This window comes from Paenibacillus phytorum, from assembly GCF_013141715.1.
Lineage (GTDB): Bacteria > Bacillota > Bacilli > Paenibacillales > NBRC-103111 > Paenibacillus_E > Paenibacillus_E phytorum.
In genome coordinates, this window is record NZ_WHOA01000007.1 from 1 (window position 1) to 115343 (window position 115343).

Annotated in this window: 119 protein-coding genes, 1 tRNA gene, 1 other RNA gene and 2 riboswitches (1 of these 123 running past the window's edge); of the genes, 67 read left to right on the forward strand and 54 right to left on the reverse strand. The window is 43.9% G+C overall.

What is annotated here, in order from left to right:
• Positions 1-599: 599 nt before the first annotated feature.
• Positions 600-672, reverse strand: a tRNA-Ala gene (locus GC098_RS01100).
• A gap of 210 nt (positions 673-882) precedes the next feature.
• On the opposite strand from GC098_RS01100, the gene GC098_RS01105 reads away from it, so the two are divergent.
• Together GC098_RS01105 and GC098_RS01110 are read left to right on the forward strand one after the other, a co-directional pair.
• Positions 883-1170, forward strand: coding sequence for a hypothetical protein (locus GC098_RS01105; RefSeq protein ID WP_171640178.1), 288 nt, complete (start codon positions 883-885; stop codon positions 1168-1170).
• A 16-nt stretch (positions 1171-1186) separates the two neighbouring features.
• Positions 1187-1702: a VanZ family protein gene (locus GC098_RS01110; RefSeq protein WP_171640180.1), complete on the forward strand. Its 516-nt coding sequence runs from the start codon at positions 1187-1189 to the stop codon at positions 1700-1702.
• Here the strand turns inward: GC098_RS01110 and GC098_RS01115 are convergent.
• Positions 1680-1829 carry a hypothetical protein gene (locus tag GC098_RS01115; protein ID WP_156396556.1) on the reverse strand — a complete coding sequence of 50 codons (150 nt, stop codon included), beginning with the start codon at positions 1827-1829 and terminating at the stop codon, positions 1680-1682. The genes GC098_RS01110 and GC098_RS01115 overlap by 23 nt on opposite strands.
• Before the next feature lie 114 nt (positions 1830-1943).
• Here GC098_RS01115 and GC098_RS01120 point away from each other — a divergent pair, with 114 nt between their 5' ends.
• A complete protein-coding gene (locus GC098_RS01120) occupies positions 1944-3776 on the forward strand; it encodes an SgrR family transcriptional regulator (protein WP_171640182.1) in 1833 nt (610 codons plus the stop codon).
• A 60-nt stretch (positions 3777-3836) separates the two neighbouring features.
• A complete protein-coding gene (locus GC098_RS01125) occupies positions 3837-4238 on the forward strand; it encodes a hypothetical protein (protein WP_171640184.1) in 402 nt (133 codons plus the stop codon).
• A 17-nt stretch (positions 4239-4255) separates the two neighbouring features.
• Here the strand turns inward: GC098_RS01125 and GC098_RS01130 are convergent, their stop codons facing one another.
• Positions 4256-4516 (reverse strand): hypothetical protein, encoded by a 261-nt coding sequence (locus tag GC098_RS01130; protein WP_171640185.1) that lies wholly within the window; start codon positions 4514-4516, stop codon positions 4256-4258.
• Positions 4517-4704: 188 nt separating this feature from the next.
• On the opposite strand from GC098_RS01130, the gene GC098_RS01135 reads away from it, so the two are divergent.
• Positions 4705-5370 (forward strand): tetratricopeptide repeat protein, encoded by a 666-nt coding sequence (locus GC098_RS01135; RefSeq protein ID WP_171640187.1) that lies wholly within the window; start codon positions 4705-4707, stop codon positions 5368-5370.
• 13 nt (positions 5371-5383) lie between these two features.
• On the opposite strand, the gene GC098_RS01140 is transcribed toward GC098_RS01135, so the two are convergent.
• Positions 5384-6436: an acyltransferase gene (locus GC098_RS01140; protein WP_171640189.1), complete on the reverse strand. Its 1053-nt coding sequence runs from the start codon at positions 6434-6436 to the stop codon at positions 5384-5386.
• A gap of 271 nt (positions 6437-6707) precedes the next feature.
• Here GC098_RS01140 and GC098_RS01145 point away from each other — a divergent pair, with 271 nt between their 5' ends.
• The gene (locus GC098_RS01145; protein WP_171640191.1) at positions 6708-7139 is read left to right on the forward strand and encodes a DUF86 domain-containing protein; all 432 of its coding nucleotides are present in this window, start codon (positions 6708-6710) and stop codon (positions 7137-7139) included.
• Positions 7140-7223: 84 nt separating this feature from the next.
• Entirely contained in the window at positions 7224-7856 is a 633-nt protein-coding gene (locus GC098_RS01150) for a helix-turn-helix transcriptional regulator (protein ID WP_171640193.1), read from the forward strand.
• Positions 7857-7899: 43 nt separating this feature from the next.
• Here GC098_RS01150 and GC098_RS01155 read toward each other — a convergent pair whose 3' ends face one another.
• On the reverse strand, positions 7900-8532 hold the full coding sequence (locus tag GC098_RS01155) for a bifunctional 4-hydroxy-2-oxoglutarate aldolase/2-dehydro-3-deoxy-phosphogluconate aldolase (protein ID WP_171640195.1): 633 nt from the start codon (positions 8530-8532) through the stop codon (positions 7900-7902).
• Positions 8533-8708: 176 nt separating this feature from the next.
• Between GC098_RS01155 and GC098_RS01160 the strand changes: the two genes are divergently transcribed.
• The gene (locus GC098_RS01160; RefSeq protein WP_171640197.1) at positions 8709-9155 is read left to right on the forward strand and encodes a DUF948 domain-containing protein; all 447 of its coding nucleotides are present in this window, start codon (positions 8709-8711) and stop codon (positions 9153-9155) included.
• Between the two features lie 14 nt (positions 9156-9169).
• Positions 9170-9541, forward strand: coding sequence for a YtxH domain-containing protein (locus GC098_RS01165; RefSeq protein WP_171640199.1), 372 nt, complete (start codon positions 9170-9172; stop codon positions 9539-9541).
• Between the two features lie 48 nt (positions 9542-9589).
• Here the strand turns inward: GC098_RS01165 and GC098_RS01170 are convergent, their stop codons facing one another.
• Positions 9590-10705 carry a phosphodiester glycosidase family protein gene (locus tag GC098_RS01170; protein WP_171640200.1) on the reverse strand — a complete coding sequence of 372 codons (1116 nt, stop codon included), beginning with the start codon at positions 10703-10705 and terminating at the stop codon, positions 9590-9592.
• A gap of 121 nt (positions 10706-10826) precedes the next feature.
• The gene (locus tag GC098_RS01175) at positions 10827-11486 is read right to left on the reverse strand and encodes a helix-turn-helix domain-containing protein (protein ID WP_171640202.1); all 660 of its coding nucleotides are present in this window, start codon (positions 11484-11486) and stop codon (positions 10827-10829) included.
• A 173-nt stretch (positions 11487-11659) separates the two neighbouring features.
• Here GC098_RS01175 and GC098_RS01180 point away from each other — a divergent pair, with 173 nt between their 5' ends.
• Complete coding sequence (locus GC098_RS01180; RefSeq protein ID WP_171640204.1) at positions 11660-13696, forward strand: glycoside hydrolase family 15 protein; 2037 nt, start codon at positions 11660-11662, stop codon at positions 13694-13696.
• 18 nt (positions 13697-13714) lie between these two features.
• The gene (locus GC098_RS01185; RefSeq protein ID WP_171640206.1) at positions 13715-14878 is read left to right on the forward strand and encodes a glucose 1-dehydrogenase; all 1164 of its coding nucleotides are present in this window, start codon (positions 13715-13717) and stop codon (positions 14876-14878) included.
• Positions 14879-14927: 49 nt separating this feature from the next.
• Here GC098_RS01185 and GC098_RS01190 read toward each other — a convergent pair whose 3' ends face one another.
• The gene (locus GC098_RS01190) at positions 14928-15092 is read right to left on the reverse strand and encodes a hypothetical protein (protein ID WP_171640208.1); all 165 of its coding nucleotides are present in this window, start codon (positions 15090-15092) and stop codon (positions 14928-14930) included.
• Between the two features lie 156 nt (positions 15093-15248).
• Here GC098_RS01190 and GC098_RS01195 point away from each other — a divergent pair, with 156 nt between their 5' ends.
• From GC098_RS01195 to GC098_RS01215, 5 genes are all read left to right on the forward strand, one after another.
• A complete protein-coding gene (locus GC098_RS01195; RefSeq protein WP_171640210.1) occupies positions 15249-15668 on the forward strand; it encodes a disulfide oxidoreductase in 420 nt (139 codons plus the stop codon).
• 85 nt (positions 15669-15753) lie between these two features.
• On the forward strand, positions 15754-16740 hold the full coding sequence (locus GC098_RS01200) for a polysaccharide deacetylase family protein (protein ID WP_171640212.1): 987 nt from the start codon (positions 15754-15756) through the stop codon (positions 16738-16740).
• 117 nt (positions 16741-16857) lie between these two features.
• A complete protein-coding gene (racE, locus tag GC098_RS01205; RefSeq protein WP_171640214.1) occupies positions 16858-17667 on the forward strand; it encodes a glutamate racemase in 810 nt (269 codons plus the stop codon).
• Positions 17668-17837: 170 nt separating this feature from the next.
• Positions 17838-18713 carry a M14 family metallopeptidase gene (locus tag GC098_RS01210; protein WP_171640216.1) on the forward strand — a complete coding sequence of 292 codons (876 nt, stop codon included), beginning with the start codon at positions 17838-17840 and terminating at the stop codon, positions 18711-18713.
• A 102-nt stretch (positions 18714-18815) separates the two neighbouring features.
• Positions 18816-19025 (forward strand): hypothetical protein, encoded by a 210-nt coding sequence (locus GC098_RS01215; protein ID WP_029199363.1) that lies wholly within the window; start codon positions 18816-18818, stop codon positions 19023-19025.
• Between the two features lie 41 nt (positions 19026-19066).
• Here GC098_RS01215 and GC098_RS01220 read toward each other — a convergent pair whose 3' ends face one another.
• From GC098_RS01220 to GC098_RS01235, 4 genes are all read right to left on the reverse strand, one after another.
• Positions 19067-19267: a DUF2524 domain-containing protein gene (locus GC098_RS01220; protein ID WP_171640218.1), complete on the reverse strand. Its 201-nt coding sequence runs from the start codon at positions 19265-19267 to the stop codon at positions 19067-19069.
• A 501-nt stretch (positions 19268-19768) separates the two neighbouring features.
• Positions 19769-19948, reverse strand: coding sequence for a hypothetical protein (locus GC098_RS01225; RefSeq protein WP_171640220.1), 180 nt, complete (start codon positions 19946-19948; stop codon positions 19769-19771).
• 126 nt (positions 19949-20074) lie between these two features.
• On the reverse strand, positions 20075-20926 hold the full coding sequence (locus tag GC098_RS01230; RefSeq protein WP_171640222.1) for a bifunctional 5,10-methylenetetrahydrofolate dehydrogenase/5,10-methenyltetrahydrofolate cyclohydrolase: 852 nt from the start codon (positions 20924-20926) through the stop codon (positions 20075-20077).
• Between the two features lie 62 nt (positions 20927-20988).
• Positions 20989-21068: riboswitch (ZMP/ZTP riboswitch) on the reverse strand.
• Positions 21069-21148: 80 nt separating this feature from the next.
• Positions 21149-23398: an FAD-dependent oxidoreductase gene (locus tag GC098_RS01235; RefSeq protein WP_171640224.1), complete on the reverse strand. Its 2250-nt coding sequence runs from the start codon at positions 23396-23398 to the stop codon at positions 21149-21151.
• A gap of 123 nt (positions 23399-23521) precedes the next feature.
• Here GC098_RS01235 and GC098_RS41085 point away from each other — a divergent pair, with 123 nt between their 5' ends.
• Entirely contained in the window at positions 23522-24304 is a 783-nt protein-coding gene (locus tag GC098_RS41085; protein ID WP_171640226.1) for a helix-turn-helix domain-containing protein, read from the forward strand.
• A gap of 59 nt (positions 24305-24363) precedes the next feature.
• Here GC098_RS41085 and ytvI read toward each other — a convergent pair whose 3' ends face one another.
• From ytvI to GC098_RS01255, 3 genes are read right to left on the reverse strand one after another with little or no spacing between them, the layout of a single operon-like run.
• Positions 24364-25476: a sporulation integral membrane protein YtvI gene (gene ytvI, locus GC098_RS01245; protein ID WP_171640228.1), complete on the reverse strand. Its 1113-nt coding sequence runs from the start codon at positions 25474-25476 to the stop codon at positions 24364-24366.
• A gap of 19 nt (positions 25477-25495) precedes the next feature.
• Entirely contained in the window at positions 25496-26242 is a 747-nt protein-coding gene (gene map, locus GC098_RS01250) for a type I methionyl aminopeptidase (protein WP_171640230.1), read from the reverse strand.
• A gap of 38 nt (positions 26243-26280) precedes the next feature.
• The gene (locus tag GC098_RS01255) at positions 26281-26640 is read right to left on the reverse strand and encodes a winged helix-turn-helix transcriptional regulator (protein ID WP_029199371.1); all 360 of its coding nucleotides are present in this window, start codon (positions 26638-26640) and stop codon (positions 26281-26283) included.
• Between the two features lie 216 nt (positions 26641-26856).
• On the opposite strand from GC098_RS01255, the gene GC098_RS01260 reads away from it, so the two are divergent.
• Entirely contained in the window at positions 26857-27159 is a 303-nt protein-coding gene (locus GC098_RS01260; RefSeq protein WP_029199372.1) for a heme biosynthesis protein HemY, read from the forward strand.
• Positions 27159-27380 (forward strand): YuzB family protein, encoded by a 222-nt coding sequence (locus tag GC098_RS01265; protein WP_047686255.1) that lies wholly within the window; start codon positions 27159-27161, stop codon positions 27378-27380. The genes GC098_RS01260 and GC098_RS01265 overlap by 1 nt, the downstream gene beginning before the upstream one ends.
• Before the next feature lie 53 nt (positions 27381-27433).
• On the opposite strand, the gene GC098_RS01270 is transcribed toward GC098_RS01265, so the two are convergent.
• Positions 27434-27928: a glutathione peroxidase gene (locus GC098_RS01270; RefSeq protein WP_171640232.1), complete on the reverse strand. Its 495-nt coding sequence runs from the start codon at positions 27926-27928 to the stop codon at positions 27434-27436.
• Between the two features lie 169 nt (positions 27929-28097).
• Between GC098_RS01270 and GC098_RS01275 the strand changes: the two genes are divergently transcribed.
• A complete protein-coding gene (locus GC098_RS01275) occupies positions 28098-29588 on the forward strand; it encodes an esterase-like activity of phytase family protein (protein WP_171640234.1) in 1491 nt (496 codons plus the stop codon).
• A gap of 54 nt (positions 29589-29642) precedes the next feature.
• Here the strand turns inward: GC098_RS01275 and GC098_RS01280 are convergent, their stop codons facing one another.
• Positions 29643-30527, reverse strand: coding sequence for a TIGR01777 family oxidoreductase (locus GC098_RS01280; RefSeq protein ID WP_171640236.1), 885 nt, complete (start codon positions 30525-30527; stop codon positions 29643-29645).
• A gap of 111 nt (positions 30528-30638) precedes the next feature.
• Between GC098_RS01280 and GC098_RS01285 the strand changes: the two genes are divergently transcribed.
• The 5 genes from GC098_RS01285 (at position 30639) to gloA2 (ending at position 35226) form a co-directional block, all read left to right on the forward strand.
• On the forward strand, positions 30639-31634 hold the full coding sequence (locus GC098_RS01285) for a UCP032817 domain-containing protein (protein WP_171640238.1): 996 nt from the start codon (positions 30639-30641) through the stop codon (positions 31632-31634).
• Between the two features lie 232 nt (positions 31635-31866).
• On the forward strand, positions 31867-33090 hold the full coding sequence (locus tag GC098_RS01290; protein WP_171640240.1) for an MDR family MFS transporter: 1224 nt from the start codon (positions 31867-31869) through the stop codon (positions 33088-33090).
• Between the two features lie 111 nt (positions 33091-33201).
• Positions 33202-33296, forward strand: a riboswitch (cyclic di-GMP riboswitch).
• Positions 33297-33398: 102 nt separating this feature from the next.
• Positions 33399-33704, forward strand: coding sequence for a hypothetical protein (locus GC098_RS01295; protein WP_171640242.1), 306 nt, complete (start codon positions 33399-33401; stop codon positions 33702-33704).
• Positions 33705-33839: 135 nt separating this feature from the next.
• Positions 33840-34754, forward strand: coding sequence for an exopolyphosphatase (locus GC098_RS01300; RefSeq protein WP_171640244.1), 915 nt, complete (start codon positions 33840-33842; stop codon positions 34752-34754).
• A 76-nt stretch (positions 34755-34830) separates the two neighbouring features.
• Positions 34831-35226, forward strand: a complete 396-nt coding sequence (gene gloA2 / locus GC098_RS01305) for an SMU1112c/YaeR family gloxylase I-like metalloprotein (RefSeq protein ID WP_171640246.1) — start codon at positions 34831-34833, stop codon at positions 35224-35226.
• 192 nt (positions 35227-35418) lie between these two features.
• On the opposite strand, the gene GC098_RS01310 is transcribed toward gloA2, so the two are convergent.
• Positions 35419-36570 (reverse strand): THUMP domain-containing class I SAM-dependent RNA methyltransferase, encoded by a 1152-nt coding sequence (locus GC098_RS01310; RefSeq protein ID WP_171640248.1) that lies wholly within the window; start codon positions 36568-36570, stop codon positions 35419-35421.
• Between the two features lie 135 nt (positions 36571-36705).
• Here GC098_RS01310 and GC098_RS01315 point away from each other — a divergent pair, with 135 nt between their 5' ends.
• Positions 36706-37341 carry an O-methyltransferase gene (locus GC098_RS01315; protein ID WP_171640250.1) on the forward strand — a complete coding sequence of 212 codons (636 nt, stop codon included), beginning with the start codon at positions 36706-36708 and terminating at the stop codon, positions 37339-37341.
• 265 nt (positions 37342-37606) lie between these two features.
• Here GC098_RS01315 and GC098_RS01320 read toward each other — a convergent pair whose 3' ends face one another.
• Positions 37607-37825 (reverse strand): hypothetical protein, encoded by a 219-nt coding sequence (locus tag GC098_RS01320; RefSeq protein ID WP_171640252.1) that lies wholly within the window; start codon positions 37823-37825, stop codon positions 37607-37609.
• A 77-nt stretch (positions 37826-37902) separates the two neighbouring features.
• Entirely contained in the window at positions 37903-38676 is a 774-nt protein-coding gene (locus GC098_RS01325; RefSeq protein WP_171640254.1) for a metallophosphoesterase family protein, read from the reverse strand.
• A gap of 154 nt (positions 38677-38830) precedes the next feature.
• Here GC098_RS01325 and GC098_RS01330 point away from each other — a divergent pair, with 154 nt between their 5' ends.
• Both GC098_RS01330 and GC098_RS01335 read left to right on the forward strand, forming a co-directional pair.
• On the forward strand, positions 38831-40108 hold the full coding sequence (locus GC098_RS01330) for a CapA family protein (protein WP_246358357.1): 1278 nt from the start codon (positions 38831-38833) through the stop codon (positions 40106-40108).
• 17 nt (positions 40109-40125) lie between these two features.
• On the forward strand, positions 40126-40752 hold the full coding sequence (locus tag GC098_RS01335; RefSeq protein WP_171640256.1) for a fumarylacetoacetate hydrolase family protein: 627 nt from the start codon (positions 40126-40128) through the stop codon (positions 40750-40752).
• Positions 40753-40818: 66 nt separating this feature from the next.
• Here the strand turns inward: GC098_RS01335 and GC098_RS01340 are convergent, their stop codons facing one another.
• Positions 40819-42006 carry an HD domain-containing phosphohydrolase gene (locus GC098_RS01340; RefSeq protein ID WP_171640258.1) on the reverse strand — a complete coding sequence of 396 codons (1188 nt, stop codon included), beginning with the start codon at positions 42004-42006 and terminating at the stop codon, positions 40819-40821.
• A gap of 208 nt (positions 42007-42214) precedes the next feature.
• Between GC098_RS01340 and GC098_RS01345 the strand changes: the two genes are divergently transcribed.
• Positions 42215-43027, forward strand: a complete 813-nt coding sequence (locus tag GC098_RS01345) for a DUF92 domain-containing protein (RefSeq protein ID WP_171640260.1) — start codon at positions 42215-42217, stop codon at positions 43025-43027.
• A 56-nt stretch (positions 43028-43083) separates the two neighbouring features.
• Here GC098_RS01345 and GC098_RS01350 read toward each other — a convergent pair whose 3' ends face one another.
• The 5 genes from GC098_RS01350 to GC098_RS01370 form a co-directional block, all read right to left on the reverse strand.
• Positions 43084-43401 carry a LapA family protein gene (locus GC098_RS01350; protein ID WP_084595485.1) on the reverse strand — a complete coding sequence of 106 codons (318 nt, stop codon included), beginning with the start codon at positions 43399-43401 and terminating at the stop codon, positions 43084-43086.
• A 158-nt stretch (positions 43402-43559) separates the two neighbouring features.
• Positions 43560-45350, reverse strand: coding sequence for an oligoendopeptidase F (gene pepF, locus GC098_RS01355; protein WP_171640395.1), 1791 nt, complete (start codon positions 45348-45350; stop codon positions 43560-43562).
• Between the two features lie 248 nt (positions 45351-45598).
• Positions 45599-45781, reverse strand: a complete 183-nt coding sequence (locus tag GC098_RS01360) for a hypothetical protein (protein WP_171640262.1) — start codon at positions 45779-45781, stop codon at positions 45599-45601.
• 88 nt (positions 45782-45869) lie between these two features.
• The gene (locus tag GC098_RS01365; protein ID WP_171640264.1) at positions 45870-46706 is read right to left on the reverse strand and encodes a TerC family protein; all 837 of its coding nucleotides are present in this window, start codon (positions 46704-46706) and stop codon (positions 45870-45872) included.
• A 273-nt stretch (positions 46707-46979) separates the two neighbouring features.
• Positions 46980-47171: a hypothetical protein gene (locus tag GC098_RS01370; RefSeq protein WP_246358362.1), complete on the reverse strand. Its 192-nt coding sequence runs from the start codon at positions 47169-47171 to the stop codon at positions 46980-46982.
• 254 nt (positions 47172-47425) lie between these two features.
• Here GC098_RS01370 and GC098_RS01375 point away from each other — a divergent pair, with 254 nt between their 5' ends.
• On the forward strand, positions 47426-48142 hold the full coding sequence (locus GC098_RS01375) for a class I SAM-dependent methyltransferase (protein WP_246358358.1): 717 nt from the start codon (positions 47426-47428) through the stop codon (positions 48140-48142).
• 127 nt (positions 48143-48269) lie between these two features.
• Positions 48270-48467 (forward strand): cold shock domain-containing protein, encoded by a 198-nt coding sequence (locus GC098_RS01380; RefSeq protein ID WP_028556542.1) that lies wholly within the window; start codon positions 48270-48272, stop codon positions 48465-48467.
• A 181-nt stretch (positions 48468-48648) separates the two neighbouring features.
• Here the strand turns inward: GC098_RS01380 and GC098_RS01385 are convergent, their stop codons facing one another.
• The 12 genes from GC098_RS01385 to GC098_RS01440 form a co-directional block, all read right to left on the reverse strand.
• Complete coding sequence (locus GC098_RS01385) at positions 48649-49974, reverse strand: GntP family permease (protein WP_171640270.1); 1326 nt, start codon at positions 49972-49974, stop codon at positions 48649-48651.
• Positions 49975-50053: 79 nt separating this feature from the next.
• Positions 50054-50767 (reverse strand): GntR family transcriptional regulator, encoded by a 714-nt coding sequence (locus GC098_RS01390; protein WP_376773771.1) that lies wholly within the window; start codon positions 50765-50767, stop codon positions 50054-50056.
• Between the two features lie 11 nt (positions 50768-50778).
• A complete protein-coding gene (locus GC098_RS01395) occupies positions 50779-51795 on the reverse strand; it encodes a sugar kinase (protein ID WP_171640272.1) in 1017 nt (338 codons plus the stop codon).
• Positions 51788-52543: a 2-dehydro-3-deoxy-phosphogluconate aldolase gene (gene dagF, locus GC098_RS01400; RefSeq protein WP_171640274.1), complete on the reverse strand. Its 756-nt coding sequence runs from the start codon at positions 52541-52543 to the stop codon at positions 51788-51790. The genes GC098_RS01395 and dagF overlap by 8 nt, the downstream gene beginning before the upstream one ends.
• Position 52544: 1 nt before the next feature.
• Positions 52545-53648 carry a DgaE family pyridoxal phosphate-dependent ammonia lyase gene (locus tag GC098_RS01405; RefSeq protein WP_171640276.1) on the reverse strand — a complete coding sequence of 368 codons (1104 nt, stop codon included), beginning with the start codon at positions 53646-53648 and terminating at the stop codon, positions 52545-52547.
• Complete coding sequence (locus GC098_RS01410) at positions 53626-54726, reverse strand: amidohydrolase/deacetylase family metallohydrolase (protein ID WP_171640278.1); 1101 nt, start codon at positions 54724-54726, stop codon at positions 53626-53628. The genes GC098_RS01405 and GC098_RS01410 overlap by 23 nt, the downstream gene beginning before the upstream one ends.
• 492 nt (positions 54727-55218) lie before the next feature.
• Complete coding sequence (locus tag GC098_RS01415; protein ID WP_171640280.1) at positions 55219-55866, reverse strand: nitroreductase family protein; 648 nt, start codon at positions 55864-55866, stop codon at positions 55219-55221.
• A gap of 86 nt (positions 55867-55952) precedes the next feature.
• A complete protein-coding gene (locus GC098_RS01420) occupies positions 55953-57056 on the reverse strand; it encodes an efflux RND transporter periplasmic adaptor subunit (protein ID WP_171640282.1) in 1104 nt (367 codons plus the stop codon).
• Between the two features lie 13 nt (positions 57057-57069).
• Complete coding sequence (locus GC098_RS01425; protein ID WP_171640284.1) at positions 57070-58419, reverse strand: ABC transporter permease; 1350 nt, start codon at positions 58417-58419, stop codon at positions 57070-57072.
• A complete protein-coding gene (locus tag GC098_RS01430) occupies positions 58416-59105 on the reverse strand; it encodes an ABC transporter ATP-binding protein (RefSeq protein ID WP_171640286.1) in 690 nt (229 codons plus the stop codon). The genes GC098_RS01425 and GC098_RS01430 overlap by 4 nt, the downstream gene beginning before the upstream one ends.
• A 25-nt stretch (positions 59106-59130) precedes the next feature.
• A complete protein-coding gene (locus GC098_RS01435; RefSeq protein ID WP_171640288.1) occupies positions 59131-60315 on the reverse strand; it encodes an MFS transporter in 1185 nt (394 codons plus the stop codon).
• Positions 60316-60337: 22 nt separating this feature from the next.
• Positions 60338-61672, reverse strand: a complete 1335-nt coding sequence (locus GC098_RS01440) for a multi antimicrobial extrusion protein MatE (protein WP_171640290.1) — start codon at positions 61670-61672, stop codon at positions 60338-60340.
• A 226-nt stretch (positions 61673-61898) separates the two neighbouring features.
• Between GC098_RS01440 and GC098_RS01445 the strand changes: the two genes are divergently transcribed.
• The 5 genes from GC098_RS01445 to serS all read left to right on the forward strand — a co-directional run bounded on the left by GC098_RS01445 (position 61899) and on the right by serS (position 66524).
• Positions 61899-62213 carry a hypothetical protein gene (locus GC098_RS01445; RefSeq protein WP_171640292.1) on the forward strand — a complete coding sequence of 105 codons (315 nt, stop codon included), beginning with the start codon at positions 61899-61901 and terminating at the stop codon, positions 62211-62213.
• Between the two features lie 28 nt (positions 62214-62241).
• Positions 62242-62874 (forward strand): hypothetical protein, encoded by a 633-nt coding sequence (locus tag GC098_RS01450; RefSeq protein ID WP_171640294.1) that lies wholly within the window; start codon positions 62242-62244, stop codon positions 62872-62874.
• A 31-nt stretch (positions 62875-62905) separates the two neighbouring features.
• Complete coding sequence (locus GC098_RS01455) at positions 62906-63931, forward strand: tetraprenyl-beta-curcumene synthase family protein (protein WP_171640398.1); 1026 nt, start codon at positions 62906-62908, stop codon at positions 63929-63931.
• A 34-nt stretch (positions 63932-63965) separates the two neighbouring features.
• Positions 63966-64934, forward strand: a complete 969-nt coding sequence (gene pfkA / locus GC098_RS01460) for a 6-phosphofructokinase (protein WP_171640296.1) — start codon at positions 63966-63968, stop codon at positions 64932-64934.
• A 306-nt stretch (positions 64935-65240) separates the two neighbouring features.
• Entirely contained in the window at positions 65241-66524 is a 1284-nt protein-coding gene (serS, locus tag GC098_RS01465) for a serine--tRNA ligase (RefSeq protein WP_171640400.1), read from the forward strand.
• A 57-nt stretch (positions 66525-66581) separates the two neighbouring features.
• Here the strand turns inward: serS and GC098_RS01470 are convergent, their stop codons facing one another.
• Both GC098_RS01470 and GC098_RS01475 read right to left on the reverse strand, forming a co-directional pair.
• The gene (locus tag GC098_RS01470) at positions 66582-67535 is read right to left on the reverse strand and encodes a D-2-hydroxyacid dehydrogenase (protein ID WP_171640299.1); all 954 of its coding nucleotides are present in this window, start codon (positions 67533-67535) and stop codon (positions 66582-66584) included.
• Positions 67536-67712: 177 nt separating this feature from the next.
• On the reverse strand, positions 67713-68894 hold the full coding sequence (locus tag GC098_RS01475; RefSeq protein ID WP_171640301.1) for a putative glycoside hydrolase: 1182 nt from the start codon (positions 68892-68894) through the stop codon (positions 67713-67715).
• A 107-nt stretch (positions 68895-69001) separates the two neighbouring features.
• Between GC098_RS01475 and GC098_RS01480 the strand changes: the two genes are divergently transcribed.
• On the forward strand, positions 69002-70156 hold the full coding sequence (locus tag GC098_RS01480; RefSeq protein ID WP_171640303.1) for an MFS transporter: 1155 nt from the start codon (positions 69002-69004) through the stop codon (positions 70154-70156).
• 46 nt (positions 70157-70202) lie between these two features.
• Here GC098_RS01480 and GC098_RS01485 read toward each other — a convergent pair whose 3' ends face one another.
• From GC098_RS01485 to GC098_RS01505, 5 genes are all read right to left on the reverse strand, one after another.
• Positions 70203-70439: a Sec-independent protein translocase subunit TatA/TatB gene (locus GC098_RS01485; RefSeq protein WP_171640305.1), complete on the reverse strand. Its 237-nt coding sequence runs from the start codon at positions 70437-70439 to the stop codon at positions 70203-70205.
• A gap of 130 nt (positions 70440-70569) precedes the next feature.
• A complete protein-coding gene (locus GC098_RS01490) occupies positions 70570-70728 on the reverse strand; it encodes a hypothetical protein (protein WP_376773748.1) in 159 nt (52 codons plus the stop codon).
• A 165-nt stretch (positions 70729-70893) separates the two neighbouring features.
• Positions 70894-71715, reverse strand: coding sequence for a YitT family protein (locus tag GC098_RS01495; protein WP_246320907.1), 822 nt, complete (start codon positions 71713-71715; stop codon positions 70894-70896).
• Positions 71716-71893: 178 nt separating this feature from the next.
• A complete protein-coding gene (locus GC098_RS01500) occupies positions 71894-72583 on the reverse strand; it encodes a DUF4247 domain-containing protein (protein ID WP_171640307.1) in 690 nt (229 codons plus the stop codon).
• Positions 72584-72633: 50 nt separating this feature from the next.
• On the reverse strand, positions 72634-73170 hold the full coding sequence (locus GC098_RS01505) for a DUF4178 domain-containing protein (RefSeq protein WP_171640309.1): 537 nt from the start codon (positions 73168-73170) through the stop codon (positions 72634-72636).
• Positions 73171-73450: 280 nt separating this feature from the next.
• Between GC098_RS01505 and cshA the strand changes: the two genes are divergently transcribed.
• The 3 genes from cshA (at position 73451) to ssrS (ending at position 76507) form a co-directional block, all read left to right on the forward strand.
• Positions 73451-75064 (forward strand): degradosome RNA helicase CshA, encoded by a 1614-nt coding sequence (cshA, locus tag GC098_RS01510; protein WP_281366890.1) that lies wholly within the window; start codon positions 73451-73453, stop codon positions 75062-75064.
• A gap of 365 nt (positions 75065-75429) precedes the next feature.
• Positions 75430-76275: a YesL family protein gene (locus tag GC098_RS01515; protein ID WP_171640311.1), complete on the forward strand. Its 846-nt coding sequence runs from the start codon at positions 75430-75432 to the stop codon at positions 76273-76275.
• Between the two features lie 50 nt (positions 76276-76325).
• Positions 76326-76507, forward strand: a non-coding RNA gene (gene ssrS / locus GC098_RS01520) — 6S RNA.
• A 59-nt stretch (positions 76508-76566) separates the two neighbouring features.
• On the opposite strand, the gene xylB is transcribed toward ssrS, so the two are convergent.
• The gene (xylB, locus tag GC098_RS01525) at positions 76567-78084 is read right to left on the reverse strand and encodes a xylulokinase (protein WP_171640313.1); all 1518 of its coding nucleotides are present in this window, start codon (positions 78082-78084) and stop codon (positions 76567-76569) included.
• A gap of 148 nt (positions 78085-78232) precedes the next feature.
• Positions 78233-78727 carry a GNAT family N-acetyltransferase gene (locus tag GC098_RS01530; RefSeq protein WP_171640314.1) on the reverse strand — a complete coding sequence of 165 codons (495 nt, stop codon included), beginning with the start codon at positions 78725-78727 and terminating at the stop codon, positions 78233-78235.
• A 159-nt stretch (positions 78728-78886) separates the two neighbouring features.
• On the opposite strand from GC098_RS01530, the gene GC098_RS01535 reads away from it, so the two are divergent.
• The gene (locus tag GC098_RS01535) at positions 78887-80233 is read left to right on the forward strand and encodes an Nramp family divalent metal transporter (protein ID WP_171640316.1); all 1347 of its coding nucleotides are present in this window, start codon (positions 78887-78889) and stop codon (positions 80231-80233) included.
• Between the two features lie 150 nt (positions 80234-80383).
• Positions 80384-80773, forward strand: a complete 390-nt coding sequence (locus GC098_RS01540; protein ID WP_171640318.1) for a DUF1499 domain-containing protein — start codon at positions 80384-80386, stop codon at positions 80771-80773.
• A 49-nt stretch (positions 80774-80822) separates the two neighbouring features.
• Here the strand turns inward: GC098_RS01540 and tpx are convergent, their stop codons facing one another.
• A complete protein-coding gene (tpx, locus tag GC098_RS01545; RefSeq protein WP_057306969.1) occupies positions 80823-81341 on the reverse strand; it encodes a thiol peroxidase in 519 nt (172 codons plus the stop codon).
• 161 nt (positions 81342-81502) lie between these two features.
• On the opposite strand from tpx, the gene gltC reads away from it, so the two are divergent.
• Entirely contained in the window at positions 81503-82387 is an 885-nt protein-coding gene (gene gltC / locus GC098_RS01550; protein WP_171640320.1) for a glutamate biosynthesis transcriptional regulator GltC, read from the forward strand.
• Between the two features lie 54 nt (positions 82388-82441).
• Here gltC and GC098_RS01555 read toward each other — a convergent pair whose 3' ends face one another.
• The gene (locus GC098_RS01555; RefSeq protein ID WP_171640322.1) at positions 82442-83131 is read right to left on the reverse strand and encodes a zinc metallopeptidase; all 690 of its coding nucleotides are present in this window, start codon (positions 83129-83131) and stop codon (positions 82442-82444) included.
• A gap of 21 nt (positions 83132-83152) precedes the next feature.
• Positions 83153-83593, reverse strand: a complete 441-nt coding sequence (locus tag GC098_RS01560) for a MerR family transcriptional regulator (RefSeq protein ID WP_171640324.1) — start codon at positions 83591-83593, stop codon at positions 83153-83155.
• A gap of 306 nt (positions 83594-83899) precedes the next feature.
• On the opposite strand from GC098_RS01560, the gene GC098_RS01565 reads away from it, so the two are divergent.
• From GC098_RS01565 to GC098_RS01575, 3 genes are read left to right on the forward strand one after another with little or no spacing between them, the layout of a single operon-like run.
• A complete protein-coding gene (locus GC098_RS01565; RefSeq protein ID WP_171640326.1) occupies positions 83900-85285 on the forward strand; it encodes an ammonium transporter in 1386 nt (461 codons plus the stop codon).
• 39 nt (positions 85286-85324) lie between these two features.
• Positions 85325-86407, forward strand: a complete 1083-nt coding sequence (locus GC098_RS01570) for a DUF294 nucleotidyltransferase-like domain-containing protein (protein WP_171640328.1) — start codon at positions 85325-85327, stop codon at positions 86405-86407.
• 46 nt (positions 86408-86453) lie between these two features.
• Positions 86454-87188 (forward strand): exonuclease domain-containing protein, encoded by a 735-nt coding sequence (locus tag GC098_RS01575; protein ID WP_171640330.1) that lies wholly within the window; start codon positions 86454-86456, stop codon positions 87186-87188.
• Here GC098_RS01575 and GC098_RS01580 read toward each other — a convergent pair.
• Both GC098_RS01580 and GC098_RS01585 read right to left on the reverse strand, forming a co-directional pair.
• On the reverse strand, positions 87182-87613 hold the full coding sequence (locus tag GC098_RS01580) for a M67 family metallopeptidase (RefSeq protein WP_171640332.1): 432 nt from the start codon (positions 87611-87613) through the stop codon (positions 87182-87184). The genes GC098_RS01575 and GC098_RS01580 overlap by 7 nt on opposite strands.
• 48 nt (positions 87614-87661) lie before the next feature.
• The gene (locus GC098_RS01585) at positions 87662-88951 is read right to left on the reverse strand and encodes an MFS transporter (RefSeq protein ID WP_171640334.1); all 1290 of its coding nucleotides are present in this window, start codon (positions 88949-88951) and stop codon (positions 87662-87664) included.
• Between the two features lie 229 nt (positions 88952-89180).
• Between GC098_RS01585 and GC098_RS01590 the strand changes: the two genes are divergently transcribed.
• Positions 89181-89714 (forward strand): TlpA family protein disulfide reductase, encoded by a 534-nt coding sequence (locus GC098_RS01590; RefSeq protein WP_246320906.1) that lies wholly within the window; start codon positions 89181-89183, stop codon positions 89712-89714.
• A 91-nt stretch (positions 89715-89805) separates the two neighbouring features.
• Here the strand turns inward: GC098_RS01590 and cimA are convergent, their stop codons facing one another.
• A complete protein-coding gene (gene cimA / locus GC098_RS01595) occupies positions 89806-91425 on the reverse strand; it encodes a citramalate synthase (protein WP_171640338.1) in 1620 nt (539 codons plus the stop codon).
• A 214-nt stretch (positions 91426-91639) separates the two neighbouring features.
• On the opposite strand from cimA, the gene GC098_RS01600 reads away from it, so the two are divergent.
• The 7 genes from GC098_RS01600 (at position 91640) to GC098_RS01630 (ending at position 100939) form a co-directional block, all read left to right on the forward strand.
• Positions 91640-92941 carry a DNA polymerase IV gene (locus tag GC098_RS01600; RefSeq protein WP_171640340.1) on the forward strand — a complete coding sequence of 434 codons (1302 nt, stop codon included), beginning with the start codon at positions 91640-91642 and terminating at the stop codon, positions 92939-92941.
• A 6-nt stretch (positions 92942-92947) separates the two neighbouring features.
• Entirely contained in the window at positions 92948-93448 is a 501-nt protein-coding gene (gene mobB, locus GC098_RS01605) for a molybdopterin-guanine dinucleotide biosynthesis protein B (RefSeq protein ID WP_171640342.1), read from the forward strand.
• Positions 93449-93522: 74 nt separating this feature from the next.
• Complete coding sequence (locus GC098_RS01610) at positions 93523-93756, forward strand: ferredoxin (RefSeq protein WP_079413773.1); 234 nt, start codon at positions 93523-93525, stop codon at positions 93754-93756.
• A gap of 170 nt (positions 93757-93926) precedes the next feature.
• Positions 93927-95774, forward strand: coding sequence for a CHASE2 domain-containing protein (locus GC098_RS01615; protein ID WP_171640344.1), 1848 nt, complete (start codon positions 93927-93929; stop codon positions 95772-95774).
• Between the two features lie 27 nt (positions 95775-95801).
• Entirely contained in the window at positions 95802-97610 is a 1809-nt protein-coding gene (locus GC098_RS01620; RefSeq protein ID WP_171640346.1) for a FecR family protein, read from the forward strand.
• 22 nt (positions 97611-97632) lie between these two features.
• A complete protein-coding gene (locus GC098_RS01625) occupies positions 97633-99255 on the forward strand; it encodes an NHL domain-containing protein (RefSeq protein WP_171640348.1) in 1623 nt (540 codons plus the stop codon).
• 130 nt (positions 99256-99385) lie between these two features.
• Entirely contained in the window at positions 99386-100939 is a 1554-nt protein-coding gene (locus GC098_RS01630; RefSeq protein WP_171640350.1) for a L,D-transpeptidase family protein, read from the forward strand.
• A 145-nt stretch (positions 100940-101084) separates the two neighbouring features.
• Here the strand turns inward: GC098_RS01630 and GC098_RS40705 are convergent, their stop codons facing one another.
• Positions 101085-101219: a hypothetical protein gene (locus GC098_RS40705; RefSeq protein ID WP_281366891.1), complete on the reverse strand. Its 135-nt coding sequence runs from the start codon at positions 101217-101219 to the stop codon at positions 101085-101087.
• A 370-nt stretch (positions 101220-101589) separates the two neighbouring features.
• Here GC098_RS40705 and GC098_RS01635 point away from each other — a divergent pair, with 370 nt between their 5' ends.
• The 13 genes from GC098_RS01635 to GC098_RS01695 all read left to right on the forward strand — a co-directional run.
• Positions 101590-102945, forward strand: coding sequence for an ABC transporter substrate-binding protein (locus GC098_RS01635; protein WP_171640352.1), 1356 nt, complete (start codon positions 101590-101592; stop codon positions 102943-102945).
• Positions 102946-103049: 104 nt separating this feature from the next.
• Entirely contained in the window at positions 103050-103937 is an 888-nt protein-coding gene (locus GC098_RS01640) for a carbohydrate ABC transporter permease (RefSeq protein ID WP_246358359.1), read from the forward strand.
• Positions 103938-103979: 42 nt separating this feature from the next.
• Positions 103980-104819, forward strand: a complete 840-nt coding sequence (locus tag GC098_RS01645; RefSeq protein WP_171640356.1) for a carbohydrate ABC transporter permease — start codon at positions 103980-103982, stop codon at positions 104817-104819.
• 142 nt (positions 104820-104961) lie between these two features.
• Entirely contained in the window at positions 104962-106410 is a 1449-nt protein-coding gene (locus tag GC098_RS01650; RefSeq protein WP_246320905.1) for a PTS transporter subunit EIIC, read from the forward strand.
• A gap of 17 nt (positions 106411-106427) precedes the next feature.
• Complete coding sequence (locus GC098_RS01655) at positions 106428-107261, forward strand: PRD domain-containing protein (RefSeq protein WP_171640358.1); 834 nt, start codon at positions 106428-106430, stop codon at positions 107259-107261.
• Between the two features lie 155 nt (positions 107262-107416).
• Complete coding sequence (locus tag GC098_RS01660) at positions 107417-108514, forward strand: quinone-dependent dihydroorotate dehydrogenase (protein ID WP_171640360.1); 1098 nt, start codon at positions 107417-107419, stop codon at positions 108512-108514.
• A 26-nt stretch (positions 108515-108540) separates the two neighbouring features.
• Entirely contained in the window at positions 108541-109338 is a 798-nt protein-coding gene (yjbM, locus tag GC098_RS01665; RefSeq protein WP_171640362.1) for a GTP diphosphokinase, read from the forward strand.
• A gap of 3 nt (positions 109339-109341) precedes the next feature.
• Positions 109342-109770: a DUF309 domain-containing protein gene (locus GC098_RS01670; protein WP_171640364.1), complete on the forward strand. Its 429-nt coding sequence runs from the start codon at positions 109342-109344 to the stop codon at positions 109768-109770.
• The gene (locus tag GC098_RS01675; protein ID WP_171640366.1) at positions 109763-110758 is read left to right on the forward strand and encodes an ABC transporter ATP-binding protein; all 996 of its coding nucleotides are present in this window, start codon (positions 109763-109765) and stop codon (positions 110756-110758) included. The genes GC098_RS01670 and GC098_RS01675 overlap by 8 nt, the downstream gene beginning before the upstream one ends.
• 5 nt (positions 110759-110763) lie before the next feature.
• Complete coding sequence (locus tag GC098_RS01680; protein WP_171640368.1) at positions 110764-111579, forward strand: ABC transporter permease; 816 nt, start codon at positions 110764-110766, stop codon at positions 111577-111579.
• Positions 111580-111595: 16 nt separating this feature from the next.
• Complete coding sequence (locus tag GC098_RS01685; RefSeq protein ID WP_171640406.1) at positions 111596-112384, forward strand: ABC transporter permease; 789 nt, start codon at positions 111596-111598, stop codon at positions 112382-112384.
• 163 nt (positions 112385-112547) lie between these two features.
• Positions 112548-114155 (forward strand): spore germination protein, encoded by a 1608-nt coding sequence (locus GC098_RS01690; protein WP_376773762.1) that lies wholly within the window; start codon positions 112548-112550, stop codon positions 114153-114155.
• A 21-nt stretch (positions 114156-114176) separates the two neighbouring features.
• On the forward strand, positions 114177-115343 hold the 5' portion of the coding sequence (locus GC098_RS01695) for a Ger(x)C family spore germination protein (protein WP_171640371.1). Its footprint extends 33 nt past the window's final position; only the first 1167 of its 1200 coding nucleotides appear in the window; its start codon is at positions 114177-114179; its stop codon lies off the right edge, out of view.

Consider the following 115343-nt stretch of genomic DNA (forward strand, 5'->3'; position numbering starts at 1 on the left):
AAATCCAATGGAATTATGAATTTCGTTCTGAATATCCATCCGAATGTCCCAGAATGTCAAAGGTCTTAAAGAGTTGGCTCGCGTGCGAACCTTCAGGGGTTCTCCCCACAAGATTCCGCACAAAAAAACACGATCCCGAAGGACCGCGTTTTTTCTAGTATGGAATCAAGGGGGATGTATGAATCTAGATTTAAATGGCTGACGTAGAAAACTCGACGCAGACAAGCCTAGCGGTAGATTCAGACGCCGTGCTCCTGCACTTGAAGCTATTTCTTTGAAGTTGATTCATTCGCTCCGTCCGCGCGGGCGAACCCTCGGGGTTCTCTCCCCCGATTCCATACAAAAAAACGCGATCCCGAAGGACCGCGTTTTTTCTAGTATGGAGCCTAGGGGGATGTATGAATCTAGATTTAAATGGCTGACGAAGAGACTCGACGCAGATAAACTTAGCGGTAGATTCAGACGCCGTGCTCCTGCACTTGAAGCTATTTCTTTGAAGTTGATTCATTCGCTCCGTCCGCGCGGGCGAACCTTCGGGGTTCTCTCCCCCGATTCCATACAAAAAAACGCGATCCCGAAGGAACGCGTTTTTTCTAGTATGGAATCAAGGGGGATCGAACCCCTGACCTCTTCGCTGCCAGCGAAGCGCTCTCCCAGCTGAGCTATGACCCCTCAATGTCGCTCAATTAATGTCGACTTTTCGTATTATACATGAATTATTCAGCTCTAGCAAGCCCTGTGTCGGAGAATTTTCCTATAGTTTTTCTTCCATACATAGCCATTTGACGTTTCTGTTGCAAAGAGCGGCAAACGTTGTTTTCAGCCGGTTATTCATGCTAACCTATTAAAATAAACTAGTTGATCGTTTGGGAGTGACGAAGAGTGTCGAATGCGGTGTTGTATTGGGTTTTCTTAGGTGTAGCTTTTGTAATTCCGTTTGTTATCGGTGTGTGGTTAATGCGGAAAACGAATCGATTGGGATTCTCTTTCTGGATAACGACAGCTTTGAATATTGTTATGACGTTGGCTGCTGCGTTTTGGTGGAAGTCTGTGACGGATGATCCGTTCCGCATGATGTTTGGGATGGCCTTTTATGGGGTATCTGCAGTAAATCTGATGGTTATTGAATTTTTTGCTTTATTCAGCATTCGTAAGAAATTGAATCCTTAAGGGGAATGATTCACTCATGACGAAATCATATTCATCATTTTATTATTATTTTTTCTTGACTGCTGCCGTCCTATGGATGGCGTTTATTTTTTTGAAGTCGGCAGAATCGTATCAGCAGCAAAGCTTACGGCCGCTGTTGGAATCCAAGCTTGCGGGCGTTCAACTGATGAACATATTCCCACATTGGGAGTTCTCCTATGACCACCAAAAGATCTCGTGGCAAGACCCCATCGGTGCCATCGAGTTTTTCATAAGAAAAGCAGGGCATGTTAGCGAGTTCGCTATCCTTGCCCTGCTCTGGTCCTTAGCACTGCTGGCGAAGCCTGTAAAAGTGATCATGACACTGCTCACCTCCTCCATCATTTCGTTAGTTTATGCGGCTTCCGATGAATGGCATCAAACTTTTGTAAAGGGTCGAACGGGGCATGGGATTGATGTTGCGGTCGATGCCATGGGTATACTTCTGGCAGTTCTCCTCGTCCTAGTGGTTCTTTGGATAAGAACTAGGATTAAACGAAGAAGAATAAGTTAGTTAGAAGCATGTAGACTTTTCTTTTTTTAATCGATTTCCATTTCCAATGCTCGCGAGCTTCGCTTTCCAAATCTTGCTGCTGCCATTGCATCAGCTTCTCGGATACGTATAGATCTGTAGGTTGCATACGGTTCACCTTCCTTTCTTTTCCTGTTAGATCTAGTTTACATCTAGAATAAGGGGAACAAAAAGAGTATAATTCTCTTTAACTATTTCCCCTTTTATGGAAAGGATGTTGAGTATGCAGCTTTTGACCCATTTCTTAGAGCTTCGAGCTAGTTTTGAACATGGGGTAGAACATGAACCACAGCCTATAACGTTAGATGAATTGGCAGATAGATTGTATTGTACAACACGTAATGTAAAGATTTTGCTTAAAAAAATGATGGAGCAAGGCTGGGTATACTGGAAGCCTGGAAGAGGAAGAGGCAATGTCTCCGAGATTACGTTTCTTGTCTCCTCGGAGGATATGATTTCGAAGCAGGCGATGGAGTTGGCGGGCCGAGGCGATTATAAAGGGACGATTGAACTGATCCACCAATTGGGTAGAGGAGAGGCGCTGCAGGACTCTTTCATCGATTGGTTGTTCAGTTTTTTTGGTTATCGTGCAGTCGAACTTGAGGAGCGTTATAAGGACACACTGCGGTTTCCGGTCTATAAATGGCTGGTGACGTTGGATCCGGCGCACTCTTTTTATGCATTCGACTGCCATCTCATTAATCAAATCTTTGACACCCTGATTGTGTACAATCCGCAAACAACGATCTTTGAGCCCCATTTGGCGCATTATTGGGAAGTTAGCGAGGATGGCTTACATTACACGTTCTATTTGCGAAAAGGCGTACTGTTTCATCATGGCAGAGAGATGACGGCGCATGATGTTTTTTACACATTTTCGAGATTGAAGGAGCTTGGCCTCTCGGCGTGTCAAGGTTGGATGACCGAAACTATTGAGAATATGACGGTACTGAATCGAAGTGCGATTGCTATCGAGTTGATGCAGCCGAATGTGCTCTTTTTGCAGCAGTTATCGCATTCCTCGATGGCCATCCTGCCGGAGGATATTTGTCGGGATAACGAGGGAATCTTCGGACGTATGCCCATTGGGACAGGGCCTTTCAGGCTTGAACGAAATGATGATTATATCTGTAAACTTCGTGCTTTCGATGGTTATTTTGGGGTTAGGCCTCATCTGGATCAAGTGGAAATCTGGCTTTTACCGCAGGATTTATCTGAAGTTGGCCCTAGTTGGGATATGGTGCAAGTACTTTGCGACCATACGAGTTCTCGTAAACCCGTTGGTGCTGTCGGTAAAGATACGGAATGGCATCAGATTGAGCAGTCGATTCTCGGCTGCAGCCTCCTTACTTTTAATCAGAATAAAAAAGGGCCTCAGCAGGATACTCGTTTCCGCAAAGCAATTGACCTGATCATCGATCGTGATCGAATGATTGAGGAGCTCGGAGGCTTCAGAGAAGCGCCTGCCAGCAGTTTTTTACCGACGTTGGATCGCAAAGGCAAAGAAGCTGTCTCCGATTATCGTACTGATTTCGTTGAGGCTAAGCGCCTTCTTGATGAAATGGGGTATAACGGTGAGTTCCTTCACATGTACATATATAGTAACAACAACGAGGATGCGCTATGGATCTGTGAGCAGTGTTCCAAAGTTGGAATTAGGATTGAACTGACAACCCGGAGTAAGTCAGATATGATGGGGCTGGACACGATCCAAGAAGCAGATCTCATATTCTATCACATTTGTATGGAAAGCGATTATGACCTTCATATTATTCAGACGCTTAAGCAAAGCAACAGCTATGTCCGCGCCCATTTAAATAGCGAACAAATGGCTTGGGTTGATGCAGAAATCGATCAAATTCTCCAAAATGCAAGTCAAGAAGCGCGCATATGTAAGCTAAACGAGTTAATTGAAGTGCTTCAGGAGGAGAAATCGTTTCTGTTCGTGCTCCATCGTTCTCAGCAAACCACGTATCATGATTCGATCAAGGGAGTGAGCATTAACGATTTGGGTTGGGTTGATTTTCGGAAAATATGGTTCACTCCAAGCGTTTGATAAATCCTATAAAACTGGAAATACTCTTCTTTATAAAAGGTAACATTAGGAGGGTATGACATGAGGAAAATTAAACAGGCAAACATTGTTCGCTTTACGGAACGCAATGATGTTCGGTGCGCCGATGTTGAAGTTAAAGCCGATGGCATAAATGGGATTTTACTGGCTGAATTCACGGCCATGAAAGATAACGACTTTGACATGAGACATGTGTATCGCAAGGAAGCATCGAATGAAATCGACTGGTATGATAACAATTTACATGAGGCGTTTAAAGATGTTTCTGAGGAATTGTTCAACAACAAGGATATTGATAAAGAGTGGGGCGAGCGCGAGGCGTTCATTGAAGAGATCTTGTCGTTTGGTTCGATTCGTGAAGAGCTGGAAGAGCATTTTCGACGTACTCGCACAGCTTCGCTTTTTCACACAGACGATGTGGAAGATCAGACCTTTTTACATTAATAAAAAAAAAACGACCCTTAAGGTCGTCTAGTATATGGTTCGTAGCGGCTTTCCATGGCGTGCCAGCGTGCGTTAGCCACGAAGAAACCTATGAAGAGGAAGACGAGAAGACGAATCGGTAGCCAAACCCATTTGAGCTCTTGAAAACTAAGAAATTCGATGACGCTAAATAATAACGTGAGCCCGATGCCCCAAGGGAGCAGGCCGAACAGAATTAAATACTTGGATCTTCCCAGTTGTTTTCTTTTGTGCCAAATTTCTTTACGTGGATCGCTCATCGATAAACTCCCTTTTTTCTTTTCATTATAGCACCGCTTCAAAAAAATCTCGAATGAGTGATCCATCTTTCAAATATATAGTAACTAGTAGAAGCACTTGGCTAAAGGCTAGGTGCTTTTTATTTGAATAGGGATGACCAAACAAGGAAGATTATGGTAGGATAAGGAAGTCGAAAGGAGGGTTTATCGTGCTTATCAAAATACTTGTTTTCGGTTTATTATGGCGCCTTGTTGGCAATCCGTTCCTTGCTCTTCTTATTTTATTAGTTATTCTGTACGTGCTGGACAGAAGATTTGTCGGGTTAACGCCAAACATATTTAAACCATTTCAATTAAGCCGCAGAGCATCTAGATTGCGAAGTGACCTGCACGCTAATCCGCATAATACGTCAGCAAAATTGGAGCTGGCAAGGATTCTAATCGAGCGCAAAAAGTTCAGCGAAGCGCTTCCCTACTTGGAACAAACTTTGTCTATTATGGAAGAATCCGCAGACGTCCACTATGAGATTGGCCTCTGCCACCTTAAGCTAGGGGATCTCATTAAAGGTGAAAGCTATATGCTCAAAGCAGTAGAATTAAATCCACGAGTCAAATTTGGTGAAGCTTATTTGCGACTTGGTGAAGCTTTGGCTCCATCATCCCCAAAGAGAGCGGCGCAATTCATCGAGCAATTCCGAGACCTGCATTCTTCTTCGGTTGAAGCTTATTACCGTCTAGGCCAGCTGTACCAGCAGCTCGGCCGCGCAGAAGACGCCAAGCGCGCTTACCGCGAAGCGCTGGATATTCACCGCGGCTTGCCGCGTTACAGCCGCAGACAGCAGCGGCGATGGGCGCTATTAGCCCGCTTTAAATGAAAGAAGGTTCCGCTCAGTTGGCGGAACCTTTTCTTTGTGCGCTCGTATACAGCCGCACGAGCAGCCAAGAGCCAAACAGTCCGATGAGAATCGACGCGACCGTGTGTAGATCGTACAGCCAGAGCTGCTCCTGATCTGGCGCGATGCGATCCCAAAGCGTCAGCAGCGCGGGATGCACGAGGTAGATACCGAAAGAAGCTCCGCCTAAGGCAGATAAAACGGTGCCAATTGGAGAACTGCTTTCCAGCAGATTACGACCCCATTGGACGCAGCATAGCGGGATCGCCATACAATAAAGGAGAAGAGCTAGCTCGAACCATGAATTTTCGATAGATGCGAGCCCGTATTCATGGAGCAATAGCATCCCCACAAAAGCGACACCTGCTAGAAGAATGATGCTCCAAATCCAACTTTTATACCTTACAGACCAAGCAACAATCACCGCATAATGAATCCCCATGAAAGCACCGAAAGCAAAAAGGGCAGAATAGCTTAGAAACAGTGAGGCGTATTCTGGAATAGGATACATCCAGTGATGAAAGCAGTAGGCAGCTGCTTGAATCCCGATACCTATAGGAATAAGTCCTTGACGAAACCGATGAGACCGTCTAGCAGCCGTCATCATCAAGGGGAATAAGAGATAGAACTGAACAATAATGACCATATAATAGAGATGATAGCTGGCATTTCCCGACATAAGCAGTTTGATTACGTGTACGACGTCAAAACCAATGTTGCCATGAAAAATGAATTGATTGAATAGGTAGTAAAAAAGTGACCAAAGGACATAGGGGGTAAGAATTTTTCGCAAACGTTTTGTCCAGAAAACCCGCGACATTCCCGGCTCCCAGCGGTCGTAATACGTATAAAATAAGACAACACCACTGATCCAAATAAAGAGTGGAACAGTGAATAAACTAGCCTTGTTGAGAATGAAAAATACGGCATGAGATCCAGTTCCTAACGGTAGCTGAGTCGCGTCTGAAGTACTATGAATGACGAGAACTGCGATGATCGCTATAGCGCGCACGATGTCGATTTCGGTAAGCTTGGGCCTTGATAACATGTCTACGACTCTCCTTTTTTCACTTTTTTCACTCTATCATGAAAGAAATGAGAGAACAATACGGTTGCCAAGAGAATCTTGATTGGCTTGACGCTCCCCCGCACCCGCGATAAACTGAGAGTAGAATGAACCAAGTGAGAGTCAAGAGGGTGAATGAACGTGAGTTATGAATACGTCATGCAGGCTGTATTGTTAGTATTTCTGGTTATTATTACTTTTTTTGCAATGATGATTTGGACGAAATGGCGAAAAAGAGGACGGAGATAGCCCCATGTATTTTATTAACCATGAACAGATTAATCAAAGAATTCAGTTTCTGACCGCTTTAGCTGATGCTAGCAAGCAATTAGAAGAACAGTGGGCGAAAGGCACCAATGATCTTGTATGGCAGCTTGCGCAGGAACGTGTTCTGCATTTAGCGATAGAAACAGTGACAGATATAGGGAGCTTGCTGATCGATGCTTTTATACTAAGAGATGCTAGCAGCTATGAGGATATCGTGGGAATTGTCCATGGAGAAGGCGCTTATTCAGAAACATTGACCAAGACGCTGCTTCAGCTCGTGAAGCTCAGAAAGCCTCTTGTCCAGGATTATGTCGACTGGAACCGCCAGGAATTGAACCCGTTAATCCCGAAACTTCCAGCTGCTTTTGAAGAATTTGCAGGTAGTGTTCGAGCTTTTATTAAGAGTGAATTGGAATAACATACATAGTTGTTTCTTAATTTACTTATTGTTAACAATGCTGTAAAATGAGACTTAAATGACAGTTCCGAGGTAGGTGAGAGAGTGAATCATGCACTTGAGACATCCACGCGTAAAGTGATTCTTTCTATGCTCAAAACTCAGGGACCGCTAAGTGTCCATGATATTTCCAAACAGCTCGGAATTACGGAAATGGCTGTCAGGCGTCATATCCATTCCTTGGAGAAGGATGATCTGCTCGAAACGAAGCTGGTTAGGCAAGCCATGGGAAGACCGTCTAACGTTTACACGCTAGCTCCTCAAGCAGATGAATTGTTTCCCAAGAAATACATGCAGTTGACGCTCGATTTGCTAGATGAATTATTAGAAGGCGAAGGTCAGGAGAAGATCGAACGTCTTTTTGAAGGCAGGCAAGCTAAGCTTGAATCCCGGTATCAATCGCGTATGAGCGAGAAAAGCTTGGAAGAGCGGGTGGCTGAGTTAGCGCTTATTCAGAACGAGAATGGCTACATGGTGGACTGGTCACAGCTTGGTGAGGACGCGTATATGTTTAGTGAACATAACTGTCCGATTACGCAGGTGGCGAATACTTTTGCACAAGCTTGTCAGTGTGAGTTAGCCTTGTTCCGGAATTTGCTTGACGCGAACGTGGAGCGAACGGAGTGTTTAGCGAAGGGTGCAAGCAAGTGTGTCTATATCATAAGTCAAAATAAATAACCATCAACCTCGTATACGGAGGAAGATGGTTTTTTTGTATGTCCTAACGTGAAGCAGCAAGAAGACTGGCAGCTTTATCTGTAACCCAATCGAAGCGGCCTGCTTCGATTTCTTTGAGATTAATTAAGGTGCCACCGATACCTAGTCCGTAACAACCAATGTTTAGGAATTGTTTGATATTCTCCTCCGTAACCCCGCCAACGGCTATCAATGGAATTTGGTCGAGAGGACCCATCAATTCTTTGATATAAGTGAGACCTAAACTCGCACTCGGAAATACTTTAACAGCCGTAGCGCCAGCCTTCCATGCTTTAACGATCTCTGTTGGTGTCATAGCACCTGGGAAAATCGGAATCCCCTCTTGCCTGGACCAACGGATCACTTCCTCATCCATATTCGGAGTTACCAAGAACGAAGCACCGGCATGGACCGCTTTCTTAGCATCTTCTAGATCTAGTACAGTACCTGCGCCAATAAACATGTGCTGCCCCGATTGTTCCTGCAGCTCGCTTATCATACGCAGAGCCCCTGGTGTATTGAGGGTGACCTCCATGACGGTAATGCCACCTTTAAGAAGTGCGTCAGCTAAAGAGAGAATGTGGTTTTCTTGCACACCTCGAACGATAGCAATGATACGGGTGCGTTCGATTTCTATAAGTCCTTGCTCTCTGTTCATTTTAATCCTCCAAGTGTTCTAGTTTGATTTGATTTTATTATGACAGGTCTCAGAAATTTTTCCAGCTTTTTTGTGTCAAAACAAGCTGCTCCTACCTATACTGTAGTAAATCATAGGCATTCGTCTAGAAGCCGTCATCAAACCTCACAGCTGTTAGCTCCCAGGAGGTGCCCGTCATGACATGGATAGAGATAAGTATCGTCAGTTCAGCCGTTGCTTTTATCGTGCTCGTCGCCTTTGCCATTCGCATGTTGATTGCCATTGTGCAGATACTAGGCAAGTTGGGTGATACGGCTGCTCAAGCGAAGAAGAACATAGCTGAGACAGCAGAGCAAGCGGAGCAGTTGATGACAAAGGTAGGGCTGCTCACCGAAGAGGTGCATATGCAGATACTTACATTAGAGCCGAGTATCCAATCTGTGGAGAAGGCAGGAGCTGCTATAGGGGATGTCGCTTCTGCACTTCGCAAAGCCTCACGTGTGATGAACGAATCGATTCATGGTGCGGAAAAGGTTGTACATACCCACCAGAAGCGAATTCAAGACGCCATGGAGTGGGCAACGACGGGGTTTGAGCTGTGGCAAAGATGGCAAATTCATCGGAATGCCAAATCAGACAATTAAGGAGTGGATTTCTCATGTCCAATGAAAAAAAAGGTAAAGATCTTCTCATCGGTGCGGTTGTTGGTGGCTTGCTTGGAGCAGCAACTGCGCTTCTGTTTGCACCGAAATCCGGCAGGGAATTGAGAAGTGACATTGCGGAGCAAGCCCAAGTAGTTAGCGACAAAACCGTGCAAATCGCAAGCAACGTGAGTCAAAAAACGCAAGAAGTTGCGAAAACCGTGAGCACAACAACAACTGAACTATATGGAAAAGCAAAAGACACAGCCGTAAACGTGGTAGATACCGTTCGTTCCTGGAAAGAGCCCAAAAGTGACGAAGAGCCGGACTCCTCGGTTGAAGAAGTAAGCGAAGCTGCGGAAGATTTGGTCATTCTAGGAAATCGTTAAAACAAAAAAAGCAGGAAGCTCCGAGAATAGAGCTTTCTGCTTTTTCTTTTACCACTTGGAAGGATCAATCTTGCGAATATCAAGACCTTCCCAGACGTTCTTAATGTTCGCCGTTTCTGGATGATCGAAGAGAAGCCAGGCTGTAGGGAGGTAACGTTCCCCGTATTCACTTGATGGCTTGTTGATGATTTCATTCTTATGAACGAGTACGGTTGAGGCGCCGCCATCTAAATTCGCAGCCGTTACAGCGCCATGCTCTAGGAAAATCTGCTGTACATCATACAGCGTCGCTCCTATGCTATGCTTCTGTCTGCCATCGATGATAGCGAATAGAATGGAGCCGTCCTTCGTCTGCGCCATACTGGTCCGAGGAGCAATTCCCCAACCATCGGCTTGGCTCTTGATCTGCCCAACACCATTCACGATGAAGCGAGGGCTGAACGAAACAGCTTCCTGAACGCCCATTTCCAAAAGCTCGGAAACCTTGTATTTGCCTGCAATCATGCGGCCTTCTCTATCGATACCAACGACTTGCACGGTGCCGTTCATGCCTTTGTCATTATAAAAGATTTTGCCTCCGGAGATGACAATTCCTTCAGGCTGGAAGCCATTTCCTTCCCAATTGGGATCGATGAATCCTCCGCCATTAACACCGAGAATAGCTCCGGTTCTTTTGACCATAGAGGAGACCTTCTCCCCTTTACCTGCTTTCTCAGGTACGGCAATTCGAAGCTTCTTAGGATCCGAAATCGTGACGAGCTGTCCTTTGAAATTTGCCCCCGATATCGGTTCAATTGTGACCAATTCTTTCTTGGCAACAACGGGGGTAAGAGGGGAGTTAGGCTCAATTTCAACGAATCCTTTATCTTTCTCATCGCCCATTTCGTCGAATTGCTTCCAATAGGCTTCCACGCGCTTCTGTAGCTCTGTAGATCCTATCAAATATTTGGCCCACTCCCGGTGTTGGGTTGTAATCAAGGTGTCAGCCATCATTAATCTTACATTTGAACCTGAGGAAGTAAGGAAAAACCAACATAAGGACATTACAGAAAGTAAGGTAAACCCAAGTACCCCATACACGATAAAGCTCATTCCCGCAGATCTTTTGCGTTTAACTTTCGTTAGACGAGAAGTCTGCTGGGAGGTGGTTTGTTGTACAGCCATTTATTCTTACCTATCCTCTCTGCCAAAAAATCAATCTAACCATCCATATAAATAAACGAAAAGAAAGGAGAAAAAGTTTCATAAATGACTGAACTTTTCTCCTTTTTTTGTAAGTTGTTCCCTAAATAGGCCGCTTTAAAGACTGGAAAAGTGAATCTGTTGCGGAGTTACGGTCGTATTGAAACTCCAATCCCATTCCTGTGTTCCGTGCTACGCTGCGGATGATTAAATCATGGTATTTCTTCTGACGAATCGCTGCGATAACGACAAACTTGCTGACTCCTAGAGGATCGAAATAGAGTTTTCCTTCTTTTTCGATGTATTTCTGTACATGATTTAGGTTGACGAATAAGTCTGTATCCATCTTCTTAAATCCTTGCTCTTCAAGCTTATCTAGAAAATGACTGAAATCCAGTAAAGAATTCACACTTCGGCTAACTTTGCCAATTCGTGTATGGTAAGTAATTTCCTTCGTACTAACTTCGATAAACAGTGTATCCGACATGGGGACTAGCTCCTGCTCATTGATGGCAAGGACGTCCTCTTTTTCGAGATACCCGGCTTTCTCCATAAGTTCTGTATATGAATAGTTGTAGGCATCCGACAGCTTTTTCAGCGTGACAGGAGAGGGTTTGATTTTCTCATTGGTCGAACGATTCCGCTCTAATTCAAGGTCTCGGATGTAGGCATGTGAAAGTCCGCTTTTATGGGCCGCTTCACGCAAAGACATCTTACCCCGTAAGCTTTCCAAAAATTTACCGAATCCTTCAAATTGTTTCATAATAATGTATCCCTCCATATGTTTTTAATTGTAAATGAATTCGAAAGAAAAGAACATATTTAAGGCGCGAATTGGTGCCAATTACCTCAAAATCCAGCCAAGAACCGCCGCGTGCATATTTAAGTACTCAAATTGGTAAATTAGTAGCAATATCTTGGAAAGAGGCTGATGGAATGGCAAGAGATTTACCCATAGGAAACGGGAATGTACTCATTAATTTCGACGCTGCTTATAATATTCGTGACATGTATTACCCTTTAGTAGGTCAAGAGAATCAATCTAGCGATCATCTTTCACATTTTGGCATTTGGTGTCCGGAAGGATTCTTCTGGATTGACGATCCTGAGGTTTCCAAAAAGCTCAATTATTTGGAAGATTCGCTTGTTACTAACGCTGATTGCGCCCATGAAAGGTTAGGTCTCAGCTTCGTTATTCGTGATGGGGTGGATGTTCAGCAGAATGTTTTTTTACGCAAGGTGAAGGTAGAAAACCGCTTTGATGTGGAAAGAGAAATTAAACTGTATTTTCATTTGGATCTCCAAATCTATGGAAATGGCGTCGGAGACACGATTTATTATGATCCTGAGCTGAATTCACTTTTATTTTATAAGGGTCATCGTTATATGTCACTATCTTGCTTGTCCCCAGACGCTGAGAAAGCAATGCCTAGCGGTTATGCGACAGGACAAAAAGGGATTCATGGTTTGGAAGGAACATGGCGTGATGCTGAGGATGGTCATCTAGGTGGAAATGCCATCGCGCAGGGATCCGTTGACGGTGTGATTGAATTGACGATGAAACTACCGCCAAAAAGCGTGAAAGAAGCTTGGTTCTGGGTCTGTTTTGGGCGTACGAAGCAGGAGGTAGAGCGTTTAGAGCGATTACTTCGCACAGCAACCCCGCAAGCATTATTACAACGTACTCACGATCATTGGGTAAAATGGGTGAATCAGGATGCCCACCAGCTCTCACTGCTGAAGCCTGATTTGGAATCATTTTATAAGCGATGCTTATTAATTACCAGAACAAACGTCGACAATCGTGGGGCCATCATTGCGGCGAATGATTCGGATATTCTGAAATTTGCCAAGGATACTTACTCATATATGTGGCCGCGCGATGGCGCTTTGGTGTCACATGCGCTAGACCGGGCAGGCTATTATGAATTATCTAGGAAATTTTTTGATTTCTGTATAAAGGTGCTAACACCTGAAGGCTATCTCATGCACAAATATAATCCTGATAGTTCCGTGGGCTCGAGCTGGCATCCCTGGGTGGATAGTCGGGGGAATAAGCAGCTTGCGATTCAAGAGGATGAGACAGCTCTCGTACTGTATACGTTATGGCATCACCATAAGCTGGCTGGAACGATAGAGAGTTCACGTGAGGATTATGAGAAATTTGTGAAGCCCGCGGCGGACTTTCTCGTTCGATACCGGGATGCATCTGGCCTTCCTTTGCCTTCCTATGACCTCTGGGAAGAGCGTTATGGCGTACTAGCTTTCACCGTGTCATCAGTATATGCCGGTCTTATAGCAGCAGCACGTTTTGCCGAATACCATCAGGATAAAGTACGCTCCATCTACTATGCAGATATCGCAGGACAAGTGAAGAAAGCAGCTGAACAGCATCTGTATGCACCCGATCAGAATCGCTTTTTGCGGGCTTTATATTGGAATTATGAACAAAATACGTATGTGCCGGACTACACACTGGATATGAGTATGTACGCACTATTTGACTTCGGATTGTTTGAGCTTGAAGATCCGCGGATAGTGGCAACGATGAAGATTTTGAAAGAAAAATTGTGGGTACAAACGGACATCGGAGGTATCGCACGTTACGAGAACGACTATTATCATCAAGTTACCAATGACGTAGCTAAGGTACCAGGCAATCCTTGGTTCATATGTACCCTTTGGTACGCAGAATGGCTGGTGGCGTCTGCCAAAACCGTTCAGGACTTGTTGGAAGCGGAAAAATTGATGCGTTGGGCAATTCTACATGCTGCGCCTTCAGGGGCGATGGCTGAACAAGTACATCCTTTCACGGGAGAGCCTATGTCTGTGTCGCCACTTACATGGTCACATGCTTCCTTTATTAAGGTGACGCAAGAATATTTGTCAAAGTTAAAGCTATTGACCTCGAAGGGAACGAAGCAAGCCGTTGATGCGAGTGAGGATAAAGTACTGGAGCCCGTCGTTCATTAGTTGGAAGGAGAGGAAGTAATGAAGGCAATTCGCGTCAAGCAACTTCGACAGGGGAACCCGACTATTCAGCTTGAAGATGTGAAGAATCCCGTGATTTCAGGGCCTCAAGAAGTCATTGTAAAGGTACTTGCAGTTGGACTGGACGGCACCGACAAGGAAATTCTACAGGAGAAATACGGCGTTCCACCCGAAGGTGAAGATGATTTGACCACGGGGCATGAGTCGCTAGGGGTTGTGACTGAAGCTGGGGCGGAAAGTGGATTCCAGCTTGGGGATCTCGTAACTGCAATTGTAAGACGGCCTTGCAGCAATCAAAGCTGCGTCAATTGCCGCAATGGTCATTCGGACTTTTGTCAGACCGGTGAGTTTGTAGAACGGGGCATTAAAGGGGCTCACGGCTTCCTCTCCGAGTATTACAAAGAGGAAGGTCGATATTTGGTTCAGGTGCCGAAGGAACTGCTGAAGCATGGGGTACTAGTCGAGCCGCAGAGCATCGTTGAGAAAGTTTGGGACCAAGTACTGCGTGTCCAGCAGCGGTTGATCTGGGAGCCGAGAACTGCGCTCATACTCGGATCTGGACCGCTTGGTTTGCTCGCTGCGATGACTTGCCGCCTGCTGGGGCTGGAGGCGTATGTCTGGTCCAAATCTCCGCAGGACAGTCTACAAGCGCAGCTTGTGAAGGACAGCGGAGGTGTGTTTAAGGAGGCCGGCGCTGACGGCACCAGCGCGGCGACTATGACGGCTTATGCCGAGGGTCTCGGCAAGCCGATAGATCTGATCCTCGAATGCACGGGCTACAGCCCTTTAGCTTTCGAGGCTATGTCTGTTCTAGCGCCGAACGGTGTGTTGGCGCTGCTGGGTGTCACGCCAGCGGACCGTAAGCTGGAGATCTCATCGGACATGCTCAACCAGAGCATGGTGCTGGAGAATAAGTGCGTGATCGGCTCGGTTAACGCTTCACGCAAAGATTTCGAGACCGCCATTTACCGCTTACAGCAAATGGAGAAGCAGTTTCCAGGCTGGCTCGACCGCTTGGTTACGAATCGGATGACTTTGGAAGACGTGCCAAAGCTGGATTTTAAAACCATACCGATCAAAGCTGTTGTAGATATTGTTCCCGTGGAACAATGGAATGATCTCGTGAAACAAACGAATGAAGTGGTATATAGCTTCTCCGTTTAATGGAAGTTGGACTGCCCTATAAGTAGGTAAATCACTTGAGGACAGCCCTTTAAAGTTTTTTGACCTTTTGGAACATTCGAATCGTATTTAGCATGAAATTAAAACTGCCATTGGAAATTTCCAACGGAATCGACTCTAATGCTTTCAAATTCGCAATTCCATTGGAAATTTTCCAATGGAATTGGCTTCCAGACTGCCAAATCCCTACTTCCATTGGATTAATCCAATGGAAGTAGCAATCAGGCTTCGAATTCACAAGTAGTAGCTAAATTTTCTCAGTATGACTTTTGGGACAGCCCCATTTTTCGTTCTTGTTAGACTTCCTTTCACAATTTTTTTATAATAAGGAGGAAGGGGAGGACGAGCATTGATGTCAAACAAATGGTTGCGAGATAATGGTATGCACCTATCATGGCTTTTAGCATTAATAGCCACATTGGGAAGCCTGTATTTCTCAGAGATTATGAACTTTATTCCTTGTAAATTATGTTGGTATCAACGCATTCTTATGTATCCATTAGTTGTCCTATTAGGGATTGCAGCCGTGCGCAGAGACTACAAAATAACCATCTATGTGCTGCCGCTGACCATCTGGGGAGCTTGTATTTCCATTTACCATGTTCTGCTGCAATCGGGTGTATTTCACGAATCAGCAACAGGCTGCGGCCCTATTCCATGTGATGTTGATTACTTGAACTGGCTGGGCTTCATCACGATTCCTATGCTTGCGGGAACAGCCTTTATTCTCATCACGATTCTTCAATTTATGACGTATCGAGCTACGAAATAACATCGTTTACCTAAAATAGGCAGGGAAATTGTCTAGCGCTGTCGAAATGAATACGTGAGTATTCATTCCAAAACGAGGTGCTACAATGAAGCCAATTACCAAAAGTGCTGCACTACTGATCGTTCTAAGCGCATCATTGATCGGTTGTGCAGACAAAAGCCTGTTATCCCCAGACTTGAGTCAAGCCCAAAATACTACGCCACAAGCAACAACAAGTGCAGCGGCGACTCCAACTCCTAAATCAACTGTTAAACCCATACCTACACCTCAATCCACACCTGTTCCCAGTGCGAGTACGACACCGAAGCCAACAACGGCTCCAGAGCCAACCGCAACACCAAAGCCAGCAGTGGTAGGTAACTATTCTAAAACCAAGTCAGTGACTGGCGATCGCGTGCCTTATTCCTGGTATTACATGAAAAAGAAAACGGGGCAAGTTCCTGATTTTCCAAAAGAAACAAAATCCTTCACGGCGGACCAGAAAGCAGTTTGGGTCGGGACCGGTAAAAAGGTTTATTTAACGATCGATGCTGGAGGCCCCTTGATTGAAGTCGATCTCATGCTTAAATCGCTAAAAGAAAACGATGTGAAAGCGAATTTCTTTATTTCGGGCAATAACATTAAGAAAAATCCGGAGTATTTGAAAAAGGTTGTAGCTGATGGTCATTTCGTTGCCAACCATACGATGACACATAACGATTTTAATGAGATGACCGATGATCAGATTCGCAAAGAAATTACGGATTTCGAAGCCTTATATAAAAAACTAACAGGTAAAGAAGTCGAGAAATATTTCCGCTTTCCTTATGGGCATTACAATCTACATAATTTGAACTTAGTATCCAGCATGGGCTATACATCTGTGTTCTGGTCTACAGCTATGCGAGATTGGGAACCGAGGGCCAACGGAGCCGAGGATCCATACAATGATATTATGAATAATTTGCATGATGGCAATGTGATTTTGATGCATCAAGGATCATTAGAAAATATGCAAGCTCTGGCTCGTATTTGCAAAGAGATCAAGAAAAAAGGCTATGAATTCGGAATTGTGAGTGAACTTCATTCCTAAAATGTAGGTGTCCGACCAGAAATCTGATCCGTTCACCTAGGTACCTTTCAGCTTGTACGCTCATATCCTATCCATGTGGTTACGTATTTCATTAACCGGCAAAGGAAGCGGATAGGTGTGCAGCAAGCGATAGCCGTACTGGACTCCGGAGTCGGAGGATTAACTGTAGTAAAAGAACTAATGAGACAGCTTCCGCAGGAAAAAGTGATCTATTTCGGAGATACAGCGCGAAGTCCGTATGGTCCCCGCTCTGCTGGAGAAGTAAGAACCTTCACTCGGCAAATCGTCGAGTACTTAATTCAGTTTAATCCTAAAATGATTGTTATCGCTTGTAATACAGCAACTGCAGTGGCCATAGAAGATATTCGAGAGCGGGTATCCATTCCCGTGATTGGCGTTATTTTGCCTGGAGCAAGAGCCGCTATCAAAACGACGCGAAGCGGCGTTATCGGAGTTATCGGTACGGATGGAACGATTCGCAGCAATGCCTATGAATATGCGTTAAGGTTGATTTCGCCGAACATTCAAGTATATAGCGAAGCTTGCCCGCTATTAGCGCCGTTCGTAGAAAAAGGGCTTTTCGGTGCGGATAGTGCAAACGAGGTTGTCGAGCAATCGCTCAGACAGCTAATCGGCAAGCCGATAGATTGCTTAATCCTAGGCTGCACGCATTACCCCTTCCTAGTGGAGGCCATTTCTCGTGTCATGGGACCGGATGTGACGTTGATTTCTTCGGCAGACGAAACGGCAAGAGAGATCAGCACGATCCTTTATCACCGCGACATGCTGACCTCATCGGGGCAGCTTCCCATCCATCAATTTTTTTGCAGCGGTGAGCCAGAATTATTTAAGAGAATTGCGCAGAATTGGCTAAAAGAGCAAATTTCTATAACGCCTGTCGTTTGGCAGGTGCCTAATATTTTATAAGTGACGTGAATAGACCCTGATGAGGGTCTATTTTTTATTTCTAGTACGTACGACATTACCCTTTCATCCAGCATCTGCTAAAGGTATCTCCGCATGAATCCGCATGATTCTAAGCCTGCTGGCATAATCATAGCCATACGAACTAAGTAAATGGGCTGTGAGGTGGTCGTGTGTTAGGATACGGGTATTGGACACTTTGTGAAGAACTGAATCGGCTCTGCAAGATATATCCTTTTCTTCAGGTAGAAGAGATAGGCGCAAGTGTAATGGGGAAAAGCATACCAGCTCTGCGAATTGGTCAAGGTACGAAAGAGATTCACTTCAACGCATCGATGCATGCCAATGAATGGATAACAACACCGTTATTAATGCAATTCGTGGAAGACCTTGCTTGCTCCTATGCAAGAGGGACGGCATGGCATGGCAGCAACATTAGACGGCTCTTATCGGAGTATTCCCTTTGGGTTGTACCGATGGTGAATCCAGATGGTGTAGAACTTGTTTTGTCTGGTGTAACCGAGGAGCATCCTCTCCGAGAGCAGTTGTTGAATTGGAATGGAGGATCGCTGGATTTCAGAAATTGGAAGGCCAATATTCGCGGTGTTGATCTCAATGACCAGTTCCCTGCACACTGGCAAGAAGAGGCAATGCGTAGAGAGAAGGCTGGACCTGGTGAGCGCGATTACGGTGGGGAGGCACCGTTAACGGAGCCGGAGTCAGCAGCTTTAGCTCAATTTACAGAAAGACATGACTTTGAGCTTGTCGTGGCGCTGCATACCCAAGGTAGGGAGATTTATTGGAATTATCGCGACTATGAGCCGCCGGAATCTGAGGCATTTGCCGAGCGATTAGCCCTAGCCAGCAGCTATCAGGCTGTTAAACTGACGGACAGTGACGCGGGTTACAAAGATTGGTTCATCCAACAATTTCGTAGACCCGGCTTTACTGTTGAAGTAGGATTTGGGGTAAACCCATTGCCCGTGGAATCTTTCGCAGCACTCTATGAGGAATTGGTTCCGATCCTATTGACGGCGATGGAATTCTAATATTTGTCATAGACAAGTATAACGAACTTGAGCATGCTTCCCAAGAACCGTTCCGCCCAGACTTCATATACTGAAGTAAGGAAACAGTTGGGAGGCGTGGATATGGCACCACCTAAAGGGAAAGGCAAGGCATCCAAGAAGAAAGAACTTTCATCCAGAGTGCAATACACGATGAGGCTTGTGGAATCGTCCACATGTGCGGTTTGTAAGACACCGTGCACGAGAGGACTTCGGTATTTGGCCATGATGTCTGAGCCAGGAGCCGTTGGTAAAGGTGTTCCGTGTATTTTGACAAGAAGAAAAGTCAACTAATGCAAAAGTCCACGCCCCGTTATATAAGGCGTGGACTTTCATCATTTTGGGATATGTTCGCTTGGGATGGAACACTTATTTTCAATAAAACGAATTTGATTCTCAAGTCGATTCCGATGCTCTTCTTGTTCGTTGTCTGAAGAGGCTGCTTGTCCTTGGAATTGTTCAAGCTCTTGTTTTAAACTATGCAGGTCAGAGCCCGCATTCGCACAGTCATAATTGCTTTCTAACTGATCGAGCATATATAGGCCTCCTGAAGTGGAATAACGTTATTTCTTGCCTTTCTTGTTGCTTTTCTGATCTGTTGTTCGTGTTGTTGTATTTTGTCTGGCGTGCCCTTGCTGCTTATGATCTTCTGACATTTGGTTGTTCACTCCTTAAAATGTAGGATTTTGGGCGGTGCGAGATTATTATAAGCAATCGGCTGAATTTGATACGAAAAAAATAAAAACCCCGCGAGCGATTAAAGAGCGTTCGTCAGGGCTGAGCTGTGATGTGAAATGTTGCCGTTAACTCTAACCTTTCTTATTGGTTTTCTGATCTTGTGCACGTGCCGTTGTATTTTTTTTGGATTGTCCTGTTTTTTTATGAGATTCAGACATGGTTGTTCACTCCTTAAAATGTAGGATTTTTGCGCTGCGAGATTATTATAAGCATTCGGCCGAATTTGATGCGATAAAATTAAAAAGCCCCGCGAACGAGTTGGAATCGTCCGTCAGGGCTGAGCTCTGAATAGGTATGGATTAATGGTTCGGTGTCAGCAATTTATCTTCTAAGGATTGTTTAACCTTCTTGATTGCATCTGTCTCTAATTTGTGGTTGTGGTTAAATTTAGTGCCTGTCAATGCAAGCGCTTCCTTAACCGTCATTTCCACACGAATCAATTCTTCACCTTGCGGGATTTGCACGGAATTGTTTGGCATTTGTATCACTCCTATGTCAACTTTTTGAAGTGGAAACCTTGATTTGACGCACTTTTAATATAACACACCATGTAAGGTTAAACAAGGGTTATTAAGACCTATTTTAGAAAAAAGAATGTCGCAAACTCAAGTTGTTATTTTACTTTTTTCGGCAGCAAGAACGGTATGTTTGAGCAGCATCGCGATGGTCACCGGACCAATTCCAGCAGGGACAGGGGTAATAGCACTCGCCTTTTTGTGACAAGCATCGAAATCGACATCGCCAATGTTGCCAGCATTATATCCAGCATCTAAAACGACAGCACTTTCCTTAATCCATGCTCCTTGAATAAATGCAGGTTTACCAACTGCAGCAACCACAATATCAGCTAATCCGATGATTAGGGGGAGATTATTTGTTTTTGAATGGCAAATGGTTACGGTTGCGTTTCTATTCAGCAGCATAAGTGATACGGGTTTACCTAGAATAGGACTCCGACCAACGATTACCGCGTGCTTGCTTTCAATTGGAATCTGATAATAATCGAGAATAGCCAGAATGGCGGCTGGAGTACAGGATGGAAAGCTGGACACTCCAAAAGCATTTTGAGCAAAGCCCAGCATGGTAACGCCATCCACATCTTTTTCGATCTGAATGGCTTCAAACGCGGCTCTTTCATCAATATGTTGTGGAACCGGATGCTGCAATAAAATACCATGAATCTGAGGATCCTCGTTTAATTGTTGGATAACGGCAATAAGTTCCTCTGTCGTAGTTGCTTTATTTAGGTGGATTCGTCTGGAATCAATGCCTAGCCGCTTGCATGCGCTGCTTTTCATACGTACATAGGTTTCGGAAGAAGGGTCATCTCCAACAAGTATCGTAGCTAAACATGGCAGGATACCTCTTACAGACAGTTGGTTGATTCTTTCGACTAAAGTTTCGTTCATGCTTTTCGCTACACGTGTACCATCCAAAATTAATTTTTCTGAATTCATTTTACCCTCAACCCTTCATTTGTTTGTAAAAACACAAAGAGGTAAGGGGGATGAATCCCCCTTACCTCTGCCCAGGCGTACGGCTGTAACATCAATGTGCTTCCTCATGGGTATCCATGCTTCGCCAGTCACACATCAACTTTTAATTGATTTAATCATAATGGCAGGATATGGAATATGCAACTCTTAAAATGATTTATTGATGCTGTTGATTTCCTTCTATCAACTATAACAACGAATTTCAACAATCTCTGCCCGTTCCGCTCCGTTCGTCGCTTCAACGACCACACGAAGTCGATCAGTCGTTACAGCTTCCGGCAAAAGATGAACATGCTTGCGCGTATGATTATCGAGCCCCTCAGCCACTGTTGTCCAGTCGCCGCCGATGAAGGCCTGAAGTTTATAGTCTTTGACCAGTTCAGGAATGATCTCGAATACCGTCCGATGATGATGCAAATTAATTAAATCTTCGTTCACGTCGTCATTGAAAGTAAGATGTACACTGCGAATCCGGACAGCCTCCGGCCAACTGGCTTCAAGCCACTCTGGCTGCGAGACCTCAAGGCCAGCCGATGACCAATGATGAGGGCCTCCGTAAGGACGCTTATACCCATCGGCGGCTTTGTCGGCTGCGAATGCGGATGTGGGAGCGAGCAGACGGAAGCAGATTGGCTTCCGAATGAATGCTTTCGCGCTCCAATCAATGACCGGCTGATGATGATGCATATCACCAAAATCTACGGCATCTTTTGATGCAGCATCATGCTTGAAGGAAAGCACACCCGTTTGTGGTCTGGCGGATAGATGGACAGAAAGCGCCGGGTTGCTTCTGAGAATGATAAAAGCATTCTGAGCGGTGTCAGGATGCCAAGAAAGGGAAGCCTTCACCCACTGCTGAGAACCCTCGGCTACAGCTACCTGAATGGACGTCACCTGTGAGTGTGGGACGTAGTTCTGCGGCTTCCCAGTGCTCCAGAGTTCGACTGTCAGCTCGGTAGCCTCCGAAGCATCCAGCAGCAGCTCGATGCCGTCAATGAACGGATCTGCCGGCACGAGAAGCGCCACATGCGCGATCAGCGGCAGCACCGACGCAGATCGCTCGAGCGCAAGTCGCGTCAAGGTGCTGGACGCTGTCATCTCAGCGCGTAGGACGAGGTCTGCCGCATCCGCGTTCTTCAGACCGAGGACGGCTGCATCCTGTCGAAGCAGCGTCTGCTGAAGCTCGCTTAAGTGGCTGCTGTGCAGCTCGCGAGGGGAGATGCCCTTTGCCGCGCAGAGCGCGGCTCCTGTGCCCGCGGCTTCGCCTATCACGGCACATGTCGCCATAACGCGTGTCGTACCAAAGGCCACGTGGGACGCGCTGATGTTGCGTCCTGCCATCAGCATATTCGTCACGTTGACGGAGTAGAGGGAACGGAACGGGATATGATAATTGCCGTCCATATGCATATGTTTAGATCCTTTCGCTGTGGCGTACATCCCTTGCGGTGGATGTAAATCGATGGACCAGCCACCGAAAGCGACACGGTCTTCAAACAGCTCCTGTGCGATGATATCGTTCTGATTGAGCACGTAGTCCCCAACGAAACGACGATATTCCCTTTTCCCCGGAATGGAGCCGATCCATTCGAGCGTCAGGTTTTCACTCTCGAATTTACCGGAATTTTTGATATAATCCCAAATGCCATAGATGACGGAGGATAGCTCATCCCGGATTCGCTCATTTTCATGTACAACATCATGCTCACCGCCCCACTCAATCCACCAATAAGCACAGCCATTATCTCCGCTGCGAATGACGCGTTTCATGGGAATGGTGGTTTGTGTGATGTCTTTCGCGAAGCTTGGTGCGATATATTTGACCGGTCGACCTGCGTCTTTTGTATAGAACAGCAGGGTGCTTCCAAGTGTAATATCGTCCGCGACGAGCGGTGCCCATTCCTCATTAAACTCCTCTTGGGCTTCACGTCCAATGCGGTATTTCGCACCTGCGAGGAAACCGACTAACCCGTCGCCTGTACAATCAAGGTACACACGGCTATCGAAACGAATACGACGTTCAGAACCCATCATCCAACCTGTGACAGAACGAATTGTTCGATTGGTCTCGTCACCATCGGCGTGGACTTCATGGACATCCGTGTTCAAGAACAAAGTGATATTCTTCTCTGCTTTGACTTTTTCCAATACGATCAGGTCCCAGATATAAGGGTTTCCGTCGATATTGCGGTACTGGTTCTCCACAAATAGTTCACCCATGATACCGGTTTCTCTAGCATTTCGATGTACACCGTGGGAGGTAGCGCCGCATACCCAGACGCGAACTTCGCTGCTGGCATTACCGCCAAGGACAGGACGATTTTGGACGAGAGAGACAGTTTGGCCTAACCGAGCTGCAGCGACTGCCGCACAAACACCTGCTAATCCTCCGCCGACTACGGTTATGTTTGATTGAACGATTTCATGCTTCATAACTTAGCACCTCACTAGTTTGTAGGATATCTTTAATTTCATTGTAGAATATCCTATTTCTATTGAACATGCAGACAGTTACAATAGACATATACTTTATTTCAATATGGAAGGGGTGAAACAGTGGCGTTTCGTGATGTGACTATAAAGCTCATCTCCCATGTCTATTGGCACCGTAAAGTGGAGTTTATGCTAGAAGAAGATGAGTATCCTTGTTGGACGATATTTGCCGTAGAAGACGGGAGATTCTTCTATCGAGTTGGGGAGCAGAAAGGCGAAGCGGAGTTCGGAGACTTTGTCATCTGTCCACCCCATACCGTGTTTCAGAGGAAAACACTCGAACCCCTATCGTTTCACTTCCTGCAGTTTGTATGGATACCTGAACCTAGTCTTGGCAATGAAGCCTTCTGGAAAGGGAAATTGACGATTAACGACACAGATCGTTTATCTTCCAATTATCGTTATTTGAGACAGCTTCCCGGCTGGGATGAAGAGAGCACGCTGCATAAACAGCACATGGTGAACGATTTTTTACGTTTGGTCAAAATGGAGCAAGATCGCAAAGATGACCCTTCCACAGAAGTCGATTTGTTGATGGAGAAAGCTCGGAGGTACATGACGGAATATGCTTATGCAAGCCTATCCCTATTTGATTTGGCGGTAACGCTGGGACTAACCCCCGTACAATTCACCCGTAAGTTTCGCAGGGCGTTCGGACAAACACCTTCTGAGTTTTTGAATGAGATGCGTCTCACAAGAGCTCGTCATTTGTTGGAGGGATCAACGCTTACTTTGGATGCGATTGCCGAGAAATGCGGATTCGAAAACGGCTTTTATTTGAGTCGCGTTTTTACGCAAAAAATGGGCATGGCTCCATCGATATACCGAAGCAGGCATCGCGTATAAAAAAAGGGCCCCAACTTTTCCTGAGGAAAAGCTGGAGCCTTTTTCGTTGACGCGGGACATTAAGTTCCGCTATAAGGTAATTTACCTTGAACATACTCATCTTCAGGCTTACGAATCCAGCGTTGGAGGTAGCCTTGCGTATACAGAGCTTTGATTAGAATGATCAGTACAGGCGAAAGGATGACCCCTGCAAATCCAAAGAGCGAAAGGGATACAATCATGAAGGCTAAAGTCGTAAAGGCCGATACCCCAAGTGATTCCCCAGTAATCTTTGGCTCCATAATTTGTCTGACGAGGATGACGACTAGGAGTAAGGAACTGAGCCAGATCGCTAGAGTCGTTTGGCCAACAATAAACAGGTAGATGATCCACGGAATGAACAATGTGGAAACGCCGAGCAATGGCAGTACATCGAATATTGCTGACAACAGCGCGATGGAGAAAGCATTGTTAACGCCGAGCATGAGCAAGGCGAAAAATACAACAACGAACGTCAAACTGATTAGTTTGGCTTGCGCTTTTATGTAGGAGACGATACCCTTCACGACATTTTCTTTGAGAAAAAAGAAGACGGATTTGAAGGTTTTTGGTGTTTTTTCACCTGCAAGGCGTTTCCAAGAATCAATTTCAATGCTTAGGAAGTAGGCTAAGATAATCCCGACGATGAAGTTGAACATGAAGGTTGAGAAGGATGTTAGCGAGGCTACCAATCCAGATAAGAAAGCAATGATAAACTTGGAGGCATTACCTGCGAATTGCCCGGCATAATCTTTGGCTTTCACAATAACGTCAGTTGGCAGCGCTTGGAATTGGTTATTCAATTCGCTAATTTTTTGCACAATTTGATCGTTGAACACCGCTTGATATTCATCCACCTTATCGACAAGACTCATGATCTGGCTGGTGAAAATGACAGCGGCACCGGTCAGTGCGCCAAGGATAATAAGGACGAATACTAAGGTCGAAATCGCCGATGCGATTGACTTACGTATCCCTTTGCGGTTCAAAAACCTAGCAAAAGGCTCGATCATCATAAAAATGATCAGAGCCAGAAAGATAGGGGTAGCGATGCGATACAGGTAACTAAATAACAGCATGAATAAATAGACGGTTAGAACAATGAGAGCAATGTCAAAGGCTGTCCTCCAATATTTCTTGTAAAAAGAAATCATGCATGTTCCTCCGGTATCATTATTGTTCGGTTAAAATAATCGGCCCTTGACTCGTGATCGCAATCGTATGTTCATATTGAGCGGACAAACTGCCGTCATAAGTCCTTGCTGTCCATCCATCTTGATCTACTTTGGAGTGGTATTTACCTACATTTAGCATCGGTTCAATCGTGAAGACCATGCCTTCTTTAATCCGCGGCCCTTTGCCTGCTGGTCCATAATGAGGCACTTGCGGCTCTTCATGCATTTCGGAACCAATCCCGTGTCCGATAAAATCTCTTACAACGGAAAAACCATGCGATTCAGCATACACTTGGATGGCATGCGACACATCGCCGATACGGTTGCCGGGAACGGCTTGCTCAATTCCTTTGTATAGAGATTCTTTCGTTACTTGCAGCAATTTCTCGGCAATTGGAGAAATGTTACCCACCGCATAAGACCACGCGGAGTCTGCCAACCAACCATCTATACGTACAACCATGTCGATGGTTACAATATCGCCGTCATTCAGGGGCTCCTTTTTAGGAAAACCGTGACAGATCACGTCGTTGACGGATGCACAAGTGGCATATGGATAACCGTGATACCCTTTTTGCTCAGGAGTGGCCCCGTGCTTAGTCAGAAAGCCCTCTACGAATTGGTCGATTTCCCAGGAGGTTATACCAGGTCGAATCATTTTGGCAATTTCTTTATGGCAATCAGCCAGGATGCGACCCGCTCTGCCCATCTTTTCAATTTGTTCTTTTGATTTGATTGTGATCATCTTGCTCCACTCCTCTGGTGAGATTCCCTAATTATTCATTATGTCCACTTTGCTGACCATAACTTCATTTCTTTTATTATTTGATGCAAATCCTGGCCTTTCGGTGTCAAGGTATACTCAACCGTAACAGGAACCGTAGGGTAAGCCATTCGTTCCAAAACCCCATGTTCCTCGAGGTGACGAAGGATATCCGTTAATGATTTAGGGCTGACTCCAGTTATCTGGCGCTGCAGCTCGCCGAAACGCTTCGTTCCGCAAAATAATTCGCGAAGCACGAGAAAAGCCCATTTTCCGCCAATAACTTCAAGTGTTCTTTCAACCGAACATTCGATTTCTTTGGGTACTTTAGGAACATAGTTGCTGAGTGGAGCGACTTTTTCATTCTCAAGGGTTGACATAAGACCGCTTCCTTTCAAATTGAATGTATGGAACTAACTTTAAAGTAAGTTAGTTACTTCCGTGTAATTAGTACTCTTTGTGCTCACTACTATGTATTTTAAAGTTCGTTTAGTGAATTAGCAAGAAGTAAGGGTGACTTGGGACAAAGGTTGATTTCGTGCCTTAGATTCTTTACAATAAGAAATAAAAATTAAAGTTTCAGGAGATGTGTACATATGAACGTCAAAATTTCTCGTAATGCTGCTAAAGTACTTCAATTGGAGCTTGATAAAGAAGAAAACAAAGGATTATTGGTTCGCGTACAAGTGACTCATTCGCACGGTGACCATGCTCACTATGGTTTGGGTCTTGACGATAAATCAGAAAATGACGTCCTTGTAAGCACAGATAAAGGTATTGACGTTATTCTAGATAAAAATGAACCTTTGCTGGATGGTATCCGTATTGATTACTTCTACACACCAGAAGAAGGCTTCATGATTACGAACCCAAGCAAGGGGAATCACGGAGACCACTAATGCGCAATGATATTCGCATTTGTGATAAATGCAAACACATGAAAGTGAAGACCGCCCTTTCTAAGATAAGTGTCATTGCACCCGATGCTGAAGTCAAAGTTGCCTGCAAATCATATTGCGGTCCTTGTTCTCGATTTGCATTTATTTTTATTAATGGACGCTATGTGACAGCAGCAACAGAAGACGAAGTGATTGAAAAAGTAAAAAAGTATGTAAAATAAGAAAAAGCATCCGCCCGTTTTAGGGTTGGATGCTTTTTTACATTCCAATAGGATTAAGCATGAACAGCTGATTTCTCTAAGAGCTTGCGAATTTGGCTGTCTATTTTGCTTGGAGAAGTGGTAGGGGAGAAGCGTTTAATCACATTGCCTTGCTGATCGACTAAAAACTTTGTGAAATTCCATTTAATGCTTGAGCCGAGAAGACCCGAAGCCTGCTTTTTAAGGTATTGGTAAAGCGGATGGGTGTCTGCGCCGTTAACATTGATTTTGGAGAACAACGGAAAATTAACACCGAAATTAATTTGGCAAGCTTGCTCGACTTGAGCATCATCGCCGGGTTCCTGGTCCTTAAATTGATTGCACGGAAATCCTAACACGCTAAAACCTTGTTCTTTATATGTGTCATGGAGCTCTTGAAGTCCTGTGAATTGAGGAGCAAAACCGCATTTTGTAGCGGTATTCACAATAAGCAGCACTTGACCTTGGTAATCAGCAAGAGACTTATCTTCACCGCGGATCGTGCGAACTGTAAATTGATGAACGTTCAAAAGGGTCACCTTCTTTGTCTTATTTTACACAAATTAATTGTACACAATTTTAATGAGTTTGAAAAGCTATTTTTAAATTTACAATTTTTACATATCCCTCTGACACTCCACGAATATATAAACATTATGCTTATCACAGTGAAAGTTTATTAGATGATGGAGGGTTCATATGAAAAGATTACTCAGAAGAAAACGACTGCTTATTGTACTTGCGGCCATCTGCGCCGTTTCTACAACAACTGTCGTATCCGCAGGACAAGCTGCGTTGGAGGCTATCGCTGTGAAGTTTCAATTAACTTCCGGCGGTAAAACGCTTACGCTTGATAAAGATCCCGTTGTTATAGACGGAAGCACATATGTTCCACTTCGTACCATTGGCGAAGCGCTTGGTAAACAGGTTGAATGGAATGAATGGAATCAATCCATCTCGCTCAAAGATATTCCTAAAGTAACTGGTAAATTTGAATGGAAAAATGCTCCTGTGCTTGATAAAGGTATTCAAGAAGGTGGGTTCTCAGGTCTTATTCACTTACCTAAAGATGCTGCAGATACGTTCTATACGTTGGCGGATCGTGGACCTAACGGTGAAGTAGGTAAAGATAAACTGCGCACATTCCCGATCGATAACTATATTCCACGTATATATAAATTCAAAATTACGAACGGAAACATTGAAATCTTGGAGACGATTAAACTATCGCTTCCGGATGGCAAATTAGATAAAGTAAGCAACAGCAAATACATAACAGGACTGCCGAACTTAGTTGGAATCGATGAAGTGCCGTACGATGAGAAAGGTGTTACGAAGCTGGCTTATGATCCGGATGGTCTTGATCTGGAAGGTATTGCTTATAGCCCATCTGACGATACATTTTGGGTTTCAGATGAATATCGCCCTTCCATTCTTCAAGTAAAACGTGATGGCACGATACTAGGACGTTACGTTCCTAAAGGCGCTAAAGACAAGCTCGTTCAAGCCGGTGCTCAAACGCCAATTTTTGATACACTGCCTGAGGTATACAATACGCGTATTTCCAACCGTGGATTCGAAGGTGTGACGATTTCCCCAGACGGCAAATTCTTGTACACGTCCATTCAAAGTCCAATGGCAAATCCGGATAAGAAAACAGGGGAATCTTCCAGAAATCTGCGTATCCTCAAAATGGACCTAGCCACGAAACAAATTGTGGGTGAGTATGTTTATGTGGCTGAACAAGCTGGCATGTTCGTCAAAGTGAACCAAAAAGATATCGTGATCAGTGATCTCTCCGCACTATCCAGTGATGTGCTGCTAGTTGATGAGCGTGATAAGAATGCGGGTGCTGACGCACAATTGAAACGAATTTACAAATCCGATTTCTCTAAGGCTACGAATATTTTAGGAAAAGATACAAGCAAAAACCTGGAAAGCTTATCCGTTCAGCAGCTCAAAGACCAAGGTATTCAACCAGTTAGCAAAGAATTGATTGTAGATATTGCTAAACTAGGATACCCGTATGAGAAGATTGAAGGCCTGACGGTTGTTGACAAGAATACAATTGCGATTGTAAACGACAATGACTTCGGTATTAGCTATGATGATAAAGGCGTATTGACACTAACAAGCGCGCCAACTCAATTACAACTTATTCAAGTTTCAGACGACTTATCCACGAAATAAAGTAAACGAAAACCCAGCTCATCGAGGCGTACTCGGTGGTCTGGGTTTTATTATTTAAACAATATCAGCGAGGGCTTTGTCTACGAAAGCATACTTAAACGTAAAGCCATGCTCTAATAATGCGCGTGGGAGCACCTTCTGACCTTCTAAAAGCAGCGTAGATAACTCACCGAAAATCATTTTTAAAATAAAAGCAGGAAGTGGGAATAGATTAGGTCTTCGCATCGCTTTCGCTAATGCCCGTCCAAACTCCCTATTGGTGACTGGATTTGGAGCTGTCGCATTAACAGGGCCGATAATGGCTTCGTTCTGAATACAAAAATCGATAAGCCTCACCATATCATCGATGTGAATCCAGGAGAGCCATTGCTTACCGTTGCCTATGGGACCGCCAATACCAAGCTTATAAGGCAATGCCATTTTGGGGAATGCGCCTTCCTTGCCATCTAGAACAAGTCCAACACGGACTTTTACGATGCGTGTTCCCTGTATCTGATCAGCCGCGCCTTCCCACTTTTCGACTACCCTCGATAAGAAATCGACAGGCTGGTGCGGACTTCGCTCGTCAAAGGTTTCGGTTTCTGAGGTACCGTAAACGGACATTCCTGAAGCATTAACGACGACTTTCGGTTTCACTTCCATGCGTTCTATAAGCTGAGCCACTTGCTCAGCCGCCTTTAGACGAGACCCAACGATTCGTTCTTTGGCTGCAGCTGTCCAACGCTGATTAATCGACTCCCCAGCTAAATTTACGATGGCATCCAGTCCTGCGAATGCGCTCGAATCCGTCTTTAGTTGATCCCAAGTGACGGTGCGTACATGCTCGACAACAGCTCTGGGTGAACGTGAAATATTGATGACTTCATGACCTTGCTGCTGCAAATGAACTATCAATCGTTTGCCAATAAACCCGCTGCCACCGGTTACTGCTATTTTCATCCTTCAGCACCTCCATTCTATTATTATAGGGCCTAAATACAATGTTTTCCAACCGACGTTATTCTTCTCTTTACATTACTGTGTTATATTGGAAATAGGGAGGGATGCCATATGTTCCGTTTTTTATTCCGAAAATCACCCAAACCGTCCAAGAGAAGTCGCGTAGGGAAATCCAAACCGGACTTTCGAGCTTCAGATCTACCCCAAGGGCTCGGTTTGCTAGAAGGTGTTCCGTTAGAACGTATCGTTACTAAGCTGAATAGTGCACTTCCACTAGATTATGTAGAAAGACTCCAATATCGCGTAAAAGCTGGAAATCCTTCCATGTCCGATGACGAGTTTGCTTGTAAATGGTTCGAATTAAAGCGATTTTTCCTGATGAATCTCATTTTAAAAAGAACTCCGATGTTTAGCAGCGAAATCGATGAAATTTGGCATGAGATGCTGATGTTTACGAGAGAGTATCAGCGGTTCGGGGATCAATTCGCTGGTGGTGTTATTCATCATTCACCTGAACGTGAACCGAAGCAAATGCCGGGTGAACGTGCATGGTTCGATTGGGTATATGCGCACTTGTTCGAGTTCGCTCCAACGAGTTCGCGGTGCTGGAATGGATTTTTCCGCAATCCGCTGGATGAGCAGCGAACAGATTTGCTTCGCAGAGCCAATGAAGAAGAAATCGCCGAGCAATGGTTCGATATGGAGCAGGCGAAGCGATATCCAGAAGTTGCAGAGACGATCCGCATGCTCATCACGCAGGCGATTAACGAAGCCAGACATTCAGCGAACAGCCGCAGGTTTGAGGACACAGGCTGGAAGGATTCACTAACAAACCCGAACAACATGGTGTATATGGCAGGAGCCATGATGTTCTTCTCCATTCAGGATAATGATAACTATACAAGCGGGATGGACTCTCAGTGGCCTCTGAATGAATTGAATCCAAAAGATAAGCATAGCAACTGTTCTTCCTCAGGTTGTGGGGGTTCTGGAGGCAGTAGTGATAGTTCCGGAGATCAAGGCGGTGGCGGCAGCAGTTGCAGCTCCGGTTCAGGGTCTTCTTGCTCGTCAGGGTCGAGCTGCGGATCTGGTTGCGGCGGCAGTTAACGTAAGCCCGTGGAAGCAGCATACCGTTCGTGGAATCGCATGACCCGACTGGGCTTCAAGTGGGAAAGTGGCGCATGGACACTATGAACACAATAGACACGCTTTTTTGCGCTCTCCGTCGGAGAGTGTTTTTTGTTTTGGAGACACATATCGTCATTTTTCGTGTATAATTGAAATTCGGTGTCGATTTCTTGACCTGCGGTAAATTAAACAGCGATAGGAGTCATCTCAAATGAATCGATTACGTGGTTTTCTAAATTCTTATCATCCCATTGTACATACGTTAATTCTTGGAACCGTTATGGCTAGGGCTGCGTCTTCCATGAGTTTGCCTTTTCTAGCGATTTATTTAGCCAGACATACGTCGATGAGTGCGGTGATGATCGGAATTGTCATTGGAATGGGTTCTTTGGCTGGGACCGTAGGCGGTTTTATAGGAGGCACCTTATCGGACCGATTCGGAAGACGCATTATTATGCTAGCAGCTCTTTTCGGCTGGGCGTTCGTCTTCTTAGGCTTCGGCATGGTTAAACTACCAATCCTGTTTATGCTGCTCAATATGCTGAACGGCTTGTGCCGATCCTTTTATGAGCCCGTTTCGCAGGCGTTGATGGCAGACCTTACAGAACCTGCGAAGCGACTTAAAGTATTTTCGATGCGGTACATGGCTATTAATCTTGGTGTTGCAGTCGGACCACTTTTGGGTGCCTTTTTCGCTACAATGAACGGTGCGCTGCCTTTTCTCATCACAGGAATCATTTATTTTATTTATGCGGTCACCCTTTACGCACTGCTCATCGCTTTTGGCATCAAGAAAATCGAGGGTGAGAAGAAATCTTCGGTTACCTTTGGTTCTGCTGTGCGAGTGATTCGCAGTGATATGACTTTTCGCTTGTATATCCTTGGTGGCATTATTGGTGCTATCGGATACTCCCAGGTGATGGTGACACTTTCGCAATATCTGGAGCAGAGTTTTGTCGATGGTGTGAAAATGTTTGCGATCTTGATGAGTGTGAATGCAATCGTCGTTATTGCCATGCAGATTCCACTTACTCGTTTGGTAGAAAAGTACACGCCGCTTGCTGCAATTGTAATTGGCAACCTAATGTTTGCGTTAGGGGATGTTGGCTTTGCGTTTTCCCACTCGCTGGTGTGGCTTATTATTTCGATGGGTATTTTCACCCTTGGTGAGATTCTAAATTACCCCGCTGCTAATATGTTGATTGACAAATTAGCTCCCGAGCATATGCGTGGCACGTATTTTGGCGCTCAAACATTAACGAATATAGGCCACTTTATTGGACCTTGGGTAGGTGGGTTCTTGCTTGTTTCTTATGGTGGAAATACGTTGTACGTTCTCATGGCAGTTCTTACGATTACGGGATCCATTTTCTACTGGAGAGGCTCAATTCGTCAAATGATGTTGAAAAATACGTCGAAAAAAGAAAATTTTTGAAAAATAATGCAAAATTAGTTCTTAAGAACTATTCGATTTCAAAACAAGTTCCCGTATCCTTGAGAGTGTAGATATTTATTACTGTTAGCTCTTCAGATATTTAGTAAGACATCTCGACAAAGGCAAAGCTGGCGAAAGCCAGTGACGCAAAGCTAAAGGGGCTTCCTTGTCCTGCAAACCGGACTCGCAGCCAGCCAGCCGCCGAACGATTGGGTATCAACATCAGAACCCCTCCGATCGGTTCACTAGGGTGGGGTTTTTCTCTGTCATAACAAATTAATGTGAAAATAATAGGAGGATCCAGCAGCATGCAATCAGAAGGAATACTACAAGAAGAACAAAAAGTGACTTCGCTATGTGGTAATCATGTTGCCCGTTTGGTGCCTTCCTCGGATGGACCAAAGCTCATGATTAATCGGGAAGTATACGCGTTAAATGAAGCTTGTTGGGATGTTGAAATGTTTCACGGGAGAAACAATAGCATCTTGATTTTCTACTGGAAGGGCGAGGTTAAGCTTTCTGTAAAAATGCCGCCGATGCCGCAAATTGAAGCATTTTTGACAAGACTTTATCAATGCTTATCATCCAAATTAAGAACGGTACAGCCTATATAGGCGTACCGTTTTTTTATTTCCAGCTGAAAGGGATTTATAAAGACAAAATGATTGTCACAAATTGACACGAGCTGATATAATGAATGTCGAAGGTTTTAGTAGTGCTTTGGAACTATTATTAGGGGGATACATAGCATGAGATTAATCACACGTTCGGATTTTGATGGTTTAGTATGCGCGATGCTTTTCAAAAAGTTAAACATAGTGAATGAAATGAAATTCGTCCATCCCAAAGATATGCAGGACGGTTTGATAGAGGTTTCGGAAAACGATATTTTGGCCAATGTCCCTTATGTAGCGGGTTGTGGCTTATGGTTCGATCATCATTCCAGTGAACTTGAGCGGATGGGCGAAAAGGTTGAATTCAAAGGGGAAACCCGAATCGCGCCAAGTGCGGCACGTGTTGTTTATGATTACTATGGAGGGCGTGAGACCTTCGGAGATATCGATGATATTATGCGCGGGGTGGATAAAGCGGATTCGGCTCAGTTCAGCAAAGAAGATATTTTGAATCCAAGCGGATGGGATCTATTATCTTTTATCATGGATGCTCGAACGGGGTTGGGGCGTTATCGCGATTATCGGATCAGTAATTATCAATTGATGGAAGATCTTGTGGAGCACTGTGCAACGATGTCCGTTCATGAGATTATGGAATTGCCGGATGTGAAAGAGCGTGTGGCGCGATATTTTGAATTAGATGCTTTATATCGTGATATGCTTCAAACCTATACGCGGACGGAAGGCAATGTTATTATTACCGATCTTCGTGATGTGGAAACCATCTATCCAGGGAACCGTTTCATGGTGTATGCTCTTTATCCGGAGCAAAATATCTCGATTTGGATCGTCGATGGCCGAAATAAACAAAACTGCGTCTTTGCTTGTGGTCACAGCATTGTGAATCGCTCGTCGAAAACGAATATTGGTAACTTGATGCTCCAAAATGGTGGAGGCGGTCATCATGCAGCAGGTACTTGCCAAGTTGACTATGTGCATGCTGAGGAAGTTTTGAAGAAAATTGTTGAAACGATGAGAACAGACGGATAAAATAAATGAAACGGACCGCAGGATGGGGAGTTCCCGGAATGCGGTTTTTCACGAAATGGGGACAGGGGGGAATGGAGTGGAGTTAGAACAAATTCATCATGTGGCGATCATTAGCTCTAATTATGAGCGATCGAAACACTTCTATGTCGATTTACTTGGATTAACGGTCATTCACGAAACGTATCGTGCAGAACGTGACTCCTATAAGTTGGATTTGCGCATCGGGAAGACCGAGCAGCAGATCGAGTTGTTTTCATTTCCGAACCCTCCGCTGCGAGTTAACCAGCCTGAGGCAAGGGGTCTTAGGCATTTGGCTTTTGTCGTGCCGAATATGGAACAAAGCGTTAAAGAACTTGAGAGCAAGGGGATTGCGGTAGAACCGGTGCGGATTGATCCTATTACCGGTGACCAATATACTTTTTTTGCAGATCCGGATGGGCTGCCCTTGGAGTTGGTGAAACATGCGAAATGATCGCCAAGAAAGGACAGAACAGGAGCCGAAGCTGCGGTTTGCCAAAGGCTGCCTATGGAGTATACTTGTGTCCATTCCCCTATGGGCGTTATTGATTTGGTTTTTGTTTATAAAATAAAATCCCTCACTAGCTTGGTCTGACCGCTGCATGCAATGCAGTTCGGTCGGATGAGCCGTTGAGGGATTTTTATTTCACTTGTCCGTTTGTCTGCGCGGTGGCAATGGTCCAAGATACTGAAACAAGTTGCACTCGATACGTCCATTAAATAGTTTGCGCTTCTTATCCGCGCGGCGGTTCATATAGTGCTCGAGCTGTGTGCTCGGGCTTAAGATGAACATGCTCCATGAAGGCATAGGAGCTGTGAGTGCTCCGAGCTGGCGTAGCGCCACCTCTACATCTTGCGCTTCACCAAGCCGTTCTCCATAGGGAGGGTTGGTGATCAAGCAGCCGTAGTCGCCGCGCGGGCGGGCTTTGGCTACTGGTTCCACGAGCAGCTTGAACTGCTTCGTCAAGCCGGCGGCCTTCGCGGCAGCCTCAGCCACTTCGATGGCAGAGGGATCGATGTCACTGCCGATGATGTTCAGCGGAACATCATCTTTAACCGCGTCGAAGGCCTCGTCGCGAGCCTTGTCCCACAGCTTGCGTGGGATATTGCCCCACGCCTCGCTAGGGAAGCTGCGCCGCAGTCCTGGCGCGATGTTCCATCCGATCATAGCTGCCTCGATCGGGATCGTTCCAGACCCGCAGAACGGGTCGTAGAGCGGTCTATCGACCTTCCAACGGCTGAGGAGGATCATCGCAGCCGCCATGGTCTCCTTGAGCGGAGCTTCGGTCACAAGCTTACGGTAGCCGCGCTTGTGCAGGCTGGCGCCGGTAGTGTCGATCGTCAGCGTTGCAATATCGTTCAGGAGTGCGACTTCGATCACGTAGCGTGCCCCGTTCTCAGGGAACCACTCGGTTCCGTAGCGAGACTTCAGCTTCTCCACGACGGCTTTCTTCACGATTCCTTGGCAAGCGGGAACGCTAGATAATTGTGACTTATGGGAACGCCCTTCCACAGGGAATTCGGCATCGTTCGGAATCCAGTCCGGCCAAGCAAGCGCTTTGGTGCCTTCGAAAAGCTCATCGAAAGTCACGGCCTTAAATTGGCCCATGTTTACCAAGATGCGATCGGCGGTTCTGAGCCAAAGATTGGTGCGGCAGATGGCCAGCTCGTCGCCGAGAAAACGGACACGCCCATTCTCGACAGTCACCTCGTTGTAGCCAAGATCACGGATTTCACGAGCAACGATGGCCTCAAGTCCCATTGGGCAAGTTGCGATTAGTTCAATTTGTTGTGGCATGTTTAGATTCCTTCCATCCGGGTTGTGCATCGCTCATAAAACTCATACAATTAACAAGTATAGGACAAATAGGTTACACTTACAAACGAAACACGCAAAGTGGATGCTTTGATGCTTTTCTAAGGAGGATAAAACATGGAAACCATAACAGCTGAGAGCTATATGGAGGGTTTATACGAAGAGGATACAGTTCTAGAGCGAGTTAAGGAAGTCATTCGCACCCAAAATATGCCCGAAATATCGATTGCACCTGGATACGGCCGATTGCTTACTATGCTGGTCACGATGATTGGCGCAACGAAGGTGTTGGAAATAGGTGCTTTAGGCGGTTATAGCGGGATTTGTTTGGCTAGAGGCTTGAAAGAGGGCGGCAAGCTGACTTCGCTCGAATTAAAACAAGAATTTGCCGATGTAGCCAAGCAAAATCTGACCGAAGCTGGCCTTGGCGAGCTCGTTAAGTACCGGATTGGCGAAGCGCTCATTCACCTGAATGATCTTCTTGAGCAGGGAGAGCGATTTGATTTCTTTTTTATTGATGCGGACAAAGTGAATTATCCGAATTATTTGGAGCTTGCAATCAAGCTGGCGAATCCTGGCGCCATTATTGCTGGGGATAACACGCTGATGCGAGGAAAAGTCGTCGACACGAACCAAACCAAAGCATCGGTTCAAGCAATGCGTACTTTCAATCAGCTGATCGCCTCTGATCCGCGTTTGGAAAGTACCATCCTGCCCGCTTATGATGGTTTGGCTTTAGCACGAGTGAAGTAATACGGAGACTGTCGATTGATTCATTAGGCCTCCTCACAACTGGTAGGTATAACACTAAAATTCGATTTTAGAGTCATACAGCTTACGTGAGGGTTGTACATTATGCAACAACGAAGGGAGAACGGCGAGTTTTAGGCTGAAATTGTTGCACTTTCAACAACTTTGTACGCAAAAACGCTCTAAGCTAGCAATAGCTTAGAGCGTTTTTCATTAACATATAAGAACTTGTGGTTCGGGGTGAGCGAAGCTTACCCCTTATTTAACTTTAAGATGCTTTTTGATCTGGTATATAGAAGTCAGACTCGCTTAATTTGCCAGGAGTAATTGGTTTTATTTGCGTTAACGGAGGCACCGGTTGTGATGTGGTACTAGGGTGAGTGACTTCTTGCTTCTTGAAAGAAATAGCACTGATGCCGTTCCAATAGATAAATAATAACTCTGCACATACGACGATCAAAACAATTTTACGCCAGTTCAGCCTCATGGATGGCATCCTCACTTTCAATGATACGCCTATATTACCATATTGTGGAAGGAATTCCCATGATTATTTCTCACTCTTCATTTATGAACCAGACCTGTAGTAATCTCTAGTTCATATCGTTGACTTTCCGGCATTTGCGCAGCGTAAGCCAAGCGAACAGCATATTCAATATCATAAGGAACACGTACGAATTGAATCGCAAATCCAGCTTGCACATTGCCTTCGGTTTCCCCTTCTAACACGCAGTAGCAGGCTTGCGGAATGCCGTCATAGGGCGTTCCCACACTACCAACATTGAAGAGCATCAGACCGCTGCTCGCGTGCCTCACATGGCGTTTCTCCGATGGGTTTTTGATCGTTATGAGATAGGGAATATGAATGTCTCCGTAACCGACAATATCAGGCTGCTTCCCATCTGTCGACGCACCTGTCATCTCTGTATTTTGAAACATTGTGAGACGTTCTTCCTTGGATGCTTTACGTTTCACTCTATGATAAACACTTTTCGCAGAAGCGTGGAACAGTCGGAACAATTTGCCGCTTACGTTCAAATCAACGGAGAAAGGCAGCTGTTCCAAATAAGCGAGCCTATCCTCACCAAGCTGCTGCTGATGCCATAATCCGGCAGACTGCTCTTGAGGGAGAGTAATCCCCAAATCCCAGTTTCCTTGTACAACGGATTCACATACCTCCTTGATACGGTCAACGACAGCAGCGGAATCAGGCCCTTTACCTACAAGGTCGCCCAAACATATAATGCGTTTAATTCCTCTGCGTTCAATATCTAAAAGCACAGCTTCCAGTGCGGGTAAATTACCATGAATATCCGATATGATTGCGATTTTCTCCAACGTTTTCGTTCCCTTTCTCCGATAAACTCAAATGAACTTCATTCTGCTTCAGTTATACCACAAGGATTATGAATCTGAAAATGAGAGTCTCTTACTATTACCCAACGAGGGTTTCTTCTGCTATAATTTGTAGGGGGAAAGGGGAATGTTTTGATTGGAATCCAGACAAGATCGTCACCGTAAACCGAAAAAAGAACGCACTACGAACAAGAAGACCCCGCTCAAAGTAATTGGGGGACTCACGCTTGCCGCAGCAGCCTGTTTTGCTATTGGCATAGGCGCTTCCTATTGGACATCGAACAGTAAATCAGCAGAAGAGCAAGATTCAGCATCCTCACCAGTGGCTAGTGTTTCGCCTGTTCCAACCAAACCAACGAATACAGCGAGCACGGCTAGTGCGGAGCCAAGCGCAAAGCCTAGCCCAGAGTCTACGGCAAAAGCCGTTATCCCGACTCCTCCGGAAGTCGCATCGAGTGAGCCCACGAGCAGTGGCGGGCAAGTGAAGTTAACTTTTGTGGGTGATGTGTTGATGGCCTCCAAAGTGGAAGATATTTTAAAACAAAAAGGCTATGATTACCCTTATACGAATGTAAAAGACTTTCTGAGCAAGCCCGATTATACGATTGCTAATCTGGAAACACCCATAACGACTAGAGGTACAGTTCAAAATAAGGATTACGTCTATCGTTCTTCACCGATGTCGTTACCTGCCCTGAAAGCTTCTGGCATTGATCTCGTTAATTTAGCGAATAACCATGTGATGGATTATGGGACAGAAGGTTTGCTGGACACGATGGATGCTCTCGATCAAGAGGGCGTTAAGCGAGTTGGAGCGGGCAAAGATTTGGAAGAAGCTTACCGACCTGTCATCGTGGAAAAAGCGGGTGTGAAGATTGCCTTCTTCGGCTTCAGCCGTGTTGTTCCGGAGGCTTCGTGGAAAGCAGGTCCTGGCCATCCAGGTGTAGCTGAAACGTATAGCTACACGCTGCCGGTCGAAGCCATTCAGAAAGCAAAAGAAAGCGCTGATCTAGTTGTTGTCGTTACCCATTGGGGAGTGGAAAGAAGCGATAATCCGGATAAGAATCAAAAAGACCTGGCCCATCGTTACATCGATGCTGGCGCTGATCTCATCGTAGGCGGTCATCCACATGTCTTACAAGGCTTTGAGCAATACAAAGGCAAATGGATTGCTTATAGTCTAGGTAATTTCATTTTTACAACGAATGATACCCCGAAGACTTGGGAGACGGTTATTTTAGAAGCTGCATGTTCAAAAGATAAACAATGCGATATCCACCTTGTGCCTATTTTGACCAAAGCAGCACTGCCGACTCCTATGAGTATGGAAGATGGCGCAAAGCTCTTTCAGCGTTTGAGTAAAATCTCGATAGGCGCTCAAGTGGACGCGCAAGGAAATGTTAGCAAGAAATAAGATGAGGAGCAATCAACATGACAGAAGCTGTTCGCAATATTTATTGCGTAGGTCGCAACTACCGGGCACATGCCGCCGAACTGGGGAATGATGTTCCGGATCAACCGATGATTTTTACCAAGCCGACACATGCACTCGCCCCAATAGATGGGGGAGAGTTGACGCTTCCCGGTGATCAAGGTGAGATTCACTATGAAGCCGAGCTTGTCCTACATATCGCTAAGCCTTACACAGAAGGCATCCAAGTGGATGAGATTGTCGACAAATATGCACTCGGCATTGACTTCACGCTTCGTGATGTTCAGAACGTCATTAAGAAGAAGGGTCAGCCATGGCTGCCTGCCAAAGGCTTTCTGAATTCTGCACCGATCAGTACATTCCGACCATTCCCAGGAGCTTCAAAGCTGACAGAAGCGAACTTACAGCTTCGCCAGAATGGACAAATTGTTCAGAACGGCAATATCAGCAATATGATCTTCGATCTACAAACCATTATTGATTACATTGCAAAGCATTATGGTTTAGGTGCTGGCGATATCATCTACACAGGTACTCCTGAAGGGGTAGGTCCTGTGCATCATGGTGATCGCTTGGAGCTGTTATGGGGCGAAGAAGTATTCGGAGCTGTTACGATTAACATTTAACAGATCAAAGGGCAGTCTCTTAAGGTCATTTATGACCTGAGAGAACTGCCCTTTATTTTTCCTTGATTAAACTTCTGCCCGATCCTCTAAAGCAGCATCCGAATATTGATCACGAACTCGAAGGATGGCCGGCAATTGCTGAAAAAATGCATCAACCACTTTGGGGTCAAAATGCTCGCCCCGTTCCTCTTTAAACAAAGTCAAGATCCGATCGAGCTCCCAAGCTTTTTTGTAAACACGCTCACTGCCAAGTGCATCGAATACGTCAGCAATCCCTGTAATTCGGCCATAGATGTGAATGTCCTCGCCCTTGATTCCGCGTGGGTATCCGCGTCCATTCCATTTCTCATGATGCTCATACGCAACCACAGCAGCCGTTTTCAGAATATGGCGATTGGAGTTTTTGAGCAAGTTATAGCCGATACGTGTGTGGTTCTGCATTAATTTGAATTCTTCATCCGTTAATTTCCCGGGTTTGTTTAAGACACTATCAGGGATAGCCACCTTACCGATATCATGCATTGGCGAAGCCATTTTCAACAATTCAGCTTCTTCTTTACTCATACCTAATCCTAAGGCTAAGAGATAAGAATATTCGGCTACACGCTTCACATGATTACCTGTCTCCTTGGACCTGCTCTCACCAATTTCCCCCATTCTAAAAATAATTTCTTTCTGCGTTTCCTCGATCTCGTTCGTAAGTAAAGCAGATTCTAATGACTTACCCGCGTAGGAGGAAGCTAATGTTAAATATTCCATGTCTTTATCTGAAAATTGTTCGCTTGCTGTCAGCTTATTAATGGCTTGGTAAGCACCCATAATTTCACCTTGGCTGTTTCGGAACGGAATTACCAAGAGCGCTTTGGTGCGGTAACCCGTTTGTTGATCCGTTCGAAGAGCTCCATTTATGAGATAGGACTTATATTCTTCATTCGAATAAGCGTCATGAATAAATACGGCTTTATCATTGGTTACAGCATAGCCGACAAGACCAGCCGTACTAGGAATACGAATTTCGTCGAGACCATGAGCTACTTTGGACCATAACTCATTTTTGTTTGAATCAAGCAACCAAACCGTACAACGATCAGAGACAATCATTTCTCGTCCCATATCGGCCATCAGCATAAGTACATTGTCTAGGATTCGTTCGTTCGCAATTTTGGCTGCATAGTCAAAAATGACGCGCAGCATCTCCTGAGGATCCAGGTCTCTTTTTAACTGGGAAGTTATATCGAATTGTTCGTTCTCCATGTCAGCCTCCTAACATTCACCGAACTTAGTTTATCATAAATTTCATAGGAATTGGTTACATCCTGTCGAGTTAACCGAAAATTTAGATGGATATGTCGATCTCAACAAAAGGATTGTAAACGTTTGGCCTCGAATACGACTATGATACAATAAGAGAGAGTTTTGAACGGTTCATAAAGGGCATGGAAGAAGAATAGGAGTGCTGCATGTGGAGTGGATTTGGGGTTTAGCGGGAAGCTTGATCATCACAGGTGCGGCCTATTGGAAGGGATCCTTATCCTTATCGGGCTTGGCTGCTGCTGTGCTGCTCGGCACGTCGATGTTTGCACTGGGAAACTTAGCTTGGTTTGGGACACTTATCGCCTTCTTCGTATCTTCTACCTTATTATCTAAACTCAAGCATCAACGTAAATCTGCAGCAGAAAGCGGTTATGCCAAAGGTGGAAGACGCGATGCCGGACAAGTTACTGCAAATGGCGGTCTTGGTTTATTGCTATGTATAGGGAATGCGGTTTGGCCCGATCCAGCTTGGTGGATTGTATTTGTTGGGGTTATGGCAACGGTCAATGCGGACACGTGGGCTACAGAAATAGGCGGAATGAGTAAATCTATACCGCGTTCAATCATTAACGGCAAGCTTGTTCCGGCTGGCACATCGGGTGGTGTAACGGGATTAGGACTGCTGGCTTCATTGCTGGGAGGAGCATTCATTGGTTTGGTTAGTGGATGGTTCAGTCAGATGATTGAGTTAGAGTATGAGGTAGGGTCATTTGCAGCGCTGATCGTACTGGGTGCTGTTTCTGGTCTGATGGGTTCTTTGGCTGATTCTTGGCTCGGGGCTACGGTTCAAGTCATGTATCGGTGTAACGTTTGTGGGAAAACCATCGAGAAACAGTCTCATTGTGGCCAGAAAGCCGCACAGATTCGCGGTATGAGAGTGATGACAAATGATATGGTCAATGCAGTATCCTCGCTAGTCGGAGGCGTTTTGTGCTTAGCATTAAGTGTTTTGATATTTTAAAAATAACTACAAAGCAACCCTACTGCAATCTGTGCAGCAGGGTTGTTTTTGTATGCTTAATGAACCGTTGAACCACTTGGTTCAGTTTGGTCTTTATCATGTGCCGGTTGCGGGGGAGCTGGGGGGAATAAGGCATCCTGCAGCTGCTTTTCCAATTGCCGAACTTTACGCTGCAGCTTGTACTGACGTACCATTCCGAAGAGGCCGACAATCAGACCGCCTAACAAGGTGGATGTTAAAATGACAAGGATCAAGGGTGTGGATGTCTGAGCAAACATGAAATTTACTTGAACTGGTTCGACGTTAATGACGGCAAAGACAGCCGTTATGAGGGCGAATACTAAAGCAGATATGAGAATCCATTGCATCTTCATCCATCATTCATCCTTTCACCCCAAATAAACGGCTACGCCGTCCTTCATGGACGGATGCGTTTATCTAGAAATACAGCCGACTTATCATGTGAAACTTATAAATTCTTATATTTTGAGAAAAGGTTGAAGGCGTACGCCCTCAACCTTTATCAGAACAATTACTTCGTTAACTCTTCCATTTGATCAAGTAGGGAGCTGAAGACACTCATCGCTTGCTTGATTGGTTCCGGTGTGGACATGTCTACGCCGGCCTTTTTCAAGATGTTCAGAGAGTAGTCACTGCCGCCGCTTTTTAAGAAGCCTAAGTATCGGTCTACGGCAGGCTGGCCTTCATCCAGAATTTGCTTCGCAAAGATGGTTGCTGCGGAGAAGCCAGTTGCATATTTGTACACATAGAAGCTGTTGTAGAAGTGAGGAATTCGAGCCCATTCCATCTCGATATCCTGATCCACAACCATGGCATTCCCATGGTACAGCTTATTCAAGCCATAGTAGATTTCGCTGAATTCCTGCGGTGTCAGGGAATCTCCATTTTCTGATTTCTCATGTGTAATCATTTCGAATTCGGCAAACATCGTCTGACGGAATACCGTTGTTCTGAACTGATCCGCGTAGTAAGTAAGCAAGTAAAGCTTTTCTTTCGGATCCGTTACGCGTTTCAATAAATAGTCCATGAGCAGTGCCTCATTAAGCGTAGAAGCGACTTCCGCAAGGAAAATCGTATACTGCGCATAGCGGTACTCTTGGTTCTCATCGGACAAATACGAATGAATAGCGTGGCCCATTTCGTGTGTCAATGTGAACATGCTGTTCAAGTTATCCTTATGATTCAGAAGTACGTAAGGATGTGTGCCATAGGCACCCCAGCTGTAAGCGCCGTTCCGCTTATTTTTGTTCTCATAGACATCGATCCAGTGGTTATCGAAGCCGTCTTGAAGAATTTTTAAGTAGTTTTCGCCTAATGGGGCTAAGCTTTTCTTAATTTCTTCTTTTGCTTGCTGGTAGGTGATGTCCATCTTGAACTCTTCAACCAGCGGGGCAAAAAGGTCGTACATATGTAATTCATCGACTTTAAGCAACTTCTTGCGGAGTTTCAGATAACGCTGCAGCTGCGGCAAAGAATCGTGAATAGTGGAAATTAAGTTTGTATACACTTCTTTCTTAATATTGTCCCCAAACAGGGTGGATTCAAGAACGGAAGGGTAGTGACGAGCCTTGGCATAGAAGATATTCTTATTAATATTCGCGCTAAGCGTTGCTCCAATTGTATTCTTATTGTTGCGATAAGTTTCGTAGACAGCATGGAAGGCGTTTTTTCGAACTTCGGCGTTGCGGCTCTCTAGGAATTGAATGTAACTTCCATGAGTAAGTTCGACTTCTTCACCTTTTTCATTCTTAATTTTTGGGAATTTCAAATCGGCATTGTTCAGCATACCGAAGATAGTGCTTGGCGCTCCGGCCATGTTACCCGCTTGGGCAAGTAAAGCTTCCTGATCCTTGGATAACGTATGCGGCTTCTGGCGAATCATTTCTTCGAGTGTGTCCTTATAGAAAGATAAAGAAGGATCTTCCACCAGCTGCTTAAGCTTTTCATCCGATAAACTGAGAATTTCTGGTGAAACAAATGAGAGCGCTTCTCCTACTTCGACACTGATTTTTTTTGCTTTTTCCGATAAGGCCTGGTAAGTAGGTTCTGCTGTATCTTCATGGTGTTTCATATTGGCATAAACGTACAGTCTTTCTGTTTTCAGAGAGACTTCATCTTCCAACTGGAAACATTGCTTTACCGTAGCGGAATCGCTAAGTTTTCCTTGGAAGGCGCTGATTTTGCCAAGCGAGTTTTTCACACTCTGAAATTCCTGATCCCAAGCCTTCTGATCGGCAAATAAATCCTCCTGATTCCAGCGGTGCTCGGCCGGTACTTGCTTGCGATCCAATATTTGAGTCATCGGAGCCCTCCTGTCCTTGTTTTGAGATTGGGGTAATCGGTTGTCTTTGGCATGTAATTCGGCAGCTGGGATTGAGCTTAGAAGAAGTCCCATTGCCGCTGTCACATAGATCCAGCGCATTACGGTCACGCTCCCGGCGTATTCCCACATGGGATGTGCTTGATAAAATCCCATAACATGGTTTTCACCTAGTATGACCGTTAACCCATTCATTTATGATTATATGAAAAAGCTGGAAGGAAGTAAATTTACTTTCCGGCTCCAAAGAAGCTAATTAAGATTAGTACAAACGATATCGAGACCATTACAATCGCCAGCAAGGCTAGGTACCGTTTCATTTGTGCCGGTAGGCTGTCTTTTTTCATAATCAAAATGATGGCTAGGCAGAAGGATACGAGTACAAATGTGATGATAGATCCGGAATCGGTCATTGTTGAATCATCCTTATCCCTATAGAGTATGACACTAGCTAACTAACGCATGATACTAACTTTCGCTGTGTAAATGAAAACTCCTTTTTCAGCCGGCATGCGGCATCGTTTCATCCGGATTTTCATCATCCTCCGCTTTGACCAGTATGAACTTGCCGCGAGAGTCCATTTTGACGGTAAAACGATCTTCAGCAGCAATCTGTGCTTCATCGCTTAATTCCTTAGGAAGTGTAAGCTGACCGCTGTCCCCAACTTCGACCTGGTAGCCAATCATTTTGGACCATTTGCCTGCTGCAAGCACAACTAAGATGAGTAAACCAATGAATAACCATTTACCAAGCGGATTTGAGTTGAAATAAGGGGCAAGGAATTTCTCGCCGGTAATCATTTTACCAGCTGTTAATACGAGAACACCAGCACCGATATATAGGATCGACGGATACTTCTCAATCCATTTGATGAACAGCGTACTGCCCCATACAACGATAGGCACACTTACCAGAAGCCCGATAATAACAAGTATGAAGTTACCGTGAGCAGCTCCTGCTACAGCGATGACATTATCGAGTCCCATCACGGCATCAGCCACAATAATGGTTCGAATGGCAGCCCAGATGCCGTCTTTGGCCTTAATGTCTCCGTGATTCTTCTTTTCACTAAGCAGTTTATACGAAATCCAGAGGAGAAGAATACCGCCTGCCAGTAGAAGACCAGGAATTTTCAGAAGAGTAACGACAGCCATTGTAGCTAGAGCACGAATGACGATGGCGCCTATCGTACCCAAGAGGATGACTTGTTTTTGCGTTTCCTTTTTCAAATTACGAGCAGCCATACCGATAACGATCGCGTTATCCCCCGCAAGTACCAGATCAATGAGAATAATGCTGAGCAGTGAGACGAAGAAACCTGTTGATAACCAATCCATGAGCGAACACTCCCTTAAGCGTATTTTTGAAAAAAATAGAGCCTAGCACCGGTGACCGGTGAAGGCTCTAATTCATCAAAAAAGACCTTCACCAATAAACATGGCAAAGGTCTTGCTAACAACGTTGTCGTTGCCAATAAAGCCGGGACCTGATGAGGATCCGAATTGACGACTTTACTGTATCAGCTACTCCCCTTTGGAGTGATACGTATGAACTTATAAGTTAATTATAAGAAGGGTGGATGTGAAAGTCAAGGCATTTGGACCAAAGAATTAAACTTCTTTGAAAGCATCCATGATGGCTTGCCATTCTTCATCTGTGCCTTGGAATTTGTCTTTGGCAAACCGCTCATTAGCCCAGTGTAACATAGCTGGTCGTCCGATGAAGGTGTGGCACTCTTCGCCCCATTGATCGGTTATTTCGGTTAATACGATTTTACTGCCTTGTACCTCGACATTTAGCATGTTCCATTTATCTTTTTTGTAAATAACGTGTTTCTTAAAAGGTTGATTTGACACTTGTTTTCCTCGTTTCTGCATTGAGCTCAAAGATATAAGCAATCGTACCACAAAAAGTGGTGATTTCCAAACAAGCAGCTGTCAATTTTCTTGTTGCCTCCAATCAGGGTCCCATGATAAAATCCTCCTAATCCTTTCCATAGGGAATGGGTTATGAGGCAGTTAGGCAAAGCGAAGAGTTGAGCAGAGGAGAGATGAGCATGGAACAAAAGCGTGTTTATGAGCAGGTTGGGGTTGCGATGACCTCAAGATCGTATGCAGAATATCAGAAAATGTTTATTTTGCAGACAGAAAATTTAATTGGTAAGCGAGTCTTAGATGTTGCAGGCGGTGCATCTTCCTTTACGGTAGAAGCGCGGCAGCTGGGTATCTTGTCAGAAGCGGTTGATCCTCTATATGAGAAATCTGCTGAGGAGATCGCGGAGCATGGTCTGCAAGAGATCGAGCTTGTTGCAGCCAAAATGGAAAAGTTAGTAGATGTGTATGATTGGACGTATTATGGTTCTGTTGACAAACACAAAGCTGGACGCGTCAAGGGCCTTGAGCAGTTTGTAAATGATTTCTCGAGTAAAGATGCAGCTTCCAGGTATCATGCTGCTTGTCTTCCTTCACTTCCATTTGCAGAAGAGAGCTTTGACCTTGTTTTAATCAGTCATTTTCTCTTTCTATATGAAGATCAATTCGACTACTCTTTTCATCGGGCAGCCGTTAAGGAACTGCTTCGTGTCTGTAAGCCTGGTGGCGAAGTGCGTATTTATCCATTATTGAATTTTCGGCAAGCCGAATATAGCAAGCTATCAGAATTAATAAATGAGCTCACAAATGGAGGATATCTGGTCCAAAAAAGGGAAGCGAGCCTGCCTTTTTTACCAAATTCTCATCTATATTTAAGCATAATTAAACACCCCTCTGCATAGTGGAAAACGTTGGTACATCAACAAATATTAGCTTATCCACACCGTTTTTTTCGTTGATTTATCACCTTGCTAATGGTATAATTTCCTTATTCGTCATAGATGGCGATATTTTTAGGAGGTTGTTCATTTGAAGGGTACAGTTAAATGGTTTAACGCAGAAAAAGGCTACGGTTTCATTTCTGTTGATGGAGGCGACGATGTATTCGTTCACTTCTCCGCAATTCAGGGCGAAGGATTCAAAACATTAGAAGAAGGCCAATCCGTTGAGTTTGATATTACTCAAGGCAACCGTGGTCCTCAAGCAGCTAACGTCACAAAATTATAAGAAACTGGGACTTCCCACTTATAAATAGAGTGTCATAGCACAAACAACAAAAGACAGTGCCCGTATCCACTCGGGGGCTGTCTTTTTTGCGATTCTCCTTGACCGCTTTCTATAGAAAATAGCCTGTACACTTCCTAGGAGGAGATGTACAGGCTTATTTATTTCGAAGAGCAGCCAAATGTTATACGAACATATCGACGATGAGCACGGTTCCAAATGCAATAAACGAAAGCAGTGTTTCGAGTACCGTCCACGTTTTAAACGTTTCTTTGACCGTTAACCCGAGATATTCTTTGACCATCCAGAAACCGGCGTCATTGACGTGGGAGAGCATAAGCGAGCCTGCGCCTGTGGCGATAACGAGCAGCTCCAAGTTCACGCCTGACATATGCTCAACAATCGGCGAAACAATACCAGCCGCTGTTGTTAATGCCACTGTTGCCGAACCAGTCGCGACTCGGATTAATCCAGCAACCATGAAAGCTAGAACAATAGGAGAAAGGGAGATATTCTCCGCCATTTGAGCAATGGATGTACCAACGCCACTGGCAATAAGGATCTGTTTAAACCCGCCGCCAGCACCGATAATCAAAATAATTGAACCTACAGGTAACAGACATTCATGAGATAGCTTGCTGATATAATTTTTATTCATTCCTTGGCGGATGCCTAAGAAGTAGAAGGCTGCAAAACATGAGATTAGAAGCGCAATCACCGAATTCCCAATAAAGACTAGGAATTTCATAAATCCAATAGGAAGTGACAAATAGGGTGCAACAACCGACAAGACCATCAATAATACAGGCAATAAGATAATGAAAAACGAAATGCCGGCTCCTGGCAGTTTTTCAGGCTCTGTGCTTGCACTGAGCAGCTCTGGTTCATTCTCGGGAACCACACGTTTATGCACCCATTTAGCAAACAAAGGACCTGCAATGATCGCCGCTGGGATCGCAATGATGAGAGAGTAAATAAGAACTTTTCCGATATCAGCTTTGTATATACCGATGGCTGTCATAGCCCCAGGATGCGGCGGCACAAGACCATGAACAATGGATAATCCGGCGATGACAGGCAGGCCGATTAACAAAATATTTTGTTTCGTTGATTTATGGATAGAAATGACCAAAGGAAGCAGCATGACAATCCCTACGTCAAAAAATACTGGGATCCCTATAATAAAACCGGAGAGAAGCATGGCCCAAGGCAATCTTTTTTCACCAAAAACCCGTATGAAGAAATTGGCCACTTGTGTGCCAGCGCCTGAATCTGACATCATTTTTCCTAAAATCGTACCTAACGCTAATATGCCAACTAAATGGCCTAAAACGTTTCCAACTCCAGTTTCATATGCACCAACAATTTTATCCATGGATAACCCGGCCATAATCGCTAAGAACAAGCTGGCAACGGTTAAGCTAATAAACGCATGCCATTTCCACCAGGCTACGCCTAAAATGACAATCACAATCGCTAACAATGTAACCATTAATAGATACATATTCATAAATAATCCCTCTTCTCCATGGTGTAGTAAGCGTTATCATCGTGTAGACGAGAAAAGGAAATGCGCTTTTCCTTGTATCTTAACTGTCGTAATTGACTACATAGTTGTGCATTACCGTGCTGTAATAACCTTTACTGAATTCGATCAGATCGCCACGTTCATCAAACGAATAACGTAATCTCTTCAATAGAGGGGTTCCTTCTTTTACATGCAGAATTTTTTCCACATAAGAAGGAGCGGTGGCAGCAGCAAACTCATCTCGATACTTTTCTAAGGCAATTCCGTGCTCCTCAAGCAATTCATACAAGGATTGATCATTCAAATCCGAGAGTTCGATATTTGACATTTGCATGGATAGATAGTGGGAGTAGTGGATATAGGGTGTGTCATTCAAGTGATAAAGACGTTCGATGAACAAGCAGCGCTCCCCAAATAATTGATAAGGTTCTGTGCCTAACTCATTTGTTACAACTTCGGCTCGCAATATTTGCTTGTGAATTTGATGGCCTTCTTCAACTAGAACTTCTGTGAAACGCTTCCATTTGGAAAGCTTAGACATAGAAGCATTTCGTATAACCTTGGTCCCTTTGCCGCTGCTCTTTTCCAAATATCCTTCTTGCGCAAGTTCTTTGATAGCATTGCGAATGGTGATCTTGCTGACATCGAATTCCTGCTCTAGCTGTGGCTCTGACGGTATATTCGTTCCTAAGGGATACACACCGTGTAAGATGCGATCCTTTAGGATATTCATGATTTGTAAATATAAAGGTCTTTTATTGCGGGATAAATTCACCAATCCAATCACTACCTTTCTACATCGCCTACGGCTTCCGTCATCGCACGAAGAATATCGCTTTCTGATGACATCGGAGTATCGCCTACAATGGTATGTGCAAGCATGCCAGCAGCCGCTGCAAATCCGACTGTTTTCTCCGGGGAAAATCCCTGAATTTCTCCGTGTACGATACCGCTCGTGTAGGCATCTCCTGCACCAATTCTATCATAGATAGAAAACGTGAGCAGTTTAGAAAAGGTGAAGCTTTGGTCCTTGTAGATAAATCCGCGCAAGGAATGCGTGTTGTCACCGTTAATGTTACGGTGTGTACCTGCTATGACCGAAATCTGATATTTTTGTGCAACCGCTGGAATCAGCTCCATCAGTTGTTCTTGACTTTCGATCTGATCGGTATGCATGCCGAGGGTAAACATCGCGTCTTTTTCGTTCATCATGACAATGTCAGCCAGCTCTAGCATTTCCTCATAGTGCGGTTTAGCCTTGGCATAACCGCCTTCACCCCAATGGGCGAGACGATAGTTACAATCGAAAACAACGGTGCCGCCTTGCGCTTTGACCGCTCTAGCCAAGGCTTTCATGTGCTCACGTACCCCATCATTCATAGCCAACGTAATACCGCAGAAATGGATGATATCAATATTTTTGGCGATTTCAGTAATAGGATAAGTATGTTCAGGGGCTGTATTGAAGCTGCTTTCCTGGCGATTAGAATACGTCACGCGGCTGGGCCGCGCACCGAATCCATTTTCTAAAAAATACATGCCCAAGTAGCTGCCGCCCCGAACAATGAACGATTGTGTGATACCTAATTTTCGCAAATACGATTCAGCAGCATCACCCACGGCATTAGCCGGCAATCTGGATATCAGGTACCCAGTATGCCCTAAGCGCGAAAGCGCTGAGCTTACGTTCACGCCAGTACCAGAGAAAGAATAATTCAAACTGCTAGCTTGGGATAAGAGTTCATACCCCGGCACTTGCAAGCGCATCATGACTTCTCCAAAAGCAGCAATTCGTTTAGCCATGATGATCAACCAGTTTCTTCATGATCCCCAGTAATTCACGGACATCTTGGGCTCTCGTCTTTCCAGTTTCTTTATCGATGATCGATGAATACACGTGTGGGATGACTTGTGGAACCTTAGCTTCCAGGGCGATACGCAGAATGGTTTCGAAATTATCCATGTCAATGCCGCCAGTTGGTTCTAATGCAAAACCTTCTTCTCCGCACGCTTGCGCGACAGCGCGCAATTCATCTTCACAGCTTAAGCCATTCATCGGGAAATATTTTAAGGCATTGCCGCCCATATCGCGGACAAGTGCGATGGCCGTTTTCACAGGTACAATCGCGAGCTCGGATTGCGCAGCGCTCACTGGACCTGTTGAGATATTGACATAGCCAACGCGTCCAGTAGGGGACACCAAACTGTTAATCCAGCTATCTTGGTCGCCAAGATTGGCGCGCGTTGCACCTACGGCAGGGAATACTTGGTTAATGTGGCTGCCCGGATAGTGCTTCGCAATGGCTGCGACAACTGCAGCTTGACGATTATCGCCAGCGCCGAGTCCGATTGAGACTGCTTCGTCAATGGCTTTTCCGTATTCTTTCATCGCTTCTACAGCTAATTCAACCGTTGGGTAGTCTTTGGAAAGAACGCCCACAAGTACGTAACCTTCAGCTGCTTCGAATATCTCTTTAGCATTCTCAACACTATTAGCCAATACATTCAATGCCGCGCGGCCTTTATAGAAACGTTTTGCAATGTTGGACATGTTATTTGCCTCCTACTAATTTACGTATTTGAGCTGCGATAACTTCAATATCGTCGCCTTGAAGCGGACGTGGATCGATATCGAAATAGCCCTGTTTCACGCCATAATCGCGTGTGTAGATAGCAATCTCACCACTCTGCAGCCCTGTTACAACTTCCTTGGCCGTAGTGCCTGCTTGCTCAGGATCAATTTGAATGCGTGCGCGGAAAATTGCACGACCAGCTTCATCCTGTACAATGTTCACTTTTACACCTTTCAATTCGCTGAGAGGCATTAACACTTGCAAAGCGGCTTTTTCTTGTTCGCTTTTATCTTCTTTGACGCCATATTCATCAAGCGCTTGAAGTAAGCCGAAAGTGGTTTCTTTACCAACTTTCATACTTCTCCCAATACCGTGCAGTTGAACTTTTACCCACTCGATATAGCTTCTCTTCCCGCCGATAATCCCTGAAGTAGGACCTTCAATGGCTTTAGAGCCACTATAGATGGCAAGATCTGAGTATTTTACATACTTTTGAATATCTTCTTCTGCAGCTGCATCGACGATAAGCGGAACACCATTACGCTGTGCAATCTCCCAGGCTTCTTCAACAGAAATCATATTTTTTTGGACGGCATGATGGGATTTCACGTAAAGAATAGCAGCTGTATGTTCAGTAATCGCATCTTCGATATGCTCAACTTTACCCTCATTGGCGTAACCAACTTCAACGAGCTTACCGCCTCCCAAGTAGATCATTGTTTCAACGGGTGCTCCATATTGGACATTGTGACCTTTGAGCATTATTATTTCGTTTTTGGCAATAGGTTCTTGATGCAGACGTTCACTCTTGCGGCGATTTCCTTCAGTTACAACAGCCGCGACAGAGAGTGCGATGCCGCTTGAGGCCGAATTGACGACAACCGCAGCTTCGGAACCTAGGATATTAGCGATATAGTCGCCTGCTTTATCAACGAGATCTGCAATCTCAACGTAATTTTGCCCGCCATGCTTCATGGCTTCCATGACCGTATCTGTCGGAGCAGATACACCTAGAATGCTCATTCGTCCACTTGCATTGATTACACGTTTTAGACCATATTTAGCATTTAATGAGAGAGCCATTCACAACCACTCCTTTGGCTTGTATGATTTGATCTGTTATACGCTTGTCACCTTCAGAATCAACAAGTGTAGTTGGTTCATTTTGAACCGTAAACAGGGTTAGATTGGCAACGTCACCAATTTGAATTCGACCAAGTTCTGGCTTATCAAGCCAAGTTGCTGCATGTGCGGTGACCGCTGCGATGACCTCTTCAAGGGAGTAGCCTAAGTAAAGAAATTTCGAGAGTACATGGGACATACTAAATACCGGGCCGTTCAATCTGTTCCCGCGGTAGATGTCTGTACTGATAGTATCTAAACCGATATGATGTTGTTTTGCTGCCTCCGCAACCTTAAAGGAAAAGCTTGCAGAACCATGTCCAACATCCAGATGTACGCCTCTATCAATAGCTTTAGTAAAAGCCAGTAACGGTTTTCCATTCTCATCAAAAAGATTATTAGCTTTCCCATTCAGATAATGAGTAATGATATCTTTTTTCTCTAAAAGCGAAAGGATGTCTTCGATACTCGGCGGTCCGGAACCGATGTGAACCATCAAGGGGAGAGAGGTTTCATGTGAAAGTGCGCGCGCAGCGAGCAAAGGTTCAATGCCGCAGTCACGAACAACACTTTTGCTTATTCTTGCCTTTAATCCAACAATGATATCTTTATTTTGTTTTACGGCCTGTACAGCCTTTTCCTTATCGATCCATGCCATATTGGACAATTCGTCGACTCTTTTCAAACCAATTCGTGAAATGTTCAAAAAGGCAAACAAGTTCGTTTGGGCTCGTTTCCTACTTGCTGCTAAGTCTGCAATTCGGTCCGCACCGCAGCTTCCAGCGTCTACAATCGTGGTTACACCTTGTTTGATTCCAATTTCATCGATTTCATCGCCGTAGGGATCGAAATCAGGAAAGGCATGGGTGTGCAGATCAATCCAACCACTTGAGACATAAACATCGGAATAATCAAAAATATGCTTCCCATGTCCACTCCCAACTCGGGTTAAATCAGCGATCTTCCCGTCTTCAATTACAATATCGAGACATTCTCCATTAACGTATTTTACGTTGTGCAATACGAATCTCTCTTGCATGCTTGTCACCTTTTTCTGTAACTCAATTTATTAACGCTTACATTTAAGATTGCCTAGATAGCTCCTCACATACATAGGAGTGAATTGTGTTAATCATGTAAAGAATATAACGTTATAATGTTACAATATCACAGAAAATTAGTGAAGTAAATATAACGTTATAATGTTTGAGAAATTAAATTTTGCCATGAAATAAGTAATGGAATTAAATGATGAAAACATATAAGTAAATAAAGGGGCTGTCCCAAAGTGTTAAATAAATTAGAGGGACAGTTCCTTCATGGAGCTATGCGAGCCGAAGCTCGTTGACAGAGTTTGAGAAGCCGGAAATCAACTTCTCGGTAGACTGTCTTGCGCGTCGGTTCTGAATAAGCGCGGAAAACGCGCTTATTCAGGAGCGCACGAATAAAAGGAGTATGCTTTATCAACGGTCAAAGCGCCTAAACAAAAGGAGCTGTCCGCGAATGCGGCAGCTCCAATCAATCAATCATATTAGTCGATGATTTGAAGAATATCATCGACTTCTTTGCGTGCCAGTTTGCCTGGACGATCCTTCGGATAACCGAGGGAGATGACCATATTAATCTGACATTCTTCTGGAATGTCCAGATAAGCTCGAATCTGGTCTTGGGCCAAAAGCACGGGGCCCGTCATCGGGCATGTTGCCAAGCCTCTAGCGTGCGCTGCGAGCATCAGGTTCTGAGAGGCTAAGCAGGAGCTCTTAATGCCTTCTTCGGCCCATACGGTGTCTTCGACGAGCTGAATCGGATCAAAAATACGATCACGGAACTTCGATTCGTAAGGCGTTGCTAAGCAAATGATAAGAACAGGAGCATCGGAGAATGCTGTAGCATAGGGACCGAATGATTTCACCAATAAGCGGGCTTCTCTAGAAAGTCCCTTTTCCTCGGCAGCCGCCGCACGGAGATGGAGTTGGTCCCAGGTCAATTGTTCGATATGTTTGATTTTCTCTCTATTTCTAATCGCAATAAACTTCCATGTCTGGGAATTCGTATCGCTTGGTGCATATCTGGCGCAGTCGATAATTTCACGAATATCTTCTGTGGCAACTTCTTGCTCTGTAAAATTTCGAACACTGCGGCGCTCCAGTACAATCGTCTTAAAATCTTCATAATTCATAAAAAACAACTACCTGCCTTTGCTGCTTGAATTGTGCATATTTTGTTACTTGGTACTAAGACTTTATGCTTATTATAAAGCAGTTGTTATTGCAGCACAACCGTGTCGCCTTCATTCAGACCTTTTAGTACTTCTGTTTTCTCAGGGGTTTCCATCCCAATCTCGATATCACGACGTTCTACGCCTTGAGCAGTCTGCAGCATCACGTAGTAGACTTCTTTCTCATGCAGAACGGCTAAAGTGGGTACCACTAAGGTTTGAGGCTTTTTATCTGTTTCTATCGTTCCTGAGAGGCTGAGACCGGCTATTAGCTGCTCATTTGGTTCTAAAGAAATGGTAACCTCGAATTGAGCTGAACCTGTGCCTTGCTCCGTGCCAGTCTTGGCAAACTTGGATACTTTTTCAACCTTACCTTGAAGCTTTTTCTGTTTCAGTGCATCAACTTTTACTTGTACGAGCATGTCTGGCTTAATACGAAATACATCAAATTCACCAACCGTGCAAACTAGCTGCAATCTCGTCAAATCTACGATTTTACCAATACGCACGCTTTCCTCGACAGACTTAGGAATTTTGGAGGAGTCTTCGAATAAGAAGATGCCATTCTCAGGCGCAACGAAGGAAGCTTGCTCCACTTTCTCTTGTTTCTTAGCCAATTGCAATTGAATGGATTGATCATTGACCGCATTCAACTGTTCTTGAATTTTACGTCCTTCTGACGCGGCAAAGCGCTGGCGGGCATCATCTTCACTAATAGCACCTGCAGCTACACTGCCACTATCCCCCCCAGGTCCAGCAGCTTTGAAATTGGCTAGATCGGCTTCCAACTTTTGTTTCTTCAAGCTAGTTTGCAGGGCAGCAATTTCACTTCTTAGTGGTGTAGCATCAAGCTCAAATAACTGCTGTCCCTTTGTTACTTGAGCCCCGTCTTTTATGTGCCAAGTTTTTATTTCGCCACTAAAGGGTGCGTAGACGCGCGTCTCCTTCTCATAAGAAGACTTCCCTTTGACTTCAATGCTGTTAATCAGATCTTCTTTTGTAACTTTGAATTGTAGGGCATTGAACGCAGCACCTGCGTCGGCATTTTTTGTTTTCATTTGATTAGGATGACTTGATATGTATAGAAAGCTGCTAATGCCGCAGACAATGACAGCCGTTAGAATAAGCATCCATGTTTTCTTTTTCCTCATGCTAAACAATCTCCTATTCTCGTTTAATTGCTGTTAGTGCATCGGTTCGAGAAGCTTTAACTGCGGGGTATAAACCCGAAAGAACGCCAGTCATAATCGCAAAAAACATACCAACAGGAAGAATCCATAAGCTTATAAATAAGATTTCCACGGGATCCCCTCTATTGGAACCAAATCGGATAATGATCAAATTAATTCCCCAAATGACCCAATAAGAGAGCAAAATACCTACAAAGCCACCTAGCATGCCTAAAAGTGAAGATTCCACGATAAACATATTGCGGATTTGTTTCAAATTTGCACCAAGTACTTTCATGATTCCGATCTGCCGCCGGCGTTGATGAGTGGACATTGTCATCGCGACCACGATGGAAATGGAAGCTACGAAGAGAACAAATAGGCCGACACCGGTGAGCAGCAATCTAACAATGGCAAACTCGCCTTTCATGCGATCTTCTTGATATAGATTAGTCTGCGTTGTGAGTTGAAGTTTTTTGATCATTTCATCTACTTGTTTCACATTCATACTACTATCAACTTTGACTCTAACTTCTGAATATTGAACATGTCTATTTGTTGAGGACTTATTTTGGGCTTGTAGAATTTTGAGACCTGTTTCAGGGGATACATAGGCAGCTTTGTTCCCTTGCAACATGGAGTCTGGCAATCCATCGGGTTTCTTAAGTACTCCAATGACGCGAACTGACACCTCGCTAGGTTGGATGGTGTTAGTCCCTGATTGGTTACTTGGTTGCTCTTGATTATTATTCGATTTCAGGGAGATTTTCTTTTGATATAGGGGGTAAGGAATAGCACCCATTTGACGGTAGGTTTCGGATTGTTCCTTGCTAGGATTTTGCTGCATAAGTTTATTACGTACTTCCTGCGTCTTTGCATCCAAGATACCAAGCGTAGCCCCATAGTTGAGAACGATATTATTGTCCTGATCACTCGCCCCACCTTGTTGGAACTTGGAGTCGAAGTCCTCTAAAGTACTCAACTCTGTTGCTTTGAGGTTCAGGTAGCTTTCTTTACCGTCATCGACAGTGAATCTGAATTGTCCTAAATCTTGAAAACTAGCAACCGATTTAACATGCGGAAAAGTACGGATGAGATCGAGCTTACTTGACGTAACTTTAGAAGGACTGTTAGGATCGCTGTTTTGGTCAACGATGGTGATTTCATCGGTTTTGAGATAGAAGCTCATTTGCTTCTGACTGTAGTGTTGAATAGATTCGCCAAAGCCTAGAGCAACCATAATGGAAGCCGAGCCAATGGCAATTCCTACGGTACAAAGTGCTGTCACAACCTTGCGTCGCTGCAGTTGGTCCCAGCCCAGACGAAGGTAATCCTTAAGTTTCATCCGGCCTCACCTTCCTGATCGTTTCCTTCCAGTAAATAACCATCGCGAAGCTGCAAAATGCGCTGCGTTCGGCGTGCAACTTCATGCTCATGTGTAACAATAACGAACGTGATGCCATTCTTGTTCAAGTCAATGAGTAGATCAATGATCTCTTTCTCCGTCTTCGTATCCAGATTGCCTGTTGGTTCATCAGCAAAGACGATAGCTGGCTTCGTAATCAAGGAGCGGGCAATACTGACACGTTGTTGTTGTCCTCCAGATAACTGTGACGGAAACATATCTGACTTATCCCCGATACCGACTTGCTGTAAGAGAGCCATCGCTCGTTGTTTACGTTCTTGACTTGCGACACTTTGGAATACAAGTGGCAATTCTACATTCTCACGAACGGTTAAATGTGGTATTAATTCATAAGATTGGAAGATAAATCCGATGTGAGTTCGCCGAAATTCCGCCAAGCGGTTTTCGCTCATTTTCTCAATGGCCTGTCCAGCGATTAAAATACTACCTCGGGTAGGCTTCATTAGGCCTGCCATTAAATTTAGCAGTGTTGATTTCCCAGAGCCTGAGCTGCCGAGCAGAGCAACCATTTCTCCTTGCTCTACTCGGAAATTTAGCTCATGAAGAACGGGAGTTTCTTCTTGGCCTGTGCGGAAACTGTGAGATAACCGTTCAATGGCTAACACGTGAACAACCCCTTCATTTTAAAACTCATCGACCACTGGGCATACTTTCACTTTCATCGTTTTGAAATATATGCGTGCCTAGGAACCCAATGGCCGCGACGATCGATAAGCAAGCTGCAATGACATAGACTGTGCTTCCACCAGCTAAATCAAAAATCCAACCGCCCAACGTGCCGCTAATTAATCCCGCAATACTAGACCATGCAACAGCGAAGATGGCTTGCCCAGAGGAGCGATACTCATCAGGTACGATTTGGCTTATATAGCGGTTAGCCGTGAATAAGAAGATACCGAATGTTAAACTATGTAACAATTGAACGCCAATGACCCAAGTAGGATCTTGAATAGAGCCCATGATGAAGAAACGTACGGCATATATGATTCCGGCAAAAGCGAGCAGGGGTAATTCTTTGAACCTATGTCCATGCTTGCTCAGAAAGAAAAATACTGGTATTTCACTAAGCGCTGAGGTCATCCAAGCATAGCCAATCAGGGAATCAGATGCTCCAAGCTGGCGCATGTACAAGGCTAGGAATCCATCGTTGAAACGATGTGAAACGGACATAATAATAATTAACACTAAGAACCAGATGAACTTCTTGGAACGAATGATATCGAGCATGCCTCCGAAGGCCATCTTTTTGCCACCTTGACGCGCATCTTTTAGCAAAAAAACGATGACTAACGTGCAGCTAATAGTAAGTAGGCATAGTATTGGCGTGAGCCCTGTACCGTAGTGTCTAAGAAGTAACCCAAAACCTCCGGCAGATACAGCGAAACCGATGGAACCCCAGACGCGGAAGGAGGCGTAGCTCTTACCGCTATCTCGAATACTTAGCATTAGCTGACTGTCATTCAATGAATTTACGGGCTGCTGGAAGAAGAAAAACATCGCTAAGCATACGTACAGCAGGGAGAACCAACCCGCGGTAAATACCAAGATGGCAGTGAATAGCTGCCCAATAATCAGAATGATCATGATTTTCTTAACGGTTTGGAAGCGATCACTAAGGAATCCCCACAGCAAGTTGGTCGCTATCCCAATCAGTGGTCCAATGGCGTACAACAAACCGATTTGAAGCTTGGAATATCCTTTGTAATCAAAGTAAAGCGGGAAAAAAGTAACGACAATACCCATCGTCATAAAAAAGGAAAACGTGAACAATTTGAGTAGATGGTCTTGTGGCTTTGTAGGAATAGACGTTTTCATCAGTGGTTATCACTCGATTTCTTTACAAATTTTCTGTAGAAAAATTCGTTTGCCCGTTTTCAGACGTTCGTTTGAGTATAAAGAACACGACTAGAAGCTCGGCCAGCATACCAACAGACTGCGCGAGAGCACCGATCAAGCCATTCCAACCGGGTGCATTAGAAATGGTGATGAATAAGGTTAACACGGTAACAATAGCATTCGCAGTTTGGGATAAAACCATGATTTTCGTTTGGCCTCTCAGCATAATAATACCGTTCATGTAATCAAGCCACGGGAACACTATCGTCATGATCATAAATATACGCATGGCAAGTAAGCTTGCATGCATCAGTTCGGAATTAACACCCATGACATGTGTCATAAACCAAGGCCCGAGAGCTGTATAGGCAAGAATAGCGATGAGTGCTCCTGGAATAAAGCTAAGAAGGATGACGAAACGGACGACAGTTCTAGCATCTTTGCGATAGAAATTCAAAACAATTTGATGAATGTAAGAAAAGAAACTCAAAACCAATTGAGTCAAGGAACCGGCAATCGCATAAGAGGAAATCGCTAAATGAATATGCGTTGTTTTACCTAGTATGGCATTTATGGTGGGTCCAATGACGACGGCAATGATCGAAGAATACAGAAGGGGCTTATAGAAACTAAAAATTTGTTGTTTGGTTTCAATCTGATGATCAGGTGCCTTCTCTGGAATGACAGTTCGAAGTAAGTTTGTTCCTTCCCATACAGCAACCATAGCTTCAATAATCATTCCCACTAAGAAAATAATGGCGCCAACACGGCCACTAGAAACATTATCTGTAGTAATAAAATATAACGATAACAAATACATAGCGATGATTCGCACGCACATACCAATGGTCAACCATTTGGTCCGCATATTAAAAATGATTATACCGTGAAATAAACACCGTAGTCCTGAGAAAATGCTAACGTACATCAAGATGCGATAAACACTAAGTGTAGTGTCTAATAATTCACGTTCAACTCCAAAAAAATAAAGAAATACCCATTCTCCAACAGGCGTATAACATAAAATAAGGCCAATTAGAATGATGCACGCAAATACATAAGAACTAACCGCTGCCATGGCGCGAAATGAGATGCGGTCTCTTACAAGAGCTGAGCAAGCTTGTCGCAGCAAAACAACGGGTCTTTCGGTTAGGCCAAGTAAGCTTAAAGGCAGCGCATAGCTGGCAATGACCACTTCCGGATTATCAGCCCTGGCCAAGGTGCTATTGATAATAACATGCGAGAGGGTTACTAGTGTTGCTGAAAGGCCGAGGGGGAGGAAAAAGGAGATGAGCTGTTTCCAAGTGATGTTTTCTTTTATTGTCTTAGCGGTCATCTAAATCGCACTCCTTAGAGTTTTGCTTTAGCAAAACTAGCTTTGTAAGCATAACTCTTACTAAAAATTCCCTTTTAAAAACGTTATTTAAGTATACCAGAAAATGAAATCAGGTTGACATACAATTTTAACTGGAAACCCAAGGTTTGAAGTGATACATTTAAAGGTAGAATGTTTCTTGAACAAGTCGCAGCCAGTTTTTACTGCAAGGAGGTTTAACAGAAGAATGAGCTGCTATTTCCAGTATGATGCCAGACTCGGAATTGAGATTCCCGTGTTAGAAGTGGAGTGGGAGTGTTATCCGCCCAGTGTGCGTGTTGATATTTTATTACATTGGGAACAAATTCGCGGTGCAATACCGGACCGCATTATGAAGCTAGAGGCGACGATTATTTACAAACAGAATCAGCTGGATAAGGAAGACGATTTTCCCACATCATGCCGTTTGAATTCCGAAATTGCTGACTTAGCTTCTATCATAAATGATCTTCATCTTTGGTTCCGGGCGAATCAGGAATTGGAATCGAAAACCCACCAATAATGGTTGTCAATGAAGGGAGAATGACTGCATGCATAGCAATAAGGATGGGGATAACTGGCTGGAAGCTATTGCAAAGCCGCTCTTGGAGCATCTACCTGCTTTATATCCGATTGAAGAATGGGATGGAAGTATGGATGCACGCATTGAAGCACTTGTCCCAGCAATGATGACTCAAGGCAGTCCTGAGCAAGAGTCTTATGGATTGGCGATTAAAGCGGGTCTTTTTTTACTAAATGAGAGTTTAGATAAATCCCATGATATTGCCCAGGAAATCACGAATGCAACAGGCAGCTACTGGCATGCTCTGATGCATCGGATGGAGGGGGATTACAGCAATGCGAAGTATTGGTTCAACGATGTCGGCCATCATCCTATTTTCTCTAACTTACTACAATGTGTGAGCGATTATTTGACTGTAAAAGACTTGGCTGATTTGGACAATGAAGCCCTTCGTCAGAAGCTTGAAGTACTTATTACTTCTCCGGAATGGATCCCTTGTGTATTCATAGATATCGTAGAGTTACAAGTATCCCTGGTTCAAAATCCTATTGTTGATCAATGGTTGCGGCATATTCAACGATATGAAATGCAGTTATTGTTACAATATTGCTATGAACAAAGTTGTGGAGGAAGTCTGCTTGAAGCAATTGGACAGAAGTAGCACAAAGGTTCCACAAGGCCCAATAAGATTAATGGTTAGGGTGTACCGTTATATTTTACCTGACGTAAGCGATCAGCTCTCCATATGGAAATCAAAAGCGGAGAATATCCCAGATGTCGAGCTGCGCACTCAAGCACTAGCCAGCATCGCAACGAAACAATTTCATTGTCAAGGTGGCGCTGTTTATGCGGCTGCTAATTTGTCGATGCGTCATGTACTCATCCCGCTCATTGTTGCGTTTCAAACGATTAGCGATTATTTAGATAATCTATGTGATCGCAGTACATCCTTGGATCCCCAGGATTTCCGTCAATTGCACCAGTCGATGTTGGATGCTGTTGATCCTTCTATGCCTTTGAACGATTACTATGCATACAGACAAGAGAAAGAGGACGGTAACTATTTAACAGAGCTCGTCCAAAAGTGTCAGTCTTGTATTAGTCTGCTTCCGTCATATAGACAAGTTGCCGATCAGGTGCGAGATTTCGTAGCTTTATACTGCGACTTACAAGTGTACAAGCATATTCGCAAGGATATGCGGGAGCCTGAGCTTCATCAGTGGTGGGATCAACATCATCATAGATATAGCCAAATTTCTTGGAATGAATTTGCAGCAGCCACAGGTTCAACGTTAGGCATGTTTATGCTTTTCCTTGCAGCTTGTGATCCTCATTTGAGTGAAAAGCAGGTCGATTCGATACGGGAGGCTTATTTCCCCTATGTGTGCGGGCTGCATATTTTACTTGATTATTTAATTGACCAGGAAGAAGATATCTTGGGTGGAGACCTGAACTTTTGCAGCTATTATGAATCTATGGAAGCAACCGTTGAGAGAATTGCCTTTATCGTGCAAGAGGCTCGTAGCAAAATTTTGTTCTTGGAACATCCGCGATTTCATCGTATGATAATCGAAGGTTTGCTTGCGCTGTATTTGTCGGATCCAAAGGTCAACGACCAACAACAAGTGAAAAAAATATCGAAGCGTCTTATGAAAAATAGTCCATTAACCCGGTTATTTTTCTGGCTAAATAGCATGTACATCCGTACGTCATCATGAATGACATTCAGAAGAATTTGAAGGAGGAAATGAAATGTCAGCAGTAAAATCAATTGCCGTTCTAACAAGCGGCGGAGACTCTCAGGGAATGAATGCGGCCGTCCGTGCGGTCGTAAGAAGCGCATTATTCCATGGTCTCGAGGTCTATGCCGTACAACGTGGATACCATGGTTTAATTAACGATGATATTCGCCAAATGGATTTGCGCAGCGTTGGAGATATCATTCAACGTGGTGGGACCATTCTACAAACGGCTCGCTGCAAAGAGTTCTTAACGCCGGAAGGTCAACAAATTGGAGCAGAAAACTTGCGTAAACGCGGTATCGACGGATTGGTCGTTATTGGAGGAGATGGATCTTATCAAGGTGCCAATAAGCTAAGCAAGCTGGGCGTCAAAACGATGGGTCTGCCTGGAACAATTGACAATGACATCCCATTCACTGACTTTACGATTGGTTTTGATACAGCAGTAAGCATTGTTGTGGATGCGATTAACAAGCTTCGTGATACGATGACGTCGCATGAACGTTCATCCGTAGTAGAAGTCATGGGACGTCACTGCGGTGAGATCGCACTCTACGCTGGATTAGCTAGTGGTGCGGAAACGATTATCGTTCCTGAGGTTGAGGTCGACATTAACGAAGTAGCTAACCGTATGAAGGATAACTTCTCCCATGGCAAACGTCATAGTATCATTCTCGTTGCTGAAGGAGCGGGAACCGGTGATGGGATTGCTAACCAGATTAATGAGTATGTTGGTATTGAGCCTCGCGTAACTGTTCTTGGCCATATTCAACGCGGCGGAGCTCCTACGCACAATGACCGAATCTTGGCAAGTCGTCTCGGTGATTTCGCTGTACGTAGGCTCATGGAAGGCGATTCTTCCAAAGCATGCGGTGTTATCAAAGGGGAATTAGTAGCTACAGATATTGATTTAGTTGTAAATACAAAGCGTCCTTTTAATACAGAACTTTATGAATTGGCAAGTCGTTTATCCCAATAGGTCTACATTGGAACAAACGCTATTGACCTGTATCATATCTTCGTTTATAATATCGAACAAATACAAAGCGACATTAGGTCTGTGAAGAGCATCCAACTCGGAGACGTTCATGATCGGTAAGGCGCAGGATACATCGCCTTTCTTTAAATAAACCGGCACCGCCCGTTATCGCGGAACCAAGCGGATGATGACATCATGATGTCGTCATCAAGTTGGGTGGCACCGCGAGCAGAACGCTCCTCGTCCCAATCGGACAGGGGCGTTCTTTGTCTTTTTCCCAGACTAGAAAAGGAAGCGGTGAGCGGTATGTTGGATATCAAATGGATTCGTATGCATCAGGATCAAGTGAAGGAAGCAGCTCAAAATAAAGGGGTAGAATGTCCCCTTGATGAGCTGCTTGAGGTAGACGAAAAGAAAAGGCTGCTGCATCATCAAGTAGATCAGCTGCGCACAGAACGCAATCGTGCTTCAGCTCAAATCGCGCAGTGTATGGCTGAGCAGAAAATGGGAGAAGCCGAAGCTTTGAAAGATCTGGTTCGCGGCTGGAACCGAACATTAACGGAGTATGAAGAGGGGCTTGCGATACTGGAGGAGCGGTTCAAGGAGCTGATGCTTACTGTACCGAATCTGGTTTCACCTGAAACTCCACTTGGGGCTACCGATCAAGATAATGTTGTACAGAAAGTAGTAGGTCAACCTACCTCGTTTGAATTTGTGCCTCGTGATCATATGCAAATCGGTGAGGAATTGGATATATTCGATTTCCCCCGCGGAGTTAAGGTAGCTGGAAGCAGGAATTACTACCTCAAAGGGATGGGGCTATACCTACACAGAGCTGTTCAACAGCTTGCTCTCGATCTGCTATCAGACCGAGGGTTCACGGTGATGGATGTCCCTCTGATGGTGCGGGAAGAGACGCTGCAGAATGCGGCTTTTTTCCCCGCTGGGAAGGATCAGACCTACGAATTGCAGGATGAAAATAAATGGTTAGTTGGCACATCGGAAGGTCCGTTGGTTTCGTATTATGCGGGTGAGATTATAGATTTATCAAAGGGGCCGATACAACTGGCAGCCGTATCAAATTGTTTCCGCAAAGAAGCTGGTTCGGCAGGTAGAGATGTACGAGGATTATATCGTGTTCATCAATTTGCCAAAGTCGAACAGGTGATTCTTTGTGAGAATGATCCCGCCATTGCTGATCAAATGTTAGATCAAATCACACGGAATGCAGAAGATATTCTAGATTTACTTGAGCTCCCTTATCGTGTCGTTGCCGTATGTACAGGAGATATGGGCGCCAAAAACTACAAACAGTATGACATTGAGACATGGATGCCAAGCCGCAATGCTTATGGCGAAACGCACTCGTCGTCAAGCCTTCTTGACTTTCAAGCTCGCCGCAGCGGATTACGCTATAGGGATAAGAGCGGTGAGCTGCGTTATTGCTATACGCTTAACAATACGGCTGTGGCCACACCAAGAATTTTAATTCCTTTACTAGAGAATCATCAGCAAGCAGATGGCTCGATCTATCTACCAGCCGCTTTGAGACCTTATATGAGAGGGCTCACTGTCATACCGAACAAATAAAATAACGTACCACATCCCTAGGTGTTCTATCTTGGGGATGTGGTACGTTATCGTATGTTAATAACCTTCTGTTAAATCAACGACATTCATCATCTCGGTGCCATCTAAAAAAGCTCTAACATTATGATAGAAAATGGCGGAAACTCGCTCTGCATAGTGAGCGGAAGATCCAGCGATATGCGGAGTAAGGATAACATTGTCCATGTTCCATAGGGGAGAAGTCGACGGTAGTGGCTCCTGCTCAAAAACATCGAGTGCAGCGCCTGCCAGCTGGCCTTCTTGCAGCGCCAGAATCAAATCTTCTTCTTCAATGACATCACCGCGAGCCAGATTGATTAAGAAAGCACTTGGTTTCATTAAGCGCAGATGTTCTTTGGTCAGGAAACCTCGCGTTTTAGCTGTACTAGGAAGTAGAAGAACGACGAAATCACTTTGTGAAAGCAATGATGCTAAACCTTCTTCTCCACAGACCGTTGAGTCGAAGGCAGGCCCAGGAGAACCGGAACGATTCAACCCAATGACAGTCATATCAAAGGCCTTTGCTTTGCGAGCAACAGCTTCGCCGATTGCACCTGCACCAATAATACCAATCGTTTTACCATAAAGCTCACCAAAAGTAACTTGATTGTCCCATACTTTACTTTGCTGACGCTCATGGAGAAGATTCGCTTTACGAACCCATTGCAGCATGAGGCTTAGCGTAAATTCACTCATCTGGATCGTATGTACGCCACGGGCATTAGTGAGTATGACATTACGCTCGGCAAACTCTTGGAGAGGTAGCTTATCCACGCCGGCAGAAATGGTTTGCATCCATTTTAGCTTGGTCACCTGCTTGAGGGTGTCCGGATTCATGCGGCCAGCCGTGATAATTACATCTGCATCTGCAATGTGTTCCCCAGCCTCGCTTGAAGATTTAAACCAATGAAATTGGCAGCGTTCCTTCAAGTCTTGCGGCATTTGCTTTTGCATGGAAGTCAAATCCATTCCAGTAATGGCGACAATATTCATTGCATTTCAACTCCTTTTAATGTCTAAGAGAAGACTTAAGTCATAAACCTATAAGTTTCTTTGATTGTACATATTCCTAGTCGTTCTGGTAACATGAATCCTGATTACATGATAAATCAAACCGAAAACGAAAGTAAACACCCCGAGAGCTCTTAGTGCCCTCAGGGTGTCTCCATGTTAGTATTTCACATTAGGTGTGTAGTTGTTATTAGCGTTCCATAGAAGGAACTCATTCACGCCGTTTTCTTTCAACGCACGTATTTGTTCTTCCACTTCATGTTTACCGTACTTGATATAACCAGGTACCCAAGAAGCAGTGAAATCTTGAATCCAAGGTCGAACAATTGGCTTCCAACCTTTCTTATCAATGGCCTCCAGCTTCTTGGTTGTATCCTTGGAAGCTCCATCGATAGTGGCAAAAGGTGCTGCATCCGGCACTTTGGAGCCAAACCAGCCAGTGCTGTAATGACTTGGATAAATCATGGGAGCGATGACATCAACATTTTGAGAGATTTTCTCGAAATCTTGACCAATGCCTTCGGCTGCTGGAACAGAGGCCGCATAACCAAATATATCAACGGATACACGAACACCAAGTGGCTGCAATTGTTCTTTGGCATATTTGACGAAGGAAGCGACAGCATCAATACGTGAACGTTCATCCTTTGTATATTTAAGAATGTCAGCTCTTTTCTCAAAACCTTCCGGGAATCGGACGTAGTCGAATTGAATTTCTTTAAATCCAGCTTTAACGGCTTCTTTCGCTACTGCGATATTGTAATCCCATACTTCTTTGTTGTATGGATTTACGAAGCTGTCCGGTGGGTTTTTACCGTTACCCCACAGAGTTCCATCTGGATTGACGAAAGACCATTCAGGTTTCTTTTTGGCAAGAATCGTGTCTTTGAATACAACGATACGACCAATTGGATAAATGTTATGTTCGTTCAAGGTGGTCATTAAACCTGGCATATTGCCAATAATTTTCTGAGTTGTTCCCATTGCATCAAGCTCGGCGTTCCCTGTTTCCCATGTGATGTAGCCCCAATCATCTTTGACATCAATGACCAGTGAGTTCAGTTCTGTGTCGTCGAGCAGCTTCACAAGTGTATTGAGCCGAGATCCACCCGCACTATGAGCCGTGGCGTAAATACCTTTAATTACCGGTGCGTCCTTCTGCGGATCCAATTTGTTTACAGGTGCTAAAAGATCTGTTTCTTGGGATGGTGTAGGTTGAACAATCGCCACTGCATTCTTCGCATTCAGAGAAGCTTGCACAAGTTGTTCAAAGCTGGCATCCGGGTTAGCGGCCGTTACATTACCCCAGATTAGGGCAAGTGAAGCAAGTAATATTTCCATGATGTATAAGTCCTCTCCAATCTTTGTTTCTAGCTTTTATTATAAAGCAAGCACGAAACTACGCACAGAGGAAATTTGTAGAGGTTTGTAGAAAGAAGGTACCCTTATTGAAACTTGATAAACAAATTATTTCGTTATCTGGCGTTAATTTTTTTTACTATGCTTCTAGTGCCATTTTATTGCCCTATTTACCTTTATATTTGCAAAGTAAGGGTTATTCAGCAAGCGAGATTGGACTCTTAATGATGATTGGTCCGTTCATCTCCATATTCGCACAGCCATTCTGGGGATATGTCAGCGACCGGTTCAACTCGGTGAAGAATATCGTATTTTTACTCTGGAGCCTTTCCTTACTAGGAAGTTTTGGCTTGTTTTTAACAAAAGGTTTCGGGCTTACACTTGGATTTATTTTACTGCTTTATTTCTTCTTGCTGCCATCCGTTCCACTTATCGATAATTTGGTTGTCAAATCAACGGCACAGCGTGGAATGTCTTATGGATCCGTCCGATTATGGGGTTCTATCGGATTCTCGGGTGTTGCTCTAATTTCGGGTCTTTTCCTCGAAGAATTAGGTGGGGTAGCCAACATACCATATTTTTATTGGGCTTTGTGGATCTTCCCATTTCTACTGCTTGCATTTATTAAAGACGAGAAGGGCAGCGGACAACGAATAACATTAAGTGCAATCGGTACTATTTTCAAAAATAAAAACTTCTTATGGTTTATGGTCATGGTTCTGATGATATCAATTCCACATCGAATGAACGATGCACTATTAGGTTTATATCTGAATAAATTAGGGGCTACGGACTCTATGGTCAGCTGGGCATGGGCCATTGCAGCATGCACTGAAATTCCGGTGTTTGCCTATATCAATCGGTACATACATCGCTATCACGAACTGACCATCTTAGGTCTTGTTTCGGTCTTATATACGATACGTTGGCTGCTCTACACGTTATTCAGCGATCCTTGGGTACTAATTGGTTTGCAGACGACACATATGCTCACCTTTGCTGTTCTGTGGATCGTTGCGGTACAGTATGTTGTGCGTCTGCTTCCAGAGCAATTTGGCTCCACGGGTCAATCCATTCTTGCGATGGTGTTCATGGGGCTTGCCGGTATTATCGGCGGTTCGGTGGGCGGATGGTTGAGTGAGCAGTGGGGAGGCGCGAGCATGTATGTGTTTGCGTCAGTCATGTCGGCAATAGCCGCAGGTATGTTTTTCGGTACACAAGCCGTAATGCGTAGAAGAAGCTAATGATAAATAAAAACACCCGGCAGCAAAATTAGCCGGGTGTTTGGACTTATTTCTGAACTTGTCCTGATTCGGCATTCGTGACCTCTGCAGGATTAATCTCTTTACGGACCGGTACAGGCTGATCATCAGTAGCTGTATTACCGCCATTTCCATTCGTTGCATCTTTAAATTCACGAAACATTTTGCCAAAACCTCTGCCAAGTTCAGGCAGTTTATTAGGCCCAAACAAAAGAAGGGCGACAATTGCAATTAAGATGATGTGCCAAGGAGATAATGCTCCCATTCCAGACACCTCCATTAGTTTATCTTAGTACTATTATATCATGTTCTTATCATAACCTATATACCCTAATTATTACAAACTCAATAACAATGTATGAATAAAGCGATAGCTGAGCAGAAAAAGACGCCCCTTAATGATAAAGGGCGTCTTTATGATGTTCCGTAATGCTGAACTGAATAATTTCCATGACATCTTCTGCTTCGAGCGCCTCAATGCCAAACCGGAGGACGATCTCGGAGTCCAGCTCATAGCTGGTTAAGAAGGGGTACAACTCGGGTGTTAATTTCATTACAATCCTGGATAATTTGACTGTCTCCACAAGCATCACCCTTCCAATCAAAAGATTAGAATACGAATTACGCCTGAACCACTCACGATGAAGCCAGAACTATATGAAATTAGTATCATTATAACACAATTCAACTTGGAATAAAGAGGCGGATTGCTCGATTATTCACTTAAGCTTGCGGAATTCTCCGACGACACCAACGGTTTCAACGATATTCACGAATGCTTTCGGGTCTATCTTCTTAATAATTCGCTTTAATTCTACGAGTTCATAGCGCGTAGTGACGGTCATTAACATATCATGCTGCTGTTTCGTATAAGCGCCTTCCGTCTTAACTAAAGTTACGCCTCTAGGGAGTAGAAGCAGCTCGTTAAGCAACTCTTCCTTTTGTTTGGTTACAATGAACGCTGTCACTTTGACATGGCGAATATGTATAGAATCTACAACTTTGCCACTAATATAGATGGCAAGCATCGAGCAAAGAGCAAGATCCCAATTTTGCTTGAAATAGCCTAGTGCAACAATGACCAGACCGTTCATGGATGAAAGAAGGGTTCCGAGAGGGAAATCAAATTTTCGAGTCAAAATCAAGCCAACGATATCAAAGCCTCCACTTGAGCCACCTATTCTTAAGGTGATACCGCTTCCTATTCCAATGAGTACTCCCCCAAAAACTGCACCAAGAATGGGTTCCTGCGCAACATAGCTTGTTGGTATAATTTGCATCAACCATGCCGTTAATATGACCGACGCTACACTAATCATAATAAATCTACGTCCAATTGAAACCAATCCCCAAATCATCAATGGCAGGTTAAACAATAAATACAAGAAACCAATGTTAAAATTCGTAAAATAACCAATAATCATGGCAAATCCAGAAACCCCGCCGCTAAGCAGTTGGTGAGGAATGAGGAACATGTTGAAGCCGACCGCGACAAGCAGTGCGCCAACTAGAATAATGAAAGCGTCTAGCGCCTTTTTCAAAACAAATCACCTCTAAAATAGTATGCAGCATAAAGCAAGTATAATTCATTCTTCTAAAACTTCAATCATAATTTACCTTCGGTCAATTAAATGGACTTTAATGGAAAAAATTAATCCTTTGTTAAGATAAAAAAAGCTGTGTCCAATTCATGGACAACAGCTTTATAAAAACAAATAATTAACGTCTCTTGAAAGAGCCTGTCTTCTTAGATGTGCTTGGCTTACTAACAGATGGTTTAGTTACCTTGTTTGGTGTAGAACCATCATTTTTGCGGGTTGTAGAGTCGCTGCCTGAACTAGGCGTACCAGTACCGGTCTTGAAGCTGCCCGTTCTATCTGACGTTGTTGGCTTCTTATCCTTCGATACATCCGTTGTTGGAGTAGTCGCCTTACCGCCACCTGTGTTATAAGTCGGTGTCCGGGTATAGCCTTTATAGTCGTAAGGCCGTTTACTATTGAACCATCCCCCGCCGAATAAGGACTGAAGCAGGGTGGCAGTCAAGTAACCTTGCAAGAACGAGGAGTCGTAATGTGATTTGGCATATTCAATACTATCGATTTGAACAAGCGTGTTTTTACTATCACTAGGGTCCTTTTGGACGTTAATGACCTTATCATTATAAACAAGGAACATTTGATCGTCAGATTCCTTGCTCTTTTCCTTCGGTGACTCTTTCGCTGCTAGTTCAGCTGTTACGGCAGGGACGCTTTTGTTTTCGACTAAATAAACCTTGGAGAGATTGCTCCCTTTGCCGTCAACACTAACTAACGGATACTGATCTTTGATATAACGTCCGGCATCAGCGCCACACGCGGTCAGAAGGGCGATGATCAATAAGAAAGAAACCCATGAAGTCCATCTTTTCACTTTTCAGTAATCCCTCCTTTCCAAACATTTCTAATGATAACATAGGTTGTCTAGGGCGTCGATTTCAAAAATTTAATCTGATTGCCCGGTGTTCGCTCTCCTTCAAGAGCAATAAATTTACCATCCTGCCATTGGAGGAAGAAGAATCTACGGTCCGGTCCAAAATATCTCCAAAAGAGACAATCGTCTCCGCTGCGGAAGTCCGTATTTCCTTCAGTCCGAGTAACATCATTGCGATGAAACTCCAATTCGAAGGTAACATCTTCGTCAAGCTCCAAACGAGTAGGGACATCATTCGGATCATCTAATGCGCCTTCGACAAAGCTGCAAAGGAAACAGTCATAGGTTCGCCCTTTTTCCACAATCAAACACTGAATATTTTTGCCGCTTTGTAAATAATAAGCGTAGCGATGTGGAGCAAACCCGCGGTCAAAATAAATGACCTTGCCGGAAACGACATACTCCTCTAAGTCAACATTAACAATATCCCCAACCCTGGCATCTTCAAGTGGATTACCTATAGGTGTTGTTGTTGGTTCTTGTTTTTGACTACGCAGGATGCTGCTGACTCGTTTAAATATCGACATTGAAAACTCTCCTCTATTCCGTTTATTGTTCTACCTTGTAATACGTTTAGCTTATGCGTTAGGTTTCGTTCTCATTATGTAAGACGCTACTGGAAATGTGTGTATGACTTGTGCTATAATAGTTTAGATGTTCTTAAGGGCGGCCAGTTGGATCATGGAAGATGATAAATCGAAAGTGTATTCCACCAATAAAACTATAGACACGGATAGGAAGTCGTACTTAAGGGTAAAAAAGATACAAGGCATTAGCCTGCCCTGTACAAAAGGAGATTGAATATATTTGAAAACATTTCAAGAGTTTGGTTTAGAGCCAACGATTTTACGCGCTATTACGGAGATGGGCTTTGAAGAGTCCACACCGATCCAAGAAAAAACGATTCCTTTGGCTATGGAAGGCCGGGATTTAATCGGGCAAGCGCAAACAGGAACAGGTAAAACAGCTGCTTTCGGTATTCCGCTTATTCACAAAATCAATATGAAAGAAGAGCGCATTTCTGCTCTTATCATGTGTCCTACACGGGAACTTGCCATCCAGGTTGCGGAAGAGATTGAGAAACTCGGTCGTTTCAAAGGCATTCGTTCCTTGCCCATCTATGGTGGACAGGATATCGTTAAACAAATTCGTGCATTGAAGAAAAAACCGCAAATCATTATCGGTACACCGGGACGTCTACTTGACCATATTAACCGTAAAACAATCAAATTAGACGATGTGCAAACAGTGGTTTTGGATGAAGCGGATGAAATGCTTGACATGGGCTTCATGGATGATATCCAGTCCATTTTGAAATTGGTACCAGAAGAGCGTCACACAATGTTGTTCTCTGCTACAATGCCAACCAATATTCAAAAATTGGCACAACAGTTTCTTCGTAACCCTGAGCACGTATCGGTTATCCCGAAACAAGTTAGTGCTCCATTGATTGACCAAGCTTATATCGAATTGCATGAAAAACAAAAATTCGAAGCGCTTAGCCGTTTGATCGACATGGAAGCTCCAGATCTTGCAATCATCTTCGGTCGTACAAAACGTCGGGTTGATGAATTGGCAGAAGCTCTTCAAAAAAGAGGCTATGCAGCTGAAGGTCTTCATGGTGACTTGTCCCAAAATCAACGCGATAATGTTATGAGAAAATTCCGTGACGGCAGCATTGATGTCCTTGTAGCAACAGACGTTGCTGCGCGTGGTCTAGATGTATCTGGCGTTACTCATGTAATTAACTTTGACCTTCCGCAAGATCCGGAAAGCTATGTTCACCGTATCGGTCGTACAGGCCGCGCTGGTAAAGAAGGTACAGCTTGGACTTTCGTAACACCTAGAGAAATCGATCACCTGCACTTTATCGAAAAAGTTACACGCCACAAAATTAACAAAAAACCATTACCTAGCTTGGCTGAAGCCATTGAAGGTAAACAAAAAATGACAGCTGAGCGTATTCTTGATGTTCTTCAAAATGATACACAAGCTGAATTCAAAGGCCTAGCTATTCAAATGTTAGAGCAATATGATTCCGTAAATCTCCTTGCAGCAGCTATGAAGCTTCTGACAGGCGACAAAAAGGAAACGAATATTGAGTTAACACCAGAAGATCCGATTCGTGCAAGAAAGAAAAAATTCGATGTACGCAGCTCAGGTAGACGAGTTGGCGGCGGCTACGGCTCAAGTTCAGGATCAGGAGATCGTCGTCAAGGTGGCGGATACAGCTCCGGTGCTGGTTCAAGCAGCAGCTCAAACTCCCGTTACCCGCGTAAAGATAGCAGAGATTATGGTTCAAACAGAGAAGGTGGAAGCAGTTCATCTTCCAGAAACCGTGAATACGGAAGCAACAACTCCGGGAACCGCGATCGTTCAAGAGCTCCTCGTAAGAGCGAAGATACATTAGTGAATAAATAAGGGGAATAACCCCAAAAAAGAAAGGCGGAGATCCTGAAGGATCTTCGCCTTTTTACCTTGAGTATATGGTTTACAGTACGAAAGAGCTAGTAATGATAACGAGCAAGATGAAGAGAACCAAAATGGCACCGGCGGATGTTCCAACTGGATGAGACATAGTATCAACCTCCTGAAAAATATTTGGGTGTAGTTCTTATTGACAATACTATACTATGTAAAAGAACCTAGAACGACTAGACGTCTACCTATATGTTGAAAAATAGGCTATAATTAAACCAATGTAAAAGTAAGACAACTTAAGATGTATGCGTTTTAACAATCAACGTAGAAAGTTTCCGGAAGGAAACGCTAAGGAGGAAGCTGTTTTGGAGTTTAGAGGAGTTATGGGAGGACTGTACAGAATATCGGAGTGGATTATGCGTTTGTCGGTCATTAATCTGCTTTGGATGCTATGTTCGATTCCGGTTTTCTTTTTTACTTTTATGGGCTTGGTAAGTCCATCCGTTGATGCATTGAAGGCATCACTACCCATTATCGCCATTTTGGCACCGTTTACTTTATTTCCTGCAACTTCCGCGATGTTTGCTGTAGCTCGGAAATGGGTAACAGGAGAAGAAGATGTACCACTTTTGAAAACATATTTCCGTGGATATAAAGAAAACTACCTGCAGAGCATGGTAGGTGGTATTTTCTTCGTAATCATTTTCGTAATCATTGCGGTGAACTACTTCTTTTATTTGAAGCAGGGGAGTTCACTGAAATTATTGGCCGTATTGTTTATTGCTTTCACGGTCATTATTATCATTTCTTTGTTCAATTTCTTCTCGATTATGGTTCATTTGCATATGAAGGTTTTACAAATTTTGAAGAATGCTGTATTGATTACCATTGGCAATCCAATCAATTCGATCGTTCTGCTGCTTTGCAATGGAGCCATCCTTTACATTTGTTTGACCAAATTTAATTTCTTCCTCGTCGTTTTCTTTATGGGAAGTATTATGGCAACCTTCTCGTTCTGGCAGTTTAACCGCAGCTTCACCAAACTCCAAACGAAGCAGCAAGAATTAGAAGAGAAGGAACAACAGAGGTTGGCTGAAGCGCAAGAAGAGGAAGCACAAAGTGACGCTGAAGCTGTAACTGAAGGTGAAGAAGAAAGTAAGAAAGAAATTAGCTTGCATAAAAAAGATGAGAATGAAAAGACTAGAGACTAAACCTACCAGTTGATAATCAACCGGTACGGCACTATAATAAGAAATACAAAAGAATCCTGCGATGTTCGTAACGGTTTTAAGTTGTTTTAAACCAATGACTGTTTCTAGGGAGACCTACATTGAAGTGTGGCTGACATGCCCTCGAAAGGGGACCTCAAATACACCTCTGCGGACACCCACCTGCGAGAGCGGGTTTGAAGCACCGAAACCGGACGGCATAGGCGGGTTTTTTTGTATTAAAAAGAGGTTGATCAGGAAGATTCCTGATTCAACCTCTTTTTAATTTGTTTTTTAATGACCAGCCAAATCACTTAGCTGATGAAATGTATGCTGAAGAGTTCCATAAAGACCGCGATATATTTGATAATAGGCTTCATACTGTTTCTGATTATCAACATTTGGTTCTACGCGATCGGTGACATGAATCCATTTCTCACAGAGTGTAGTAATATCCTCATGCAGTACGCCGGAAGCAGCCATAATAGCAGCGCCATACGCAGGGCCGTCTGTAGAATTAACAGTGATCACAGGGATACCGAAGATGTCAGCAATCATTTGACGCCAGAACGGACTTCTGGCACCGCCGCCATTAACGCGAAGTTCGGTGACTTCAATGCCAGACTCGCGGATAAGTTGCAGCGAATCGCGGAGCCCGAAGGTAATGCCTTCAAGAACGGCACGAGTGAGATGTGCTTTTTCGTGCCGTAGGTTTAGACCAATGAAGGCGCCTCGAGCCTTCGGATCGGGGTGCGGTGTCCGCTCCCCGGATAAGTAAGGCAGGAAGAGCAAGCCTTCGCTCCCGAGGGGAGCTGTGGCTGCTGCAGACGTCAAGATCTCGTAGACGTCTTTGCCTTCCTGCTGCGCACGCTCAAGCTCCTCGTGCGCGAAGTGGTTGCGCCACCACTGGAACGAGCCGCCAGCGGCCAGCATGACCCCCATGCGGTGCCACTTGCCAGGTACGCCGTGACAGAAGGAATGAAGCCGATAAGCTTCATCTACTTGATAAGTGTCGTCGTGAACGAAGACGACACCGGACGTGCCGAGCGCCACAGAGGCGATGCCTTGGCGTACGACGCCAACACCTACGGCGCCGCAGGCTTGGTCGCCGCCGCCAGCGACGACCTTGGTGCCTGCGGCTAGGCCCGTTAGGCTGGCCGCTTCAGGCAGCAGGTGTCCGGCCACGTCGCCGGACTCATAGAGCGGCGGCAGCCATTCCATCGGAATGGCCAGCCGCTCAGTGACGGTCTGCGACCAGCTGCGGTGGGCGACGTCCAGCAGCAGGGTGCCGCTTGCGTCGGCCATGTCCATGCCGAACGCTCCCGTCAGGCGCAGCCTGACGTAGTCCTTCGGCAGCAGCAGATGCCGAACGCGCGCGTAATGCTCAGGCTCATGCTGCCGGAGCCAAATGACCTTGGGCGCGGTGAAGCCGGTCAGCGCACGGTTGCCCGTTAGTCGTCCGAGTTCGGCTTCGCCGACGGTCGACTCGATGTAAGTGCACTGCTCCGCGGTGCGCTGGTCACACCAAAGCAGTGCAGGCCGGATGACCTGCTGCGCCTCATCAAGGAATACCGACCCGTGCATCTGGCCGGAGAAGCCAATACCAGCGACGGCTTCGCCAGCGACGCTTGTTTTCTCTAAAAGAGCGCGGATACCCTTGACTGTTGCGTTCCACCAATCCTCAGGATGCTGCTCAGCCCATCCCGGATGGGGCTGCTTAAGCGGATATTCAACGCTATGGCTGCCAATCACCTGACCGGAGTCATCCACAAGAATGCATTTAACTGCAGAAGTTCCTAAATCTAAACCCATGAAATACGACACGAAGATTCACCCTTTGTTGGTTAAGTTGTTGTAGTTAAGTAGTTTCTTCTATATTCTTTGTTTGTTTAATAAATATACAAAGATTATTGAGTATTATATTCGCATGATTTAACGGAAATCCTGCTTACGGCGATATTTAATTCCATATTAAATTCATTTCATGCCACTGGATGCCAGCATGTTTAGAAGCTGATGGAGCTACATAAAGAAATCCATTTTTTTCATAGAATGAAATTAAATGCTCTTCACACATTAAAACAATCCCTTTCAAATCATCTTTTCTGGCTATTTCGATGATACGTTGCAGAAGTTCAGTAGCAACCCCGCGTCGTTGGTAGGATGGGTGTACAGCTATGGTCAACACACAGAGGTATTGTCCTTCCTCAGCGTGCTGTGTCTCTTGCTTGATACTATCATTTGCTAATTCTTTATTATATATCTTTACGCTATTGGTTACGCCGATAATTTGACGGTCTAGCTCATTTTCTGCCACAAGAAAATAGGATCCAAAGACATGCTTTCTCATCTGAAAAGCTTCTAATGTAGCAGCAGCCTCCTTTGAGAAAACAGCAGTCTCGATCTCATAAGCCTTCCTAATATCTGTATCGCTTTCAACTGGGCGAATCAGCATGATCGTTGAATACCTCCTTGTAAAAACTTTCCTAAGGGAAAATGTTTTTTATATGCACATGATTGTTTGCCTATAGCATAAGATAGGGGCATATAGTATAATCATGAATAAAGTTTCCTTTGAACAACATTATTGGTCTTGTGAAAGAAGGGTAATCAGATGGGTATAGCATATAAAAAACCAGAGCAAGAGTCCAGTGGATGGAAAGGCAACTCGCCGATGCCTAGTCTGCCTGAAGTCCATCATAGTATGCGCGTACCAAAGAAAGCGGGCTTTTTCCGTAAACTGCTTGCTTTTGTAGGTCCGGGCTATCTCGTAGCCGTAGGGTATATGGATCCGGGAAATTGGGCGACTGATCTAGCAGGTGGTTCCCAATTCGGATATACATTGCTTTCTGTTATTTTAATATCAAATTTGATGGCGATTCTGCTGCAAGCTTTGTCTGGTCGCCTAGGAATTGTTACAGGTCGAGACTTAGCGCAAGCTTGTCGTGATCATTATAGTAAACCAGTTTCATTCGGACTATGGTTGTTATGTGAGTTAGCTATTGCTGCATGTGATCTGGCTGAAGTCATTGGCGCAGCGATTGCCTTACAGTTATTGTTCGGTCTACCCCTTATTTATGGAGTCATTCTTACTTCGTTAGATGTTCTTTTGGTTCTTATGCTGCAAAAAAAGGGATTTCGATACATCGAAGCCATGGTTATTAGTCTAATCGCTCTAATTACGTTTTGCTTCGTGATGGAACTTATTTTCTCAAGACCTGATTTTGCTGCTGTTGCCGTTGGTTTTATTCCTAGAACGGAAATTGTAACGAACCCAGCTATGCTATATATCGCTCTTGGTATTCTGGGAGCTACTGTGATGCCTCATAATTTATATTTACATTCTTCTATTGTACAAACACGCAAAATCGAGCCAACGGTAGAAGGTAAACGTGAAGCAATTAAATTCGCCACAATCGATTCGACTGTAGCTTTAATGCTGGCTTTGTTCGTCAATGCCGCGATACTCATTCTTTCTGCAGCAGCCTTTCATTCGGCAGGTAAAGAAGTAGCGGAAATACAAGATGCTTATCATCTTTTGGGGCCAATGCTGGGCACAGGTGCCGCGAGTATTCTGTTTGCAGTTGCGCTGCTAGCTTCAGGGCAAAATTCTACACTTACAGGTACATTAGCCGGTCAGATTGTGATGGAGGGCTTCCTTAACATTAGACTCACTCCTTGGCTGCGCCGATTAATTACACGATTGATCGCGATCGTGCCTGCGGTCATTGTCATTGGTATTTATGGAGAGAGCGGCGCTACAGATTTACTCGTTCTCAGTCAGGTGATATTATCCTTGCAACTCTCCTTTGCAGTTATTCCTCTTGTTACATTTACTTCGGACCGAAAGAAGATGGGGGAGCTAGTAACGCCAAAGTGGATGATTGTCCTAAGTTGGTTTGTGGCTATTTTGATTGCCGGCTTGAATGCTTACTTACTTTACACCACATTTTTTGGCTAATAAAATATGGAATAGAAATGGAAAATCGGGGGAGCAATCTTCCGATTTTTATTTCCCCTCTTTTTCTTAAGCCTAAACAATGGTAAGATAGAGAGCAGTGTAGAAATGGCAAGTGGTCTATATGTACTTCATTGAAGGGGGAAAAGGCTTTTGCTTAAGAGAACTTTAATCGGATTACTTCGCAGTCATGAAACGACCGGAGATAAAGCCAAAGATCCTTTGCTTAAAACAAGATATTACAAGCTTCCTAAAGAACAGGTATGGGAAGAAGTCACTGCCGTTCTGAAAAAAACGCCGGGCTATAAACTTCTCCATGAAGTTCAAAATGTAGGTGAAATTCTCGCGGAACGTAAAACAGTGACTGGACGAACACAGGATGTAACGTTAACGCTATTTGGGATTAATCCCGTGAAAACCGCGGTAGACATTTATTCAGCATCCCGAGGCTCAATGGGGGATCTGGGTTCCAATTACCGTACTATTATAGATATTTATAAACAATTAGACAGAAAACTTGCTACTTATAAGATTGAAGGATAACAAAAACAGCAGGGAAGCTAGGCCTCCTTGCTGTTTTATTTTATGTGTATTAAACTAATTTTTTGACAGCTTCTACGGCTGTTTCATAATTAGGGTGAGCCGTCATTTCGCCCAGGTATTCAACGTATTGAACGGTATCATTCGCATCGATAACGAAAATGGAACGCATATCAAGTTGAAGCTCTTTGATCAATACGCCATAAGCTTCGCCGAAGGATTTTGTTTTATAATCGGACAAAGTGATCACTTTGTCAATACCTGCTGCACCACACCAGCGGGATTGTGCAAAAGGAAGATCAACACTGATTGTAAGAACAGCAACATTATCGCCTAGACCTGCTGCTTCTTCATTGAAGCGGCGAGTTTGTGCGTCACAAACGCCTGTATCCAAAGATGGAACAACGCTGATCAGCTTTACTTTACCTGCATAATCTGCGAGGGAAACTTGAGTCATCAAATCTTTGTTAACTGTGAAGTTAGGTGCTTTGTCACCCACTTTAATTTCAGGTCCTACCAAAGTAATCGGATTGCCTTTAATGGTAGCAACACCAGTACGTTCTTGTGCCATATGAACTGTTTCCTCCTCTATTTTCCATACTAAATAACAACTTATTTATTATAAGCTTTTTCAACTTAGGTTGTCCAATCGTTACTGTAAGGCTATAATTTAAATGTTTAAAGATCATATAAGCTCGCAATCACGTAAGAAAAGTCGGGGGATTTATCCAAGTGGAATTAAGACAATTGCAGTACTTTGTAAAAGTAGCAAGAAAGCAGCATGTAACCCAAGCTGCGGAAGAAATGCATGTGGCGCAATCAGCCGTTAGCCGGCAGATTCATCTTTTAGAAGAAGAGCTCGGTATTAATTTGTTTGTGCAAAAAGGTCGTAATCTTCATCTTACCTCAGTAGGTCATTTATTCTTAAGCCGAGTCGAGGGGATATTGACGGACTTGGAACGCGCTGTTGGCGAAATACATGAATTTCTTGACCCGGAAGCCGGGGAAATTCGCATTGGGTTTCCACATAGCCTGGTCATCAATTTGCTCCCTGCTGTCGTTGCAGCTTTTAAAAAAGATCACCCTAACGTTAAATTCAGACTCCGTCAAGGGACTTATACGTCCTTAATCCGAGATGTCTCTAAGGGAGAGATAGATCTGGCTTTCATTTCGCCATTTCCAGAAACTCATGAACATGTTTCGGGTGAAATTTTGTTAACCGAAGAGCTGTATGCGATAATTCCCTCCAACCATATCCTTGCGGATTACACATCCATACGACTGGAGCAGTTAAAGAATGAGCCATTCGTTATGTTTAGTGAAGAATATACGCTGCGTTCGATTGTGATGGAGGCTTGCTTGAAAGCGGGCTTCGTTCCGAAGATTGAGTTCGAAGGTGAAGAAACAGATACCATTCGGGGGTTAGTTGCCGCGGGTATGGGGGTGAGCTTACTTCCTTCTATGGCTTTAATGGAAAGTGGTCAAATGCAACCGGTCAAAATTCGTGTGACCGATCCTGTGGTCACTAGAACTGTCGGTTTAATTCGCCGAAAAGGTGAAAAGCTTCCTTTGGTGGCTGAAGTTTTCAGACGGTTTCTATGTGATTATTTTCAATGAAAAAAAGCTCATCTTGTGTATGTGAATGACACCATACAAGATGAGCTTTTTTGTTTAATCGTTACTATTACGGCCATTAAAGATCATGATATATTTCAGAAGTTCAAGAACGGAGATTAATGCGGCTGCCACGTACGTAAGAGCGGCTGCATTCAATACCTTGGCTACCCCGCGTTCTTCTTCATTAGAGATGAAGCCCTCGGCGATCATTAAATCTCTGGCTCTTGAGCTAGCGTTAAATTCTACTGGCAGTGTAACTAATTGAAAAGCAACGGCTGCTGCGAAAAAGATAATACCAAGACCGAGTAGCCATGGGATCTGTTGGAAGAAGAAGCCGGCTAGTATGAGCAAGGGAGCTACACCGGAAGCGAAATTAACAACCGGGAACATGCGGTGCCTTGCGACAAGCATTGGATAGTGAACTTGGTGTTGAATGGCATGGCCTACCTCGTGACAGGCGACAGCGACAGCTGATATGGAGCTTTCGTAATAGACTGGTTCAGATAAACGTACTACTCTGGCTAACGGATCATAGTGATCTGATAGGGTGCCAGGTACAGCTTCTACTGGAACATCATACAGTCCGTTGGCATCAAGCATGCGTCTTGCCGCTTGAGCTCCTGACATTCCTGAGTAAATTGGAACTTGGGACCACTTGTTGAATGTTCCCCGTACTCGAAACGAGGCCCACAACGAAAGTCCGAATGCAATAATAATTAGAAAATCCATGGGATGAAAAAACATTTGACATTCCTCCGTATTTCGTTATGAGAACGGATTTTTACCTAGAAGAACAATTAGCGCTTCAATACAGGCCGCGGTTGGCTGAGTAAGTATTCGGGAAAGCTTCTTCATTTGATTTGGTTTCAACTGTTGGATGATGGGTCCCAGCTCTTTAGCTTCTTTCATTAGCTGCTCTAGATGAATCTGGATAGATGTCAGCTTATCTCTCACTGTATCATCTGGCGACACTTTACTCCATTGTTGTAAATTCGCTTTGATTTCCTCTAAGGTATATTTCTCGTTCTTCATAGATTCAATACGTTTAAGTCGAGTCAAAGTTTCATCACTATAAAGTCGATAATTCGTATCTGATCTCTTCTCGGGCTCAATCAAGTTCAACTTGGTGTAGTAATCAATGGTTCGAGAACTGACATCGGCAAGTTTGGCTAGTTCTCCGATTTTATAAAGCTTCTCTTTTCCCATAATAAGTTCACCTCTACTCCAATGTTATGTAGGAATTCTTCTATATAGTAATGATACCTGATTACAAACCGTACAGTCAAACGTAATACTTTTCAAACCTGACATTGATCTTAGGATAGGAATTGTAACATTTCCCTCGACCTATGAACGAAAACACGAATTATGCCTGTTTAATGTGAGGTTATTTTTCGTTTTTTTCAATTTTTTAAAGAAAATCCTATTGTCAAACCCATTTAACCTGTATATAATGACATTAAGAGTTTCATTACATGTTACTTAATATAACATTAAAAAGGAAGTGGTCGTATGCTTAAGAAGTTGTTGTTAGCTTTCGGCGTTATGGCATTATTGTTCCCTACTCTCGCATTTGCTGCAGATGAAGCAACAGTACCCCAACTTCAAAGTGCAATCGATGCTGTTTGGGTTATGTTAGCAGCTATTTTGGTCATCTTCATGCAAGCTGGTTTTGCTTTATTAGAAGCGGGGTCTACTAGAATGAAAAATGCCGGTCACGTAGCCGGTAAAACAATTTTAACTTTTGGCTTATGTGCCATCGCTTTCTGGGCTGTAGGTTTCGGTTTCGCCTTCGGTGACGGAAATGCTTTCTTCGGAACGACAGGGTTCTTCGTTACAGGTTTAGAAGATCAAGCGGCAGCGGCATTCGGATCCCTTTCTTTCTCAGATGTACCTATTGGGATTAAATTCTTGTTCCAATTAGCTTTCGCAGGTGTATCCTTAGCGATTGCATGGGGCGGATTTGCAGAAAGAGCAAAACTTCCAGTTTACTTCATCTTTGGAATTTTGTTTACAGTCGTGATTTATCCAATCGTTGCTCACTGGGTATGGGGCGGCGGCTGGTTGAGCAAGCTTGGGATGCAAGATTTCGCAGGGTCAACAGTTGTTCACTTACAAGGTGCAACAGCGGCGCTCGTAGCTACTATCTTGTTAAAACCACGTATTGGCAAATATAATAAAGATAAAACGCCTAACTTGATTCCTGGTCACAACCAAGTGTTGTCTGTTCTCGGTGTTATCATTCTTTGGATTGGTTGGTTCGGTTTCAACCCAGGTAGTACACTAAGTGCAATGAATGATGGGTTCTTTGGTTATATTGCTTTGACAACGAACATGGCTGCTGCGGCAGGCGGAGTTGCGGCTCTTATCATTTCTTGGATGTACTTCGGTAAAGCAGATATTCCTAGTATGTTAAACGGTGTTCTTGCGGCGCTTGTTGCGATTACAGCAGCTTGTGCATTCGTAGATACTTGGGCTGCCATTGTAATTGGTGCGGTAGCTGGTATTGTTACATTCTTCACAGCACAATGGTTTGAAAGAGCTGGCATCGACGATCCGATCTATGCTTTCTCCGTTCATGGTATCGCAGGTATTTGGGGGACTCTTTCCACTGGTTTGTTCGCAACACCTGAGCTTTCAGCGAAGGTTGGTGTCGGTGGTGCGGGATTGTTCTACGGCGGTGGTTTACACCAATTGGGCATTCAAGCACTAGGTTTAGCTGGAGCATTTGTATTCGTACTTGTTCTTTCCTTTATTATCTTAGGTATACTGAAAGCTACAATTGGTCTTCGTGTTACAGAAGAAGAAGAAATTATTGGTCTGGATTTATCTGAACATGGTTCTTATGGATATCCAGAACAAATGAAAAAAGCAGCTCAAAACGGCGTGTCCGTTTAATACCACATACACTTTCTACTAGAGCAAAGGGGATGCAACATGAATCATCTCTCAATGGAACAGATCCTGGAACGCATCTATCAATCGGAACAGTTCGATGAGATGCGAATAACCAGAGATCAGGTGCATGAGATGTTTCGGGAGCATCTCCTTTTCTCTCATTCACCTGAAATTGGGCGAAAAGTGAATCAAATTCACGATGCCTTCATTCACAGGACGATAGAACTGGCTGAACATATGTTGGAGGATGAAGGGTTCGGGAAACCGCCTGTTTCTTATGCATTTATATTGTTGGGCAGTGGAGGGAGACGTGAACAAACGCTTTGGAGTGATCAAGATAACGGACTTATTTATGAAGAAAGTGAAGATCACACAGAGGAAGAATTAGATGACTATTTTATCAAACTTGTAGATTGTATCCTTCGTGGTCTTGATATTTTAGGCTATCCGCCTTGTGAAGGAAATGTGATCTCGAGCAACAAGCAATGGCGTAAGCCGTTATCATCGTATATTGAGATGATGACAGCATGGTTTATGGAGCCGAATTGGGAGAACGTTCGTTATTTGCTCATCCTTGCTGACATGCGCTGTATCTTCGGTTCTAAAGTTATGGTAGATCGGCTCAAAGGCGAGTTTCTTGCTTTTGTTCAGGAACATCCGAGTATCTTGAAGTATTTGTTATCCAATACACTCCATCACAGAATAACATTGGGCGTATTCGGACATCTGATTACTGAGAGATATGGAGAGGATGCAGGTGGGTTTGACATTAAATATGGCGCCTATATTCCTATTGTAAATGGGGTTCGACTTCTTGCTATTCAAGCAGGGATCATGCACTCATCTACGTTGGAGAGAATTAGATTGCTGCAGGAATCTTCCTTCATCCCTAAGCAATTAGCAGTGGAATGGCAGGCTGCTTTTGGAGTTGCGCTTAAGCTTAGAGATTTGACGCCTTTTCAGCTTGATGGTGAGAAGTATACGACAAGAGGCAAGCTAAGCGCTGAACAGTTGACCAAAGAGATAAAGCAAGAATTAAAACAATGCCTGCGTACTGGGATGGAGTTACAAAAGTATGTTAGAAAATCAATCGATTCACACATAGAGACAGAAAAAGGTTAGAAATAATGGAAGTTATGTTTCATTGGATAGGGAGAGGTGATTCGAGATGAAAGACATGCGTCCGGCTGGGCGAATGTGGCATTTGTACAAAATGGGTGGTCTTACACCAGCGCTTACGTCCATGTTTGATGTGCAAAGTGCTCAACAGATGGCTTTTATTCGTTCTATGTTGAAGGAGCAAAGGAAAGATTCCCTCTTTGAGATACCGCTTCACTCGATGGAAATCGTTGTTTTTGATTTGGAAACGACGGGTTTCTCTCCTTATAACGGTGATGAGATTATTTCATTCGGAGGCGTCTCGGTCATTGGCGGAGAAGTGCAAAGTAATCATACATTCTATAGTACGGTAAATCCAAAACGTAAGATTCCGGATGAGATTGTCACCTTAACGGGTATTACGAACGAAATGGCCGCAGACGCGCCTGAATTAATAGGAGTGTTAAGTGATTTTTTGGAGTTTGTTGGGCAAAGAATACTGGTTGCGCATGCAACCGGGCATGATAAAAACTTCTTGAATTCGGCCCTATGGCGCACGTCCAAAGTGAGCTTATCACATCGTGTTCTCGATATTATGATGATTGCCAAATGGCTAATGCCGAAGAGGAAAAATTTGAGCTTGGACTCACTGCTTCATGCCTATGATATTCCGGTAACGAATCGTCACCATGCACTTGAGGATTCCCTTATGACTGCGCAGCTGTGGTCTAGATTCATGGAGGAAATAAAATCAAGAAATGTAGATACCTTAGGTGATCTCTACGCCTTATTAAGCCATCACTGACCGATGACAAACGCAAGTTTGTGATAAGGGGTCTGTGGGGCTTTTTTTATTTGGTAAAGCTGTAGTTCGGGATGTTGCAATTGCTGAAAGGATAAAATCCAATAGGTAGGAATCGAATGCCAGAGTGTTTGTAGATCCTGCTCCGAAGGAACTGGAGGAGCCGTTGGGTGCGAATGGAAAAGACCGATCACGGGGTTATTGCTGTCCATAAGATAAGGGAGCATCTCTGCGGGACGTATTTCAAAACGATTTCTTGGGTTACTTGCGATATTACGTAAAGGAATGAAGGTATTCGCTTGCAGCTCTTCATCCTTGCCATGGGCTTGTCCACCGAGAATGAAACCGCATGCTTCTTCAGGGAGTTGTTGCAAGCTGTGGGAGATAAGGCCTTTGTAGAGCTCTTCAGTTATATATACATTCACCATCTATCCCCCCCTCCTAATCAATGTGCATGTTAGAATGAGGTTAGTATATCATGCTTTTTTATTCATTTCCCCTTTAGGTTTAATAAAAAAGAACACGAGTGCAAGCATAAGAAGTGCCAAGGAAGATACGGTAATGAATATGGCTTGGTCCGAAATGTTCATGAGCCATCCGAAAAGTGGTGGACCGCATGCTACACCAATGAAACGGAGACTATTGTACAACGAGGTTATCATTCCGCGCTGTTCACGCTCTACAGAACCGGTAATCAGTGTATTTAAGCAAGGTAGCAGCAGACCAGTACCTATGCCACTTAATGTAAGTAAACCAATGAATATGTAGAGATTGGTATTTAGGAAGATGGCTAATGCTAGCGAAACGGTCATCATGATGAGTCCGATGTTCATTAACCAGCGCATCAATATGACGTTCTCTTTGATTTTAGCACCGGTGGTATAAGAGGTAATGACCATGCCAAGCAAAGGAATAGCCAGAATAAGTCCCTTACGCACACCTTCGATACTATAAGGCTCTTCTTCTAATATTTGGGATAAATAAAAGAGGACACCAAACAGAATAAATAGCGAAATGGAGCCAGCGAAAAATGCAGGGATGAGCCAACGACCTTTTTCCCGAAAAATGCTTCGAATTTGCTTCAAGTAATCCTTAAGAGGTTCCGCTTCCTTTTCTTTAGGCGGTTCCTTAATCATAAAGATAACTGCGAGCAGTGCTAACACACAGAATATAGGGAATGCAAAAAATGGTGCAAACCAAACGATTAAAGCTAATAATGAACCTAAAATCGGGCTTACGACTTTACCAGCTCCATTAGAAGCCTCTATGAGCCCAAGCGCTTTACTCGCTGTCCCGCCCTTATATAAATCTCCTACAAGCGCCATCGCTATAGGGGCTGTCCCTGCTGCTCCTAAGCCTTGTATAGCTCGTGCTGTTATAAGGATAGGATAGGAATTCCAAACGGCTGCAAAGCCTGCTAGGACGCCCGCAGAACCGTAAATGATTAAGGAAGGGATGATGACGGCTTTACGTGTGAAACGGTCTGATAAATAACCTGATACAGGGATGATGAGTCCGGCTGTGATGGAAAATAGGGTGATGACGAGTGAACTCTGGAAACGAGATATACCCATTTTTTCCTGCATATCAGGCAAGATAGGGACTAGCATGGAATTACCTAGAACGAGAACTAAAGGGATCGTTGCAATGGCGACGTATTCCCAGATGTGACCTTTTTTGTTTTTGGACTTTTCGGATTTGTTTTCAGAGTTATCTTTAAATATATTTTCAGAAAATTTTTTGCCCTCGGCTGCTTTTGTAGTCATTATAATGAGAGTCCTTTCAGAACATTTTGTTATGTTTACTTTTCCCATTAAAGTTGAAAGCATACTTTGGATTTTCATTGTTGGAAAATAGTATAGTTTTATACTTTTGCTTCGCTTCAACCTTGACAAATCAGCTCGTTCCCGTGGGACGACGGAGTTGTTTATCCTAAGATGTTGGAATTTACGTGGAATTGGAGATAATATAGACAGAGTGGAGGTGGATATGCTTTTGAAAAAAAATGTGTTTGTGATAGCCCTGGTGGTTATCTTAGCTGGTTTTGCGATTTATCAAAACGCCCAGCGTCAGAATAAAGAGACGCTTATGCCTACTGAGCAAGCGCCAAAAGTGAATTTCTTAGCCCCCTCGTTTACGTTAAAAGGGCTTGATGGGAAAGACTACACGATTGGTGGGCCTCGAGAGAAGCCTTTGTTCGTTAATTTCTGGGCTTCATGGTGTGGTCCATGTGAGGAAGAGGCGCCAGATTTGGTGAATGTGTACAACAAATATCAAGGGCAGTTTGATCTCTATGCAGTCAATGTGACACCTGGTGATAAGATGGAGAACATTACAAAGTTTGTGGAAACCTACAAATACCCATTCCCGGTGTTATTAGATAAGCAAGGAACGAATGCGGATACCTATCGAGTGGTTGCCATTCCAACCAGTTTTTTAATCGATAAAAATGGGGTCATTCGCGAGGTCGTTCATGTACTCTCTCCTAGAGATTTGGATAAGAAAATTGCGGGTCTCATTAAAGAATGAAAAAAGCTGCAAGAGAGCGCCGATGGTTGGCGTACTCTTTGCAGCTTTTCTTGAATGTCCTTTTAGAAAAATCTCGATAGAGGTTTATTCCTTAATGGTTTACTAAGCCTAAGCGCTCTTGTTGATCTTTGTTCGCAGGCTCTACGCGTTTTCTTCCGATTAGTGCATATCGCAAACTATCTACGAGTGCATACCAGCTAGCTTCAATGATGTTACTGGATACACCTAGCGTATTCCATGTTGTCTTAAAGTCAGTTGATTCCATTAGAACGCGAACCTTACCGGCAGTAGCACCTTTGATATCAAGGACACGTACTTTATAGTCGGAGAGATGGACGTTCTTAATATCAGGGTAATATTGGATCAGCGCTTTACGTAAGGCATTGTCAAGAGCATTTACAGGGCCGTTGCCTTCAGCCGCGGTATAGATCGTTTCCCCATGAACCTTCACTTTTACGATGGCTTCGGAAACGACCGATTGATTGGCGGATTTCTCAACAAGCATTTTGAACGATTCTAATGTGAAAATCTCTTCTAGGCCTTCGAATGCTTCGCGCAGCAAAAGCTCAAGTGTGGCATCGGCTCCTTCGAATTGGTAGCCTTGATGTTCGAGATCTTTAATTTTCTCAATGACTTCTTTGGTTTTCTGATGTTCTTTATTAAAGTCTAGATTCAGTTCTTGAGCTTTCACGAGCACATTACTTTGCCCTGCAAGCTCTGAAACAAGTACACGTTGTTTATTGCCGACGAGTTCAGGCTTCGTATGCTCATACGTGCTAGCATCCTTGAGAATGGCTGAAACGTGAATACCGCCTTTGTGCGCAAATGCCGCATTCCCGACATAAGGCTGATTAACAGGCATATGCATGTTGGCGATTTCGCTAATGTATCTCGAAACAGGCGTTAATGATTTCAGTTGCTCTTCTGAAATAACCGAATAGCCAAGCTTCAACTGAAGGTTAGGGATAATGGAGCTAAGATTAGCGTTACCGCAGCGTTCTCCATAGCCATTGATGGTTCCTTGAACTTGTCCTGCTCCTGCTTGTACAGCAGCAAGGCTGTTTGCCACACCTAATTCGCAATCATTATGAGCATGAATGCCAACGGGGGTAGTGACATTCTGTTTAACGGTAGTGACAATAGATGTAACTTCTCCAGGTAATGAGCCGCCGTTGGTGTCACAAAGCACTATCCAATCAGCTCCAGCGTCCTGTGCTTTTTTGATTGTTTGCAAGGCGTACTCGGGGTTATTCTTGTAACCGTCGAAGAAATGCTCGGCATCATAGATGACTTCAAGACCGCAACTTTTTAAATAGAGAACGGAGTCATAGATCATGGAGAGATTTTCTTCAAGTGTGGTTTGAATGGCCGTTGTGACATGGAAGTCCCATGACTTACCGAAGATGGTTGCTACCTGAGCGCCTGACTCCACGAGTCTGTTCAGATTAATATCATCCGCAGCTATGGAATCCTTACGCCGTGTACTTCCGAAAGCAGTAATCTTCGCATTTGTGAATTTCATGTCACGAGCGCGTTCAAAGAATTCAATATCTTTGCTGTTGCTGCCCGGCCATCCGCCTTCAATATAATGAACCCCAAGCTCATCGAGCTTGCGGGCAATTTTAATTTTGTCCTCGACAGATAAGCTGATGCCTTCTCCTTGCGTACCGTCTCGTAGTGTTGTGTCGAAGATTTTGACTGATGTTGGCATAGGTTCCTCCTTCAAAAGCTAGCAAAGTGACTTCGGTGCTTGATGTGTGGGTGCTTGTGCTTGCTTTAAAGCGCTAATGTATAATTTACGATTATACCATAATAGTATGGGTAAAGACATCATAACGCAAAAATACGTTTGCTTGAAAGAATAATTTTTTGTATGCTGAAAATGGCTCTAATAGTTGGTTGTTTATCAATGGGAGGGAATATAAATGGTGACAACTCAGCATCATTATCCCAAGCAAGGTAGAGTCATTTTGCATATAGACATGAATGCATTCTATTGCTCTGTTCATGAGGCTGTTGAGCCTGATTTATATAAAGGGAAGCCTCTTGCTGTTGCCGGTAGTGTTGAGCTTCGTAAAGGGATTATTGTTACTTCATCTTATGCTGCGCGCGCTGTAGGGATCAAGACAGGCATGCAAGTTAGGCAGGCGATGAAGTTGTGTCCAGATTTGATCCTGATAAGACCTGATTTCGAGCTGTATCGCAGTTTTTCAAGACGGTTTATGCAGATTGTTTATAGTTATTCACCTATGGTGGAATCCATGTCAATCGATGAGTGTTTCGTCGATATTACAGGGTCCAAGCAATTTGGAACCCCACTTGAGATCGCGAATAACATTCAGCTACAGATCATGAATGAACTTAAGCTGCCCTGTTCGATTGGCGTTGCCCCCAATAAGCTACTTGCCAAGATGGGCTCCGATATGAAGAAGCCGAATGGGATATCTGTCCTGCGTCTACGAGATGTTCCCTCTGTATTGTGGGATAAACCGTGCAATTATTTATATGGAATTGGTAAAAAGACGGCGGATAAGCTAACTAGACTTGGCATCCATACGTTAGGTCAGCTAGCAGTAGGGGATGAATTGCTGTTAAGTAAACACTTTGGCATCTTAGGAGCACATTTGAAGCGTTCGGCTAATGGGATTGACCCTTCACTTGTAAACCCCGAACAAGAACAAAGCAAGTCAATTGGGCATACGACGACGCTGCCGCAGGATTTTACCGATACCAAAGAAATTCATCGAGTATTCTTAAATCTGGCGGATCAAGTAGCAAGAAGGCTTCGCAAGCAGGAGCTAATGGCATCCACGATCCAAATCACGATTCGTGATCCGGAGATGAGGACGATTACACGATCCGTCACCTTGCCTACGCCAACCGAGCATATGGACGATATTTATCGAACCTCGTGCCAGTTATATGATCATCAATGGGAGGAAGGAAACCCTGTTCGGCTGCTTGGGATTACTCTGCAAAATCTAACAATGAAGGAAGAAACGTTCGTTCAGTTGGATCTTTTCGATTATGAAAAGCAGCCTAAACGAGAGAATTTAAACCGCATTATGGACGGACTTCGTGATAAATTCGGGGAAAATGCGATTCTAACCGCGGGGATGATGGGTGACAATCCTGCAACGTTGATTAGAAATCATAAAGCGAGAGGGACATCCCTTCAAATGGACCATTTGAGGAACAATCCCCTTCACAAAGAAGAGGAGAAGTGACGAAAGATGGCATATTGTATTGGCTTTGCTGGCTATTCGGACAGTGGGAAAACAACGTTAGTGGCCAAGCTAATCGTAGAAATGAAGCAGCGCGGCTATCGGATAGCCGTAATGAAACATGATGCGCATGGACATTATAAAGAAGCTGCAGGGACGGACTCTACGACTTTTGTGGAGTCGGGTGCAGAAGCGGTTGTAACCCTATCTCCAGATGGGATTCATGCGTTCGAAAAGAAGCGAAATCCAAGTCTAGAAGAACAGTTAAGTGCTTATGCACATCTAGACTATGTTTTTATCGAAGGCTTCAAGAAGGAAAAGCATCCAAAGATTGCTGTTTTTCGTACAATAGAACAAAGTGAAATAATTCAAGTTCTTGAGCCTGGGCCGATTGCAATTGCAACTGATATGGACAATTTCAACTTTGATTTAACAGCTTTTCCTTCCTTCGATTTGAACAATATCCGTGGTTTAGCTGACTTTATTGAACAATATTTTCAGAGCTATTAATTTTAAGGTTTGAACTTTGTCCGTATTTATATTATATTTTACATTGAGGATAATTTGAGGAGGAGTTAGAAATCATGGCAAAGTATACATTTGTTGATAAAGATACTTGCATCGCTTGCGGCGCTTGCGGAGCTACAGCTCCAGACATCTATGATTACGATGATGAAGGTTTGGCTGAAGTGATTTTTGATGGAGATGGCAACAAAGGGGTAACTGAAATCCCTGAAGATCTGTTTGATGATCTACAGGATGCACAAGATGGCTGCCCAACGGATTCCATTAAAGTTGCGGATGCACCTTTTAGCTAATCAGATTAAAACTTAATTTTGTGAAGTGATTCGCAGAATGTCGAAAGAGCTCGGTTCCTGAAGAGGAATTGGGCTCTTTTTTTTGAACAAATTGTATTTACATATAACTATTTATTGCCATTTTCTACGTGCCATCTTACAATGAAGCTAGTAAACATTGGGAGGATCTTATGGGTAAGAAGAAATGGATTCAAACTTTAGTGGTAGGACTTTTGTTGATGTTATTTTCGACATATTTCTACACGGTTAACTCAAGCGGCTTGTTTTATTTTGTTGAGGGTCCCCTCCAAGATGTTTTGCGGAAAGCTAAATCTGTGGATGAACGTCAGCCAGAGGATCGCATCAAAATTGTTAAGATTGATGAGAAATCACTTAAAGCAATCGGGAAATTTCCGTGGGATCGAACTACCTATGCGCAATTGATAGAGAAGCTAGAGAAGTCAGGCGCAGCAGCAATTGGTATAGACGTGGTTTTAGCTGAACCTTCGAAAAACCCCGCTGACGATAAAGCATTGGCTGATGTTTTGGCCAAGTATCAAAATGTCATCATGCCCGTCCAAATTAACTATCCCTCCAAGCAAGAACAAGCAGGCGATCTTGTGCCTGAGAAAATCGACTACCCCACTCCAACACTAACAACCAGTAGGCAGCAAATGGCACATATTAATGTGTTTGTCGATAAGGATGGTAAGGCTCGGAAGCTGCCAGTTGGGCTGCCTGATGAGAATGGAGCATACATACCTGCGTTCAGCGTTGCGCTTGCCAATCTAGTTCTGGATGATAAGGACAAAGTGAAGCGAGATGAAGCAACTGGGCAATGGAAACGCGGCAATATTGTAATGCCAACGAACGAAAGAAATCAAGTTACGACTGAATTTTTCACACTGCCTAGGCAGAAAGTAGATGCAACTACAGGCTATGAATCACTTTCTTTCATTGATGTTATTAATAGTAAAAACCCCTTACCTTTGCAAGGCAGCATTGTTCTGGTAGGACCGTTCGTAACGGCCATGCAGGATGAATATCCAACGCCGATCAGCTCTGTTAAGATGTTCGGGATCGAAATACATGCGAATATGATTCAAACTTTATTAGAAAGCAAGTTTTATAAAGATACAAGTAAGCCTTTTGGCGTAGGTAGTATCTTACTTATTTCTTTGCTTGCCATTTTCTTATTTCATAGATATAAAGGCAAAACAGCTCTATTTATTTTTCTAGGAATGTTCGTGATTTATGGTGGCGTATGGTTAACCTTCTACATTGCTGGATCAACCTTCGCTCCTCTTGTATACCCGCAATTTGCTTTAGTTACGATCTATATTTGGTCGTTGGTGAGTCATTACCTGGAAGAGCGGAAGGAGCGCAACCGCGTAACCGGTATCTTCGGAAGGTTCGTTTCCAAAACGGTTGTAGACGAGCTGCTGCAGTCAGGTGAAGATGTTAAGCTTGGCGGCAGTCGTAAAGATATCTCACTTATTTTCGTAGATATTCGCGGGTTTACCCCTATGTCGGAACGACTAGAGCCCGAGCAAGTTATTCAAGTATTGAATGAGTATCTGGATGTATGTACGAAAGCTATTTTCAAATTTAACGGCACTCTCGACAAATTTATTGGTGATGGTGTCATGGCGATGTTCGGCGCTCCAATTGAATATGACAATCACCCTGAGATGGCTGTGCGAGCAGCAATTGAAATGAAGTCGCAGGCTACGGTTCTTGAGCAGAGATTGATTGAAAAGTATGGAATCGGTGTGAAATTCGGTCTTGGTATTAACAGCGGACCTGCGGTTGTTGGAAACATTGGTTCTGAAGATCTAAGGCTCGATTATACGGCTATCGGAGATACGGTTAACTTGTCAGCTAGATTAGAAGCGAACGCGAAACCAGGTCAAATTCTAATCAGTGAACAGACCTATGCGAGGGTCAAAGATCTTTTTGAGATAGAATCCATCGGTGAAATTAAGGTAAAAGGAAAAGAAAAGCCCGTGGCGGTATATGAAGTTATCGGGAATCTCTAATAAATGAATGCTAGGGAGGAATTCGGTGTGGGATTAACTAAGAAATTATTTGTGTCATTATTCTTAAGTTTTTGTTTAGTGTTTAGTTTGGTCTCGGCGCTGCTTGTAAAACCTGTGGACGCAAAAACCGTTCGAGTAGCTGTCATTGCGACATTATCCGGTGATGTAACGATCAAGAAAGGCGGAGGTTCCAAATCGTACGATGCCTATGAAAGTATGAGTTTAAATCAAGGCGACACGGTTTACACAGGAGCTAGCTCATCCGTCACGCTTAATTTGAGTAATGGGGATGCGGACGTAACATTAGGCGAAAATGCTGAGATTAACGTGTCAGACCTAAATACCTCAGATGGAAATAAGAAATCCAAGCTTAAAGTATGGGCCGGATCCATGTGGGTCAAGGTGAAGTCATTAGCTGGATCAGATGATGAATTTGAAATTGAGACGCCAACAGCCGTTATGGGTGTTCGTGGAACGCAGTTCTTTGTTACCGTTGATCCGAAAACAGGCGCAATTAAGATGGCGGTTGGAGCAGGGAAAGTCTCCGCATCGACTGTAATAAATGGAGTTGACTCCAGTCAAAAATCTTCAATTACATACTTATATCCGACGCAACAAATTTCTTTGGATTCTAGGGATGAGACGGATGATCTGTCTCTTAAAGTAGATTTCCTTGATTTAGATGATTTTATAAAGGATGCATCACCGGAAATCATTAAAGAGATTATCTTGAACAAGGCCGAAATAGATAAAGAAAATGATGAGTTTATTTCTAAGAAAAAGAAAGAAATCGAAGATGGCAAACTTGTGGATGATAAGACTTCTTTATCCGTGAAGGATCAGGCTGAATTAGATAAAGTGAAACAAAACTTAGATAACTTAATTGGTAATATTGCCAAGAAGGCTCTCGCGGAAAATAAGGTTGATAAAGAGTCTTTGAATAAACTCATTGAACAAGCAAATGCAAAAATCGATAAACAAGAAAAGAAATTAGATTTAAACAATGTTAAAGAATTAGATAAAACGGCAGGTGTCGATGCAGAAAAAGAAAAAATAAAGAAAGAGCTGCTTCAAAAGCTTGAAGCAGAGAAGCTTAAAAAGCAACTGGAAGAAGCTAAGAAGCAAGAAGAACTCAAAAATAAGCTGGCTGCTGCGCTTAAAGCTTTGGAAGATCAAAAGAAAAAGATTCTCGAAGCAACGAAAGTGGCGGAGGAGAAGGCTAAAGCAGACGCTGAAGCAAAATTGAAAGAACAGAATGGGACGAATACTTCAGTACCGGGATCAGGAGGCAATTCGGGGAACTCAGGGGATACTGATCCAGGGACACCGGTAGTAACACCAAGTATTAGTCTTGCACCTGGCTCTGTTAACAACACCGGATTATTCGATTTAAATGTAAATCTGAGTGACTTTGTCGGCAACAACACAATTTATGGTGTAGAAGTGCACTTATCCTATGGTTCCAATATCTCTCTTTATGTTAATGAAGTGCACCCATGGGTAAGTAATTCGGATATTTTTAGCCAAAGCAATAGTGCAGATCATATTAAAGAATATTTTAACGGTTCACAGAGAGAGCTTGTGTATGCAGTGACAAATTTTGGTTCAGGTTCAAATAATGTTGAAGCGATAAATGGAACTAAAAGGTTAGTTACAATTCCGTTTTATGGCCATTCGCTAGAGACAGCAGCATCTCCAGCCCCAACGACATATCCAATAAAAGTCGAAAAAATCGTCATTGTTCATAAAAATGGTTTAGACGTTCAAAAAATAGAAGTTCCTGTGAAACCTGAGACAACTGTCACTTTACCTCCAAATAGTGGTCCTAACAATTAATAAATAGAATAAGGAGAAACCAATGAAACCCTTAAAACATATATTCGTTTCATCCCTAGTGGCTGCAACCTTTTTGGGAGGTTCATCCGTATGGGCGGCAGGATTGTCTGCGGATGCTCTATTATCCACCAATGGACAGATCCTCTCGGACGTGTCGACTTTCGCAGGAATCGGCGATTTTGAAGATAAGAATGGGGAAGCGCTAAGTGCGGCATTCCGTGCTCCAGGCGGCGTTGTTCAACTTTCAGATGGCAGTATTCTTGTCGCTGATACTAGGAATCATCTCGTTCGTAAAATTTCAGGAGGGAAAGTAACAACTTTCGCTGGTCCTGAGCTTGTCGTTACTAAGAACAACCAAGGCTTTCCAACAGGGGGTCTGGTTGATGGAAAATCGTCAGAATCCTTTTTCAATGAGCCCACAGGATTAGCAGTAGATGCCAAAGGGAATGTGTATGTAGCTGATTCAGCAAATAACGCAATCCGGAAAGTGGATACGAATGGTCAAGTTTCCACGTTGGCTGGAAATGGTGTTCCTGGAAGTAAGGATGGAAAAGGTGCTGAGGCAAAATTTAATCACCCAAGTGATGTTGCGGTAGCTGCAGATGGAACCGTGTATGTCGCGGATTCACTCAATCATGTTATCCGTAAAATAGCCGTTGACGGCAGTGTTTCTACTTTGAATGCGGCTGCGACTCGAGCTATTCAAATACGTCCAGGGGAAGCTTCTTTCGCTGGTGAATTTCAAGATGGCAGCTTAGCTACAGCGAAGTTCAATGAACCCGCTGGATTGGTTTTAGATAGCAAAGGCAACTTATTTGTAAGTGACACTGGCAACCAACGTATACGTTATATCGACCTCCAAGCAGGGACAGTGACTACGGTGGCCGGATCGACACCTGTTTTAAGCAATCAAACAATCTATGATAAAAATGAGTTATATGCAGGTGGAGACTTTGCAGATGGAGACGCGCTTAAAGCGAAGTTTGACTTCCCTAAAGGGCTTGCTGTTACCTCCGAAGGCGGGGTTTTAATCTCAGATAGTTTGAATCATGTGATTCGTTATTTGCTGAAGGGAAAGGTTTCAACGATTGCTGGGACAGTCCAAACTGGTGAAGCGGACGGCGTGGAACAAGCAGCTGAGTTTTACAATCCGAGTGACGTTCTAGTAACCGCTCAAGGTAATATTGTGGTAGCAGACTCTTCTAATAACAAAATTCGTAAAATAACCCCTTATCAATTGCCGGGAAATCTAGCAAACAACAACGAAGTAAAAGTAGTAAATGGTGATAAAGTGATTTCATTCGATGCAGAGCCTGAGATTCAGGTTGGACGTACAATGGTTCCAGTTCGTGCAATTAGTGAAGCATTTGGCTATGAAGTCAAATATGTTGAGTTAGCAGGGAAATCAGTCGTTCAGCTTATCAAAGGTGATGTTACGGTCGAGCTAACGATTGGTGAAACGGGCGTTGTTCGTAAACAAGCGGGTCAATCAGATATCAAACAAGTGACGGATGCTTCTCCGTATGTGAAACAAGACCGTACGTATGTGCCGGTGCGTTTCTTCGCTGAGCAAATCGGTTTGGATGTCCAATGGGATGCCGCTCACCAAACAGCCATTTTACGCACGAAATCATATGTGAAATAAGCAATCCGCAAGACGAGCCTGGCAGGGGAAACCCTTGTCCAGGCTCTTTTTTTTCATGACTTCATCTCTAGGTCATTTTTGCCGATAAATGAAAGAGAGTTATACAGTAGTTGATAGGAGGTTTTCTAGATTGAAGGACAAGAATCGCATTGATCAGTTGGAACGATTTTTCCAACATAATCCGATCGAAGATCCTCTTTATCTCAAAAAATATGTGAAAGAACATCCTGATCATAAAATGGCTTGGTACTTATTAGGCAGAGAATACGCAGCGCAAGGAAAGGAAGGCAAAGCGGCCTATTGTTTCGCGCAGTCTGGGGAGATCTATGAGGCTTTCGAACGCCAGAAAATAACGATAGAAGGTCCTTTACCTACTTCACCTTCTTCAGCCTTACATAAAGGCACTACCGTGACATCTGTTAAAAGTAAGTCCAGCGGTAAGGGGAAATGGATGCCATTAATGGTCATTCTACTCCTGCTAGCTGTTCCCGCTGCCATGGATTTAGCGAAGAACGATATGGGGAACATCCCGAATGAGACTGTTGCTGCAGCTCAAACTGCAGGGAATGCACCTGCACCTCCTATGCAGGAAGGGGCTTCTGGATTAAAGCTCTATTTCTCTAATGGGGATTGGGGTAAGAAGCTGCAGCAAGTACTGAAATCTTCAGGATCAGGAGCGGGAGAATCTGTCATCATGGAAGCTCCCCGGAGTGCAGATGGTAAATGGAACGAGTGGAACAGGTCGGTGAAACCTTTGATCGGTGTTGAGAGCAAAGGGGGAGGCGGGGGTTCAGCAGCACTAAAGTATTACCAGTCTCAGACTTGCTCCTGCGAGGTCGCAGATAGCTCCGCGCTTGTTCCAGTCATAGCGAATTGGATGCATGAGCGTGAGCAAGCTATTGTCTTACAAAGTGCAATCCAGGCCTATCAAAAAAAGACCGGAATGCTGCCAGAGAAACCTGAACAGCTTACGAAACCTTACCCCAATAATCTCCTGCCAGGACTCACTCCTGAGATGCAGGAGGCGTTCCCTCAAGCTGTAAGTAAGGTTAACGAAAGCGCAAAAGCGGGGAAAGCGCAGGATCCGATACAAACAGCGGATAAAACCGAGCAGCCGAAACAAGAGCTCAAAGAACAGGCCGCGCCATCTAGTTCGCAACCGAAAGCTTCCGCAGACCCACTGTTGGAACCGCTTAGGATTGTTATTGATATCGATAAGTATCGTTTGGCTCTCGTTAGTGGTGATTTCATCATCCGCAGCTACCCAGTTGGCTTAGGAGGCGAGAAAACGCCGCAGGGGGAGTTCTTCATTAGTGAAAAGGTGCGAAATCCGAATGGCAAATCGAATGGAGAATTTGGCAGCCGTGGGATGACTTTGTCGGATACACTTTATGCGATTCATGGTACGAATAAGCCTTCCAGCATCGGGAAAGATGAATCACATGGCTGTGTTCGCATGCTTCAAGATGACGTTGAAGAGCTCTATAACATGGTGACTCATGAAACGAAAGTGACGATTGGTAAAGGGGTATTATCACCTTCTTCTAATTCAGACGGTGGAAATGGTAATGGCGGTGGTAGTCCTGGTCTTGGAGCTGGGGGAGGGAAGCCAGATCAATCTTTTGGCCTTCCATTGCAGACCAATGACAGCAACCCGAGTAAGAAATATAAATGGCTTGATTAACACAGTGGAAACATAACAAAACCGTCTGAATGTACTTCGGACGGTTTTGTTATGTTGTACTAGCGTTCCAAAGTTTTAATCTTGACAACGATGGAGAAAGCGATTACAATTCAAAATGTGATGATTTCAATCAGTTCTTTCCTAATCATTTGTCCAAAATGATCAGTAACGTCATAGTAATGATGACAACAAGCAAAATGGATCCTGTCCAAATGATCGCTTTCTTATTAACTTCTTCTTTGGCTCTACGATTGGACATGATCGGTTTACGTTTGGACATTGGAATCACCTTTTCCTTAGGGATTAAAGAATATGGTTCTATCATAGCATAAGTAGGGTCATTCATAGAATATGAATGTTTAAATGAATAATAATTCAAGTATTGACGACCATGTCATTTTATTGTAAGATTTAATCACGCGAAATGCTAATATCAATTGAATATGTCAGTTTTAATAACATGTTACCGTAAGGGCATTAGTTATTGAAGAATGTAAGTCTTCTTCTATAACTATGCCCTTTTTATTTTTGCCAAAAATGAGGAAACCTGAAGGGGGTTGGTAGCGCAAACTACAAGGAAAGTTAAATTTAAGACTACGCTACTTCATAAATAACCATCAGACTTATTAAAAAAGGGAGAAGATGAACACATGAATATGAAAAAATGGTCAACAATGGGCTTGGCTGCATCTATGGTACTTGTAGCAGCAGGTTGTGGTAAATCTACACCAGTTGAAACAACAAAACCAGCTGCATCGGCTGCGCCGACTACAGCGGCTTCAGCGGCTCCAACAGCTGCTGGTCCCAAAAAATTAACCGGTGATTTTGAGATCCAGTATTTTGTTGGCGGATATGGCGACAAATGGTGGAAAAAAGTTATTGCTGATTTCCAAGCAGCAAACCCTGATCTGAAAATTAAAGAAAGTGCGGGACCAAAAATCAACGAGCAAATGAAACCCCGTTGGATCGCTGGTACTCCACCTGATTTCGTATACATTGACGGACCTGAATTGTTCGATCGCCAAATGGTTACAGACGGACAGCTTGAAGATTTGACGGATTGGATTAAAGATGCTAAAAACGTTGACGGCGAGAAAATTATTGATTTGCTTGCTCAAAAACCACAAGAGTTTGATGGTAAAATCTACAACGTTCCATTCGTAATGAGCTCATGGGGTATTTTCTACGATAAAGCCCTGTTCAAAGATAAAGGTTGGGTAGAGCCAAAAGATTTCGAAGAATTCCTAGCGGTAAGTGAGAAAATTAAAGGTGCTGGAATTAATCCATTCATCCATACGGGTAAATATCCATACTACATCAACGGTGGTGTATTACTTCCAGCTATCGTATCTGCTAACAATAATGACTACAAATTGCTGCAAGACATGTCTACAAATAATCTAGAAGCTTGGAAAAACCCAGCTATCATTAAAGGTCTTAATAAAATCGTTCAGCTTCGTGACAAAGGTTACATCGATAAAGCATCCGTGCAAATCAACCACACGGATTCCCAATCCTTGTTCCTGCAGCATAAAGATGCTTTTATCCCGAACGGTCTATGGCTGCCAAACGAAATGGCCAAAGACGTACCAGCCTCCTTTGATTTCGGATTCATTCCGTCCATCACACAAGATAAAGGTGGAAAAGCTGTAGCGAATACGTCTACGTCTACTTTTGCAATTGCGAAAAAAGCGAAAAACAAAGAAGCAGCAAAAGCGTTTATGCAATTCGTATTCTCTAAAACACAAGCTTCCCAGTGGGCTGAGTTGAGTGGTGCTCCTTCTAACGTAAAAGGTGACATCTCCTCCTCCAAAGCACCTAACTTCGTTAAAGATGCGGCGAAATTCTTGTCATCTCCTGAAACAGTTGTAGTGCCAACAGTCTCCTTCGCGGCAGACGTTGACAAAGCGATGCAAGATGCAACAGTGGCATTGACAATTGGTACAATTACGCCTGAAGAGTGGGTAAAACGTGTAACAGATGTCGTAGCGAAACAAAAGAAATAGGAACTGAATGAAGCAGTGCGGAGAACAAGGAAGGCATTAGCCTTAGGAGTTCTCCGCCATTTTAATGATAGGACGGTGAGGATAGAATGAAGACCAACTCGAAAATGTGGAAACGGAATTTGTTCATCGCTTCATTCATCATTCCGACTTTTCTTTTCTTCTGTGTGTTTACGATCTACCCTGTTATACAGGCTTTGCAGAAGTCATTCTATGATTGGTCCGGAATGTCAGAGAATAGCACGTTTATTGGGTTTGATAATTTCGTTGAATTATTTAAGGATCCCATTGTACTTAGAGCCATCGGGAATGATTATTTTTTAGTCGTAGGTAAAGTCATTGGCATTATGATTCTGGCGACGTTCTTCGCAGTTGCCTTAACTCGTTTCAAGCTGAGAGGCTCTGGTTTCTTCCGCGCCATATTTTTTATCCCAAATGTGATCTCCGTTGTTGTTATTGGTGTGCTCTGGAACTTCATCTATAATCCACAAATTGGATTCCTGAATGCGTTCTTATCACTATTCACAGGAAATAAAGTTGATATTACTTGGTTAGGATTTCCACAGCATACGATCTGGATGCTATTACCCCCAACGATTTGGGCTGGTATCGGCTTCTATATGATCTTGATGATTGCTGCAATCGTGAATATTCCTGCTTCCTACTATGAAGCAGCTAATATAGACGGAGCGGGTCAATGGTCGCAATTCCGCAACATTACCATGCCGCTCATCTGGGAGCAAATTAAGGTTTCCATTGTGAATATTGTCATTACGACACTCAATGGGTCATTCGTCATTGTTCAATTAATGACAAACGGCGGACAGCCTGATAATACGACCCAAGTTATGGGATCTTATCTGTATCGGATGGCTTTTCAACAATATCATTTCGGTTATGGAGCAGCCATCGGTGTCATGATCCTAATCGTTTCACTGATTACTACCCTTGTTCTGCAGCGTATTATGCGCCAAGAAACAATCGAAATGCATTAAAGTCATCCTAGAAATAGATACTGAAGGAGGGGGAACCATCGTATGATCATCAAAAACCCGTTAGCCAAAATGTTTGTCTGGATCATTCTTCTTATTTGGAGCGTCGCCGTCCTGTATCCATTGATTTGGACACTGCTCGATGCTCTCAAAAATAATGAGCAATTTTTCTTAAATGCCCCGTGGGCATTGCCTAAATTCCCGCTGCTTTGGTCAAATTTCTCCTATGTTTGGAGCAAATATAATTTTAGCACTTATTTCATGAACTCTATTGTTGTAACGGTTGGAAGTACCCTTCTGGGTATGATTCTTGCAGCAATGACTGCTTATATCCTAGCTAGGTATGATTTTAAAGGGAACAAAATCCTCCTAACGATCTACATCTCGTCCATGATGATACCGTTCGCGCTAGCATTGATTCCATTGTTCTTCTTATTGAATGATTTGCATTTAATTAATACATGGTTAGGATTAATTCTGGTCTATGCGGCACTCAATCTTCCTTTTGGAATTTTCTTACTTGTAGGATTCTACAAATCGCTGCCAAAAGAAATTGAAGAAGCGGCGATTATTGACGGGACCTCCCATTACGGTACGTTCTTCCGCGTTATGCTGCCTTTGTCTCAACCGGGTCTAATCACGGTGATGATTACAAATATGCTGAATAACTGGAACGAGTACTTCCTAGGGGTTGTCTTGACCAATGAACCAACCAAGTACACGCTTCCAATCGGTCTTGCTGTTATGCAGGCAGAGATGCAGTATCGAGTTGAGTGGGGACCGTTATTCGCAGGTCTGCTAATAACGACACTTCCAACGTTGATTGTGTATATGATCTTTCAACGTCAAATTGCAAGTGGAATTACTGCAGGTGCTGTGAAATAACTGTATACTCGGTTGCATAGAAAAAACACCTTATCCTAGAGGATTTTATCCTTCCGGGAGGGTGTTCTTTCTACTATAATTGGGATAGGAAAGAGCAAACAAGAAACGGCCAAACTTGTAGGCTTTTATAGGGGAACATGACATGAGAGCTATGTATATATTGCAGAAAATAGGACGTTCATTGATGATTCCGATTGCGGTGCTGCCGGCGGCATCCATTCTTTTACGTATTGGGAAAATGACGTTTAGTGATCCATTTCTTATGCAGGTGGCACAGATTTTCGAGTTAGGCGGAAGTGCGATTTTTGATAATTTGCCATTCATATTTGCAATTGGTATAGCCATTGGACTAACGTCTGGAGACGGGATAGCGGCACTTGCTGCTGCGGTTGGCTATCTAGTGTTCGACAATGTCTTAAAGCATTTTCAAGTGGGGACTGACTCTGCGGAACGGCTGGATATGGGTGTTCTAGGCGGTATGCTCGTTGGCATGCTATCTGCCACGTTCTTTAACAGGTTCCAACATACCCGGCTGCCCAAGGCGCTCGGATTTTTCGGTGGCAAACGATTCGTTCCGTTAATTACATCTTTGGTCATGGTTTTTCTAGGAGTGTTGATGGGTTTCATCTGGCCTCCAGTTCAGAAGGGCATAAGTGTAATCGGCTTATGGATCGTTGATAACGGGAACATTGGCGTATTCATCTACGGAATGATGAACCGGCTTCTGATCCCAACGGGTTTGCATCATATTATTAATAATATAGCTTGGTTTCAAATTGGAGATTATATCACGCCAACGGGTAAATTGCTGCATGGCGATATCTCCCGATTTTTTGCTGGAGATCCAGAAGCGGGACTATTCATGACAGGTTTTTATCCCGTAATTATGTTTGGGCTTCCTGCTGCAGCCTTAGCTTTAATTAAAAGTTCATCTTCTAATCGTCAGTTTGTTGTTCCTGTGATGCTTAGTGCAGCATTAACCAGCTTCCTAACAGGCATAACAGAGCCAATTGAGTTTGCTTTTATGTTCTTAGCACCAGGTTTATATCTGATACATGCCGTCTTAACTGGCTTTTCCATGGTGATAATGAATATGCTTCAGGTGAAAATGGGATTCGGTTTCTCAGCCGGATTTATTGATTTCGTTCTCAGCTGGCATCAATCTACGAATCCTTATTTGATTGTTTTAGTTGGAATAGGGTACTTCTTCCTATATTATGTCGTATTTCGGACCTATCTTCATTTCTTTCCATTCAAAGTGCCCGCTCAGGACGAAGCTGTTCAGTTTGAAACAGAAGATGCCACGGAGGCCATCGAAGAAACGAAAGAAGACCGTCCAACTAGCATTCTAAGACATATTGGCGGACCTTCTAACATTATCTCGATAGATGCTTGCATTACACGACTACGCCTCTTGGTGAGTGAAGAAAATTTAGTTATGGACAGCGAGCTTAAAAACCTTGGTGCTATTGGGGTTATCAGACTTGGTAAAGGAAATGTACACGTTGTTTTTGGTACGGAATCGGAACAAATTAGAGAAAGTATAAAGCCCTTGCTTCACCTGCAAAAAGACAAATCAGGACAAGCCTAAGAACGCGGAGGTGTCTTATGATTGAACGGACGATCATTCATGTACTGTCCCATAATGTGGTGATGGCACATTTGACATCAGGGAAAAATTCAATTGCTTTTGGTAAAGGAATTGGATTCAAAAAAACGCCAGGAATGCTCATTAGTGAAGGCGAAATCACACAAGAATTTCTCCTGCATACATCCGAAGTTCTTAAAAACTACGAACAAATTCTGAATGCGGTTGATTTGAAAATTATCGGGATTACGGAGGAAGTCATCGCTTATGCGCAAAGCATGCTGGAAGGCGACTTCTCTGAAACGATCCACGCCTCGTTGGTCGATCATATTAACTTTGCGGTCGAACGACAAAAGCGCGGTATTTTCATCACGAATCCATTTGCTTATGAAATTGGGTATATGTATCCTGAGGAATACAAAGTAGCCAAGAAGTCCGTAGATTTCCTCAATGATCATTTGGATGTGAAATTGCCGGAAGATGAAGTTGCCTTCTTGGCCATGCATTTCAATGGCGCACGCAAAAAAGAGCAAGCTTCTGATTCCTTAGCGGTAGTTAGAGTCGTATCGCAAACGATTGAGTCAGCCAAAGAATTGGGCTTTAATTTCGATGATTCATTCTCAACGCTGCGGTTCATTAGTCATTTAAAAGGTGTTATTGAACGGGTCAAACAAAAAAAGACACTCCAGAACTCGCTGCTTGAAAAGATTAAAGAGGAGTATGGAGACACCTATGTGAAGGCGAAGGTATTATCTCTCATGCTGAGTGATTCTCTCCAATTAGAAGTGCCTGACGATGAAACGGGTTACTTGACGATGCATCTGGAACGACTGCTGCAACGTACCGAAGCATAGGTGGTTAAATAGCTAATCTGGATTCCCTTGCAACCTTCATGGAGCAGGGATTTTTTGTTTGAAATAGAGGCGAAATGCCTTTCAGTGGATTGCATATTTGTACGTTGTCAGCTAAACTGACTGTTAGAGTCATTAGAGAACGGAGTGCATAGGACATGCTGTATAAGAAGTTAGGAAAACCAATCTTGTTCCGAATGGATCCGGAGAAGGCGCATCATCTTACGATTGACGGGCTAAGTGCTTTAGGGAGCTTACCAGGTGGGAAGCAATTACTTAAATCCATGTATGGAGTGCCCTATTCACCACTCTTGGCCCAACAATTATGGGGACTACAATTCGCGAATCCAATAGGTCTGGCAGCTGGTTTAGATAAAAATGCCAAGGCTGTAAAGGGATTCTCACAACTAGGCTTTGGTTTCATGGAAGTAGGTACAATTACACCAAAGCCACAACCGGGCAATGAGCTGCCGCGGCTATTTCGTCTTCCGGAAGACAAGGCGCTTATCAACCGAATGGGCTTTAATAATGTAGGTACAGACATGATGGCAAAAAACCTGAGGAAGACAGGTAAACGTGACATACCCGTAGCTATTAACATAGGTAAAAATAAGACGACACCGAATGAACAGGCCGAAGAGGATTATCGAGCATGTATTCGGGAGTTATATACATATGGTGATTTCTTTGTTGTGAATATAAGCTCACCAAATACACCGGATTTGCGTAATTTACAGCATGGGAACGATTTGAAGCGATTGCTTGATGCAGTTACAACGGAAATGCAGCTTCAAGAGAAGAAGAATGGTCATTCAGGTAAACCTGTATTGGTTAAAATTGCGCCGGATCTCACGGATGAAGAGCTTGAATTAACCGTGCATACGATTAAAGATAGCGGTATTTCTGGGATTATCGCCACGAACACAACGCTCAGCAGACAAGGACTAGTCCACCCTAATCGCGAGCAAGCAGGCGGACTTAGCGGAAAGCCTCTAACGCAGCGAACAACGGAAGTCATTAGACGTGTCTATCAACTGACGGAAGGCAAACTGCCGATTATTGGTTCCGGAGGGATATTTACTGCGCAAGATGCCTATGACAAAATACGGGCAGGAGCAAGCTTAGTTGAAGTGTATACGGGCTTTATTTATGAAGGACCTGGGATGCTTACAAGCTTGAATAAAGGTCTTCTAGATTTGCTGAGGAGAGACGGATATACACATATTTCCCAGGCAATCGGCGCAGATCAGCACTGACTTCATTCAGAATGGAGGATAAAAGGATGGATGGACGAGATTGGAAGAAATTTCTCCTGCCTTATGAACAAGCGGTGGAGGAGCTAAAAGTAAAATTCAAGACATTGCGTGGCGAACTCAAGAGTAGAGAAGAGTATGCACCTATTGAATTCGTAACGGGACGAGTCAAAAAGATATCAAGTGTACTGGAGAAAGCGAAACGCCTGAGTGTCCCGATGGATCAATTAGAGTCCGGTATCGAGGATATCGCTGGGATTCGGATTATGTGTCAGTTTGTAGAAGACATTGATCGTTTGGCCGAGCTGATTCGCAGCAGACAGGATATGAATGTAGTCTACGAAAAAGATTATATTGCCAATAAGAAACCGAGTGGCTATCGCAGCTTTCATATTATTATCGAATATCCCGTTCAAACCGCTTTAGGTATGAAACGAATATTAGCTGAGGTGCAAATTCGGACACTCGCCATGAATTTCTGGGCGACGATCGAGCATTCTCTGAATTATAAATATAAAGAACAATTGCCAGTTGAGGTTAGAGCTCGCCTTAGTAAAGCAGCCGAGGCTGCTTATCTATTAGATCAGGAAATGTCCAGCATTCGTGGTGAGATTGTTGCGTCTCAGAAGATGTTTGAGGATAACTCGAATTTGGTTAATATCGTACTCAATAACATTCAGGAACTTTATTTCTATCATAGAGTTCGGGAAGCCGCTCAATTTCAGCTGAGGTTTAATGAGATATGGGAGACGGAAGAAGGTTTGAGTGATCTGTCGTCCGATATTGAGGCTGCAATCGCCAGAGCGAAAAAAGGAGACAATAACTGATCTATGAGTACCTATGATCGTTTATATGTGGCTTACTTATACTATTTCAATGATCAGCGAGACTATTTCGAATGTCATGAAGTGATGGAGGAGCTTTGGCTGGAGGAAGGCCGAAGCCCCTTATACCAAGGTCTACTGCAGGTTGCAGTGGGCCTTTATCATCATGCGAATGGAAACGTAAGCGGTTCCATCAAGCTCTTTAGCGCAGGACTAAATAAGCTAGCGCCATACCCTGCACATACGCTCGGCATAGATTTGGAAAGATTGATCCGAGATAGTGGGGAGTACTTAAAAAAGCTTCTGCGTATAGAGGAAGAACCGTTCGCTCCATATGACCTCAATATTCATATCCTAGATGATGAGCTGGTTGAACTTCTTGCGAAATTGAAGCTGAACCCCCCTGGGCATGAAGAGGAGGAAGGCCATGATTGAGGTTCGTCAGCTGAGCAAATATTATCAAGTACATGAGCGAGAGCCTGGATTCATGGCATCTTTGAAAAGCTTGTTTCACCGCAAGTTCCGCACAGTTAAAGCTGTGGACGATGTTTCCTTTTCCATACCTGAAGGTGAAATTGTGGCTTTTCTTGGCCCGAATGGGGCTGGTAAGACGACTACAATGAAAGTATTAACTGGACTGCTGCATCCTTCAGGTGGTGAAGTGAATGTGGGCGGTTTTGTTCCTTTTCAACAAAAAAAAGAATTTAAGAAACAAATTTCGCTAGTCATGGGACAGAAAAGTCAGCTTATCTGGGACATACCCGCAGCGGAAACGTTTCTTGTTAATAAAGTCATCTATGAGATACCTGATCGGGAATATGAAGAAACCTTAGGAGACTTAGTGCAGTTGCTCCAGTTGGAAGAAGTTATCCGCAAACCAGTTAGACAGCTTTCGTTGGGGGAGCGGATGAAGTGTGAGTTGGCAGCAGCGCTGCTGCATCGCCCACGCATTGTATTTCTAGATGAGCCGACGATTGGCCTCGATGTGAATATGCAGGAAGTGATGCGCCGATTCATTCAGGATTACAGCCGTAAATATAAGGCAACCATTTTACTGACAAGCCACTATATGGCGGATGTTACGGCATTATGTGAGCGAGTGTTGGTGATTGGAAAAGGTCGACTCCTTTACGATGGTGCTATTTCCCAACTGGTTGACAAGTATGCGCCTAATAAGCGTATTCGTCTTCAATTGGCTAAGCGGGTTAAGGAGTCAGAGCTAATCGATGTAACCCAAGGGTTAGGGACGTTATTTCATTATGCGTTTCCAAATGTGGAAATAGATGTGCCGAGAGAGCAAGTTTCTGAACTTTCAGCTCGATTATTAACCCATTTGACGGTATTGGATTTGACCATTGAAGATCCTTCCATGGAATCGGTGATCGCACAAGCCTTTGAAGCGGGGACCGAAGGGGGAAGTTAAGGACCATGAAGGCGTTAGCTTTATTTTGGCAAAAATATTGCATGCTGCTTCGAGTTGAATGGGCTGTTATGTTTGCCTACCGGAGTGAATCGCTCATTTGGATGATAGGGGCATTCATTCAACCGCTTGTCAGTATGGCTGTTTGGCTCTCGATAAGCGATAACAATTCCATTGGTGGCTATACAGCTCATGATTATATGGTGTATTTCCTGGGAGTACTGCTTGTAGATCGATTGACGAGTACATGGGATGTGTGGGAGCTGGATGCCAGCATTCAGGACGGGTCGCTCTCAACTAAGATCGTACGACCCTTCCATCCGGTTCACTGGAGTATCTCTCAAAACCTCGTATATAAGTTGTTTTTTGCTGTTTTGCTAATACCTGCATGGGCGATAGCTGCCGCGTTTGTCCCTATGTTTAGGTTGACTATTTCCTTGGAAATAATTGCACTCTCTTTCTTCGCTATCGTACTTTCCTCTGCAATCCGCTTTCTAATTGGTTTCGAGTTTGGTCTGATGGCTTTTTGGACGAATAGAGCGAATGCGATTTATAGTTTGTATGAGGGTGTTCATTTGTTTCTTGCTGGACGATTAGCCCCACTGAGTATGTTTCCTTCTTGGGTTGAAAAAATGGCAGTATGGCTTCCTTTCTATGGAACCGTCGGGTTTCCAGTTGAGCTGCTAACAGGCAAGCTTGAGCTTGGCTCATCAGCCATCATTCAGAACTTTGCGATACAGCTTACTTGGTTAATTGTCCTTCTTGTTACGTTTCGTTTGTTGTGGAGACAAGGCATGAAGAAGTATGGCGCTGTGGGCGGATGAGGAAGGGCGGTGCGAAGTGATCAAGTACATACGACTATTTAGGGAGTTTATGAGGGCATGTTTAGTCGAAGAATTCGAGTATAGAGCTAATTTTGCCGCAAATCTCCTATCCACTGTATTTTGGCTCTTCATGGCGATCTTGACCGTTCAAGTATACTTTTATCGAACACAGGAGATTGGCGGCTGGGGTTTCTATGAGGTGTTGGTGCTTCTAGGTATTTTCAATGCTGTACATGGATTTATTGAGTTTATCCTTCAGCCGAATATGTCTCGTCTCGTCAGTCATATCCGTAAAGGGACTTTGGATTTCATCCTTACGAAACCAGTTGACAGCCAATTTTACATTAGTTTTAGACATCTGGTTTTCTGGCGATTAGCCGATATTATTCTTGGCTTGGGCTTGACGGCTTACGCACTCGTGGAGCTGAACGCTGTTCCTAGTGTTGTGGAGCTTATTCGCTTTGTCATTGTTTTCCTTGCATCTTTGGTTGTGGTCTATTCGCTTTGGATGGGCATGATGATGTTCTCTTTCTGGGCTGTTAAAGTAGATAACTTGTCCTATTTATTTAGTTCGTTCTTTGAAACGGCACGGTTTCCAGTTTCGGTCTATAAAGGATTATTACGATTCACATTAACCTATATATTTCCGATTGCTTTCATAACGACATTCCCAGCAGCAGCGCTCATTGGTCGAATCAGTGGATGGCAAGTCTTTTGGAGTGTTGGGATTGCAATAGTTTGTTTCGGATTGACCAGGGCGTTATGGAAGATCGCTTTACGCCATTATACCAGTGCGAGTAGTTAAGTTTTTGAGGCGAAAATAGAGAAAGGACTTCCCACCTTGCGGTGTAAGAAGTTCTTTTTTGCGTAGAATGAGTCACCTGGCCTTTCATACATAAAATTAAGGGAAGTGGGAAAACTTTTCCATAAGACATAGTTATTCCTATGAATTTGGTGGTGGCGAGCTCATGAAATCTTGGACGAAAACGCTACATCAACTATTTAACAGAAAGAAAACCACTCTCCCCCTTCCACAGGAGAGGGAGCCAATGGAACAGCCTATTTTGCACCAAAGCCTTTATCTTGATATTGGACTGAACATCGCTCAGATCAAATCGATTTTTGGACATAGCTCTGATATAGTAACCGGAGAGTTATGCCTGGATGCCGAAAATACCAATAAAATTGGCTATGTATACTTAGATCAATTGGTTAATAAATCATTTTTTCAAGAAGTGACAAATGCTCTACTTACAGGAACAACCCAGCTCATCGAAGCCATAAATACCGGTTTCTATGATTCACCAGATTTGATTAGGAACAGCATTCATGCCTGTGGGGAAGTCAAAACGATCGAAGATTTTCAAGTATTGTGCCAGAATATGTTATCCGGTGAGACTGTTATTCTAATCGATGGCTATGCACTTGCACTTTCAGTGAATACAGCTGGCGGAGATATGCGTTCTGTGGAAGAGCCTTCAACGCAATCCGTAGTAAGAGGTCCTCGTGATGGATTCACGGAATCGATCGGCACGAATATATCCCTCATTCGCAAACGTATTAAGAGCCCCAATTTATGGTTAGAAACCATGGTGATTGGCAAAGTTACTCAAACCACAGTGTCCATTATGTACATAAATGGAATCGTAAATGACAAAATTGTTGAAGAGATACGTCTCCGGCTTGCACGAATTGATATTGATGGGATCTTGGAAAGCGGAAATATCGAGGAACTTATTCAGGATGAAACCTTCACGCCGTTTCCAACACTATACAATACAGAACGCCCCGATGTAATCGCGTCAGGATTGCTTGAGGGTCGCGTGGCCATCCTGGTAGATGGAACACCCTTCGTGCTTGAGGCACCAGCACTGTTCACCCAGTTTTTCCAATCCGCTGAAGATTATTACCAACGGGCTGAATTTGCCACACTTATCCGCATATTGCGATATATATGCTTCTTTATCTCTTTGATGGCTCCTTCGTTCTATATCGCTATAACAACATTTCATCAAGAGCTCTTGCCCAGCTCACTCCTGTTTAACTTAGCCGCGCAGCGAGAAGGCATACCATTTCCAGCTTTTGTTGAGGCACTTCTTATGGAAGTTACCTTTGAAATCTTGCGCGAAGCTGGTGTCCGTCTCCCAAAAACAGTAGGCCAAGCAGTATCTATCGTAGGTGCCTTGGTTATTGGGCAGGGCGCTGTGGATGCTGGGCTAGTTTCCCCGGCAATGGTAATTGTCGTTGCCATTACAGCGATTTCAAACTTTGTAATCCCGGCTTTTAGCATGGGCATTCCAATCCGTATCATTCGGTTTATTCTGATGATTTTTGCCGCAACGTTTGGTTTATTCGGGATCACCGTTGGTTTAATCGCGATGGTCCAACATTTATGCAGCTTGCGCTCCTTCGGGGTGCCATATATGGCTCCTATGGCGCCTTTTGTCCTTGATGATCAGAAAGATACCATTCTTAGATTCCCTCAATGGGGGCTATTCTCTAGACCACGTTTCATTAGTCAAAAAAATAACATTCGGGAAAATAATACCCCAACAACGAAACCAACAAGGAAGTAAAAGGGAGGAGGGCTCTGCCTGATGAAAAGATTAGGTCGTATTCTTTGTACACTTATCTTAGTAGGCGTCGTGCTCTCCGGGTGTTGGGATCGACATGAATTAAATGATCTTGCTATCACGGTTGGTGTAGGATTCGATAAAAGTGGAAAAGATTATCTAGTTACAGCACAGATTGTGAACCCAAGCGAAGTTGCAGCTAAAAAAGGGAGTGGCTATGGGACTTCAATTACAACCTTTTCAGCGACGGGGGTTTCAACATTAGAAGCAGCAAGAAAGTTGACGACATTGATTCCCCGGAAGATATTCGGTTCTCATTTACGTATTCTCGTAATTGGTGAAGAGCTTGCACGTGAAGGTGTTTCCAAGGTTTTGGATGGCCTCGCCAGAGACCATGAAATTCGATCTGATTTCTATATCATTGTTGCCAGAGACACGACGGCAGCCAGTGTTCTTAAAATTTTGACCCCAATAGAAAGAATTCCAGCTAATAAAATGTTTAAAACACTAGAGTCGTCTGAAAAAGCGTGGGCACCGACCGTTAGCGTTGAGCTGGATCGGTTTATATCCAACCTTGCAGAACCTACAAGAAATCCGGTACTGACTGGAATTCGGATTCGAGGAGAAGTGCAGAAAGGAAAGTCGAAAACTAATTTATCAGAAACGACTCCTACCTCTTATTTGGAGTATTCAGGAATTGCTCTATTTAAGAAGGATAAGCTGGTCGACTGGCTAAACGAAGAAGAAAGTAAAGGATTTAACTACATCATGGGAAACGTTAAAAGTACGATGGGGCATCTCAACTGTCCCCAAGGCGAAACATTATCCATTGAAGTCATCCGAACAAATGCCAAAGTTAAAGGTCATATTGTAAACGGCAAGCCCGAAATTAACATAAACTTATTCATAGAGCAAAATATAAGTGAAGTTCATTGCCAGATCGATTTGTTGGATCCTAACACCATCCACGAATTAGAACAAATCTCCAAAACTACGCTAAAACAATTTATGACTTCTGCAATTAAAAAGGCTAAACAGAACAAAGCTGATATTTTCGGCTTTGGAGAAGCCATAGAAGATGTCTCCCCCAAGACCTGGTTGAAAGTAAAATCGGATTGGGAGGACGAATTCTCCAAGTTAAAAGTAAATATCGACACCGATGTTCACATTCGTGGTTTGGGAACAACGAAT

Bases quoted from the DNA above. Each gene is read 5' to 3' on its own strand.
- GC098_RS01110 (WP_171640180.1), top strand. From the start codon at position 1,187: ATGACGAAATCATATTCATCATTTTATTATTATTTTTTCTTGACTGCT.
- GC098_RS01115 (WP_156396556.1), bottom strand. From the start codon at position 1,829: ATGCAACCTACAGATCTATACGTATCCGAGAAGCTGATGCAATGGCAG.
- GC098_RS01120 (WP_171640182.1), top strand. From the start codon at position 1,944: ATGCAGCTTTTGACCCATTTCTTAGAGCTTCGAGCTAGTTTTGAACAT.
- GC098_RS01125 (WP_171640184.1), top strand. From the start codon at position 3,837: ATGAGGAAAATTAAACAGGCAAACATTGTTCGCTTTACGGAACGCAAT.
- GC098_RS01130 (WP_171640185.1), bottom strand. From the start codon at position 4,516: ATGAGCGATCCACGTAAAGAAATTTGGCACAAAAGAAAACAACTGGGA.
- GC098_RS01140 (WP_171640189.1), bottom strand. From the start codon at position 6,436: ATGTTATCAAGGCCCAAGCTTACCGAAATCGACATCGTGCGCGCTATA.
- GC098_RS01145 (WP_171640191.1), top strand. From the start codon at position 6,708: ATGTATTTTATTAACCATGAACAGATTAATCAAAGAATTCAGTTTCTG.
- GC098_RS01155 (WP_171640195.1), bottom strand. From the start codon at position 8,532: ATGAACAGAGAGCAAGGACTTATAGAAATCGAACGCACCCGTATCATT.
- GC098_RS01160 (WP_171640197.1), top strand. From the start codon at position 8,709: ATGACATGGATAGAGATAAGTATCGTCAGTTCAGCCGTTGCTTTTATC.
- GC098_RS01165 (WP_171640199.1), top strand. From the start codon at position 9,170: ATGTCCAATGAAAAAAAAGGTAAAGATCTTCTCATCGGTGCGGTTGTT.
- GC098_RS01170 (WP_171640200.1), bottom strand. From the start codon at position 10,705: ATGGCTGTACAACAAACCACCTCCCAGCAGACTTCTCGTCTAACGAAA.
- GC098_RS01175 (WP_171640202.1), bottom strand. From the start codon at position 11,486: ATGAAACAATTTGAAGGATTCGGTAAATTTTTGGAAAGCTTACGGGGT.
- GC098_RS01180 (WP_171640204.1), top strand. From the start codon at position 11,660: ATGGCAAGAGATTTACCCATAGGAAACGGGAATGTACTCATTAATTTC.
- GC098_RS01185 (WP_171640206.1), top strand. From the start codon at position 13,715: ATGAAGGCAATTCGCGTCAAGCAACTTCGACAGGGGAACCCGACTATT.
- GC098_RS01190 (WP_171640208.1), bottom strand. From the start codon at position 15,092: ATGGAAGTAGGGATTTGGCAGTCTGGAAGCCAATTCCATTGGAAAATT.
- GC098_RS01195 (WP_171640210.1), top strand. From the start codon at position 15,249: ATGTCAAACAAATGGTTGCGAGATAATGGTATGCACCTATCATGGCTT.
- GC098_RS01200 (WP_171640212.1), top strand. From the start codon at position 15,754: ATGAAGCCAATTACCAAAAGTGCTGCACTACTGATCGTTCTAAGCGCA.
- GC098_RS01215 (WP_029199363.1), top strand. From the start codon at position 18,816: ATGGCACCACCTAAAGGGAAAGGCAAGGCATCCAAGAAGAAAGAACTT.
- GC098_RS01220 (WP_171640218.1), bottom strand. From the start codon at position 19,267: ATGCTCGATCAGTTAGAAAGCAATTATGACTGTGCGAATGCGGGCTCT.
- GC098_RS01225 (WP_171640220.1), bottom strand. From the start codon at position 19,948: ATGCCAAACAATTCCGTGCAAATCCCGCAAGGTGAAGAATTGATTCGT.
- GC098_RS01230 (WP_171640222.1), bottom strand. From the start codon at position 20,926: ATGAATTCAGAAAAATTAATTTTGGATGGTACACGTGTAGCGAAAAGC.
- GC098_RS01235 (WP_171640224.1), bottom strand. From the start codon at position 23,398: ATGAAGCATGAAATCGTTCAATCAAACATAACCGTAGTCGGCGGAGGA.
- ytvI (WP_171640228.1), bottom strand. From the start codon at position 25,476: ATGATTTCTTTTTACAAGAAATATTGGAGGACAGCCTTTGACATTGCT.
- map (WP_171640230.1), bottom strand. From the start codon at position 26,242: ATGATCACAATCAAATCAAAAGAACAAATTGAAAAGATGGGCAGAGCG.
- GC098_RS01255 (WP_029199371.1), bottom strand. From the start codon at position 26,640: ATGTCAACCCTTGAGAATGAAAAAGTCGCTCCACTCAGCAACTATGTT.
- GC098_RS01260 (WP_029199372.1), top strand. From the start codon at position 26,857: ATGAACGTCAAAATTTCTCGTAATGCTGCTAAAGTACTTCAATTGGAG.
- GC098_RS01265 (WP_047686255.1), top strand. From the start codon at position 27,159: ATGCGCAATGATATTCGCATTTGTGATAAATGCAAACACATGAAAGTG.
- GC098_RS01275 (WP_171640234.1), top strand. From the start codon at position 28,098: ATGAAAAGATTACTCAGAAGAAAACGACTGCTTATTGTACTTGCGGCC.
- GC098_RS01280 (WP_171640236.1), bottom strand. From the start codon at position 30,527: ATGAAAATAGCAGTAACCGGTGGCAGCGGGTTTATTGGCAAACGATTG.
- GC098_RS01285 (WP_171640238.1), top strand. From the start codon at position 30,639: ATGTTCCGTTTTTTATTCCGAAAATCACCCAAACCGTCCAAGAGAAGT.
- GC098_RS01290 (WP_171640240.1), top strand. From the start codon at position 31,867: ATGAATCGATTACGTGGTTTTCTAAATTCTTATCATCCCATTGTACAT.
- GC098_RS01295 (WP_171640242.1), top strand. From the start codon at position 33,399: ATGCAATCAGAAGGAATACTACAAGAAGAACAAAAAGTGACTTCGCTA.
- GC098_RS01300 (WP_171640244.1), top strand. From the start codon at position 33,840: ATGAGATTAATCACACGTTCGGATTTTGATGGTTTAGTATGCGCGATG.
- GC098_RS01310 (WP_171640248.1), bottom strand. From the start codon at position 36,570: ATGCCACAACAAATTGAACTAATCGCAACTTGCCCAATGGGACTTGAG.
- GC098_RS01315 (WP_171640250.1), top strand. From the start codon at position 36,706: ATGGAAACCATAACAGCTGAGAGCTATATGGAGGGTTTATACGAAGAG.
- GC098_RS01320 (WP_171640252.1), bottom strand. From the start codon at position 37,825: ATGAGGCTGAACTGGCGTAAAATTGTTTTGATCGTCGTATGTGCAGAG.
- GC098_RS01335 (WP_171640256.1), top strand. From the start codon at position 40,126: ATGACAGAAGCTGTTCGCAATATTTATTGCGTAGGTCGCAACTACCGG.
- GC098_RS01340 (WP_171640258.1), bottom strand. From the start codon at position 42,006: ATGGAGAACGAACAATTCGATATAACTTCCCAGTTAAAAAGAGACCTG.
- GC098_RS01350 (WP_084595485.1), bottom strand. From the start codon at position 43,401: ATGAAGATGCAATGGATTCTCATATCTGCTTTAGTATTCGCCCTCATA.
- pepF (WP_171640395.1), bottom strand. From the start codon at position 45,350: ATGACTCAAATATTGGATCGCAAGCAAGTACCGGCCGAGCACCGCTGG.
- GC098_RS01360 (WP_171640262.1), bottom strand. From the start codon at position 45,781: ATGACCGATTCCGGATCTATCATCACATTTGTACTCGTATCCTTCTGC.
- GC098_RS01365 (WP_171640264.1), bottom strand. From the start codon at position 46,706: ATGGATTGGTTATCAACAGGTTTCTTCGTCTCACTGCTCAGCATTATT.
- GC098_RS01370 (WP_246358362.1), bottom strand. From the start codon at position 47,171: ATGCTAAATGTCGAGGTACAAGGCAGTAAAATCGTATTAACCGAAATA.
- GC098_RS01375 (WP_246358358.1), top strand. From the start codon at position 47,426: ATGGAACAAAAGCGTGTTTATGAGCAGGTTGGGGTTGCGATGACCTCA.
- GC098_RS01385 (WP_171640270.1), bottom strand. From the start codon at position 49,974: ATGAATATGTATCTATTAATGGTTACATTGTTAGCGATTGTGATTGTC.
- GC098_RS01395 (WP_171640272.1), bottom strand. From the start codon at position 51,795: ATGGCTAAACGAATTGCTGCTTTTGGAGAAGTCATGATGCGCTTGCAA.
- dagF (WP_171640274.1), bottom strand. From the start codon at position 52,543: ATGTCCAACATTGCAAAACGTTTCTATAAAGGCCGCGCGGCATTGAAT.
- GC098_RS01405 (WP_171640276.1), bottom strand. From the start codon at position 53,648: ATGGCTCTCTCATTAAATGCTAAATATGGTCTAAAACGTGTAATCAAT.
- GC098_RS01410 (WP_171640278.1), bottom strand. From the start codon at position 54,726: ATGCAAGAGAGATTCGTATTGCACAACGTAAAATACGTTAATGGAGAA.
- GC098_RS01415 (WP_171640280.1), bottom strand. From the start codon at position 55,866: ATGAATTATGAAGATTTTAAGACGATTGTACTGGAGCGCCGCAGTGTT.
- GC098_RS01420 (WP_171640282.1), bottom strand. From the start codon at position 57,056: ATGAGGAAAAAGAAAACATGGATGCTTATTCTAACGGCTGTCATTGTC.
- GC098_RS01425 (WP_171640284.1), bottom strand. From the start codon at position 58,419: ATGAAACTTAAGGATTACCTTCGTCTGGGCTGGGACCAACTGCAGCGA.
- GC098_RS01435 (WP_171640288.1), bottom strand. From the start codon at position 60,315: ATGAAAACGTCTATTCCTACAAAGCCACAAGACCATCTACTCAAATTG.
- GC098_RS01440 (WP_171640290.1), bottom strand. From the start codon at position 61,672: ATGACCGCTAAGACAATAAAAGAAAACATCACTTGGAAACAGCTCATC.
- GC098_RS01445 (WP_171640292.1), top strand. From the start codon at position 61,899: ATGAGCTGCTATTTCCAGTATGATGCCAGACTCGGAATTGAGATTCCC.
- GC098_RS01450 (WP_171640294.1), top strand. From the start codon at position 62,242: ATGCATAGCAATAAGGATGGGGATAACTGGCTGGAAGCTATTGCAAAG.
- GC098_RS01455 (WP_171640398.1), top strand. From the start codon at position 62,906: ATGGTTAGGGTGTACCGTTATATTTTACCTGACGTAAGCGATCAGCTC.
- pfkA (WP_171640296.1), top strand. From the start codon at position 63,966: ATGTCAGCAGTAAAATCAATTGCCGTTCTAACAAGCGGCGGAGACTCT.
- serS (WP_171640400.1), top strand. From the start codon at position 65,241: ATGTTGGATATCAAATGGATTCGTATGCATCAGGATCAAGTGAAGGAA.
- GC098_RS01470 (WP_171640299.1), bottom strand. From the start codon at position 67,535: ATGAATATTGTCGCCATTACTGGAATGGATTTGACTTCCATGCAAAAG.
- GC098_RS01475 (WP_171640301.1), bottom strand. From the start codon at position 68,894: ATGGAAATATTACTTGCTTCACTTGCCCTAATCTGGGGTAATGTAACG.
- GC098_RS01485 (WP_171640305.1), bottom strand. From the start codon at position 70,439: ATGGGAGCATTATCTCCTTGGCACATCATCTTAATTGCAATTGTCGCC.
- GC098_RS01490 (WP_376773748.1), bottom strand. From the start codon at position 70,728: ATGAAATTAACACCCGAGTTGTACCCCTTCTTAACCAGCTATGAGCTG.
- GC098_RS01505 (WP_171640309.1), bottom strand. From the start codon at position 73,170: ATGTCGATATTTAAACGAGTCAGCAGCATCCTGCGTAGTCAAAAACAA.
- xylB (WP_171640313.1), bottom strand. From the start codon at position 78,084: ATGGGTTTAGATTTAGGAACTTCTGCAGTTAAATGCATTCTTGTGGAT.
- GC098_RS01530 (WP_171640314.1), bottom strand. From the start codon at position 78,727: ATGCTGATTCGCCCAGTTGAAAGCGATACAGATATTAGGAAGGCTTAT.
- GC098_RS01535 (WP_171640316.1), top strand. From the start codon at position 78,887: ATGGGTATAGCATATAAAAAACCAGAGCAAGAGTCCAGTGGATGGAAA.
- tpx (WP_057306969.1), bottom strand. From the start codon at position 81,341: ATGGCACAAGAACGTACTGGTGTTGCTACCATTAAAGGCAATCCGATT.
- GC098_RS01555 (WP_171640322.1), bottom strand. From the start codon at position 83,131: ATGTTTTTTCATCCCATGGATTTTCTAATTATTATTGCATTCGGACTT.
- GC098_RS01560 (WP_171640324.1), bottom strand. From the start codon at position 83,593: ATGGGAAAAGAGAAGCTTTATAAAATCGGAGAACTAGCCAAACTTGCC.
- GC098_RS01565 (WP_171640326.1), top strand. From the start codon at position 83,900: ATGCTTAAGAAGTTGTTGTTAGCTTTCGGCGTTATGGCATTATTGTTC.
- GC098_RS01570 (WP_171640328.1), top strand. From the start codon at position 85,325: ATGAATCATCTCTCAATGGAACAGATCCTGGAACGCATCTATCAATCG.
- GC098_RS01575 (WP_171640330.1), top strand. From the start codon at position 86,454: ATGAAAGACATGCGTCCGGCTGGGCGAATGTGGCATTTGTACAAAATG.
- GC098_RS01580 (WP_171640332.1), bottom strand. From the start codon at position 87,613: ATGGTGAATGTATATATAACTGAAGAGCTCTACAAAGGCCTTATCTCC.
- GC098_RS01585 (WP_171640334.1), bottom strand. From the start codon at position 88,951: ATGACTACAAAAGCAGCCGAGGGCAAAAAATTTTCTGAAAATATATTT.
- cimA (WP_171640338.1), bottom strand. From the start codon at position 91,425: ATGCCAACATCAGTCAAAATCTTCGACACAACACTACGAGACGGTACG.
- GC098_RS01600 (WP_171640340.1), top strand. From the start codon at position 91,640: ATGGTGACAACTCAGCATCATTATCCCAAGCAAGGTAGAGTCATTTTG.
- mobB (WP_171640342.1), top strand. From the start codon at position 92,948: ATGGCATATTGTATTGGCTTTGCTGGCTATTCGGACAGTGGGAAAACA.
- GC098_RS01610 (WP_079413773.1), top strand. From the start codon at position 93,523: ATGGCAAAGTATACATTTGTTGATAAAGATACTTGCATCGCTTGCGGC.
- GC098_RS01615 (WP_171640344.1), top strand. From the start codon at position 93,927: ATGGGTAAGAAGAAATGGATTCAAACTTTAGTGGTAGGACTTTTGTTG.
- GC098_RS01625 (WP_171640348.1), top strand. From the start codon at position 97,633: ATGAAACCCTTAAAACATATATTCGTTTCATCCCTAGTGGCTGCAACC.
- GC098_RS40705 (WP_281366891.1), bottom strand. From the start codon at position 101,219: ATGTCCAAACGTAAACCGATCATGTCCAATCGTAGAGCCAAAGAAGAA.
- GC098_RS01635 (WP_171640352.1), top strand. From the start codon at position 101,590: ATGAATATGAAAAAATGGTCAACAATGGGCTTGGCTGCATCTATGGTA.
- GC098_RS01640 (WP_246358359.1), top strand. From the start codon at position 103,050: ATGTGGAAACGGAATTTGTTCATCGCTTCATTCATCATTCCGACTTTT.
- GC098_RS01645 (WP_171640356.1), top strand. From the start codon at position 103,980: ATGATCATCAAAAACCCGTTAGCCAAAATGTTTGTCTGGATCATTCTT.
- GC098_RS01650 (WP_246320905.1), top strand. From the start codon at position 104,962: ATGAGAGCTATGTATATATTGCAGAAAATAGGACGTTCATTGATGATT.
- GC098_RS01655 (WP_171640358.1), top strand. From the start codon at position 106,428: ATGATTGAACGGACGATCATTCATGTACTGTCCCATAATGTGGTGATG.
- GC098_RS01660 (WP_171640360.1), top strand. From the start codon at position 107,417: ATGCTGTATAAGAAGTTAGGAAAACCAATCTTGTTCCGAATGGATCCG.
- yjbM (WP_171640362.1), top strand. From the start codon at position 108,541: ATGGATGGACGAGATTGGAAGAAATTTCTCCTGCCTTATGAACAAGCG.
- GC098_RS01670 (WP_171640364.1), top strand. From the start codon at position 109,342: ATGAGTACCTATGATCGTTTATATGTGGCTTACTTATACTATTTCAAT.
- GC098_RS01675 (WP_171640366.1), top strand. From the start codon at position 109,763: ATGATTGAGGTTCGTCAGCTGAGCAAATATTATCAAGTACATGAGCGA.
- GC098_RS01680 (WP_171640368.1), top strand. From the start codon at position 110,764: ATGAAGGCGTTAGCTTTATTTTGGCAAAAATATTGCATGCTGCTTCGA.
- GC098_RS01690 (WP_376773762.1), top strand. From the start codon at position 112,548: ATGAAATCTTGGACGAAAACGCTACATCAACTATTTAACAGAAAGAAA.